The following is a 103,771-nucleotide window of genomic DNA, read 5'->3' as shown; positions in this document are numbered from 1 at the left end:
AATTTTTTACCAATGAAAAATTTATTCAATCCTTCAGAAGGTGAAGAGTCTTTTGATAACGGTACTCTTTATAAATCAAGTTTAGTAAGATTAAAAGATAAATATTTGCTTTATTATTCTGCAAGAGATAAAGTTGGACAATGGAGAATTGGTTTAGCAGAAGAAGAGGATATTACAGAATGAAAATAAAGTAATTATTATAATTACAATATATTTAAAATATAGTATAATTATTACAATGTATGATTTGGGGGGAGTATAATGAAAAATATTCAATTAGAGGATTTTACAAAATATAAATTTTTATCATCTCTAAATTTTTCACCTAAAGGGGATAATGCTTGCTTTGTTGTGTCTAATTGTAATTTAGAGGATAACGACTATGATACTAATTTATGGCTCTATAATTTAGCTTTGAACAAATATTATCAATTGACTACTTTTAATAAAGAAAGAAGCTTTATATGGCTTCAAGATAATGAGACTATATTATTTCAAGGAGTAAGAGATAGTAAAGATAAAAAGAAACTTGAAGAGGGAGATGAATTTGCTCAATTTTACAAGTTAAACATTCATGGTGGAGAAGCTGTTAAGGCTTTTAAAATCCCTATGCCAGTTGAAACTATAATTGAAATAGATGAAGATACTTTTTTATTTACAGGAAATCATAGAGTAGGTGGGAAAAGTTTAATTGGACTTTCTGATGAAGAAAAAGCTGAGGAATTAAAGTTTAGAAAAGAAGAGAAGGACTATGAAGTTTTAGATGAGATACCTTTTTGGAGCAATGGTAGTGGCTTTACTAATAAAAAGAGAAGTGGATTATATAAATATGTAGTGAGTACAGGGGAAATAAACTTAATAACTGATGAATATACTTCAGTTATGTCAGTAGAATTAAGTGAAGATAAAAGTAAGTTGGTATTTACTGCAAGTTCTTATAAAGATAAAGCAGCACTTAATGATGAGCTATATGTTTATGACATTAAACTGGATAAACTTACTTTTATTAATGGAGAAGAAAACTTTTCTTATAGTCATGTAAGTTTCATGAGTGAAGATAAATTAATATTACTTGGAAGTGATATGCAGGAATATGGAGTTAATGAAGATGGTAAATTCTATATAATAGATTTGAATACTAGTAATAAAACTTTATTAACCCCAGATTTTGATAGAAGTACATGGAATTCTGTAGGTTCGGATTGTAGATATGGTAAAGGGAAATCTATTGTAAGAGATAGTAGCTACTTATATTTTATAACTACAGAAATAGATAGTTCTTATATAAATAGAATCGATATAGATGGAAATATAGAAAAAGTAAGTTTTAATACTGGATCAGTAGATTGTTTTGATGTTAAGAATGGCAATATATTATTTATAGGTCTTAGAAATCAACAGTTACAAGAAATATATTCATTAAAAGATGGTAGAGAAACTGAAATTTCAAGGTTTAATCAATGGATACATGATGAATTAAAAATCTCGAAACCAGAAAGAGTTGAGGTTGAAACAGAACCAGGTGTTATAATAGAAGGATGGGTATTAAAACCTGTAGATTTCGAAGAAAATAAAAAATATCCTGCCATTTTAGATATTCATGGTGGACCTAAAACCGTTTATGGTGAGGTTTTCTATCATGAGATGCAGCTATGGGCTAATATGGGGTACTTTGTATTCTTCTGTAACCCACGGGGCAGCGATGGACATGGAGGAGCTTATGCAGATATTAGAGGAAAATATGGTACAATTGATTATGATGACATAATGATTTTTACAGATAAAGTATTAGAAAAGTATAAAAATATAGATGTGGATAATGTGGGTGTAACTGGTGGATCTTATGGAGGGTTTATGACCAACTGGATAATTGGTCATACTGATAGATTTAAAGCTGCAGCATCTCAAAGAAGTATATCCAACTGGATTTCTAAGTTTTGCACTACAGATATAGGATTTTATTTTGTAGATGATCAAAATGGAGGTACTCCATGGAATAACGTGGATAAACTTTGGTATCATTCTCCACTTAAATATGCAGATAAAGTTAAGACACCGACTTTATTTATACATTCAGAAGAAGATTACAGATGTTGGTTAGCAGAAGGTCTACAGATGTTCACAGCTTTAAAATATCATGGAGTTGAGGCTAGACTTTGCATGTTTAGAGGCGAAAATCATGAGCTTAGTAGAAGTGGGAAACCAAGGCATAGAATAAGAAGACTTACAGAAATAACAAATTGGTTTGAAGAACATCTAAGATAGTTAATAAATAAGCACCTTATAAAAATAAATTTTATAAGGTGTTTATTTATATGCAATTTTAACTTGAATGAGAACTCTATTAAGAGCATAAACTAATTAAATATATATAATAATTATATAAGTCTATAAATTAAATAGAGTAGATGTAGGAGGGAGTTATGTCTATAGCTTTTAAATTTATTACCTTAATTCTAATAATAGTATATAGTGTGCTATCTATCTTTGCATGTACTATGGCAATTAGACAAAGTAGGGATGGTATTTTCCCCAATATCATTATGATTGTTGGAAGTATAGTTATTCTCTTTGCATCAATTACAGAATTTAATGGAGGAAATGATATGCTATATGTGCTTTTAGTAGGATTAATACTAATACACATAGCTGCAATAATCCATGGATATAAGCTATTTAATCAATTAAATTTAAAACAACATGTGCTAAGAGGATGTATTTCTATAATAATTCTAATATGCTACTATGTAGGTTTTTTATCTTAGTATATATAGTAAAAATAATGAGAACATAGGATGAAAAATATATAAAAGTATGTTTTAATATACTTATCAAAGAATATGAAAGGGGAACTTAAGATGGCAGTAAGGAAGATAGTTCAGTATGGAGATGAACATTTAAAAAAAATTAGTGATACTGTAGTTGAAATAAATGAAGAAATCAGAGGAATAATTCAAGATTTGAAGGATACATTATCAACAGTTGAAGGCGTTGGACTTGCAGCTCCACAAATAGCTGTAAATAAAAGAATTATATTAATTGATTTAACGACTGATAATACATCTCCTATAATACTAATAAATCCTAAAGTTATTAAAGCATCTAAGGAAATGGATAGAGATTATGAAGGGTGTCTTAGTTATGTTGGATACGAAGGATTGGTTGAAAGACCTACAAAAATGATAGTTGAAGCTTTAAATGAAGATGGTAAGCTAATAAAGTATGAGGTAGAAGATTTTATGGCAAGAGTTTTCTGTCATGAGATGGATCATTTAGAAGGAATTCTTTACATGGAAAGAGCTGATGAGATGTATGAATTAGTTGAGAGTAAAGAATAAAGGTTTTTTGATGATAATATTAAAATAGGTAAAACTGTTAAAAGGTTAACTATAAGTAGGACCTTTTAGCAGTTTTTATTTAATTAATTTATAGTTATTATCTATAGCTTTGTGTAGCCCATTTTAAAACTTTCATATAGATTTATATTAAAATTTAGATTATTATATAATAAAGGTAAAATTTATGCTTTATTTTATATAATAAGGGAAAGTATATAATATAAAGAAATACCTAAAAGATATAAATTTATAAGTACAATTAATAAAGAAATTTTGCATATAGATAATTAGAAATGCAAAAATTAAGGAAATATAGTAGAAACAAAATAAATAAAAATAAAGGAGTACTATACTATGAATAAACAAGAAATTATAGAGATTTTAGAAGATAATGCTTTAGAGAATATTACAGAAATAAAAAAGCATAATGACTGCTTTATAATTAAATTTTCTTACGAATTTGACGAGCTAGAAGTTGAAGGAGCTAGAGAATTTGCAAATGAAGATTGTGATGAAGAAAGAGAAGGAGAACAATGGTATCAAGAGTATTTTCTACCTTATTTAAATGATACTGCAATAGACAATATAAATGATATAGTAGATGAAATTTCAGAGGATTATGATTTAGATTATGAAATGTTGTCTTATGAGCTTTCTGAAGATGATTATGATTCAATGGATTTCTTAGTTGCTTTTTATAGAGAAGATTTACCTGTAGACATTGATGAATTAATTTTGGAGTTATAAATTTGTTATGAAAAAATTACTTATTATAAATGGTTCTCCTAATACAGAAGGGCACACAAATAAAATAGTAGATGCAATTATAAAAGGAATTAATACAAATGTGGGAATAAAATACATTAATTGCTATGATATGAATATTAAACCATGTACTGATTGTAAATATTGTAGTAAAGTCGTAGGGGCGTGCTCAATTAAAGATTCTATGACTGAGATTTATAAATTAATACAAGATTGTGATATAATCATTCTAGCATCGCCTATGTATTTTGGTATGTTTCCATCACCACTAAAATCTTTGATAGATAGGTGTCAAGTTATCTGGAGTAAAAAGTTTATATTTAAGCAAAATACAAAAGAAAGAAGACAGGGTATATTTATATTTAATGGGGGTAGTTCCTGGAATAGTATGTTTATTCATATGGAAACTATAGGTAAATATTTTTTAAATACCCTTAATTGTGATATTTTATTTAAGCTATATATAGATAATACAGACATAAATTATAATTATATTAATGAGTATCATGATGAAATTTTAAAATGTCAGAACCTAATAAATAAGGAGAAAATATTAGGCTAACTTCTTATGTTTTTTATTATTTTGTGTTTTATGAGAATTATGATTTAGCTTTTGATATTCTACAATGTATTCGTCTAAATGTTGAGAGCATATTACAACAATATTATCTGTAGGTCTCTTAAATCTAAGCAGTACATGTAGTAGTAGTTTAAAAGACTTAATTTTTTGATTTAGGAATTTAAATTTTAATAACACTCAATCACATCCTTAACTTTATATTTTTATTTTAACAGAGATACAACTTAATGTTAATAATTATTAATAGTCAAATTCATATTAAGTTTTACAAAAATCTCCATAAAAATGATAAATATATCATAAAAAACTTATAAATAAATATATCAAGATGACTTAATGCGATTACTAGAATCTCTAAGTGATTATAATGATACGTATTTCGACAAGTGGCGTATGTGAATTTAAAATAATTTTAAATTTATAAATAAATAATACTGAAATTTACATAAAAGTAATTATTTGAAGGAGTTTTATTGTATAATCATTTATTAAACTATTAGGAGGAAAAAATGGATAAAGAATATAAAAATATCGATGACATGAAAATAGAAGAGGTTATTGAGGAAATAAACGTTTTATATAAAAAGAGCCAAGAGTATGGCTTAACAGAAGCTGAAAAAAATAGACAGCAAGTTTTAAGAAGAAGATATATTGATAATGTTAAAAAAAATTTTAAAGCTCAAATTAGTGGATATAAGCCTTTAGACCCTAAACATAATAATTAGTAAAATAAAATTTAAATAAACAATGAGTATAAATATATAATTTGAAGTAGGGGAGGAGTAAGATGGGAGTAAAAGTTTTAGATTTGGTTAACAACTATAATTTAGAAGTTTTAGTAGAAGGAGATTTGGAATCTAATATTGTAGTAAGTGATATACATAGACCTGGATTACAATTTGCTGGTTTTTACGATTATTTTGATAATAAGAGAATTCAAATTGTAGGAAAAACTGAGTGGAGTTATCTAAAGTGCCTTGACCCAGAGGTAAGGATACGTAGAATAAAAAAGTACTTTTCTTTTCCTATACCAGGAGTAATAATTACAAGTGGATTAAAAGTACATGATGAATTTTTAGAAGAAGCAAGAATAAAAAATGTTACTGTTCTTAGAAGTAATGATAAGTCTACAAAGTTTATTAATAGGGTTAGTAATTTTTTGGACTCAGAGTTAGCACCAGAAACTAGGCTTCATGGTGTTTTGGTAGATGTATATGGTATTGGAATACTGATTATGGGAGAAAGTGGAATTGGAAAGAGTGAAGCAGCATTGGAGCTTATTAAAAGAGGACATAGGCTTGGAGCTGATGATGCAGTAGATATTAAGGAAATAGATGGGAAACTATATGGATCTTGTCCGTATATAACTACTGGAATGCTTGAAGTTAGAGGTATGGGTATTATTGATTTATCAGCTATTTATGGTAGTAGTTGTATTGTTTCTCAAAAAAATATTAATTTAGTTATTTCTTTAGTTAACTGGGATGTAAATGATAAATATGAAAGACTTGGAGTAGATAAAGAATATATGGAGATACTAGGGGTTGATGTAGAGAAAATAGTATTACCTTTAAAGCCAGGACGTAATATAGCCGTTATAATTGAAGCTGCAGCAGCTAATTTTAGGTATAATGCCACATCAAATTGCACTGCTGTAGAAACAATTGAAAAGAGAATTATGGATAGTCAAAATTCTTAGGATGCTTATGTAAAAATGTAATTTAAAAATAATTTTAAAAATTTCAGTTGTTTTAGATACTTATTAATAAAATTTACTATAATAAGTTTAAATATAATATACATTTGAAATTTTCTCAAATTTGAATTGTAAATCAATTCAAGTTGGAGTAATATAAAAGTAGAATTCTATAACTATGATTTTATCGGGAGGGATTTTAGTGGAAGATTTAAAAAGGTTAGAAAAAAAATATGAATTGGTATGGGATAAATACGGAAAGGAAGACCTTGATAAGGCATTCGAATTATCAGATAGATATATAGATTTTATGTCAAAGTGCAAAACTGAAAGAGAATGTGTTACTGAATTCATAGAATTGGCAGAAAAAGACGGATATGTAGATATAAATCAGTGCATAGCTGAAGGAAGAAAGCTTAAATCAGGAGATAAAGTTTATGCTAATTGCATGGGAAAAACTCTTGCATTATTCTTAATTGGAACAGAGCCTATAGAAAAAGGGTTTAAAATATTAGGTGCACATGTTGACTCACCAAGACTTGACCTAAAGCAAAATCCATTATATGAAGATTCGGATTTTGCAATGTTTAAAACTCATTATTATGGTGGAATTAAAAAATATCAATGGGTTACTATACCTCTAGCAATTCATGGTGTTGTAATTAAAAAAGATGGAACTTTAATAAATATAGTGATAGGCGAAGATGATAAAGAGCCAGTAGTTGGAATATCAGATTTATTAGTTCATTTATCTGCAGATCAAATGGCTAAGACTTTAGCTAAAGGAATTGAAGGCGAAAGTCTAAATGTTTGTGTTGGTTCTATACCAGTAGAGGATAAAGAAGCTAAGAATAGAGTTAAACTTAACATATTAAGACTTCTTAATAAAAAATATGGAATTACAGAGGAAGACTTTGTATCAGCTGAACTAGAAGTTGTTCCGGCAGGAAGAGCTAGAAGCTATGGTTTAGATAGTTCAATGGTTATGGCTTATGGTCATGATGATAGAATTTGTGCATATACTTCATTTGAAGCAATGATGAAAATTAAGAGTACAGATAAAACTTGTATCACATTACTTGTAGATAAAGAAGAGGTTGGAAGTCAAGGAGCAACTGGAATGCAGTCAAGATTCTTTGAAAATACTGTAGCAGAACTTGTGAACCTTGTTGAAGAATACAGTGAACTTAAAGTTAGAAGAGCTCTTGCAAACTCTAAAATGCTTTCTTCAGACGTAAGTGCGGCTTTCGATCCAAACTATCCATCGGTAAGTGAAAAGCAAAATAATGCATTCTTTGGAAAAGGTGTAGTATTCAATAAATATACTGGAGCAAGAGGAAAAGGCGGATGCAACGATGCAAATCCAGAATTTATTGCTCAATTAAGAAAAGTAATGGATAAGCATAATGTTTATTGGCAAACATCAGAACTTGGAAAGGTTGACCAAGGCGGCGGTGGTACTATAGCTTACATTCTTGCTGAGTACGGAATGGAAGTTATAGATTCAGGTGTAGCTCTACACAACATGCATGCACCATGGGAAATTGCAAGTAAAGCAGACATATATGAGACTTGCAGAGCTTATGAGGCATTCTTATTAGATATCTAATTTAAATAATTATATAAAATATAAAAGGTGGAAGAAATATTCTTCTGCCTTTTATATTTTTTTATAGTCAGCTATTCTTCTGTAAAGTATTTACATATACCATATAGGTTGTAGGATGTTGGCACCTCAGTTATATTCAAATAATCGACTTCATATTTACCATCCCAACCATATATAGATATATATTTTTCGTTAAATATAGTTATGCCATATTTTTTATTGGGGAACTCAATATATACTTTATATTTATAGGATTCAGGTAAATCATCAGGTTTTTCAATAAAGTAACTTTCATTTAAAGAATTTAAGAAACTAATAGCATCTTTGGATTCTGTAGAAGGAAAATCAAATTCTTTAAAAAACTCTTTGTAAAATACAGAAATGCGCGTGGGTTCTGTTTTATTAAGATTACTTATGAGTTCTTGAGTATAATAATTAAGGCATGTTTTTTCTTTGTTTAGTGATAACTTTATGTTTGTACACCCGGTGGTTATTGTTATTATAATAATAAATAAAATTAAAAACTTCTTTTTCAAAATATCAACCCCTTTATTCCTTATAAATTATGAAAATTAAGGTGAAATTATTACTACTATTAAGAAAAAGTACTGTGTATAATATAAAGATAGATAAAATTGCAATATCTATATTATAAATATTAATATTAAGTGATAGAAATTATATTATTAAGTATGAGATAAGGATAAAATAAATAGTATAAAGGGAGGAACTTTTATGATAATTATAGATAGATTTGAAAAAGAGTATGCTGTATGCGAAAGAGAAAATATGGAAATGATAAATATACCAATTTTATACTTACCTAAGGGCGTAAAAGAGGGAGATTGTTTAGATTTAGTAAATGATAAATATGTTTTTAATCGTAGAGAAACAGAAAGACTTAAGAAAGAAATTGAAAAACTTACAGAAGATTTATGGAAATGATAGTATTAATTAAAAAGATATGTTATAGCATATCTTTTTTTATGGCAACTAATATAATCTATAGATATACGGATTAAAAAATAAAATAATAGAATGAAATTTTTAACATTTCAAGTGTAGTTATTATCCAAAAATTTGGGCAGAATTGACAATTATATTATTTAGCTATACAATTGAATTGTTAAAAGTTTATCAAAATTGATATCCTTAAATGGTCTACATTATTTATTTTATGATAGGGGATAGATTTTAATGGGTATACTTAAATTTAAAAAAGCTAATTGTAAAAATTGTTATAAATGTATTAGAAATTGTCCTGTTAAAGCTATAGAAGTAAAGAATCATCAAGCTCAGATTATTGAAAGAGATTGTATTTTATGTGGTAATTGTATGGTTGTTTGTCCTCAGAATGCTAAAGAAGTTCGTAATGACGTACTAACGATAAAGAATTTGATTAGAGAGGGGAAACAGGTTATTGCTAGTATAGCACCTTCCTTTATTTCAAATTACAACGTTACTCAGTTTTCACAATTTGCTAGTATATTAAGAAAGCTTGGATTTAGTAATGCTTTTGAAACTGCAGAAGGAGCATATATAGTTAAAAGCGAATATGAAAAATTAATTAAAAGTAACTGGAAAAATATAATTATATCTTCATGTTGTCCTACAGTAGTCAAATTAGTTCAAAAGCATTATCCGGAAGCATTAAAGTATTTAGCACCTGTAAATTCTCCAGTACAAGTTCATAGTAAGTTATTAAAGAGTAAAATAAAGGATGCTATTGTTGTATTTATTGGTCCATGCATATCTAAAAAAGAAGAGTGTGTAATAGGTGAAGAATATAATGATATAGCTATTACTTTTGAAGAATTAGATATTTGGATAAAGGAAGAAGGGTTAAAATTTGAAGATAATAAAAATATAGATAATAACACGTATGTTTCAAGATTATTTCCCATTAGTGGAGGAATTTTAAATACAATGAATAAGAGATATGACTATAGATATGTTGCTGTTGATGGTCTAGACAATTGTATAGAAACACTAAAGGAAATAATTAACAATAATCTGGAAAATTGTTTTATTGAAATGAGTGCATGTAGTGGTAGTTGTATAAATGGACCAGCATCATCTCATAATAAATCTTTACGAATATCGTCAATGAATAAAGTTGAAAGTATAGCATTGAATAAAAATAATCCTACTGATTTTAATTTTAAATATAGTATTGATACAAGTAGAAGATTTAAAGATGAACAAATAGTTATACAATCTCCTAGTGATAAGGAGATTAGTAGTATACTAAAAAAAATGGGGAAAATAAGTATTGAGGATGAATTGAACTGTGGGACTTGTGGGTATTCAACTTGTAGAGAGAAAGCAATAGCAGTAATTTTAGGAAAAGCAGAAATAAGTATGTGTTTACCCTATATGAAGGAAAAAGCAGAATCCTTTTCAGATAAAATTATAAGTGTTACACCTAATGCTATTCTTACAGTAGATACTAATTTAGTAGTTCAACAGGTAAATAAATCAGCTTGTGAAATATTTGAAGTTGAAAATTCGAGAGATATTATTGGTTTACCAATATCTAGGGTTATGGATGACTTCGATTTTATAAATGTAATAAGCAATGAAGAAAATATTATCAATGAAAATGTTTACTTGCCTGAATATGATAAGTTTGTTAAACAGAATTTCATATATGATAAAAACAGTGGAATTATTATTTGTATAATGAAGGACATAACTAAGCTGAAACGAAAAAGAGAAAAATTGATTAAGGAAAAGACCAATAGAGCTGATATAACTGATAAAATTGTAGAAAAGCATATGTGTATTGTACATGAGATTGCATCATTACTTGGAGAAACGGCAGCCGAAACTCAAATAGCACTTACAGATCTTAAAGAAGCAATACTTATGGAGGAAGAGGATTATGACTAATGTGTTTTTAGAAAGTGGATTTGCCAGCATTAATAAGCATGGAGAATCTATTTCTGGAGACTTTTATACTACGATTAAAAGTAAAGATAAGACTACATTTGTACTATCTGATGGATTAGGAAGTGGTATTAAAGCTAATATATTAGCAACTTTAACATCAAAGATATTAGGTACCATGATGTCTAGTAATATGTCTATAGAGGAAAGTGTATATACAATAGCTAAAACTTTACCTATTTGTAAGGTTAGAAATATGGCATATTCTACTTTTACAATACTTCAAATTTATCAACGAGGTGATGCATATTTAGCACAATTTGATAATCCATCAATAATATTAATGAGAGATGGAAAAAATGTTGTCTATGATTCAACACGTAAAGTTATGTATGAGAAAGAAATACATGAAAGTAATATTAGGCTTAGTATAGGAGATATGATTATACTTGTAACTGATGGAGTTACTAGTGCTGGACTTGGAAGAACTACGAAAAATGGGTGGAAAAGAGAAAGCATTATTGAATATGTTCAGAGGTGGTACACTCCAGATATGTCACCACAAAGGATGGCAGCAACAATAGCAAATGCATCTATGGATTTATATTTAAATTCACCAGATGATGATATAACCGTTGCTGTGTTTAAGATTTGTGAGCGAAAGGTAGTAAATCTTATGGTAGGTCCACCAGAGCATAAAGAAGATGATAATAAAGTATTAAAACTTTTTTTTTCGAGGAAAGGTAAGAAGATAATTTGTGGTGGAACCACAGCTAAGATTGCAAGTAGATATTTAAATAAACCTATTGTTATAAACAATAATACGGGTAGCGAGGAAATACCTTCAACTGCATGTATTGAAGGGGTAGACTTAGTTACAGAAGGAGTTATAACGTTGGAAAAAGTTTTATATATTGCTAAGCAATACAGTATTACCTCAAACATTTCTTTAGATTTAAAAAATAAAATAGATGGAGCGTCTGTAATTGCTAAAATTTTATTTGAAGAAACAACTGATATAAACTTTTTTATAGGAAATGCAATAAATTCTTTCCATAATGATTCAAATAGTCATATTAGTCATACCATAAAATTAGGAATAATAAGAGAACTAGAGAAGATACTCAGTGGTATGGGTAAAAATGTTAAAGTGAGTATGTATTGAATAGACATAGTTTTTGAAAGAAAAAATTACAAAACCCTAATCATAGCATATTTTATGATTAGGGTTTCTATTGCAATTATATCATGTTTTGAAACATTTGAAGTATATTTAGTAGCCCATAGCCCCATTGAGGATTAGGATATATATCTCCAAGGCGTTTGCTAGCTCCGCGGGCGATATAGGTCTTTATTGTTTGAGAATACATATAGGGGTCATTGAGTTTAATAATTCCCCATTCGAATAATAGTGCACAAGCACCAGCTGTTACAGCAGCAGCTACACTTGTGCCGTTAGCTGTTGCAATTTTATTGTTAGGGGCTACAGTTATAGCGTTTACACCTCCCGCAGCTATATCTACGTAATTAAATCTAAGATCATTAAAAGCTGCACCAGAATAGTTTAGAAGATAATTATTGTTTTGATTATAGGCTGCAACAGAGATTACATAAGGGGAGTTGCTTGGATTAGTGGATGTTCCAAAGGGATCTGCATAGCTGAAGTGAGTACCACCGACAGTTAAGCCTTCTTCAGGAATCCAAGCATTAAAGCTACCTTTTAATACAGAGTTTGCAATTAATCTAAGTTTCCAAATACCTGATTGTATATCATAGAATCTAAGTCTAATTAGTTCATCTCCAGTGATTTCTTCAGGTAAATAGTAATTAACTTTAATTGAAGTTTCCTCAAATATATAATAATAATACTCTGTATTATTAATTAAAGCACCAATAATACCACTATTTTCACCAGATGGAGATACAATATCTACAGACATGACATTAGGGGAGTCTACCCAAATATCCATCCACAAACTATTTTGTTCTGGAGATACGTCAATTTCTACTATGTGAAGTTCCCCAGGTTCAGAGAGTATTCCGGAAGTATGGCATCCTTTATCTCTTTGGTTTCCGGTTGGAACAACCATTACAATTCCACTATTTTGACTTATAGATTCTATATATTGCTCTAAGATACCAGTACCCTTATGGTTACCTAAGTTTGTACCGAGGGGGAAAAGAATAACCATTGGTTTAGAAGTTTCTAGAGAATATCTATATAAAAATTCCAAGGCCGCAAAAATAGTAGTTATATTATAAATTGGAACTTTCACATTAAATTGTGTTTTATATGAAAAATCTTGAATTAGTTTTACAATTACGAAATCGCAATTAGGGACTATGCCTTTTAATTCAGGGTTTTTGCCAGTAGCACCAACTATTCCAGCCATATTTGTGCCATGACCGATTTCATCTACGGATGGTACTATATCATAGGGATACATACCTTCTCTAGATGCTTGTATAGCAGCTTGAATATCTTTTTTTTCATATATTGAACCATAGGGAATAAACTGATCTGAATTTTTACCGTTAGAAGGTATGGTTTGATCCCAGATACATTCTATTCTAGTCTCTCCATTATTTCTCATGAACTCTTCACTTAAGTAATCAATTCCTGTATCAATAATTGCTATGTTAACACCGCTTCCATTTAGACTTAAGGGAAGATCTAGCTGTAGGAAACCTACTTGAGAAGCTTCTATAGGAGTAATTTGTTGGAGAGTATACATTTCAGCTGGTTTTACATATACTATGGATGGAAACTCTGGGGCACCAATAGCTAGTTCTACATCTTTAGGTAGAGATATGATGGCATATCTATCATTAATTATAGTTAAATAGTGATCAGGATCTTGGGAAAAATCCTGTTGAACGTCACCTTGATACTGAACAATATAATGATTGTAATTTATGTCACTAAAAATACTTTCTGGAACTTCTAAATTTCGCTTCATATAAAATCACCTACAATACATTTTGGAATTCTTATAAATAAATTATTACTATTATATACAATATAATTAACATTTTCATTGTATTCTTTATATGTGCGCATACTAGCAGGATATACAATATTTGCAGCATATGATCTACTTATAAAGTTAAAAACACCCAATAAGTCTAGATATCCGTATCCTAGTTCTTCGTTAGGAAATCTATAATAAATATTTCTGGCAGCACCATGCATTAAATAACTTCTGATTTTTTGAGAGTACATAGTTGGATCATTACCATTGATAATTCCCCATTCTAATAATAGCGCACAAGCTCCTGCAACTATGGCATTTGCAGCAGAACTACCAGACATAGTAGTTGTTCCACCTGCAACTTTTGTAGTTAAAATATTTGTTCCTAAAGTAGATATGTCAGGATTAATTAAGTTGTTAGTATTAAAGCCTCTTCCAGATTCAGAGATTAAAGCATTATCTGGACCATAGTAAGAAGTGGTAACTACATTACTAGCTGTAGATGGCACCATTAAGGTATTTAATGGATTAGGTTGAAGAAATTCAGTACCACTAGGCAAGGTACTATGAGGTGGTAGCCAAATATCGTATCGGCCATCAGTTAAATATTCGCCTATCAACCTAAAGGTCCATATTCCAGGCTTTATATCATAAAATTCTATGTGGATAACTTCATGACCAGTAAAACGTTCAGGATTATAATATAAAATTCTTGATGTAGTGTTTAGAAAAATAAATTTACTAATTTGTTCATTGGCATTTTTAGATTTTAGAAGTTGAGAGGTTTCTCCAGTAGGAGATGCTATTATTAAGGAAGCTCTATTTGGTTTTCTAACCCATATATTAAATTGAATAAACTTCATTTCTTGAGTTATTCTTAGTTCTACAGATGAAATTTCATCTATATTTCTAATATAACCAGTAGCATGGGTTTGAGCAGCCCCTTCATTTCCTACGCCGCAGACAAAACATATTCCACGGATAGTACCTATGGAAGTCAAATATCTAGAAATTAAACTAAATCCATCATGGCTGCCTTCTGTAGAACCTATGCCTAAATATATAACCATGGGGCGTTTAAGTTCTATAGCCACATTTTTTAAATATTCAATGCCTGCTACAATTTCACTGCCATTATAAACAGGTGTATACTCTACTCCATTATCTAATAACGTTTTTCTAAAATTAGTTGATTGAAAAAGCTTAACTATTACAAAATCACTATCATTTGCTATACCTGTTATATCAGCACTATATCCTCTTGCACCTATGATTCCAGCAACATTAGTACCGTGTCCAACAGTATCTTTAGAAGGAACAATAGCATAAGGATCTTCATTGTTTCTATAAGCTTTAATAGCTGAGTTTATTTGCTCATTTGAGTAAGTAGTTCCCATATAGGTGTTAGTAGAACTGTTACCAGGGATTTCTTGATCCCATATACTAACTATCCTCGAGGTACCATCTTCTCTAATAAATTCTTCATTAAGATAATCTATACCTGTGTCTACAATTCCTATTAGGACACTTCTACCAGTTAAATTTAAATAAGGGTTTATTTTTATAGGATTTATGTTTCCTACAGAAGAAGCAGATGTAGATATAGAAGTTTCGCCTAATACATACATACCTCTAAAGTCAAAGAAAACAATTTGAGGAACATCTTCTAATAGTCTATTCATATCTAAATGGGATACTGATACTACAGCTAGATTGTATGTGATTATATCGCCACAAGCATAGGATATTTTACTCATTTGTTTTATAAATTCATCTTTATCTTTATATTGAACTAGAAAATTAGACGTATTTTCATTATAATATAAACTACACTCTCTTGAATTAGTCATAAAAACTCCTAATATAATACTATATATTACTATTATATTTTAGTTAAAAAATTTAATGATATAATTTTTTTATAGGCAAGGCAATAAATCCTTCTTATAATGAGTTGGATAATGATGTTAGCTATACTATAAAGTTAGGAATTATTAGAGAATTGGAAAAAATACTAAATGATATGGATGAAAATGTTAAAATAAGTCTTTAGTGAATAAAAAGTTCAGAATATACTTCCCATCTATTAATCACTTAGAAATATATTATACAGATTATTAACTCTAACAAAAATTCTATTTAAGTATTTATATAAATATAATAAATGATATAATAAAATTGCATCATTTGTGTAAAATATAGTATTATTAGGTCAATAAATGAATTTAAATAATATATTTGAAAAAGAGGAGAAGTGTACATATGTTTAGCAATAATTCAACAATAGATCAAGTAATAAACAATATATCCTTATTGGAAAAACCAAAATCAAATTTAAAGATTAGTAGTAATAATTTAGAAAAGTTAAAAAGTATATATTCTAGATTAAATAATGGAAAATCAAGTTTTGAAGAAATTTCAGAGTTAGTATTAAACTCTGTTATTCAAATGAGTAGTTTAGATCTATTGTTAAAAGATAAAGAGGAAAAGATAAATATTGTTAGTAAAGAAATTATAAACTTAATGGATAGGATTACACAAACAACAAATATAACATCCCATACTTCAGAAGAAGTTACTGCAGCTCATTCTGATATGACATTAGCAATTAACACTCTATCTATGAATTCCTCAATGCTATTAGAGGCAACTAAAAAGAATGAAGATGAATTGGCGGAAATAAAGGAATTTTCGGATGAGGCTATAAGTCATTCTAATAGCATGAAAGCAGATATGGGTAACCTTATTCATGTTATTGAGAATATACAAAGTGTAATAAGTGCTATTAATGATATTTCTGAGCAAACTAATCTTTTAGCTCTTAATGCTTCTATAGAAGCTGCTAGAGCTGGAGAAAGCGGTAGAGGCTTTGCGGTAGTTGCAGATGAGATAAGAAAGTTAGCTGATGAGACAAAAACTTTAACTTCAAGTATGGATGAATTTGTAGCTGCCATAGAAACAGCATCTAATAAGAGTAATATAAGTGTAGATAACACAGTAGAATTTTTAAATAAAATAAATGAAAATTTAGATTCTGTAGTTGATTCTAGTAAAGAAAATAGAGACAAGATTAATAATATTACTGAAGCAATAAGCACCGTTGCTACTAATAGTGAAGAAATAAATGCTTCTATGGATGAAGTCTCTACTAGCATAAAGAATCTTGAAGGTGATATTGATGATTTAAAAGAGAGCGGAGATATACTTGGAGATGTAAGTGATAGTTTAAGTAAAGTTATAATTCCAGTATCTGCTATAGAATCAGATTTGGATAGAGCTGCAAAAATAATAGGAACTTTAGTTAATGATAGATACTATATGATTGATAATAAAGTATTCATAGATACTATAAATAAAGCAATAGTAGCCCATGAAAATTGGTTATGCAACTTAAAGCATATGGTTGAAGCAGGGATTATAACACCGCTACAAGTAGATGAGCGTAAATGTGGATTTGGACATTTTTATTATTCTATGAAACCTAAAAATAAAGAAATATTTTCTATTTGGAATAGGTTAGAAGAAAAGCATAGAAAATTTCATGAACTTGGACAAGTAGGTATAGATGCTATTAATAGAGATAACAATAGAGAAGCAGAAGAAACATATAAAAAAGCAGAGACTCTATCAAAAGAGCTAATTAATGACTTTAAAATGATTATAACTATTACTGAAAGAATAAATAAAGAAAACAAAAGTATTTATGAAAATTAAAAATTTAAGCATGCGCTGTTGTTTTTGACTGAAAATTAGTTAAGAGCGGCAGCTCTTTTAGTTTTAATTCGTTTAAATTTTCTTTTGAAAATATATATTCAATTCTAAGGGAAATAAGAGTTAATATGCTATCTATTATAAAAACTATTGATATCTCAAATACTTCTTGTAATTATCACACTATTGTTATTATGTGAAAACAATTATTTATATGTATAGTGAATAGAATAAACCTTGACAGGGGGCTGTTCAAGCATTAAACTTATATATGCCATAATATAGTAATGACATTAGATTTATGGTTATCCAGTTATTTAATGGTAGTAAAGAGATGGTAATATATTAGTAAATACTTAATGACGATAGGAGTGACAAAAATGAGTGATCTAAATCTTCGTCTTATGACAGATTCAGAAGTAACGTACTGGTATACACAAGAGTTTGAAAATCATTTCAACTCACAAGAAAGAAAGCCTCTAGCCGATATTATAAAGCTTAGAAATTCTGGTCACTATGATTTATTAGGACTATTTGATGAACATTCTAATCAAATGCTTGGATATGCAACTATTTGGAAATCTCCAAATATAAATTTACTACTCTTAGATTATCTTGGCGTGTCTTCAAGCTTACGTAATAAAGGACTAGGAAGTGAAATTCTGTTAGCCCTTAAAAAATACTACAAAAATGAATATATAATAGCAGAGTCAGAACTACCTGTTTCTGAAGACTCTCCTTCTGAAAATAATTTACGTGAACGTAGAATAAACTTCTATAAAAGAAATGGATTTAAGCCTGTATACGAAATGGCTACATGTGGCATGAGATGGCAAGCTTTAATTCTTAGTGATGGCTTTATATCAAGCCCATCAGAAATCTCTAAGATAATGCATAATCATAAAGCTATTTATGGCCCATCAAGAGAGGATGTAAAAATTCCAATATATCAGGATGAAGTTCCAGCTATGCCTTATTGGGTGTTAAAAAAGTAATATTAATAGAAAAAAGTATTGAGCAAATCTCAGCTCAATACTTTTTTCTATTTAATATATTTAAATCTCAATGATCTCTTTTTGTCTTCCTAAAATATAGCTTACATCATTATTAAAATAAATATCTTCCTCTAAATACATATAAACATTTTGTCCATCCCATTCTGACAATTTATCGCAAACATTTAATTCTAATGCATAGCAAGTTTCATTTTCTATTGGACATTCTCCACATCCTTCTAAAAATCCTTGAAGATCATATCTACCAATAGATGTTCCAGAACCATGTCCAAAAGTTCCTATTGGATGAGAATATATCATTGGTTTTATACCTTCTTCTTTAGCTTGATTTATAGATTCAAAAAATACATCATTTCCAGTCTTTCCATATTTAAATTTTGAAGTAATTATTTCTTGTAATCTATTTCCTTTCACCAATAAATCTCTTAACCCCTTTGGTGCAGAATCTTCTTCTCGTTTTCGTACATAACATACCCACTGCATATCTGTATGTAGGTTTATAAATTTACAAGATACCCCTATATCACAATGCAGAAAATCACCATAGTTTATTGGTTCATCAAAAATTCTACTAACTAAATTACCCTGTCTTTGCATATCAACATCTGGGCCAAACCAAAAATTAAGCCCTAGCATTGATATTGTATTTCGCATAAGCCATTCTAGGTCAGTGGTTGTGGTTCCATTAATTTTAATACTATCAGCACTAAAGGTCATCTTTATAATATCTTGGGTAACTTCTACTAAAACTTTCAAAACAGCTAACTCTTTTTTAGTAACCCTTTGAAGCCATTTAACAGAAAGATTCTCCGCACTACAAATTCTGCTTCTTTGTGATTCTGATAAACTCTCTATTAATTCTTTGTATAAACTAGATATAAGTCCATCACAAAAACCATAGTTCTTACTTTCTTGAACAGCTATTGACTTTGGGTTTATTTCATCAATTATTCTTTTTAAACCTTGCCAACAATTTTCATCTTTATTTTGAACATTCTCGTATATTGAATTCATTATTGGTGAATGGCTACCAAACATCATTTTTCTAACTTTCTTTGATTTCTTATCATAATAAAAAGCTAAGATACTTATTCTACGTGCATTAGGCATATCCCAGGAAAATAGAGTTTTCATAATAGGATCTTCATTATTTTCTTTGCCCATCACTATCCAAAAATCACTATCTGAACTCTCAATTGCCCAAGGCAATACTTTATCTAGTCTTTCTCTTAATATCTCTGTACTTAACTCTGACTGTACCTCCAATGGCCATAACCTACCACATATAAGCTTTTGTCTCATCTCATTAATTAAGAACTCATTCACCATAATTTCCCCCTTTATAGATACATACTTTTATTAATTATTTAATTTAAATTACTGCTATTTCATTCTTTCTCTAAAAAAATCATCACAAAACTTATCCCATTTTATTTTATACTCTTCATGGGATACTAATTTAAGATCATATGGTGAGTAGATTTTCCTTTTTCTTGCCTCTTCTACAAAGCCTTCTAAGTAATCACCTGGTTCTGCTAAATATCCTTTTACTTCAGAATATCCCTTGCTTATTGCATAATAAAGTCTAGTATGTCCATCTAGAGATATAAGGAATCTTTTACCTTGGCTAAAGATATAATTTAATCTTTTCTTTTTCTAACAAGAGATTTATCATTCTATAGCCCATCTTTCCATTTTTACTATGGAAGATTTCCTTAATGTTATTCAGTACTAACTTCTTATTTTCATAAAAGGGGTTTTTACGCTGCTTTAAATAATTATAATAAGCATTAGGACGGATTTTAAAACGTTTAAGAAACCGTCTAACACCAAATTCAACTTGATTTAAATCAATGAATTTATAAACTAATGGTCTATTTCCTTGGCGAAGAAGGCTGCCACCTTTTTTAGAAAGGTATTTTCCTTTTCAAGATCAGCTGTAAGTTTCTTCAATCGTTTAATCTCTTCATGAACACTAGGAATATCTTATCATCGCATTCAATATATTTTTGCTCAAAAGCTTTAGTCCATCCATTGATGATTGATTTTGCAACATTATATTCCTTTGAGATACTTGATAAAGTTCTTCCATCTTCTAAGATTAGTCTAGCTATTTTTCTCTGAATTCTTTATCATATTTTTTATTTGCCATTTATAACACCACTTTCTTAAATCTTATTATACTAGATTATTCGAACGAGTGTTACAACTTTAATATATCACGCTAATGCTTACTTTTAGTGTCTACTAATATTAATAGTACAACATCATAAGCTGTAGATAATATAGAAAATATAAAATTAGAAACAAAAGAAGTAAGAGGTATAGTACTGGTGTAGATGTAAAATCATGTTCTAGTACAAAGTGTGTTACTGTAGGTAGAGAGGAAAAGGGAGATGAAAACATTTATGATAAAATGATTATACGATTGTTAATAGTAGCTGTATTAATTATAATTTTACTAATTCTTATTATAAATATTGATGCATTTAGAAACTTAGCATTAAGTATATTTAAAAGCAAGGAAAATGCTAGCCAATATCTACAATTTATTGGTGCATTTTTAGGTGTAACAATTACTATTATTGGGACCGTATTAATTCAGTTGAGAAGTGAGTATATTAAAGAGAAGAAAGAAAAAGAAAATAATTTAAAAGAGTTAATAAGGATCAAGGAGTATTTATGTTTTCAGCTTAAAGGTTAGGAAAAATTTAATAGAGTTAATCAGTCTAATAAAGATAAGGATTCCGGGTTAATGTATCATTTACCTAGAAACTTATATATTGATAAAGAATGGAAGAGTAAGATATTTACAATGTATGATTTTATGGATAAAGATTTGTTCAATGATATTTGCGAAGCTTTTCAGTTATTAGTCTCTATGAATAACACAATTTATGAAAGAGATCAATGTAATAAAGACATTAAAGGTAATATTGATTTTTTTAAAGATGAAAATTATCAAGAAGAAGTACATACACAATCTAAAGCAATAAAAGCTAGTATAAAAATAGTATCTCAGCTATATGATATGATGTATAAGAACATATTGGATTCATTTATTGAATTAAAGACTGAGTGACAAACAAATAACTAACTGACACTTACTTAATATATGTAGGTGTTTTTATATGCAAAATTAGAGAGGAAAATATGATTTTTATTGTAGTAGTACCAAACAAAGAAAAATGACTATATCAAAAGGCGTTAAAACCTAGTAATATAGTCATTCTATAAATTATTTGGTGCCGGTGACCGGGGTCGAACCGGTACGGTGTTGCCACCACGGGATTTTGAGTCCCGCACGTCTGCCAATTCCATCACACCGGCTAGTACATTTAGTATTTTACCACAATGTACTAAGAATTACAATAGTATTTTTACTATAGATAAGGATAATATAGAAGTAAATACTTATGTATTGAAAAATAGATACTCCATTACTATAATAAAAATGTAAGTAGTAAAATCAGATGGGAGACATGATTATGAAGAGGATATTAGATAGTATAATTGATGATTGTAGAAAATGGACAAGTAAAGGTGAAGTGGCCTCATATATTCCAGAGCTGGCAAAAGCTAATCCGGAAGCTCTAGGTATATGGGTTACAAATTTAGGTGGTGAAGAATATTTTGCAGGTGATTGGGATACTAAATTCACCATACAAAGTATGTCTAAAGTAATAACTTTAATGTTAGCCATTTTAGATAATGGTATAGAATACGTTTTCACTAAAGTAGGAATGGAACCTACAGAATCAGGTTTTAATTCCATAACTAACTTGGAAATTCATGAACAAAAACAACCACTAAATCCCATGATAAATGCAGGAGCTATTGCAACAGTGTCTTTAATTAATGGAGAAACAGCTGAGGATAAAATAAACAGAATACTTACTTTTACAAGAAAGATAACCGGAAATGATGATATTGGAGTAAATTATAATGTGTATGAGAGTGAAAAGAAAACAGGAAATAGAAACAGAGCGTTAGCTTATTATATGAAAGGCAATGGTATAATAGAAGGTGATGTTGAGGAAATTTTAGATGTTTACTTTAAGGCTTGCTCTATGGAGATTACTTGTAAGGATATTGCTAGGATAGGAGCTATGCTTGCTAATGATGGAGTTCTTTTGAATAATGAAAGAGTTATATCTAGAGAGGCTTGTAGAATTGTTAAAACCATAATGGTTACTTGCGGTATGTATGATGCATCTGGGAAGTTTGCAGTACATATAGGAATTCCAGCAAAGAGTGGTGTTGGCGGAGGGATAATGGCTGCAGTACCAAGAAGAATGGGAATTGGTGTTGTGGGGCCTGCTCTTGATGCTAAGGGAAATAGTATAGGTGGAATCAAGATACTTGAAAAATTATCCCATGAATTAGATTTAAGCATATTTTAAAAGGTGAAAAGTGATGCTAGGAACTATAACTTTATTGGATTAGCTTATTTTACCTTATCTAAGCGAAATAGTTATTGAGGAGATGACTTGTGTTGGATCACTTCTAATTATTGCTTTAGCCTTAAATATTATGATGAAGGTATCAAAATTTAAAGTTATAAATTATGTGATGGAAATTTTTTACAGATGTTGTTTGCTTGTCACATAAGTATTTATAGGTAATTAGAAATATATATTTTATATGATATGAACCTTCTGAATACAGATTAAGATCTATACTTAGAAGGTTTATTTATTTTTATTGGATTAAATAAAATTCATAATATATTTATAATATGGATAGATAAAAAGTTACAGTTAAAAATATTAAGTTTTATTGTTAATATGATGAAGTAATGATATAATCATTTATTAAAAGATTCCTGTTTCTTTACTTGACTTTAGGTCCTAAAAAGTAAAGAATAATATAGAGGACTATAAGAAAAAATTAAAGGAATTTGATAAAAGTGCTTAAATAATTTGAATGGATGTGATTAAAATTAATAAAGAAAGCTTAGCTGTTTTAGATGGAAATAGCTTATTATATAGAGCGTTTTATGCTATACCAGAACTAACAACAAAAGAAGGGATTTATACTAATGGGGTATATGGATTTTTAAATATGCTTCTTAAAATTAAAGAAGATATAAATCCTGATTATATCGTAGCTGCCTTTGACAAATCATCTAATACATTTAGACATAAGGAATATGAAGATTATAAAGCGGGAAGAAAGAAAACTCCTCCAGAGCTTTCCATGCAATTTCCTATAATAAGAGAAATATTATCCAAGATGGGGATAAGTGTATTTGAATTAGAAGGATACGAAGCTGATGATCTAATAGGTACTATATCTGTTTTGGCAGAAGATGAGGGTATGGAAGTCTTTGTGGTAACAGGAGATAAAGATGCTCTTCAACTTGCAACAGATAATGTTAATGTAGTTATAAATAAAAAAGGAATTACAGAAAAAGAGATATATAATAAAGAAAGATTTATTGAAGATTTTGGAGTGACACCAACTCAATATATAGATGTAAAGGGTCTTATGGGAGATAAATCGGATAATATTCCAGGAGTTCCAGGAGTAGGAGAGAAGACTGCGTTTAAGTTAATTAAGGAATATGGAAGCATAGAGAATGTTCTGATGAATATATCTAATATTAGTGGTAAGAAACTTAAAGAATCTCTTCAAGAATATAGTGAACAAGCAATTTTCAGTAAGAAATTAGCTACAATTATTACTAAAGTTCCTGTAGAAATACCTATGGAACAGTTAAGAACTAAAGGAGATTTTAATAATAGTGAAGTTAGGGATATGTGTTTAAGATTACAATTTAAATCCCTTCTTAGCAAATTTGAAAATCTTTCACAAGATAATTCTGAAGTATCAGAAAGTCAAAGATCAGAAGCTGTTGATTTTAAAGTTATAAATGAAATTAAAGCCTTAAATGAAGTTATACCTAATATAAAGAATAAAATCTTTGTAAAGTTATATGTGGAGGATACTAGTAATTTTGCTGAAATTATGGTGAAGACCATAGGCATATTGTCAGAAGGTCAGGTATATCTAATTTATTGTGATAAATTGATTGAAGAAGACAGGGAAAGCTTTATAAAGGCTATGAAGATAATTTTTCAAGATTCTAATCTTGAAAAGATTACCCATGGTATTAAATATGGATATACAGCTTTTTTAAAGCTTGGTATTGATTTAGACCTAGTAAATTTTGATGTGGAAATAGCAGCTTACTTATTAGATTCATCAAAATCAGAGTATTCCATAAAAACACTTTATGAAGAAAGGTTAGGAAAAACCTTTGATGGAGATGAAGACTCTCTTAAAGCCAATGAAATTGTGGCTCTTGAGAAAGTATATACAATCTTAAAAGAGGAGATTAATAAAGAAGATATGGAAGAACTACTATTTAAAGTAGAGCAACCTCTTACAAAGGTTATATCTTATATGGAATATGAAGGCTTTAATATCAATAGAGAAGGATTGGAAGATCTAGGGACTAAATTTAGTGGAGAAATTGAAACTCTTACAAAAGAAATATACCATTTGTCAGGGGAAGAATTTAATATAAATTCTCCTAAGCAGCTTGGAAAAATATTATTTGAAAAACTGGACTTACCAGTAATAAAGAAAACTAAGACAGGTTATTCTACTAATGCAGAGGTGCTAGATGCTTTAAAGGATAAACATGAGATAATAAATAAAATTTTATATTTTAGACAAATTACAAAGCTATACTCTACTTATATAGAGGGACTTAAAAATGTAATAGATGAAGATGGAAGGATACATTCTAATTTTACTCAAACTGTAACTACTACTGGAAGATTATCTAGTACAGAGCCTAATCTTCAGAATATACCAATCAAAAATGAGAATGGAAGATCAATAAGAAAGGTTTTTATACCTCATGATGCAGATTCAGTAATTTTATCAGCAGACTATTCACAAATTGAACTTAGAGTTCTTGCACACATTTCTAAAGATGAAAATATGATTAGGGCTTTTAGAAACAGTTTAGATATTCATACTTCTACAGCCTCAGAAGTATTCAATGTGCCAATTGAAGAGGTAACTAAGACTATGAGAAGTAATGCAAAGGCTGTTAACTTTGGAATTGTGTATGGAATAGGTGATTTTAGCTTGGCTCAAGATTTAGGAATAACGCGAGGCGAGGCTAAGAAGTATATTGATACATACCTTGAGAGATATGAGAATGTACAAAAATATATGGATAAAGTAATTGGAGAAGCAGAAGAAAACTCTTATGTAACAACACTTCTTCATAGGAAAAGATATATTCCGGAAATAAAATCCTCTAATAAAATTGTAAAGGCTTTAGGAAAAAGATTAGCTATGAATGCACCTATTCAAGGTAGCGCAGCAGATATTATAAAGATTGCCATGGTGAATGTTGCCAGTAAACTTAAATCCCAAAAGCTTAAAAGTAAATTAATTTTACAAGTTCATGATGAACTTATACTTAATGTATATAAGGATGAGCTTGACTCAGTAAAGGATATAGTTAAAAATGAAATGGAGAATGTACTAGATCTTAAAGTTCCCCTAGATGTAGATATTTCTATAGGAGAGACCTGGTATGAAGCAAAGTAATATATTAAAAATAGGTTTAACAGGAGGCATTGGATGTGGAAAGAGTACCATAAGCATGATTTTTAGGGAAAATAGTATTCCTGTTATTGATGCAGATGAAATTTCTAGAAAAGTACTTTTAAACCATCCAGACATTTTATTAGAAATAAGAAAATCTTTTGGTGATGAATATTTCGATGAGAATGGAGAATTTCTAAGGCGTAAAATGGGAAATTTAATATTTTCTGATAAAAGTAGGAAAGTCCAATATGAAAATATAATAATGCCTCATATTTTTCATGATATACTTAGTGAAATAAAAAAATATAATGATGTAGGAGAAGAAATATGCATCATAGATGCACCTACATTAATAGAAAATAAACTTCATACTTACATGGATAAGATAATAGTTGTTATTGCCAGTGAAGAAATACAAATAGAGAGAGTTACGAGACGAGATAATTTTTCAAGGGAAGAAGCAATTATAAGAATAAATAATCAAATGAGTACAAAAGAAAAATGTAAGTTTGCAGACTTTATCATTGATAATAGTGGAAATCTGCAAGAAACTAGGATTAAAGTGATGAAAGTTATAAGCAAGCTTAAATTGATTAGGGGGAAAAATGACTTATAAATCTAATAGAAGGATCAGGAAGAGTATATTAATAATAGTTATAGCTATAATTATTATTGTTAATTTTAAAGTTATACTTAAAAACTTTTTTCCGCTAGAATATGAAAAAAGTATTATTGAATATAGTGAGATGTACAATGTAGATCCAAACTTAGTAGCAGCAGTTATTAATACTGAGAGTAAATTCATAGTAGATGCAAGTTCATCAAAGGGGGCAATAGGATTGATGCAGATAATGCCAGATACGGGAAAATGGATTGCAGAAAAACTAGAGTTAACTAACTTTAAGGAAGAAATAATTGCAGATCCTGAGATGAATATAAGAATGGGAACTTGGTATTTGAAGAAATTGAGTAATGACTTTAATGGGGATTATATTCTTATATTAGCAGCTTACAATGGTGGTCCTGGAAATGTTACTAAGTGGCTTGAGGATGAGAAATATTCTAGTGATGGAGAAAACCTTCATAAAATTCCATTTAAGGAAACTAAAAGTTATGTTCAAAGGGTTAAATTTAATCATAAAATATATAGATATTTATATAATTTAGGTGAAAATGCTGAGTAAAACATATATTATAATAATTATAAAAGTAAAATTCAATTTATTTATAAATTTAATTGGATTTTACTTTTTAAATTGCTTCAAATTAAGCTAATTTTAGTTGTTGAATCCAGTAATGGATGATGATATAATAAAATTGTATAATTTATTATGCAGATGTGGTGGAACGGCAGACACGCTATCTTGAGGGGGTAGTGAGAGAATTCTCGTGCGGGTTCAAATCCCGCCATCTGCACCAATATAAGGTGTCAAGTATTATTTTCAAGAAATGAATTGAAAATGATGTTTGACACCTTTATTATTTTTAAGAATGCATATGGAAGAAATAAGTTAATTCTTATAATAAATATACAATAATGAAAACTTGTATGTAATAATTTGATATTTTTAATTTTATCTATTTAAATATCAAATAGTATCATTATGTATTTAAATATGTAAACGTTATTTGAAATTGTTGAAAAATTCACAAAACAACCTTATAATGAACATAAGGTAGTAAACTGTAACATCATGGGGAGGATATTATGGATAATTTACTAGAAATAGTTAAGGGTATCAATGGAGTTCTTTGGGACTATGCATTAATTTTTTTACTATGTGGAACTGGAATTTATTTCACTTTCAAGTTAAAGTTCGTTCAGGTTATAAAATTTGGAGAAAGCTTTAAACTTGTTTTTGGAAAAATAAAATTTGGTAAAAAAGCAGGGGCAGATGGAATGTCTTCATTCCAAGCACTTGCAACGTCTATAGCTGCGCAAGTTGGTACTGGAAACTTAGCAGGAGCTGCTACAGCTATTGTAATGGGTGGGCCTGGAGCAATTTTTTGGATGTGGATTAGTGCCTTCTTTGGAATGGGGACCATATTTGCTGAAGCAACTTTAGCGCAGCAGTACAAGACTGTAGTGAATGGACAAGTTACTGGGGGTCCAGCTTATTACATTAGAAATGGATTAAAAAACAAAAAAATAGCAAAGGTGATGTCTATATTTTTCTCAATAACTATTATACTTGCTCTCGGTTTCATTGGAAATATGGTACAAGCAAACTCCATAGGAAGTGCATTTAGTGAGTCCTTTGGAATTGATGCTAGAATTGTGGGTGTGGTAGTTGCTGTATTAGCTGGTATCATTTTCATAGGAGGAGTCTCACGTATAGCATCCTTTACAGAGAAAATAGTTCCAGTAATGGCGTTGCTGTATATTATTGGTAGTTTGTTTATTATATTTATAAACTATGAAAACATATTGCCAGCTTTGAAAATGATTATAGTTGGAGCATTTAATCCTCAAGCTATAACTGGAGGTGTTGTAGGAGTAACTATTAAACAAGCAGTTAGATATGGTGTTGCTAGAGGATTATTTTCAAATGAAGCAGGTATGGGTTCAACACCACATGCTCATGCAGTGGCAAAAGTTAATCATCCATCAGAACAGGGTTTAGTAGCTATGATGGGGGTATTCATTGATACCTTCATTATATTAACCTTAACAGCTCTTGTAATATTGACTACTGGAGCTTTAGATAGTGGAGAAACAGGAATTATATTAACTCAAAAGGCATTTGCTACTGGTATGGGAGGAGAGATTGGAGGAATATTTATTTCAGTATCTTTATTCTTCTTTGCTTTCTCTACAATTGTAGGATGGTATTTCTTTGGAGAAGCTAATATAAAATTTTTATTTGGTGAAAAAGGAACAACTCCTTATAGAATATTAGTTATGATATTTATATTCCTAGGTTCTTGTATGAAAGTTGATTTAGTTTGGGAGCTTGCAGATACTTTTAATGGATTAATGGTATTACCTAATTTACTTGCTCTTTTAGCGCTATCTGCAGGGGTTAAGAAATGTTTAGATGATTACAATGAAAAGAAAAGTAAAAACTTACTTTAATAATTCGCCACAGTGTTTACAAATTTATTTTAACTGATGGTAATTTTGCATTACTATATAAAATATACAGGTTATTACCTTAATAAAGCTAATAAATTTTAAGAACATATAACTAAGCCTTCTAGAGTTTAAAATTTTATTCTAGAAGGCTTTATGTTATATTTTATATATTATCAAGTGAAATTTAGATTTAGGTGATATAATAGGTGTAAGTATTTATTAAAGGATGATGTGAATGGAAAGAGATTATAATATTTCATTATTTGATTTAGAAAAAACAAAAGAGAAAAATAAAGAGATTGAATTTAATAGCAATGAGCCTTTAGCTCAAAGGCTTAAACCTAGTAATTTAGATGAGTTTGTAGGGCAAGAACATATATTAGCTAAGGACAAATTATTATATAGAAGTATTAAAGGGGATAGAATTACATCCTTAATATTTTATGGTCCTCCTGGAGTTGGAAAAACTAGTTTAGCAAAAATTATTGCTAAAACTACTAAGTGTAACTATGTAGAGTTAAATGCTGTGACTTCAGGTATCAAAGATATAAAGAATGTAATAGATGAGGCAATAAAAGAAATTTCTATAAGTGGAAAGAAAACTATACTTTTCATAGACGAAATACATAGATTTAATAAGACCCAACAGGATAGTCTATTACCTCATGTAGAAAAAGGAATAGTAACGTTAGTCGGTGCCACTACAGAAAATCCTTTTTTCGAAGTTAATAAAGCACTTTTATCTAGATCTATGATTTTTAAATTGGAGCCATTATCAAGGGGGAATATAGTGGCTTTATTAAATAAAGCGCTTACGAATAAAGAGTTAGGTTATGGAAGCATTAATATAAAGTTATATGATGAAGCGAAAGAGTTTATATGTGACAATTCTGGTGGTGATGGAAGAAGGGCATTAAATGCTTTAGAATTAGCTGTATTAACTACTAATAAAAATGAAGATGGTATAATACAAATAACTCAAGATGTAGTAGAAGAATGCATGCAAAAAAAACAAGTTAGTTATGATAAGAGCGGAGATTATCATTATGATATAATATCTGCATTTATAAAGAGTATTAGAGGAAGTGATCCAGATGCTGCAGTGCATTACCTTGCCAGAATGCTATATAGTGGAGAAGATCCTGAATTTATAGCTAGGAGAATTGTAATATCAGCATCAGAAGATATAGGTAATGCAGACCCATATGCGCTTTTGATAGCCAATGCTGCTTTAAATGCAGTGAAGTTTATTGGTATGCCTGAAGCTAGAATACCATTAGCTCAAGCAGTTACTTATTTAGCTGGAGCACCTAAAAGTAATGCTGCTTATAATGCTATTAATTTAGCGTTTGAAGATGTGGAGAATGAAGATATAGGTAGAGTTCCATTGCATCTTAGAGGTAGCAATTATAGTGGTTCTAATATTCTAAATGAAGGATCAAAATATAAGTATCCTCATGATTACGAAAATCATTATGTTAGACAGCAATATATGCCAAAGGAATTACTGAAGAAAAAATATTATATTCCAACATCACTGGGATATGAAAAACGTATAAAGGACAGACTAGATATCTTAAAAATATAAAATAAACTAAAAAACATAAATAATTTTTTGTTTTATGCACATCTTATAAATAGGGAATATAACTTTTAAGTAAAGATTATAAAAATAGTTGGAGGTTATAAGATGAGCAATAATAAATGTATAAAAGTTTCAGGGGAAGATGGAAGAATAGTAGAATTAGAATTTATTGATGTGGTTAATGTAGGGAAGAATGAATATGTAATTGCAGGTCCAAAGGATTCAGATGAAGCTTGTGCATATAAGGTTGTAAGTAGAGAAAATGGTATGGTTGAGTATGCCTCTATAGGAGCTGGTAAAGAGTTCAATCAAGTTTTAACTGCGTATAATGCAAAACATGATTAACCATCTTTTTATCTTAAATAATTTATATTATATAAGAAAGGAAGGTAAATTAACATGAGTAAATCTAAAAAGAAAAATAAAAAGAATAATCAAATTAAACCATCACAAAAGAGTACTATAGATCAAGTACAAATTTTAAATAGAGATGTACAGGATGCACATCATATTGAAAGTGCTACTTTAATGAATGGATTATTTGGTGTAGAAATAAAAGATAATCTCATAGATCCAGATACTAGATTTTATATTTAAGATCAAGGGATATATATGATTTATACATGTCTACCAATAAATAATTTAAATAAGATAATAATGCAATTGAGCTTTATATTTTGAATATAGCATTGTTTTATAGTTTTATATGCTATATAATGAAATAAGATTTATTTGAAAGAATTTAGGAGGACATGAAAATGGAAGAAATGAATATAATAACACTTACTGACTCAGAAACAATGGAAAAAGTAGAATTAGAAATAGTTGAAGATTTAACTATAGATGGAGAGCACTATGTCATTTTAGCACCACTTGAAGAAGAAGAGGAAGCTTATGTATATAAGGTAATTGGAGAAGGTGCTACAGCTTCATATGAAATGGTTGAAGATGAGGCTGAATTTGATAAAGTAGTTGCAGAATATGATAAAATATTCGAAGAAGAGATGAGAAAGTAATAAGAGATAAATTACCTATGATTATAAACATATAAAATTTATAATTGAATCAAATAGAAAAGATAACCTTAAGATTTAAGGTTATCTTTTTGTTTGTTTTATATAGCTTTACTTGTATCAGTGTTTATATTTTTGTTTCCTTTTTTTAGTCTAACAGCAGGTTCACTTGGTAGACCAAACTTAGGAATAAGTCTATCCAATCCAGTTAGAGTAAGTAGTAGGATTGAAAATACAGCTACAAAAGCCATAAAGTTATATTTAATTATATCTGTAGCTACAAATTTGTGTAATGGATATACTGAAGAAGCAATTCCTACATAGAAACCAATGTATACGTGCCAAGGAATTAATTGAGATCCAAATACTCCAAGAGCATCACCAAAGGTTGCATTTCTAAGATATAGTTTGTACATATCCTCTTTGCTTCCTTCAACGTTTTTATCAACTAATTCTTTAATGATAGGTCCGATAGTTACTATTTGAGCCATCTCATCAGCAAGGGCAGCGTTACCACCTATGCATAAAACACCATTCCAGAACATTAATTGTCTTACATTTCCAGATATTTTTAGAACAAGAGCTGATATTGGAGCAAAAGCATCCATTTTAGCCATTACACCACCGAAGGCACCAACCCACATCATCATTACAATAACCCAAGAACCAGCCTCACCAAATCCGCTTTCAACTAAACCTAAGAAAGAAGGTAAGCTTTCTACAGTTCCTGCGAATGTACCAAAGATATATGAAGAAGCAATTCCTAAGAATAAGCAAAGTAAAGTAGGAACTCCCATAACAGCAACAATTATAACAAGTATTAGAGGAATTACCATATAGAAAGGTACTCCACTTTTAACTTGATTTAAAAGTTCTACAGCTGCTGGCTTTTCAGCCTCAATAGCAGACCAAGCTTCTGGTGGAATAGCATCAATAGCTAATTTTGCATTAGCTACATCTGTAGGTAGTTTCATATATAAACTAACACCGAATATAATAATTGCAGTTATAATCGCACATGCTATTGACCAAACCCCTTGAGTTCTAATTCTATCAATAACTTCAACCTTTTGAATACCAGAACTTACAACTGTTGTATCAGAGATAAGACCGATATTATCACCAAAGCAAGCACCACCAGCTATAGAAGCTGTAGTAAGAAGAATATTTCCTCCAACTATATGGTTAAGCCATAAGAAAATAGGAGCACATGCAGCAAATGTTCCCCAAGAAGTTCCAGTAGCAACTGACAGTATGCAAGTTACTAAGAAGCCACATACAGCTACAGTTCTTGCATTTAATCCAAGAGTTAGGGCCATATTAACTATAGAAGCACCAACTCCTGTTGACATGAAAGCGTTTGCCATTGCATAGGCAAACATTAGTATAAAGAATACTAAAATAAGTTCCTTTACATTATCGACTGCTGCGTCAATAAGTTCACTGAATTTAACTTTTTCTGTGATGTAGGCTACAATACATGCAAATATAGTTGCAATTGGTGCTGCTGTAAGCACGTCTACCTTCATCATCATAAGTCCGGCCAATACAAATATTGGTACAAACTTAAAGGTTGCTTTTAAAGATTTCATTTTTATATCCCCCTATAAAAAATTTACTAGAAAAATAGTTATTTATTTAACTAGTTTTTCTATAAATTTAGTTTAAAACGTTTTCTGAAAAATATCAAGTATTTTTCAGAAAAAATGCATAAATTAAATAATTTAATGTAGAAACATAGGATTGTTTGCCAATATATGTATTATAAAAGGATAAATGTTATTATATGTAAGAGATTTTATGATTATATTTATTAATGTAATATGTATTTTAATGTAATATGTATTTTATGGAATCTATTGAAATTTTTATAGCTATAAAATATAAAAAATCTCACAATAATTAAATAATTATTGTGAGATTAAATTTATAGTTTATTATGCACAAACTTCATTATTAGAATCAGCTTCAGACTTTTGCTTCTTAAGTTTTACTTTAGGTTCTCTTGGTAAACCAAACTTAGGAATAAATCTATCCCATCCAGTAATAGTAAGAAGAAGTAATGAAATTACGGTTACAAAAGCCATGACATTATATTTAATAATATCTGTAGCTATAAATGTATGTAATGGATATACTGAAGAAAGTATTCCTACATAGAATCCTATGTATACATGCCAAGGGATTAATTGAGATCCAAAAACACCTAATGAACTTGAGAAGGTAGCATTTCTAAGACGAAGTTTATAAAGATCTTCTTCGCTTCCTTCAACATTTTTATCAACTAATTCTTTAATAATAGGTCCAATAGTTACTATTTGAGCCATTTCATCAGAAAGAGCAGCATTACCACCTATACTTAAAACACCATTCCAGAACATTAACTGTTTTACATTTTTAGATATTTTTAAAACAAGAGCTGATAGTGGAGCAAAGGCATCCATTTTAGCCATGATACCACCAAAGGCACCAACCCACATCATCATTACTATAACCCAAGAACCAGCCTCACTAAATCCACTTTGAACTAATTCTAAGAAAACTGGTAGGCTTTCTACTGTTCCTGCAAAGGAACCAAGGATATAAGAAGAAATAATTCCTAGGAACAAACAAAGTAGAGTAGGTACACCCGTAACAGCGACACCTATAACAAGTAATAGCGGAATTACCATATAGACAGGTACTCCATTTTTAACTTGATTTAAAAGTTCAACAGCTGCAGGCTTTTGAGCTTCAATAGCAGACCATGCCTCTGCTGGAATAGACTCAATTGCTAGTGCAGTATTAGCAGCTTCTGTAGGCAGTTTCAGTGCTACACTCATACCATAAATAATAATTGCAGACACAACAAGACAAAGGACAGACCAAACAACTTGAGATTTTACTCTTTCAAGTATCTCAACCTTTTGAATACCAGAACTTACAACTGTAGTATCAGAAATAAGACCGATGTTATCTCCAAAACAAGCACCACCAGCTATTGAAGCTGTAGTAAGAAGAATATTTCCTCCTAATATGTGGTTAAGCCATAAGAAGATAGGAGCACATGCAGCGAAGGTTCCCCAAGAGGTACCAGTAGCAACGGAAAGTATACCAGTTACTAAGAAGCCACATACAGCAACGCTTCTTGCATTTACTCCAAGAGATAATGCTATGTTAACTATAGAAGCACCAACTCCAGTTGACATAAATGCATTTGCCATTGCATAGGCAAACATTAGTATAAAGAATACTAAAATAAGCTCCTTTACATTATCGATGGAAGCATCGATAAGTTCATTCAGTTTAATTTTTTCTGTGATGTAGGCTACAAGGCAAGCAACTATTGTTGCTATAGGTGCTGCCGTAAGTACATTAACTTTAAGCATCATTAGACCTGCCAATACAAAGATTGGTACAAATTTTAAAAATCCTTTAAAAATTTTCATTTAAGATCCCCCTATAAATAAATTAAAATGAAAATATAGTTATTTTTTTAACCACTATTTTCTTATAGACTAGTTTAAAACCTTTTCAGAAAAATATCAAGTGTTTTCCATAAAAAATACATAAATTATACAACTTTTTATAAAAAAATTAAAAATTTTAAGTTAATTAGTAAAAATAATAAATCAAAAAGTAGAAACAGGTAGAAAAAAATACTTAAAATACAATTATTTACTTATACGCTATGTAAATGTTTACTAAAAATAATTTCTAAAAATTTAGTATATAATTAATTTTACAAATAAAATTTACAATTTAGTATTTGTAAATAAGAGAATCGTATGGTATTTCTACATATATGTTAAGAAAATAACAAAGTAAATATAAAAACATGCTATTAATATTTTATAATATTAATAGCATGTTTTTATATTTACTTATATTATAGAATTACATCCTTATCAGTGTTATATCTTTGTTTCTTTTTTAATCTAACAGCAGGTTCTGTTGGTAGACCAAATTTAGGGATAAATCTGTCCCATCCAGTAAGAGTAAGTAGTAGGATTGAACCTACAGCTACAAAAGCCATAAAGTTATATTTAATTATATCTGTAGCTACAAATTTGTGTAATGGATATACTGAAGAAGCAATTCCTACATAGAAACCAATGTATACGTGCCAAGGAATTAATTGAGATCCAAATACTCCAAGAGCATCACCAAAGGTTGCATTTCTAAGATATAGTTTGTACATATCCTCTTGGCTTCCTTCAACGTTTTTATCAACTAATTCTTTAATGATAGGTCCGATAGTTACTATTTGAGCCATTTCATCAGAAAGAGCAGCGTTACCACCTAAACATAAAACACCATTCCAGAACATTAGTTGTCTTACGTTTCCAGATATTTTTAAAACAAGAGCTGATAGTGGGGCAAAAGCATCCATTTTAGCCATTACACCACCGAAGGCACCAACCCACATCATCATTACAATAACCCAAGAACCAGCTTCGCCAAATCCATCTTGAACTAAAGATAAGAAAGCAGGTAAGCTTTCTACAGTTCCTGCAAAGGAACCAAAGATGTATGATGAACCAATTCCTAAGAATAGGCAAAGTAGAGTAGGAATACCCATAACAGCAGCAACTATAACAAGTATTAGAGGAATTACCATGTATACAGGAACTCCGGTTTTAACTTGATTTAAAAGTTCAACAGCTGCTGGTTTTTGAGCCTCGATAGCAGACCAAGCTTCTGGTGGAATAGCATCAATAGCTAACTTTGCATTAGCTACATCAGTAGGTAATTTCATTGCTAGGCTTACTACAAAGATAATAATTGCAGTGATTATCATACAAGCAAGAGACCAAACACCTTGAGTTCTAACTCTGTCTATAACCTCTACATCTTGAATACCAGAGCTTACAACTGTTGTATCAGAGATAAGACCAATATTATCACCAAAACAAGCACCACCAGCGATAGCAGATGTAGTAAGAAGGATATCTCCTCCAACTATATGGTTAAGCCATAAGAAAATAGGTGCACATGCTGCGAAAGTTCCCCAAGAAGTTCCGGTAGCAACTGAGAGTACGCAAGTTACTAAGAAACCGGTTACAGCAACAGTCCTTGCATTCAACCCAAGAGATAGAGCTACATTAACAATAGAAGCACCAACTCCTGTTGACATAAAGGCACTTGCCATTGCATAAGCAAACATTAATATAAAGAATACAAGTATGAGCTCCTTTACATTGTTTACAGCAGCATCAATTAGATCATTCATTTTAATTTTTTCTGTGATGTAGGCTACAAAGCAAGCAACTATTGTCGCTATTGGAGCTGCCGTAAGTACGTTGACCTTCATCATCATTAGACCTGCCAATACAAAGATTGGTAAAAATTTGAATAGTCCTGTTAAAAATTTCATTTTTATATCCCCCTATAAAAATATTTGATAGAATTAATTTAATTTTCTATCATATCTTAATTTTAAACATTTTATGACTAATTTCAATAAAAACGACAAAGTTTTAACAAAGTTAACGTACTTAACAAGAACTTAACAAAAAAGTCGAAAAACAAAATAGATAAACTTCTGGGATTTACAGAAGTTTATCTATTGATAAAATACTATTTTAATTAATGTATAAAATGGAAATAAATCCTAATAATCAGAATCGACATTACACAAATTGTTTACAATTGATATAGATGCACTAGCACCAATTCTATTTGCGCCAGCATTTATAGCCTTCATTGCATCCTCAGTAGTACGAACACCACCAGAAGCTTTAACTCCCATATTAGGGCCCACAATCTTTCTCATTAGAGCTATATCGTCAGGAGTTGCTCCACCTGTACTAAATCCTGTTGAGGTTTTTACAAAGTCTGCACCTGCTTCTTGAGATAATTCACAAGCCTTAATTTTTTCTTCTTCAGTTAATAGGCAAGTCTCTAAAATAACTTTAACTATAGCCTTACCTTTAGCTGTATCAACAATCTCTTTTATATCGCTTTTTACAAAATCGTAATCTTTATCTTTTAAAGCTCCTACATTGATAACCATGTCTATTTCATTAGCTCCAAGTTCAATAGCTCTAGCTGTTTCAAAAGCCTTAGATTTAGTATCCATAGCTCCTAGAGGGAAACCTACCACTGTGCAAACAAGCACTCCAGAGTCTCTTAGTTCCTTTGATACCAACTCAGTATAACATGAATTTACACACACTGACTTAAAGTTATACTCTTTTGCTTCTTTGCAAATTTTTATAACTTGGTCCTTGGTTGTTTCAGCTTTTAAAATAGTATGATCAATCATTGATGCTATATTCATTTTTTTACCTCCTAATGGTTACATTTGATTTTATAACAATTTATTATTAAATAATATTAATTTTATAAATATTAATATATCTCTAATAATATAACTTTAATCAAATATTTAAAAATTTAATTAAACTTTTTAATCATCTTAAAAGAATACTTATCTTGTTTTTTATTTAATTTAGAACTAAGCACATAAGAAATTACCATGGCTACTAAAGCCAGTAGCACTGAATATACTTCTGAATTAGCTAAATTAAGCTTATTAAATATGTAGAGACATATTACAAGAGTAATTACTGTAACAATGGTAGGGAAGGCATAGGCCCAAAATGTCATATTACTAAAAACCTTATTATCCATTGATACTAAAACTCTTTCACCAATAGTAGCATGTTCTGTATTTTTTAAATCTACTAATATAGTATCTTTAGGACATCCAGATTTACAAGAGGAACATCCACCACCACAACCACCTTTCTTTACAAAAGCAACAGTAGCTATATCTCCATTAATTTTCTTTATAATACCTTCTTCTTGCATGAAATCACCTCCAAATAAATATAGAAGGCTAGAAGCCTTCTATATTATAACATAAAACTAAATTTTATTATACTGTAGCATTATTATTTTCTGGAGAAGAAGTAGACTCACTAGCTACTTTACTAGGAGCTGGTACTGCCTCTTTCTTTAATACTGGTTTTTTAAGATTTAGTATAGAGTTCTTTGGACATTTATTTGCGCATATTCCGCAGTTAACGCACTTATTGTAGTCAAATACAGGAATATTATTAATTATCTCAATAGCATCTTTAGGACAGTTTTTCATGCAGATACCACAACCAATACAGCCTACGTCACAAGCATCCATAACTTCTTTACCTTTACTTTTATTATTACAATCTATTCTAACCTTAGATTTTTTAGGCACAAGATGAATTAAAGTTTTAGGACAAGCTGATATACAAGCACCACAAGCCACACATTTTTCGTCGTCTATAGAAGCTACGCCATTAACTATAGATAGGGCACCAAATTCACAAGCCTTTACACAAGAACCAAGACCTAAACATCCAAATTCACAAGTTTTAGAACCACCACCTGGAGCTACAGAAGCTTGATTACAATCTAAAATTCCAATATAGTTATACTTTTCTCTTGCAACATCAGGAGTACCTTTACATCTTACAAAGGCAACCATTGGTTCAGTTGTTGATGCTTCAACTCCAAGAATTGAAGATATTTTTGTAACTGCTTCAGCACCACCAGGACTACATTTATTAGTTGGAGCTGTACCCATAACTACAGCTTCGGCATAAGCATCACAACCAGCAAAGCCGCATCCACCACAGTTTGCACCAGGTAGACATTCTCTTACTAGAGGGATTCTTTCATCAACTTCTACTTTAAATTTATTACTTGCATATCCTAATAGTGCTCCAAATACTAATCCAAGACCACCTAGGCTGACTACGGGAGCCACTAAATTTGATAAATCCATTTAAATTCCCTCCTTTAAACTAGACCACTGAATCCATAGAAAGCAATAGCCATTAATCCAGCTGTAATTAAAGAAATTGGTAATCCTCTAAATGCAGCAGGCATATCTGTATTATCTTCCATTCGCTCTCTTAAGCCTGCAAGAATTACTATAGCAAGTACATATCCGAGAGCTGATCCAATAGTATTAGATAGTGATTGAGCTAATCCATAACCTTTATCTATATTTGTAACAGCAACACCAAGTACTGCACAGTTAGTTGTGATAAGAGGTAAGAATATACCTAGAGATCTATAAAGACCTGGTTGGATTTTCTTAATAACAGTCTCAACAAATTGTACTAGAGCTGCTATAACAAGGATAAAAGCTAATGTTGATAGATATTCCATGTGGAAAGGAATTAAAATTAACTTATTTACCACGAAGGTAATAAGAGTAGCGAGTAACATTACAAAGGTAACAGCTGCACCCATACCTTTAGCAGTTTCTGTCTTTTGAGAAACTCCAAGGAAGGAACATATACCTAGAAATTGCCCTAATATTACGTTATTAACTAAAAGGGCTCCTATAAATATAGTAAATAATTCTTTCATCAAATTTCACCTTCCTTATTTCGTAGTTTCAGATTTTTTAGCTTTTGAAATTTTATATTGATTCAAGCTTGCTAAAAGTATACCAAGAGTTATGAAAGCTCCAGGAGCGGATGTCATAACCATAGCTGGAATATAAGATTTTGGTAGTATTTGGAATCCGTAGAATGTTCCATTACCAAGAACTTCTCTGAATGTTGCTAGAATAACTATAGCAAGTCCAAATCCAAGTCCCATACCGATAGCATCAAAAATTGAAGGTATTACTTTATTTTTTGATGCATAAGCTTCAGCTCTACCTAAGATAACACAGTTAACAACTATAAGAGGTAAGAATATTCCAAGAGACTTATATAAGTCAGGAATATAGGCCTGTAGTAAGAACTGTATTAAAGTAACGAAGGTAGCGATAACTACGATATAAGCCGGTATTCTGATTTTATCAGGAACAAGTTTTCTGATTAAAGATATAACAGCATTTGATCCTATTAATACTACTGTAGCTGCAAGAGCCATACCTGCAGCATTTTTTACACTGCTTGTAACAGCAAGAGTAGGACACATAGCTAGTACTTGTATGAAAACTGGGTTTTCGGTAATAATACCTGTTTTTAATCTATTAACTAACTCTTTCATTCTACTTTGCTCCTTTCAAGTTTGTACTGTAGTAGTTTATAGCAGTGTTTACACCATCAGTTACTGCTTTAGAAGTAATTGTTGCGCCAGTAATTGCTTGAATATCTGAACCAACAGTAAGTTCCTTTTCAGAAGAAAGACCTTTATATTGTGCTGCGAAAGAAGGATCATCCTTTGCCTTAGAACCAAGACCTGGAGTTTCAGTATGACTTAAAATCGTAATGCCTGAAACTGCTCCTTCAGCATCAATACCAACCATTAACTCAATTTTTCCACCATAACCTGATGAGTTAACTTGAAATACATAACCTGCATCACTTCCACTAGTCTTAGCTTGAAATACACCTGTTACGTTTTCATCAGCAATACCATCTTTTAATTCTGTAAATTCTTCTGCTTCTAATACAACTTTCATAGCAGCAGCCTGATCTTCTTTAGCTTTAGCTTCAATTGGTGCTCTAGTAATATCATAAGCAAATGCAAGAATTAGGCCAGCTATTGCAGTAATTGCAAGTAAAGTTGCTCCTAATTTTAAATTTTCTTTCATTATTTTGCACCTCCGAACACACGTGGACTTGTCCATTTATCAATCATTGGAACTAATAGGTTCATTATTAAAATAGAATAAGAAACACCTTCAGCGTACCCACCGTATAAACGAATTAAAGATGTTAATAATCCACATCCAACACCAAATATAACTTGACCTTTTTTAGTCATAGGAGAAGTAGTATAGTCAGTGGCCATGAATATAGCACCAATCATTAATCCACCAATTAATATTTCATATAATCCATTTCCTTGCATAAATCCATCTCTACCTAGTACTGTAGTGATTACAAAAACTGTACCAATGTACGTAGCAGGAATGTGCCATGTTATAACTTTTCTATACAATAGATAAGCTCCACCAATAAGTAGTGCAAGAGCAGAAATTTCTCCTATACATCCAGCTATATTAGAGCCAAGGAATGCATCTAAAGTATCAGGAAGTAATCCACCACCGTTTCGAAGGATAGCTAGTGGAGTAGCTTTAGTTACTCCGTTTAAAGTCCATTCAGTCATTTGACTTGGATAAGCAGCAAGTAAGAAAGCTCTTCCTGCTAAGGCTGGGTTTATAATATTTTGGCCAAGGCCACCAAAAAAGCATTTAACAACAATAATAGCAAATGCACTACCAACAGCAACCATCCAAAGAGGAAGTGTAGGTGGTAAGTTAAAAGCAAGTAATAGTCCAGTAATTACTGCACTTAAATCCTTTAATGAGTTTGGTCTTTTAGTTATTTTATTAAATAAGTATTCGCTAAGCATTGCTGAAGCAATAGCTGTTATTATAACTAAGGCTGCATCTTTCCCAAAGAAGTAAATACCTGCTATAGTAGCTGGTACTAATGCAATTAGTACATCTCTCATTACAGTTGGAACTGTTTCCTTAGATTTTATATGTGGCGATACTGATACGTTATATAATTTTTCAGACATTATGTTCACCTCTACTTTTTCTTTCTATTAGCTATGACTCTTTTTTTACCCTCTTTGCAAGTTTGAGTTAAATTTCTCTTAGCAGGGCAAGAATAGCTACAAGCACCACATTCAATACAGTTAAGTCCACCAAACTTTTCAAAGTTTTCATAATCGCCTCTTACAACTTGAGCATTAAGCTTATTTGGAAGCAAGAACATTGGACATGCATTAACGCATTTTCCACATCTTATACAGTTTGATTCAACAGTAGGCACAGCTTCAACTTTTGTTAGGCAAAGTATGCCAGAAGTACCTTTTATTGCAGGAATGTCTAAAGTAAATAGTGCAGTTCCCATCATTGGACCACCACTAAGAACTTTAATAGGTTGTTCGTTAAATCCATCACAATGATCAATAAGTTCTTTTAAGCTTGTACCAAATTTAACTCTAAGATTTTTTGGAGTTTTTATAGCACCTCCAGTAACAGTAACTATTCTTTCAGTAAGTGGTTTACCAAGAATAACTGCTTCTCTTATAGCGAAAATAGTAGCTACGTTTTGAACTATACAACCAGCATCTGCAGGTAGTTTTCCGGTTGGAACTTCTCTTTTAGTAACAGAATAGATTAACTGTTTTTCTGCACCCTGTGGATACTTAGTTTTAAGTTCTGCTATTTCAACATTTTTAATAGATTCTACAACTGCTTTCATTATAGTTATAGCATCACTTTTGTTGTTCTCAATACCTAAAAAGATTTTCACATCAGGAAACATTTGAGAAACGATTTCTAAACCTTCAGCTATTTCCTTTGAATATTGTAGCATTAACTGATGGTCACAAGTTAAGTAAGGTTCACATTCAGCAGCATTGATAATAATAGTATCAATATTGCATTCTTTTGGCGGATTTAGTTTTACATGAGTTGGGAAACATGCTCCTCCAAGGCCTACGATACCAGCTTCTTGAATTATCTCTAATAGCTCATTTTTAGATAAATTCTTGTAATTTTCGTGTGGGGTATAAGCCATTTCTTCGTAAGTATTATCGTTTTCAATAATAACGCTAATGACCTTTGAACCACTTGATGTAAGCATAGGTGTTACATTTTTAACTATACCAGATACACTAGAATAGATATTTGATGAAACAAAAGATGTGCTAGCACCTATTTTTTGCCCAACTAGTACTTTATCTCCCTTTTTAACAATTGGTTCACATGGAGCCCCTATATGTTGGCTCATAGGGAACACTAAATCACCCTTTGGAAGATAGGTTTCAATTTCTTTTTTTTCTGAAAAATGTTTTCCGTGAGGCGGATGAATGCCTCGTTTAAAAGTTAAAAGTCCCATAATATTCCTCCATTCCTATAGTATAAATTATAAAGACATTGTATTAATGACTCCTATAGTACAAACTTTATTATAACTCGAAAATCTTTATGGCGCAATATATTGAATTGTTTATATTATTTAAGAATAATTAAAATTATAGTAGATAAGTAAAAAAATTAATAGAAAATAATGCATACATTGTCTAATATTAAAGTATTTCTTATTCAAATTTAGATAAAACAATTTAAAGTTTGCAATAAATTAGAATTTTTATGGAGTATTATAGTTAAAAAAATAAATAAAAATTTATTATATTAAAAATATGTGGATAAAATAATATTGCATATATTTTTATAGTATGATAACATTTAGTAAACAAATGTTTATAAAATAAAGAAATATTAAGAGGAGAATATGATGACAAATAGAGAAGAAGAAATATTAAATCTTATAAAGGATAACCCCTTAATATCTCAAAATGAAATAGCAGATATTCTTAAGATTACTAGATCATCTGTAGGAGTTCATATAGGAAACCTTATAAAAAAAGGCTATATTTCAGGTAGAGGATATGTAATGAATAAAGAAAATTTTGTATCTATAATTGGAGGTACTAATATAGATATAGTAGGATTTTCTAATGATGAGCTAAGACTTAATGATTCCAATCCTGGAAATATAAAATTTTCTTTAGGTGGAGTTGGTAGGAATATAGGTGAAAATTTGGCTAGATTAGAAGTTGCAACAAAACTAATTTCTGTTATAGGTAATGATATTTATGGTCGGAAGGTTATAGATGAAGGTAGAGAAATTGGTTTAGATTTAGAACATAGCCTTAAACTAGATGGAGAATCTACATCTATATATATGTCTGTTCTTGATAATTCTGGAGATATGAAGGTAGCAATTTCATCTATGGATATCTATGAAAAGATGACTAAAGAATTTATTAAAACTAAAAAATCAGTAATTGAAAGTTCTAGAATATGTATTATTGATACTAATATTCCTAAGGAAGTAATAGAGTATGTAGTTAATAATTTTAAAAATACAAAATTTTTCTTAGATACGGTATCATCATCTAAGGCGATCAAGGTAAAAGACATCATCCATAAGTTTCATACAATAAAGCCGAATAAAATTGAAGCTGAGATTTTATCTGGAATGAAAATTAAAACTATGGAGGATGTAGAAAAAGTTAGTGAATATTTCTTAAACCTGGGAGTTAAAAATGTATTTATAAGTTTAGGAGAAGAAGGAGTATATTATAATGATGGGATAAGTAAAGGATTATTTACTCCACCTAAAGTTAAAGTTGTTAATGCTAATGGAGCAGGGGATGCCTTTGTTGCTGGATTAGCATACTCAAGTATGAATAATTTTGATTTAATACATACTTTGAAGGTTGCTTCAGCCTGTTCTTCACTGGCAATTACTCATAAAGATACTATTAATCCAAACATGTCTTTGGAAAATATAAATAAAAAATTGGAGGAGAATAAATCATGTTAGAAAAATATTTAGATATAAACCCAGAGGTTAAAACAGCATTAGAGGAAGGAAAGCCAGTAGTTGCTCTAGAATCAACTATAATATCTCATGGAATGCCTTATCCTAAAAATGTAGAAACTGCATTAAAAGTGGAAAGTATAATTAGAGAAAATGGAGCAATCCCAGCCACTATAGCTATTCTTGAAGGAAAATTAAAAGTTGGATTAACCACTGAAGAAGTTGAATTTTTAGGGAAAACTTCTGGAGTAGTAAAAACTAGTAGAAGAGATATACCTTTTATAGTTGCTAATAAGTTAAATGGGGCTACTACAGTTGCATCTACAATGATTATTGCAGCACTTGCTGGAATTAGAGTATTTGCTACAGGTGGAATTGGAGGAGTTCATAGAGGGGCTTCACAGACTATGGATATATCAGCTGACCTTGAAGAATTAGCTATGACTGATGTAGCTGTAGTATGTGCGGGATGTAAATCTATTCTTGATATAGGATTGACTCGTGAATACCTAGAAACTAAAGGAGTACCTGTAGTAGGATTCCAAACAGAAGAATTACCAGCATTCTATACAAGAAAATCTGGATTTAAAGTAGACTATAAAGTAGATAGTGAGGAAATACTTGCAAAAGCATTAAAGGCTAAATGGGATTTAGGTTTAGAGGGTGGAATGGTTGTTGCCAATCCAATACCAGAAGAATTTGAAATGGATTATGATACAATTAACAGTGCTATAGAAACAGCTGTTAAGGAGGCTGAAGAGAAGGGTATAGTGGGAAAAGAGAGTACACCATTTTTACTTGCTAAGGTTAAAGAAATTACAGGAGGATCAAGTTTAGAATCTAATATTCAATTAGTATTTAATAATGCTAAGGTTGGAGCAAAACTTGCAGTAGAACTTTCTAAATTACAATAGTATTTAAAATAAAATATAACTAGTTAAGATTTAATTTCAGGTAAATGTTAACTAGCATACAACTTATAATATTACCTAAATAAAAGGTATGAAACCAAAGAAATAAAAAAGGTTTCATGCCTTTTATTAATTTTAAAATTTTTATTACTAATTATATTATAGCCTATGCATACCAATAGAAAAAGAGAGTAATGATACAACAAGATTGGAGTTTAGATCAGATAAGGTATTTTTATAAATAGGATATAGAAATATAATAATGGAGATTATAATAAATAAAAATATAAATGGAAGTATTAGGTCAGTACACTTTGCAAAAATGTAATAATTTAATAGAGCTGTTGCTATAGCTAATGAAAGTATAGCAAATAATGTATGAGTATTTATGAAGTTTATATAAAAATTTAAAGTAAACATAGTTCCTATTATTATCATAGCACCACTACATATTAGTAAGAAGTCTTTTTCTATATCAAAGTACAAGTATTCTAATATAACACCACCAAGTAGCATAAAAATTGGCCACAGATTAAACACCCTACTAAATAGCAATGGTCTAAAGTTATATATATAGTATGTTAAACCTAAAATTAAGAAACTAATACCAGTGCAGAGATTTTTATTTTTCACAATAGACCTCCTTAGTTAAAAAGATTTTATATGAAAGTGTTAATAATATATTTATTTTCTATTTTATCAATATATTACCTTAAAGCATATATATTGATAAATTGTAAAATAGAAAAATAAAAACCTAAGAAAATATCCCTAGGTTTTAAAAATTATTGTAAGTGGATTAGTTTATTTTACCATATACTAGATTAAGAATATCATTAGTGTAAAGTGTTTCTTTTAAAAGTAATTCTTCAGATACCTTAACTAATAAATCTAAATTGTTATTTAAGGTGTTTTTAACTTCTGCATATAATTCATCCAGTACAGATTTACATTCTTCTAATACTACTGTAGTATAATAATCAGTAGGTATTCCTTGCATCTCTGAAAGCCTTAAAAGACCTAGAGATTTTCCCATACCATATTCACATACCATATTATTAACTATATTGGTAGTTTTCTTTAAATCATTGAATGCTCCTGTAGTAATTTTTTCTTCACCAAATATAATTTCTTCAGCTGCTCTTCCACCTAATAAAACCATTATTTTTCTTTTTAAGTAATCTAAATTATGATAGGTGTTATCTTCACCTATAGTTAGAGTATATCCACCAGCACCATTAGATGTAGGAATTATGGTTACCTTAGATATTTTTTCCTCAGGTAACATTAAATGTGAAATTAAAGCATGTCCGACTTCGTGATAAGCAGTAATTTTCATATCCTCTGCTTTAAGAGCTTCTTTATCTAATTTTTCATGACCAGCAATAACTATTGAAAAAGCTTTATCCAAATGGGTCGCAGTGATATATGGAGCCTCTTCCTTGCATGCAATTATAGCAGCTTCATTTACCAAATTTTCTAGTTTAGCACCAGAGAAATAGGCTGTGTTATGAGCAATGTCTCTTATGTTCATATCACTAACAGGTTTATTTTTTAAATGAAGGTTTAATATTTTTTCTCTTGCATTAATATCTGGAAGCGATACTTCTATATGTCTATCAAATCTACCAGGTCTTAAAAGGGCTTCATCTAATATATCAAGTCTATTAGTAGCAGCTATAACTACAATGCCATCACTTTCCTTAAATCCTGACATTTCAGTTAGAAGAGCATTTAAGGTTTGATCCTTTTCATCAGAATTACCAGCTTTATTAGAACTACGTTGCTTACCTATAGCATCTATCTCATCAATAAAGATAACAGCTTTACCATGGGACTTAGCTTTCTTAAATAAATTTCTTATTCTACTAGCTCCAACTCCGACATACATCTGAACAAAGTCAGAACCGGATACAGCATAAAAAGGAACTTTAGCTTCACCAGCTATAGCTTTAGCTAGTAGGGTTTTTCCAGTTCCAGGATCACCATAAAGAATTACACCTTTAGGCATTCTTGCACCATAAGAAGCATATTTTTCTGGATTTTTAAGAAAATCTACTATATCCTTTAAACTTTCTTTAGCTTCATCATTACCTGCTACAGAATTAAAGTTAAATTTATCCTTAGAAACACTTTGTCCATCAATTGCGTTAATAGATGTCATTGATCCACCAGAACTATTTCTTTTTATAGCCATAAATATAGTAGCTATAGCAGAAATACTAAGGAATATAACTGCTATACGTTGATTTGTTGGCAAAGTGGATGAACTTTCAACGGTAATGCCTTCTTTTAAAAGAGTTTCTTTAAGGGTATAACTATTAGGATTATCTGTAGAATATTTATTTCCAGATTTATCTATAACGGTAATTTTAGGTGATTGAGACATGGATACTTTAGATATTTTATTACTTTCTAAATCAAGTAAAAAATCTGAATAAGTTTTGTAGGGGATCGTAGATGAACCTACATTTAAAAGAACTAAAGCTACAATAGACAATATTAATATACTTAGTGGAATTATAATTAAATTCTTTTTAATTTTATCTATCAATAATCTTACCTCCTTAAAATTTGTATATATAAAATATAATTTAATATATACAATATATAATGATTAGAAAATTAAATATTATATATAAAAAGATTATTTGATGCTGTAATTAGTATTATACAAAATTTAAAACTAAAGTCCATAAATTGACCTAATAATTGTAAATGTAACTTATGGTAGAATTGTAAAGGCAAATAATAGAGTATATAATAACAAAATATACCTAGTTACATTGAAATGTAGCTAGGTATATTATAAATAAGGAATCCCCTAATAAAGTTATATTTAATTTATATAATGACTAAATTAAAGCTGATTTTTAACTATTTCACCATCAATCATTACAAATTTAACTGTGTTTCTAAGATCAAAAGGATGTCCACTATATATAATAATGTCAGCATCTTTTCCTATTTCAATGCTACCAACTCTGTGGTCAGCATTTATTGCACGAGCTGGGTTTATTGTAATAGATCTTAATGCTTCTTCCTCATCCAATCCTTCTCTAGCAGCAAGGGCAGCACATAGAGATATATATTGAAGTGGAATTACAGGGTGATCTGTCATGATTGAAACTTTTATTCCGGCTTTGCTTAAAATCATAGGAGTTTTAAATGTTAGATTTTTAAGTTCTACTTTGCTTCTATCAGATAAGCTTGGCCCTATAATTATAGATTTTATATGTTCGTCTTTAAGACTTTCAGTTATTAAATGTCCTTCAGTACAATGTTCTAGAGAAAGGTCTAAATCAAATTCCCTAGCTATTCTAATAGCAGTGAGAATATCATCAGCTCTGTGAGCATGAGATTTCAATGGAATTTCCTTTCTAATGACTTTTGCTAAGGCTTCTAACTTCATGTCAAAGTCAGGAGCTTTATCTATACCATTTTTGAAGGCTTCTTGTTTTTCTACATAATTTTTAGCTTTTATTAAATTTTCACGAAGGATAGCCGCAGTGGCCATTCTAGTACTGGGGGTAGCTTTTTTACTGCTATAAAATCGCTTAGGATTTTCCCCAAAGGCAGATTTCATGGCAGTACAATCATTTATAACCATGTCATCTATAGTTTTTCCACGAGTTTTCATAGTTGCGAAGGTTCCACCAATTACATTAGCACTTCCAGGACCAGTAGCTACAGTAGTAATACCTGCATCTAGAGCTTCTTCAAAACATCTGTCCACAGGATTTATTGCATCTATAGCTCTAAGATGCGGTGTAACAGGATCAGTAATTTCATTTCCATCATTGCCTTCAAAGCCTAGCCCATCTTCCCACATTCCAATATGGCAATGAGCATCAATAATGCCAGGCATTAAAAAACCATTATTTCCATCAATAATTTCGCTATTTTCAGGAATTGACACATTGAAACCGAAATCGCATATTTTACCATTATCAATTAGAATGACTCCATTTTCGATAATTTCATCTTCAGTCATGGTGTGGATAGTAACATTTTTAATAGCTATCATTTAATCACTCCTAAAATAAAAATTTTATTTCATAGTATTACTTTAATTGTAACATATTAGTAAAATAATTTGGAGGAATTAATCCAGTTTTTATTCCTTGGATAACTAACATATATGTGCAAGTTGTATCAAATCTTGCATCGTGATATTTAGATGATTCACCAAAAAGGGAAGTACATTTATTTTGAAGAAAATCCTCTTTAAGGTTTAGAAAATTTACAACTTCTCCAAGGGAAGGATTCTTTAATAAACCTCTAGAATTAGTAGCTTTACATATTTCTTTGTAATATGCCATGGTACAAAATGAACCTTTAGGATTAAAAGGAATATCCAAAAATTCTAATTCACTTTTTAAAAATTTAATATCAAATTGAACGTTATGGCCAATAATTATATCACTATTGATAAAATCATCTATAAACTCTTCACATGTATCTTCGAAATATTTTCCATTACTGAGATTATAGAGCTTTTCTAAAGAAAAGCCATGAATAGCTTCAGCACTTTCACTCATTTCTTCTACGGTAAAGAAATAGTTTTTACCCACCGTTGTCTGAGGTTTTGTACTGGTATCTACTGTAATATAAGATAATTGACATATGTTTCCAGGTTTTATATTTGTAGTTTCTGTATCGAAAAATAATAATTTCATAAACAAGTTCTCCTTAAATTCTTAATATGATATAAACTATACATTTACTAATTTTAGTCAATAAGTTAATAGTATAATTCTCTTAAAGTTATGTCAATATATTGAGTCGTTTTACAGTTCTACTTTTGTATAAATTAAATAAGTGATAGGACTAATAGACTAAATAACAAAAAAAATTATAAATATAAAAATATTGAGATGAAATTTTTAGAAGTTTAATTATATATTTAAAGAAAAATGAAAAGGTTTAATATGAAATGTAAAGGATTTTATATGAACAAGTGGTAAAAAGTTTACACAAATATAATAAAGATTCGATAAAAAACTACATATATTAACTTATTATTAACAAAATTAATTATATTCATTGTTTTTATATTATGCTATAATGCAAATATTGAGTACAATTAAAAAAGGGGGCTTATATTATATGAGTTTATTATTTGTAATACCTACTAATAAACAAAATAAAGAGGAGTTACTAAAAATACTTCAGCAGCATAAGGAAATAAGATTTGTGTCTTTAGTTGGTATTGACTTTTTAGGTAACGATACGGATGAAAAAATTCCTGTTAAAAATTTCATAGAAGATATTGATACATTTTTACATGGTACAGCTGTCCAGACAGACGGATCATCTGTAATTTTACCGGGAATAGCTACCCTTAATAATGCAAAGGTAGATATGAAGGTTGATTTAACTTGTAATTGGTTTGTAGATTATAATTATGATTATATAGATGAAGAAACAAAAAAACCTGTAGGAACTATTAGAATGCCTTGTCACCTATATCATGAAGATATTGCCGTGGATTCTAGATATATATTAAAAAATTCTGTAGATCATTTTAGAGCTTCAATGATGAAGTTATTTGAAGAAAATCCACAATTTTTAGCAAACTTTAACATAAACTATGATGAAATAGAGGATGTAAGTATTACATCAGCTACAGAATTAGAATTTTGGGTAAATACTCCAAATGAATTAGCTGAAATAGAAGAATTATCAACATCCCAAGTATTAAAGGAGCAATACTGGAAAAGAACTAAGGGTCCTGTAAGAACAGCATTAGAAAAATCCTTAGATTTATTAGCTAAATATGGACTAGAACCAGAAATGGGTCATAAAGAAGTAGGGGGAGTTAAAGCTAAGCTTTCTGAGTCTGGAGTTCTAACCCATATCATGGAGCAATTGGAAATTGATTGGAAATTTTCCACAGCTCTTCAAACTTGTGATAATGAACTTTTGGTAAGAGGCTTAATAAAAGAAACTTTTAGAAAGAATGGTCTTGAAGTTACATTTCAAGCTAAGCCAATTGAAGAAGTGGCAGGAAATGGAGAGCATTTACATGTAGGTGTTACTCTAAAACTTAAAAATGGTAAGGTGATGAATCTATTCCACAGTTATGCTGAAAAAGACTTTTTAAGTGAAATAGGATATGGAGCAATAATGGGAGTATTAAAGAATTATGAAGTAATAAATCCTTTTGTTTCTTCAAACTATGATGCATTACAAAGACTAAAACCAGGCTTTGAAGCTCCAGTATGTATAGTTACTTCATTAGGATTTACTAAGGATGTGCCTTCAAGAAATAGAACTATACTTGTAGGATTAGTAAGAGATGCAATTAATCCAATGGCTACTAGATTTGAGTTAAGGTCACCAAATCCCAATACAAATATTTATCTAGTATTATCTTCTGTTATAATATCTATGGTAGATGGAATAAGCTATGTAGTTAAAAATAATAGAAGTAGAGAAGAACTTTTGGCAGAGCTTTCTAAAAAGCCTGGAGTAAAAACTTCTTACTTAGAAGAAAGCAGATGCTATAGAAGTGAAGAGGATGTATTTGAATTTTATACAGAAGAAGAAAGAGAAGAGTATTTTGGTAAGGCTCCAAGCACTGTATATGAAAATTTATTAGCCTTTAATGATAAGGAAAGAGTACATGTTTTAACTAGAGACGGCGTAATAACTGATAAAGTGATTAAAGGATATAAAGAAGCAGTACTTGAAAGATGGACTACTGAGTTAGAACATAGAATTCTTCAAAACTATTCTAATGAAATTAGAAACATTAGAAGATCTAATGGAGATGATTTTATGGAATATGATCTTGAAAAATGGAGTGAAATTAATAAGCTAAGAGAAAAACTTATGAAAGATAATTTTGTAAGTAAAAGCTTATTTACTCAGATGAGAGAAGCAATTAATGATAAAAATTATGAGGAACTATCAGAGTTACAATTAATTGTAGATGAAGATATGAGAATCTTAAGAAGGTTATATATGAATTATAGAAGAAATCTTATGGATATATAAATATAAACAAAAAGGTAATCACTAGAAATTTTCTAGTGATTACCTTTTTAAATTAATGATAGTGAAAACTTAAATTACATAAATATAAGTTTTAGAATAAATATGATAGATAGAAGATACATTACTATAGAGATTGGTTTTTTATTCTCCTTCTTTCCAAATATGTTGTTTAATAAGTTTATTAATGTATAAGAAAGAATTCCAAGAGTAAGACCATCACCGATGCTATAGCATAATGGCATTGCAGCTATAGTAATGAATGCAGGGAAGCCTTGAGTAAAATCCGTAAAGTCTATTTTCATAACACTTTCTAGCATCATAAAACCAATCCAAATTAAGCACGGAGCAGTAGCGCAACCAGGTATAGCTATAAATATTGGGGATAAAAACATTGCTAATAAGAATAAAACACCTGTAGTAACAGCAGTTAATCCAGTCCTTCCACCTTCGCTAACTCCAGCAGCACTTTCTACATAAGTAGTAACAGTTGAAACTCCAACTAAAGAACCAAAGGTGGTTCCTATAGCATCTACTAGTAAAGCTTTTTTTGCCATAGGGACATTACCGTCTTTATCTAACATATTAGCTTTAGAGCATACTCCAACTAAAGTACCAACGGTATCGAAAAAGTCTACAAATAAGAAAGTAAGGCAAACTGTTATGAAATTAAGAATAGCAGAGCTGTTAGTAAATACAGAAAAGTCAAGTTTAAAAGCTATTGCTTTGATTGACTCATATTTAAATATTCCGGTTGGAAGATATATGCCTGCAGTAGTAGCACCTTCAGGATTTACAATTGCATATATCCAACCAATTATAGAGCAAATGAGAATTGACCAAAGCATAGCTCCTTTAATATTTTTAGAATTTAAAATAGCTATAGTAAGAATGCCAATAACTGCAATTATAGCACTAGGAGCTACCATAGAACCAAGAGATACAAGAGTAGCTTCATTAGATACTACAATACCAGCACCTGTTAAACCTATAAAAGCAATAAAAAGTCCAATACCAGCAGTAACAGCGTGCTTCATTGTAAGTGGAATGCAATTAACCACAGCTTCTCGTACTCTAGTTAAAGAAAGAATGATAAAAATGATACCTTCTACAAAAACTGCAGTAAGAGCTATTTGCCATGAAATACCCATAGCACCACATACTGTAAAGGCAAAGAAAGCATTAAGTCCCATGCCAGATGCCAGTGCAAAAGGTGCGTTAGCATATAATCCCATAAGTATAGTAGTAAGTCCTGCAGCCAGGCAAGTGGCAGTTACTAGTGCACCAGCGGCTCCGTCACCCATAGCAGTACTAAGAAAATTAGGGTTTACAGCAATAATGTAAGCCATTGTTAGAAAGGTTGTAATTCCAGCAACAATTTCACGCTTTACGTTAGTCCCATTTTCGGTAAGTTTAAAATACTTCTCCATAAAATTCCCCCTTATATTAATAGGTATAATTTATTAATATTATTACAATCTACAAATATTACTAATACAAGATATTTATTACATATAAATTATAATAGGGACAATTTCTAATATTTTTTTGCCAGCCGGTAACTCATTATTATAGTTCAAATTAGAAACAAAACCTTTATACCTATCATTAGAGGTAATGAAATTCCATAATAATTTAGACACTAATGGATTGCTGTCAATAATATTATGATCTGATTGAGAATATTCATAACTAGCTATTTCGCCAACGATGGTACAAGGTCTACCAATATAACACTCTATGTCCATAGATGCATGTTTACTACAAACAGAAGTAATAATTAAAGTATCAGAATCAAAAGGGAGAGAGGCAGGGTATTTTAATACTTTATCTTCTGTTAAAGCTTTTATATTTCTATTTATCCAATTTATCATAGATGTATTATCTACTTGGGAGGTAATTTGTTGAAACTCCATTAATTCTAATGTATTTCTTAAAAGGTCTAAAGTGCTATCTGATTTTTCTATAGTACACTGGAATTCTACAATATCACCAGGAGAAATTGTATTCAAATCACTACTATTAATTAAAGGTTTAATTACATTATTACGATTTAATAGTGTTTCTAGATTTACAAATATATTAATTAAGGAACTTTCTATTTCATCTATAGACTTTCTTTGAGTACTTTTAGATAGAGTTACTGTAGCTGAGCCTTGAATAATCTTCCCACAAGTTAATTCGGATAAGGGGAGGGTGGCTTGAATAGTAGTATCTTCTCTTGTTGCATTTATTTCAATATTTTCAAATCTATTTATAGCTATTTTATACATATCTCTAATTGTATCACCGTTAATATAGTAGGGCATAAAGATGTTCTTCATATAAAAACTCCTTATTTATTAATTTTTAATATATTCCTATATATATTCAAGATTAAATATATTTATCATTATTTTTACAAATAACTTAATATATAAAGATATAAAGTTTAATATAATAAAATTAATGCGAATATAATGTAACTGTTTCCAAATCTATGATATAATAACGTGGTAGAGGAGGGGGACATATGGAAATTTTAATTGCATTAATACTTGGTGCCATTGTAGGCTACTTTTTAAAATTAGGTGAGAAGGGGAAAAATATAAATGGTAAATTACAACAACTTGGTGTAATATTCTTATTATTTTCTATGGGAGTTTCTATAGGAGCTGATAAGGACATAATAAAAAATCTTCCATCTATAGGGTTAAAGTCTTTTTTATTTGCAGTGGGTACCATAGGCGTAAGTATAGTACTTATATATTTTTTATCAGAAAAATTTATGCCTAAAGAAAATCAATTACATAAGGAAAAAAATTTAAATCTTAATGAAGAAACCATAGTTGAAGATGGTGATGAACTTTTAAATGAGGCATGTGGGGAGGACAAGTAACATGACATACATAATAATAGTATCTATATTGATTGGAATGGGGTGTGGTTATTTTGTATTTCCACCAGAGATAATAAGTAGTATGGACAAGGTTGCTTCCATTTCATTGTTTGCATTAATTTTTTTAGTTGGAATAGATGTAGGTGGTAACAAGAAGATATTTAAGGATTTAAAAAAAGTAGGTTTAAAAGTTCTATTAATACCTTTTGGAGGAATTGTTGGTAGTTTGGTAGGTGGGCTTTTAGTAGGATTCTTATTCAACATGGCTATTAATGAAAGTTTGGCTATAGGTTCAGGGTTTGGATGGTATAGCATATCAGGGATAATGCTTAAGGAGATGGGTGGAGATACATTAGGGGCCATAGCATTCTTAACAAATGTATTCCGTGAAATACTAACTGTTATTTTAATTCCTATATTAGCTAAAAAGCTAAATGGATATACAGCTATAGCACCTGCAGGGGCTACATCTATGGATACTACATTGCCACTTATAGCTAAAGCAACAAATCCAGAGATAGCTGTAATCTCATTTATAAATGGAGTTATATTAAGCTCTTTAGTTCCGGTACTTGTGACATTCTTTTATAATTTAGGATAAGATTACTTTAAGTAGTTCTAGTTTTCACAATTGCAAATTAAAAAACTATATAAAAATGATGGTATAAATTACTTATTTATACCATCATTTTTATGTTTATATTTATATTAGTTAGGGACTAATAACTAATAACTAAATTAAGGTGTTTATCTATTTATATAGTGAGTATGAAGTAAATGGTGAGATTTTTCTCCATTAGGTTTTCCAAGGAATTCATTATAAAGTTTTATTATCTCAGGGTTTTCATGAGATTTTCTTATAACCTTATTAACATCCTCACTATAAAGAGCATTCATTCTTTTTTCAATTAAGGAATATTGCTCATTAGAGTATGGTTGACCACCGCCGTTTATGCATCCTCCGGGACATGCCATAACTTCAATGAAATGATATTTTTTAGATGTATCTTCTATATTATCTAACAAATTCTTTGCATTTGCAAGTCCATTTACAATAGCTATATTAATAGTGTTACCATCAATAACTAATGAAGCTTCTTTGATTCCTTCAAGACCTCTAACGGATTTAAAGTCAAGATCTTCTAAAGTTTTATTTGTAATCCATTCATAAGCGGTACGTAAAGCAGCTTCCATAACACCACCACTAGTTCCGAAAATTACTCCAGCACCAGTAGATTCACCCATAATAGTATCAAAATCAGTTGAAGGTAAAGAAGCAAAATCTAATCCTGAACGTTTAATCATTTTAGCTAATTCTCTTGTAGTTATAACTACATCGATATCTGGATTACCATTTTCATTGATAAATTCTTCTCTATTAGCTTCAAATTTTTTAGCAACACATGGCATAACAGATACAACAAAAAGTTTTTCAGATGGTATACCTAATTTTTCAGCTAGATATGATTTTGCAATAGCCCCCCACATTTGTTGAGGCGATTTACATGTTGATGGAAGATTTAATAGTTTTCCATAGTGTTTTTCTATAAAATTAATCCATCCTGGGCAACAACTTGTAATCATAGGAAGATTTTTACCACTCTTATATCTTTCTAAGAATTCTGTAGCTTCTTCCATAATAGTTAAATCTGCTGCGAAATCAGTATCATAAACCTTATCAAATCCAAGTTCTCTTAGAGCTTCAACCATCTTACCAGTAACAGCTCCTTCTTTAATTCCAAATTCTTCACCAAGGGCAGCTCGAACAGCTGGAGCAGTTTGAACTACAACATATTTATCATTATTACCTATAGCATTTAATACATCTATAGTGTTGTCTCTTTCCATTAAAGCACCAGTAGGACAGACATTTATACATTGACCACATAAAGTACAAGTACTATTGTTTAATTCTTCAAAAAAGGCAGTACTTATAGTAGTATCAAAACCTCTATTTACTGGACCAATAGCACCAACCTGTTGAACTTGGCTACAAACAGCTTCGCATCTTCTACATAAAATACACTTAGAAGTATCCCTTACTATAGAAGGATTTTTAAGTTCTTTCATAGCTACAGATTTTGAACCAGTATATTTTAAATTAGTTACTCCATAAGTGCTAGCAAGCTCTTGAAGTTCACAATTTAAATTCTTTTGACAAGTTAAACAATCCATTGAATGGTCTGATAATAAAAGTTCAATTATAGTTTTTCTTGCAGCTATTACTCTTGGAGGACTAGTATTAACGACCATACCAGGAGCAACAGCTGTACAACAAGATGGGGCTAAATTTTTTCTTCCTTCCACTTCAACTACACAAACTCTACAAGAACCAGGCTTATTTGTAGTCTTTTTATCATGAAGATTTAGGTAGCAAAGTGTAGGAATTTTTATATTAAGCTTACGTGCAGCATCAAGAATTGTGGTTCCTTGCTCCACAGATATTTCTTTATTATTTATTTTAAGTGTAACTAAACTCAATACTTTCACCTCTTTTAAATTATTAAACTAGATCTATTGCATCCACTGGACAGCTAGATTTACATGCACCACATTTAATACATTTGCTATGGTCAATTATATGTTTAGTCTTAACTTTACCTTGGATGCATCCAACTGGACATTGTCTTGCACATTTAGTACAACCAATACATCTATCAGTAATAACAAATTTCATAAGGTCTTTACAAACTCCTGATGGACAAATCTTATCTACAACGTGGCTCTTATATTCATCATAGAAATATTTCATTGTACTAAGAATAGGGTTAGGAGAAGTTTGACCTAAAGCGCAAAGGGAAGTATCTTTTATAGTGTTACTAAGCTCTTGAAGCTTATCTAAATCGCTTAAATCACCTTCACCCTTTGAAATTCTTTCAAGGATTTCGAGTAAACGAGTGTTACCAATTCTACAAGGTGTACATTTACCACAAGATTCTTCTCTAGTAAATTCTAAGTAGAATTTGGCAATATCAACCATACAGTTGTCTTCATCCATTACTATCATACCACCAGAACCCATCATAGAACCGATAGCACTTAAAGAATCAAAGTCAATAGGAGTATCTAAAAATTCTTTAGGAATACATCCACCAGAAGGACCTCCAGTTTGAACAGCTTTGAATTCTTTATCAAATTTAATTCCTCCGCCTACTTCATAAAGGATTTCTCTTAAAGTTGTTCCCATAGGTACTTCTACAAGACCAACATTATTAATTTTACCAGCTAGAGCAAAAACCTTAGTACCAGCAGAAGTTTTAGTTCCTATAGAGCTAAACCAATCTGCACCATTATTAATTATAGCTGGAATATTTGCTAAAGTTTCAACGTTATTAACACAAGTTGGTTTATTCCAAAGTCCAGATTCAGCAGGGAATGGTGGCTTATTTGTAGGTTCGCCGCGGTTACCTTCTATTGAGTGAATAAGAGCAGTCTCTTCACCACATACAAAAGCACCAGCTCCATATTTAATTTCAATATCAAAATCAAAGCCTGAATTTAGTATGTTTTTACCAAGAAGTCCATATTCTCTGGCTTGACTTATAGCTGTTCTAAGTCTTTGGATAGCTAGTGGATACTCAGCTCTAATATAGATATTACCTTTAGTAGCACCTATAGCATAACCAGCTATAGCCATAGCTTCAAGAACACTATTTGGATCACCCTCTAGAATTGAACGATCCATGAATGCGCCAGGGTCGCCTTCATCAGCATTACAAATAATATATTTTTGATCGGCATTGTAGCCTTTTGCGAATTGCCATTTCTTTCCTGTAGGGAAGCCGCCACCGCCTCTTCCTCTTAATCCAGATTGTAATATAATATTTATTACATCATCTGGAGTGTATTCAGTTAGACATTTTCCAAGAGCTATATATCCTTTTTCAGCTATATATTCATCAATATTTTCAGGATTTATTAATCCACAATTTCTAAGAGCTATTCTTACTTGCTTTTTATAAAAGGTCATTTCATCTTGGGTTTTAACTTTTTCTTTTATAGTCGGCTCCTCATAAAGTAATCTTTCTATAACTTTTCCACTAACAATATGATCATTGATGATTTCTTCAGCATCTTCAGGAGTCACATGAACATAAAATACATCATCTGGAGTAATTTTTACTATAGGACCTTTTTCACAGAATCCGAAACAACCAGTTATAGAAACGTATACTTTATCCTCCAAATCCAACTTTTTAATCTCTTTTTCAAGATTATCTTTAATTAAATCACTTTGTGCAGACTTACATCCAGTTCCGCCACAAATAAGAATTTCTTTTGTATAGTTATTTTTTTCACAATCAAAGCCGGCAATACCAGTTGCCTTTCTAATATTAAGGGATGATTTGTATTCCTGATAAATTTTATTTAATTCTTCAAAGGAATTTATTCTATTCAACTTTGTTACCTCCTAATTTTATTCATATTCAGCTAATATACTTTTTACTTGGTCTGGAGTACAATGACCGTAAACCTTATCATTTATGGTTAAAACAGGAGCAAGACCACAGGCGCCAACGCATCTTAGTGAACCTAGTGTGAATTTCATGTCTTCTGTAGTTTGTCCAGATTTAATGCTTAATTCTTTTTCAAATTCCTTAAGAATATCTCCAGCACCACGAACAAAACATGCAGTCCCCATGCAAACATTTATTACATTCTTACCACGAGGTTCTGTAGTAAAGAATGAGTAGAATGTTACAACACCATAAACCTTAGATACAGGTAAATTAAGTTTATCAGCTACGAAAGTTTGAACTTCCTTAGGTAGATATCCAAAGATATGCTGAGCTCTATGCAAAACCTCTATTAAAGCTCCATCTTTGCTAGGTAAGGATTCAATAAAATCATCCAATTCCTTAAACATTAGATTTTTTTCTAAGTTACAACACACTTAAAAAATACCCCCTTACTAAATAAGTTTAACATTGAAAATATACAAAATATTTTCAATAATTCATCAAATCACTAACAGTATAATCCTTTTTTAAAGGTTTGTATAGTGGAATTTCAAAAATAATGTAATCTATTACAACAAATAATTAATAATATTTATTAAATAAATTAATTAATTATTTCTGTCCAATAATTTTTATAAGTGTAGTGACATATTGTGGTAATTAGGGGAATAAAATGGTAAAATATTTATATAACATAAATATATGGAGCTGATATTATGAATTGTTACGATTTAGCTATAATCAATGGAAATATATATGTGGAAGGAGAATTTATTAGAGGAAATTTGTATATTAATAATGGTATTATTAAAAACATATCAAAGGATATTTTCTTAGCAAAAGATATTTATGATGCAAAAGAGAATTATGTATTACCAGGATTTATAGATCCTCATGTACATTTTCAGCTTAAGGTAGGAAGTGATGTTTCTGCTGATGATTTTTACAATGGTTCTATAGTAGCTGCATATGGTGGAGTTACAACATTTATAGATTTTTTAGATCCTGTAAAAAATATTGAAGAATTAGAAAGAGCTTATGTGGATAGAAAAAGAAAAGCTAAAATTTCAGTTATAGATTATGGGTTTCATAGTACTATTGCAAATTTTCAGGATAATGAAGAGCTATTTATTGAGGAGATTAAAAAGCGTGGAATTTGTAGTATAAAATTCTTTACTACTTATAGTTCAAGTAATAGAAAAACTGATTTAAGAACTATCAATAATTTACTGAAAATTTCAAAAAAACATAGAATTATGCTTATATCCCATAGCGAAAATGAAGAATTTATCAGGGAGGGCAAGTTTCCAGTAAGTGTTCATGAAGAAAATAGACCAACATTATGTGAGACTACAGAAGTTTTAACTTTAGCTGAAATGACTAGGAACATGGATGGATATATGTATATTGTCCACCTTAGTTCGGGAGAATCTTTAAGACGAATTATGGATTTATATAAAAGTTTAGTAGATAAAAATTTATTTATAGAAAGTTGCCCTCAATATTTTTATTTATCAAAAGACAATTATTCATTGGAAGATGGATTTCTATATACCTTAACACCACCTCTTAGATCTTTAAAAGAAATTGATGAATTAAGAAAAAATATAGAGAATGTGAGTGTTATAGGGACTGATCATTGTCCATTTAAATCTTATGAAAAAGAAAGAGAAACCTTAGATTTAATACCTATGGGCATAGGAGGGATAGAGCATTCTTTTAATTTATTGTATACAATGTTTGGAGAAAAGATAATTGATAAATTTACAAAAAATCCAGCAAAAATTCATGGCTTATATCCTAAAAAAGGAACATTACTTCCAGGATCAGATGCTGATGTTGTAATATTTGACCCTTTAGCTAGTCATAAAATAAAGAATTCTCATTCTAATTGCGACTATAATTTATATGAAGGAATAGATGTTCAAGGTAAAGTTATAACTACGATTTCGAGGGGGAAATTTATTATAAAGGATGAAGAATTAGTATGTATTGAAAAAGGAAATTATGTAGGTAGAGAGTTAAAGCTATAGAGAATAAAAAAAATATATATTTATATGCTTTTATGACTAATTAATCAGTAAGTATGAAAGGAGGTGCTTTAGTAGGATTTTTATCTTACTAAAGAGAATTATGAATTATAAAGTAATAGGTAGTAGTGTATCTAGGTTAGATGGTGTGGCGAAGGTTACTGGGAAGGCTAAGTATGCAGATGACTATTTTGAAAGAGAAATGTTAGTAGGAAAGGTGCTTAGAAGTCCTTATGCTCATGCAAAAATAAAAAGTATTGATGTTTCTAAAGCAAAAGATTTAGAAGGTGTTGAAGCAGTAATTACTCACCTAGATTTACCTAAAATAAAATTTGCAACGGCTGGACATCCTTGGACCTTTGATGAAGCACATAGAGATGTAGAAGATAGATTAATCATTACTGATAAAGTTCGCTTTTGTGGAGAACCTGTGGCGGCAGTTGTAGCAACAGATGAAATAATAGCTAAAAAAGCTTTAAAACTTATAGAGGTAGAATATGAGGTGTTACCATTTGTATTGGATCAAGAGGAAGCTATAAAAGAAGGCGCTCCTATAATACATGAAAAAAGAAAAGATAATATTATAAATTCCTTTGGCAATGGAGTAGGAGATGTAGAAAAGGAATTAAAGGAAGCTGACAAAGTATTTATAGGTAAATTTAATACTAGCACTGTACAACATTGTCATATGGAAAATCATAGTGCTTATGCTTATGTGGAATCAGATGGAAGAATTGTAATTGTAACTTCTACTCAAATTCCTCATATAGTTAGGAGAATAGTAGGACAGGCACTTGGGTTGCCATGGGGAAGAATAAGAGTTATAAAGCCATATATAGGTGGTGGATTTGGAAATAAGCAAGATGTTGTTATAGAGCCATTAACAGTAGCTATGACACTCGCAGTTAATGGAAGACCAGTAAGATATGCATTAACTAGAGAGGAATGTTTTATAGATACAAGAGTTCGTCATGCTATGCAATTTGCATTTAAAACAGGAGTTTCTAAGGATGGTAAGTTATTGGCAATAGACATAAAGAACTTAGTAAACAATGGAGCCTATGCGTCCCATGGACATTCAGTGACCATGAGTTGTGGAAGTAAATTTAGACCATTATATGATTTTAATGCTATAAAATATGAGCCTAAAACTATATATACTAATATTCCAGTAGCAGGAGCTATGAGAGGGTATGGGGTTCCGCAAATTTCTTTTGCTCTAGAAAGTCATTTAGATGATATTGCTAGAGAACTCAATATAGATCCTGTAGAATTTAGATTGAAAAACCTGGTAAAGCAAAATCATGTAGATCCATCTTCTAAAAATGTTGTGCGTTCTATGGGACTACCACTGTGCCTTGAAAAGGGGAAGAAGTTAATAAATTGGGACGAAAAGAAAAAAAATTATAAAAGTCAAGCAGGTAATTTAGTACGTGGAGTAGGAATGGCTTGTTTTAGCTATTTTGCAGGGACTCATCCAGTAGCTTTAGAAGCGGCAGGTGCAAGAATTGTTATGAATCAAGATGGCTCAGTACAGTTGCAAATTGGGGCTACAGAAATTGGTCAAGGTAGTGATACTGTATTTGCACAAATGACTTCAGAAGTTTTAGGAATTCCAATAGATATGGTTCATGTAATTTCAAATCAGGATACTGATGTTACTCCATTTGATACAGGGGCTTATGCATCAAGACAGACCTTTGTTACAGGTGCTGCAGTAAAAAAAGCTGCTATAGAGGTGAAAAGTAAAGTCCTTCAGTTTGCTAGCAGAAAAAATGGTCTCAATCCAGAGGTAATGGATATAGTGGAGTGCAATATAGTTGAAAAAACAACAGGGATAGTTGTCTGTCCTCTTGAACAAATAGCATTAGAATCATTTTATGATCGAATTTATAGTTGTCCTATAACTAGTGACATTTCTGTTAATATAAGGACTAACGTAGTTGCCTATGGAGCAACTTTTGCAGAAGTTGAAGTAGACATGAAAACTGGTCAAATTGCCGTCGTAGAAATATATAATATTCATGACTCTGGAACTATAATTAATCCAATGTTGGCAGAAGGGCAAGTTGATGGTGGTGTAAGTATGGCACTTGGATATGCTTTATCAGAGCAAATGATATTTGATGAGAAAACTGGAAGAACTCTTAATAATAATCTTTTAGATTATAAATTACAAACTATTTTAGACACTCCTAATATTGGTTCAGCCTTTGTAGAAATTCCAGATGATGCAGGAAGCTTTGGACAAAAATCATTAGGAGAAAATACAACACTTTCTCCAGCTCCAGCTATAAGAAATGCGGTTCTAGATGCAACTGGTGTTGCCTTTAATAGAATACCAATGAATCCACAAAGAGTATTCGAAAAATTTAAGGAAGAAGGCTTAATATAGAATTTCTCTTAAATTTAATAGTACAGATTTCATAGTTAGTAAATTGAAGTTACAAATATAGAAGGAGGTGGATTTTAGTAGAGGATTAAATCTCTACTAAAGACAAAAATGTTTGATATTAAAAATATACTAGAGACTAGCAGTCTAGAAGAGGCAGTAAAAATTCTTTATGAAAATAACAATTTAAAAATAATATCTGGTGGAACTGATGTTTTAATTAAATTACATCATGGTGGTATGGAAGAAACGGAACTTTTAAGTTTAAAAAATTTAGAGGAATTAGATTTCATAAAAGTTCTAGAAAATGGCACCATAGAAATTGGATCCACCACTTGTTTTACTAATATATATAGAAATAAAATTATACAAGAATTTATTCCTGCTTTAGGACAAGGAGCTGTATCTATGGGGGGACCGCAGATAAGAAATATGGCTACTATTGGAGGAAATGTATGTAATGGAGCTGTTTCAGCAGATAGTGCACCAAGTTTATTTGCTTTTAATGCTAAGTTAAGATTAAGAAGTTTTCGGGGAGAAAGAATAGTTCCCATAGAAGAATTCTATGAAGGTCCTGGAAAGGTAAATATAAGAAATGATGAAATTCTTATAAGCATTTTAATTGAAAAAAAGGACTATGAAGGAGCAAGAGGAACATATATTAAGTATAGCAATCGAAAGGCAATGGATATTTCTATGTTAGGTGTATGCGTTGTTACTAATGTGAAGGAAAATAAATTTAAAGATTTAAGAATAGCCCTAGGGGTAGCGGCACCAACGCCTATAAGATGTAAGGAGGCAGAAAAGTATGCTCTTGGTCTAGAAATTTCAGAAGAAAGTATTAAGAATATTGCACAACAGACAGTAAAATCAGCAAGAGCAAGAGATTCATGGAGAGCATCAAAGGATTATAGGGAGCATTTAATACAAGAATTAACAATAAGAGCTATTGAAGAAGTAACTAAATAGAGGGGAAGATTTTATTATGAGTGATAAGAACTTTAGGAAGATATCAATGAAGGTAAATGGAAAAAAATACACTTTAGAAGTAGATGTGCGAGAGTCTTTGTTAGATGTATTGCGAAATAGACTTCAATTTACAGGGGTAAAGCAAGGATGTTCAGTTGGGGAATGTGGAGCTTGTACAGTATTAGTAGACGGTATCCCTATAGATTCATGTATTTATATGGCCGTTTGGGCTAATGAAAAAGAAATCTTAACCATAGAAGGTGTGTCTAAAAATGGTAATTTATCCAAAGTACAAAAGGCATTTGTAGAAGAGGGAGCAATTCAATGTGGTTTCTGTACTCCTGGATTAGTCCTTACAACTACAGCTTTATTAAATAGCGGACAAGAATATAGTGATGAAGAAATAAAAAGAGAAATATCTGGACACTTATGTAGATGTACTGGATATCAAAAAATATTTAATGCTACAAAGAAATCCCTAGAGAAATAATTTAAATAAAATCCTAGTTAATTTTTATGCTAGGATTTTATTATGAAAAAACATAAGAGATATATGAAGAGTATTAATCAACTTCATGTATCTCTTATATAATTTTGGGGAATACATAGTTAATTATTTGTTCAAAGTCATACCAGATTTAGTTTTAATAACAGGCTTTTCAGATTTATCATTAGGTAAGATTAAATTTAATATTACAGCAAATATAGTTGCAGTTGTTACACCAGAACCAAATATTATTTGTAAGGATTCTGGAAACATACTAAGAGCCTCAGGTCGAACAATGACACCTACACCTAAAGCAAAGGAAATTCCAATTACAAAAATATTTCTTCTAGTCATATCAACTTTGCCTAGAATTTTAATACCAGAACAAGCAATGGAACCGAACATAACAATACCAGCGGCTCCAAGAACTGGACTCGGCATAATTGATATTAAAGAAGCGAATTTTGGTATTAAACCCATTATTGACAGTATTACTCCAGCTACAATTATAACAAACCTACTAGCAACTCCTGTAACATTTATAAGACCAGTACATTGGCTAAACGATGTATTTGCAGTAGAGTTTAAAAATCCAGCTAAGATTGAACCAAGTCCATCACAAAGTACACCTCCAAAAAGTTGTTTGTTAGAAACTTCAATTTCACAGGCCTCTCCAATAGCTAGAGTATCACCTACAGTTTCTACAGTAGTTGCTAGATAAACAGCTAAAAAACTAATAATGGCTGGTGCGGAAAAATTAATTCCAAATTTAAGAGGTTTAGGAATAGAAATCCAGGATGCAGCAGATATTGGAGTAGTGTCTAATAAGCCAAAAGGGATAGCTAACAAGTATCCACATAATATACCTATAAATATAGAACAAGAACTTATAAAAGTATTTTTAGATTGATTGGTAATTACAATGATAATTAGGACAATAGCACCGAGTAATAAAAATTTTGGATCTCCATAGTTTGGGTTTCCAGAACCACCAGCTAGCCAGTCAATTCCAACAGGAATTATAGTAATACCTATCATAGTAACTACAGTACCAGTAACAAGTGGTGGAAAAATTTTTTTTACGTGATTAATGAAAAAACTTAAAATTACTTCTAATAGTGCTCCTATCATTGTAGCTGTACATATAGTAGCGATACCTAAAGTCATGTTGCCGTTATAAGTGCTACCGATGGCAATAGCCGGACTTACAAAAGCAAAGGAGGTACCCATGATAAATGGAAGCTTGCTTCCTATAGGGCCAATGCCTTTAGCTTGAATAAGTGTTGTAAGACCAGAAGCAAATAGGGCACATGAGACTAGAAATGATGTGTCAGTTATTTTTAATCCTAGTGCACCAGCTACTACTAGTGGAACTGCTACTATACCACTGAAACATGCAAAGATTGCTTGAAATGCAAGAATTAAAGCTTGTTTCATAGGTGGTTTGTCATCTAGTTTAATTCTGAGAAGCGATTTCTTTGGAGTGTTAGTTGTTTGCAATTTAATTCCCCCTCTAAAATTTATAATTATATCATACGCATAATGCATGAAGTGCTATAAATATTTTACTAACTAGTTAATATAAAAAATAAATAAAAAAGTATATATACTTAACTATAGTTTATGAATGAGTATAATAAGTTTATGAATAAATATTAAGAAAATAAAATAATCTAAGTTTGAAATGGATAAATTTAAAGTATTTAGATTTTGCCAATAAGAAAGAAAAAATTCAATAAATCCACATAAAATATTTTGAATTATATGATTTTTTTATTGACATTAAATGTAATAAGGGTTACAATTTGATTAACTAGTCAGTAAAGGAAATTGATAATGAATTTCAAAAAAATAAAGTGTAGAAATTTATTTTGCAATAGTAAATTTTAAAAAATATCAAGGGGTGGATTTTGTGGAGAATATTAAAAATCTTATGGATAAACTTGAAAAACTTGATTTCGGGGAGATGTACAATAACGATTTTTTCTTAACATGGGAAAAAAGTAATGAAGAATTAGAATCAGTATTTATTGTTGCTGATATTCTTCGTGCAATGAGAAAAAATAATATATCGACAAAAATATTTGATAGCGGGTTAGGCATTTCGGTATTTAGAGATAATTCAACTAGAACTAGATTTAGTTTTGCTAGTGCATGCAACTTATTAGGACTAGAGGTACAAGATCTCGATGAAGGAAAATCTCAAATAGCTCATGGAGAAACTGTACGTGAAACTGCGAATATGATTTCTTTTATGGCAGACATAATTGGAATTAGAGATGATATGTTTATAGGAAAAGGCAATGCTTATATGAAAGAAGTTTCTAATGCTGTTCAGGAAGGCTATGCTGATGGAGTATTAGAACAACGTCCAACTCTTGTTAATTTACAATGTGATATAGATCATCCAACTCAATGTATGGCAGATTTATTACACTTAATCCACTATTTTGGTGGAGTAGAAAATTTAAAAGGTAAAAAATTAGCTATGACTTGGGCTTATTCACCTTCTTATGGTAAACCACTTTCGGTTCCACAAGGAGTTATAGGACTTATGACAAGAATGGGAATGGATGTTGTACTAGCACATCCAGAAGGATATGATGTACTTCCTGAAGTAGTGGAAATTGCTAAGGAAAATATAGAAAAAAATGGAGGAAGCTTCATAAAGACTAATTCTATGAAAGAAGCATTTGAAAATGCAGATATAGTTTATCCAAAGAGCTGGGCACCTTTTAAAGCTATGGAAAAGCGTACAGAACTATATTCAAAGGGAGATAGAGCTGGTATTGATGAACTTGAGAAAGAATTGTTGATAGAAAATGCTAAATATGAGGATTGGGAATGCAATGAAAAAATGATGGAACTTACTAAAGATGGCAAAGCATTATATCTTCATTGTTTACCAGCTGATATAACAGGAGTAAATTGTGCAAATGGAGAAGTAGCGAAATCTGTGTTTGATCGTTACCGTGAATTGCTATACCGTGAAGCTGGGTTTAAACCATATATAATTGCAGCCATGATGTTATTAAGTAAAGTTAAGGATCCTATAGCTACTTTTAAGAAATTGCTAGAAGAAGACAATCCACGATTTATAGAAAAGTAAATAATAAATAGATTAATTGAATTGCATAGCTACTTAAGGGTATTTAATACTTTTAAGTAACTTATGAATTATAAGGGGGAGTAAATATGAGTGACAAAATGCGTCCAATAAGTTTTGAAAAACTCATTAACTGGATTTTTACTGAACTTAAAACTAAAGAAAGTATTTTTGGAATTCATAAAGATAAGTTTTACTACGGAATCCCTAATAACACTATTCATTTTTTAGGTGAGAGTTTAGGCCTACCAATTGGACCAGCAGCAGGACCTAGTTCGCAATTGGCTCAAAATATTATAGCGGCTTATCTTACTGGGAGTAGATTTATTGAATTAAAGACGGTTCAGATTATTGATGGAGAAGATCTTCCAGTGTTAAAACCATGTATTAATGCTGAGGACGAATGCTATAACGTAGAGTGGTCTACAGAACTTACTGTAGAGGAAGCCTATGAGGAATATGTGAAAGCTTGGATTATATTACATGTTTTAATGAAGGAACTTAATTTAAGCCAGGAAAGAGACTTTGTTTTTAATATGAGTGTAGGATATGATTTAGATGGAATAAAATCAGATAAAATAGACTTTTATATGGAAAATATGAAAAATTCAAGGAATTCAAAAATATGGAAGGAATCTTTGCAAGTGTTGGAGAATAATATAAAAAAATTTTACAGATTTTCTACTGAAGATTTAAATAAAATTTCTTCAAGGTTGTGTAATTCAATTACACTATCCACTCTACATGGATGTCCTCCACAAGAAATAGAAAGAATTGCTACCTATTTATTAAAAGAAAAACATCTTCATACATTTGTAAAGATGAATCCTACATTGCTTGGTGAAGAGTTTGTAAGAGAAACTTTTAATAAAATGGGTTATGAATATATAAAATTAAATTCACATCATTTTAAAAACGATCTGAAATACGATGATGGAATAAAAATGATAAAAAAATTAAAAGAAGTAGCTACAATGGAAAATTTGGAGATAGGAGTAAAACTTACTAATACTCTTCCAGTAAAGATATTAAATGAAGAATTACCAGGAGAAGAGATGTACATGTCAGGTAGATCTTTATATCCTTTAACAATTAATTTAGCAAGTAAACTTTCTAAGGAATTTGAAGGAAAGTTATATATTTCATATTCCGGTGGAGCAGAATCCTTTAATGTAGAGAAGATATTTGCAACAGGAATATGTCCAATAACTTTTGCTACTACAATATTAAAACCAGGTGGTTATGAAAGAATTGAACAGATAGCTAAAAAGATAGAGCTACTTATTCCTAATAGAAAGTTAACAATTGATATGCAATTACTAGAAATACTGGCAAAGGAATCAATTAATGATAAGCATCACCTTAAGGAAGCGAGGATTGTTAAAAGTAGAAAGATAGATAGGGAATTACCTATATATGATTGCACTATTGCACCTTGTAGTGAAGGCTGTCCTATAGCTCAACAGATTCCAAAGTATATAGAACTTGTGGGAGATGGAAAATATGATGAAGCTTTTGAAGTAATAGTTAGAGATAATGCAGCTCCAGCTATAACAGGGACTATATGTAATCATAATTGTCAATATAAATGTACTAGACTAGATTATGATAGTTCTTTAGAAATTAGAAGAATAAAAAAAATAGCCGTGGATAATGCTGAAGCCATCTATACAAACAATATAAAGGCAAGCCCAATTAAAAGTCATAAAAATGTAGCTATAATCGGAGCTGGTGTAGCAGGGTTATCAACAGCTCTATATCTTAGAAGAAATGGTATTAATGTAGAAGTATTTGAAAAAAGAGATAAACCATATGGGGTTATAAACTATGTAATTCCAAGTTTTAGAATAGATAATTCAATTTTAGAACAGGATTTTCAAATGGTTAAAAGCCATGGAGTAAAGGTAACCTATGGGATAGCTGAACAGGTTGATTTAAATATTCTAAAGGAAAATTTTGATTATATTGTCCTTGCAACTGGAGCTTGGAAGCCAGGATATATTACCCTTAAAAAAGGTAATGATAGAGTCTTAACCGCTATTCAATTCTTAGAAGAGTTTAAAAAAAATAGTGTGGATATAAAACTAGGTACACATGTATGTGTTATTGGTGGAGGGGACGTAGCTATGGATGTAGCTCGTGCTGCTAAAAGGGTTAATGGAGTTGAAAAGGTAACCATTATATATAGAAGAACTAAAGATTTAATGCCTGCTAGTAGAGAAGAAATTAGATTAGCTGTTGATGATGGTATTGAATTTAGAGAGTTATTATATCCTGTAGCCTTAGAAGATAATAACCTTGTTTGTGAAAGAATGATTTTAGGAGAACAAGATAAATCAGGTAGAAAAAGTCCAATTTCTTTAGGAAAATATGAAGAGATTAATGCAACTGCAGTTATAGCTGCTATTGGAGAAAAAGTAGATTCGAAATTCTTTGAAAATCTTGGTATAGAGTTAAATTCTAAAGGACTTCCTGAAGTAAACAGTAAATGTGAAACTAATATATCTAATGTATATGTAGCTGGAGATGCTAAAAATGGTCCAGGTACAATAGTAGAGGCAATGTCTCATGGGAAAATTATAACTAGGGATATTTTAAGAAAAGAAAATATGCCTTGTGATTTCCCTAGAACTGAGAAAAATACTTGCGGATATGAACTTAAAAAGTCCTATGAAAGAAAAGGGGTACTACTTGACACAATACATTCTAAGGAGGAGACTATCAGATGTCTTAAATGCAATAAGATTTGTGAAATATGTGTAGATGTTTGTCCTAATAGAGCAAATATGTTTATAGAAATTAAAGAGGGGCCTATCTCAGGTCATCAAATTATACATTTAGATGGTATGTGCAATGAATGTGGCAATTGTGGAGTATTCTGTCCATATAAAGGTAATCCTTACAAGGATAAAATAACTATATTTTGGGGTGAGGAAGATTTTGAAAACAGTAGCAATTCAGGTTTCTATGTTATAGATTCTAGTATAGGTATTTGTAAAGTTCGAGATGAAAAAGGTAAAATTTTTGATTGGTGTATTAAAGGAAAGAATTCAGAATCAATCTCTGCAGAAATGAAATGTATTATAGAAACTTGTATAAAGAGACATGAATATATAATCTAGATATATTTAATTAAGGTTATATTAGTTAATCTATAGGGGGAGTGAAAATGCTACTAGTAGGTAATGGGAAAGTTGTAACCAGAGATGATTTAAATTCAATTATAGATGATGGATGTATAGCTATAGAAAAAAATAAAATTGTAGAAGTAGGAATCACAAAAACTTTAAAAGAAAAATACTTAGATTATAAATTCATTGATGCAAGAAAAAAATTAATAATGCCAGGTTTTATAAATACACATATGCATTATTACAGTACCTTTGCTAGAGGAATTGCTAATGATAGTCCTCCAGCAAAATGCTTTTTAGATATATTGAAGGGACTATGGTGGAGATTAGACAAAAAATTAACACTAGATGATGTTTATTATAGTGCAATAGTTCCAATGATTGATCAAATTAAAAATGGTGTAACAACTTCATTTGATCATCATGCCAGTCCGCATGCTTTAAGGGGTAGTTTATTTACTATTGCAGATGCAGCTAAGGAAGTTGGTATCAGAAGTAACTTAAGTTATGAAACTTCTGACAGAGATGGAGAGATAGTAGCAAAAGAAGGTATTGAGGAAAATATTGAATTTATAAAGTATTGTAATGGAAAAAAAGACGAAATGATAAAAGGATTGTTTGGACTTCATGCATCTATGACTATTAGTGAAAATACTTTAGAGAGATGTCTAACAGCCATAGAGGGTTTAAATACAGGATTTCATGTACACTGTGCTGAGGGAATTGAAGATGTGCAAGATTCTATGGAAAAGTATGGTGTAGGAGTAATTGAAAGATGGTATAAAAGAGGCGTTCTTTCTAATAAAACAATAGCTGTTCATTGTGTACACATAACTGATGAGGAAATGGATATGCTTAAAGAAAAGAACACCATAGTAGTTAATAATCCTCAATCTAATATGGGAAATGCAGTAGGAGTATCACCAATTTTAAAAATGACTAAGAAAGAAATATTGTTGGGGCTAGGAACAGATGGCTATACTTCTGATATTCTAGAATCCTATAAAACTGGAAGTGTTATTCAAAGGCATGAAGCTAAAGATTCAACAGTAGCTTGGGAAGAATTTCCACAAATGATTTTCAAAGGTAATAGAGTTATAACTGAAAGATTTATAGATAGTTCTATAGGAGTTATAAAGGAAGGTGCTTTAGCTGATGTAATAATTGTGGACTATAATTCTCCAACACCTATAAATAAAGATAATATAGATAGTCATATTTTATTTGGAGTTAGTGGAGGACATGTTGAAACCACTATTATAAATGGGGAGATTATAATGATGAATAGAAAACTGGTTAATTTAGATGAGGAAAGAATTATGGCTAGAAGTAGAGAGCTAGCAGCTCAAGTTTGGAAGCGGTTTTAAAAAAGGAGTGAAGAAGGGTGGAAATTTCAAATGTTCTTACTTTTAACAAAGGAGAAAAAATATCTATAGTAGGAGCTGGAGGAAAAACCACTCTTATGTTTATCTTAGCAGAAGAGTTGAAAAAAAGAGGAAGAGTGCTTATAACAACAACAACTAAAATATATTTACCCAAAAGAAATCAATATAATTGTTTAATTCTAAAGGCAAGCTTTGGAGATTATTTAACTGAAGAAAGTAAGTATACTCTAGGTGAAAATGAAGTATATGTATACTATGGAAATATAAGTGAAATCAAGGCAGAGAATAGTGAAATTGATGTCTATGGTTCTAGCATTAATGAAGAAAATAAAGTAGTTGGAATTGATGACAAAAGTATTCCTAATATCTTTTATAATTATGATTATATTTTAATAGAATCTGATGGGGCAAAAGAAAAACCTTTAAAAGCTTGGAAAAAAGATGAGCCAGTAGTAAGTAATTTTACTAGTACGACAATCGGAGTTTTAAGTGGAGAAGTTTTAAATTTAAAAATCCATGAAGAAAATATTCATAGGATTGAAGAGTTTCTAAAACTTACTAATAGAAGCATAGGAAATAGTATAAATGAAGAAGACATTATATCTATAATATTTAAACCAGAAGGATTATTTAAAAATTCTAAAGGTAAAAGGATTTTATTTATAAATAAGGTTGAAGAAGAAGACTTTAAGAACTTAAAAAAGCTAATAGAAAATATAATAATAATAAATAAAGAGTTAAAGTTATTAGAAAAAATAATTGTTGGAAGTTTATTTAATAAAACATATAAGGTTATAGATGAAGAATTTACGGCAGAGCTTTAAGGGGGGGATCAAGATGGTTACTGGGATTGTTATGGCATCAGGCCTTAGTACTAGGATGGGTAGGTACAAATTATTATTAAAGTATAGAGGCAAGTTTCTAATAGAATATGTCTTAGATGCAGTAAGCAAAAGTAATTTAGAAGGAAAAATTGTAGTGACTGGAAATGAAACTATAGTAGAGTTAGCCGAGGTTAGAGATTTAAGAGTAGTTAAAAATTACCATGGTTACATGGGGCAAAGTCAATCTATAAAGCTTGGATTGAAGGAAGCATCTGAAATTTCTGGATATGCTTTTATTACAGGAGATCAACCCTTTTTAAGTGAAAATCTTATTAATAGACTTATCGAAGAATTTGAAGAAAATCAAGATAAATTTATTGTACCAGTTTATAAAGGAAGGAGAGGAAATCCTGTAATATTTCCATCAAAGTATAGAAATGAGCTTTTAGCACTTAATGGAGATGTAGGAGGAAAAGCCATTTTAAAAAATCATGAGAAGAGTATACATTTCGTAGAAATAGATGAAGAATATTTTCTTTGGGATATTGATACTGAAAAAGATTACACAGAATTATTACAGTCAAATTATCATTAAGCAAGGGGACGATTTGGTGATAAATAATAGAGTAATTGTAAGAGGTGGAGGCGATATTGCCTCAGGTACTATACAAAAACTTCATAGAAGTGGATTTAAAGTCCTAGTCCTTGAGATAGAGATACCTTCTAGTATTAGAAGAAATGTATCCTTTAGTGAAGCAGTATTTGATGGTGAAACAACAGTTGAAGGGATGAAGGGTGTTCATGTTAGAACCTATGAGGAAATATTAAAAGCTTGGGATATGGGATTTATTCCAGTAGCTGTTGATAGATATGGAAATCTCATTGAAACAGTTAGACCTATTGCTGTAGTTGATGCAATTTTAGCAAAACGAAATTTAGGGACAACTATAGATATGGCACCTATAACCATTGCATTAGGGCCTGGATTTAAAGCAGGTGTAGATGTAAATATAGTAGTAGAGACCATGAGAGGACATAGTTTAGGAAGATTAATTTTCGAGGGATATGCTATAGAGAATACAGGAGTACCAGGACCTATATGTGGTTATGAAAAGGAAAGAGTCATTTATAGTTCTTATGAAGGAAAAATTAAGAATGTAAGACAAATAGGAGATATAGTTAAAGCCAATGAAACTATAGCATTAATAGATGATTTAGAAGTAAAAGCTAAAATTGATGGAGTGCTCAGAGGTATTGTCAGAGATAACACTTATGTTACAAATGGATTTAAAATAGCAGATATAGATCCAAGATATGATGAGATACGTAATTGCAATACTATTTCCGATAAGTCAAGAACTATAGGTGGAGCGGTATTAGAAGGAATATTATACTTTCAATCTATTTTATCCTTTTTATCTGTAGTAAACTAAACAAAAATTTTTAGTTTATTGGTGTTACTAAATTTATTTAGTAATATCAATAAATTAGAGTATAGCACATGTTAATTGTATTTAATTATATAATTTTTTATTTACTGTTAACTAATTAATTGGTTAGTAAGTATCTAAATTGTTGAAGTAATTCTTGGAAATAAAATATGTTTATATTTAAAGGGGGATTCAAATATGTCAAAAATTACATGTCAAGATGAAATTCTAAAGTTAGCAGAAGACTATAAGGCTGATATGACAAGATTCTTAAGAGACATGATAGCTATTCCTAGTGAAAGTTGTGATGAAAAGCGAGTAGTTTTAAGAATAAAGGAGGAAATGGAAAAGGTAGGTTTTGACAAAGTAAAAATAGACCAAATGGGAAATGTATTAGGATATATAGGACATGGTAAACATGTAATTGTTATGGATGCTCATATCGATACTGTAGGAATTGGAGATATAAATAACTGGACTAATGATCCATATGAGGGTTATGAAGATGACGAAGTTATTTATGGTAGGGGTGGTTCTGATCAAGAAGGCGGAATGGCTTCAATGGTTTATGCAGGTAAAATAATCAAAGATTTAAATTTAGAAGATGATTACACCCTAATAGTTACAGGTACTGTACAAGAAGAAGATTGCGATGGATTATGTTGGCAATATATTGTAAATGAAGACAAGATAAAACCAGAGCTTGTAGTAATAACAGAACCAACTTCAACTAACATTTATAGAGGTCATAGAGGAAGAATGGAAATAAAAGTGACAACTCATGGAATTAGTTGTCATGGGTCAGCTCCAGAACGAGGAGATAATGCTATATTCAAAATGGCTCCTATTCTTAATGAATTAAAAGAATTAAATGAAAGATTAATCGATGATCCATTCTTAGGAAAAGGAACTTTAACGGTGTCAGAAATATTCTTTTCTTCACCTTCTAGATGTGCAGTAGCTGATGGTTGTACTATTTCTATAGATAGAAGACTTACTAATGGAGAGACTTGGGAATATGCTCTAAGTCAAATAAGGGAATTATTTTCTGTTAAAGCGGCTAACGCTAAAGTTGAAATGTATACCTATGAAAAATCATCCTATACAGGACTTATCTATCCAACAGAATGCTATTTCCCAACTTGGGTTCTTGAAGAATCACACCCAGCTTGTAAAACTTTAATAGATTCTTATAAAAGTCTGTTTAAGAAAGATCCATTAGTAGATAAGTGGACATTTTCTACAAACGCAGTATCTATAATGGGGAGATATGGTATACCTTGTATTGGTTTTGGTCCAGGCCATGAAGATCAAGCTCATGCTCCAAATGAATTAACTTGGAAAGATGAACTTGTAAAATGTGCAGCTATGTATGCTTTAATCCCAATTACCTACGTAAAAGAATACTGTAAGTAAGACTCCAAATCTATGATTTGGTTAGTCGCACTTACTCATTCGACGAAGGAGAAGGAGTTTCAATGATTAGCATATAAAATGAGGTGAAGTTATGGAAAAGGTTGAAGGATTAGTATGTTCAAAATGTGGTAAGAAAGTTGGAGAAGAAGTAATGTATCACTGTCCAGAATGTGGTACAGAAGGAACACTAGATGTAAATTATAATATGGATTTGGTAAAAGAAGAATTAACTAAGGAATATCTAAAAGAAAATGAAGAAAAGAATATTTGGAGATATATACCTATTCTACCTTTAGAATCTAGAGAAGGTATAACACCTTTACAAATAGGATGCACACCATTATATAAAGCCAATCGATTAGAGAAGTTATTAAATATAAAAAATGTATATGTGAAGGATGAGGGCAGAAATCCTACAGCATCTTTTAAGGATAGAGCTACAGCTGTTGGGGTGGCAAAAGCAATGGAGCTAAAAAAATATATTATGTGTGCAGCATCTACAGGAAATGCAGCTTCTTCTCTATCAGGATTTGCGGCTTGTATGGGAATAAAAAATTATATATTTGTTCCTAGAAACATTCCAGAGGCAAAACTAGCACAACTTTTAGTATATGGAAGTGATGTAATTTTAGTGGATGGAGATTATGATACTGCCTTTGAACTTTGTTTAAAAGCTGTTGATCACTTTGGATGGTATAACAGAAGTTGTGCCATAAATCCATATTTAGCAGAAGGAAAAAAAACTGCTGCTTTTGAAATATGTGAGCAATTAAACTTTAAGGTACCTGATAAAGTAATTATGTCAGTTGGAGATGGATGTTCCATATCTAGTGTATGGAAAGGGTTTAAAGAATTTTATGAACTAGGTTTAATAGATAAGCTTCCAACTATGGTATCAGTACAAGCGGAAGGAGCTAACCCAGTTAATAGGGCTTATAGAAATGGAATTAGAGCATTTGACTATATACCACCAGTAACTATTGCAGATAGTATATCAGTAGGAATTCCTAGAAATGGATATAAAGCTTTAAATGCTCTTGACGAAAGCAATGGAATTGCTATAGATGTCAGTGATGAAGAAATTTTAAGTGCAGTAACAACCTTAGCAAGGCAGACAGGAGTATTTGGGGAACCAGCAGGAGTAACTAGTTTTGCTGGGCTTAAAAAATTAGTTGAACTAGAACAGATAAGAGAAGATGAAACGGTGGTTATTGTAGTTTCAGGTAGTGGTCTTAAGGATGTGAAATCAGCTCAACAGGCAGTTAATAAACCAGAATTAATAAAGCCAGATATGAATGAATTAATTGAATATTTAAAATGTTTATCCTGAAGGATAGGGAATCCCTTTATAAAGATTTTGAGGAGGATATAAAATGCATAGATTAATAGATTTAGAAGTTAATGAGGAACAAATTCTAAAGACAGCAGAGAGTGCAAAAGAGAGAAATATAATCATTCCTACTATTGCTCAAATGAAGGATCCAAATAAAATACCACAAGAGATTAAAGATAAACTTACTCAAACAGGGCTTTGGGATATTGATCCGATCAACTTATTTAGAATATCTTGGTACAATCAACCAGTTGAAGAAGGCGGTTTATATAACACATTACCCAATTATATAGAAATACCACAAGAAATATCAGGAGTTAAAGCTAGAATTTTTGCCATGTCAGGAAAGTTTTTTCCTATAGGAGCGCATAAAGTTGGAGCAAGCTATGCTTGTCTTGTACCAAGACTTATAACAGGACAATTTGATCCAAAGTTTCATGAAGCTGTTTGGCCATCAACTGGAAACTACTGTCGTGGAGGAGCTTATAACTCAACATTACTAGGGTGTAAGTCAATAGCTATTTTACCTGAGAATATGAGTAAAGAACGTTTTGATTGGCTTAAGAGTGTAGCTGGAGAAGTAATTGCAACTCCAGGATGTGAAAGTAATGTAAAAGAAATTTATGATAAGACTTGGGAACTTAGAAGAACTAGAGATAATGTAGTTATATTCAATCAATTTGGTGAACTTGGAAATCACCTTTGGCATTATGAAGTAACTGGTAATGCTATGGCTTCTATAATAGAACATGAAAAATGTGAAAATGGAAAAGTAGCTGGTATTTGCTTAACTTCAGGTTCAGCAGGTACTTTAGGAAGCGGGGATTTTATTAAAGATAAATATCCAGGTGCTAAACTTGCCGTTGGTGAAGCTCTTCAATGTCCAACGCTTTTAAATAATGGTTTTGGTGATCATAGAATTGAAGGTATAGGAGATAAGCATGTGCCTTGGATTCATAATGTAAAAAATACAGATATGGTTATCGCAATAGATGACAAAGATAGTTTAGCAATGTTTAGACTATTTAATGAACCAGCTGGTCAAGAATATTTAAGATCCATAGGAGTATCAGAAAAAATTATTGAAAAACTTACTTGGGTAGGTATTTCTGGAGCAGCCAATATAATATCTGCAATAAAATTTGCTAAGTATTATGAGCTTGACGAAAATGATATAGTATTAACTGTTCTTACAGACTCATCAGAAATGTATCAATCTAGACTTATTGAAATGAAGGAAGAAAGAGAACGTGAGTATGAAGAAAAAGATGCCATGGTTGATCATAATAAAAGTGCTTTAGGTATAAGAACAGATTTTATGGAAGAACTAACTTATACGGCGAAGAAGAGAATTCATAATTTAAAATATTATACTTGGATAGAACAACAACAATATGAGTTGGATGAATTAAATGCTCAATGGTATGATTATGATAATTATTGGGGAAGACTTCATGAAATGGCACCAAAGTTAGACAAATTGATAGAAGAATTTAACCATAAAGTTGAAAATTTGTAATAAATAAATTAGGTATTAATAGATATGTGATTAGATATACATTATAATAAAAATATACTAGGACCCTGAGTTTACATTAAACTCGAGGGGTCCTATTCAACTATATAATGTGTTAGAAGATTTAGATATCAATAAATTATTTAGGAGGAAATCATGTATGAGTTTGTGCTAAATGGAAAAAATATTTCATTCATTGAAAATATGAACTTACTTGAATACTTAAGGGAAGAAGCAAATCTAACATCAGTTAAAAATGGGTGTGGAGAAGGTGCTTGTGGAGCTTGTATGGTCCTAATAAATGGTGTTCAAAGCAGAGCTTGCATAAATACTCTTGAAAAAATCAATGGAAAAGAAGTACAAACTGTTGAGGGTTTATCAGAATTTGAAAAACAAGTATTTTCATGGTCTTTTTCAAAGGCTGGTGCAGTTCAATGTGGATTTTGTATTCCAGGCATGGTTATTAGTGCTAAAGGATTACTTAATAGAACTTTAACTCCTTCTAAGGAGGAGATAAAAGCTGCTATTAAAGAAAATGTATGCAGATGCACAGGCTATGTAAAGATAATAGAAGCAATAGAATTAGCAGCACAAATTTTTAGGCACGGAAAACTAAATTTAGATTTAGAGAGAAATGGCTCTATAGGGAAATCATTGATAAGAATTGATGCTATGGATAAAATTTTGGGAACTGCCATTTATGTTGATGATATGAAGGTTGATGGACTTGTGTATGGTTCTGCATTAAGAGCAAAATATCCAAGAGCACTGGTGAAAGAAATAAATATAGATAAAGCACTAAACCATCCTAATGTTATAACAATATTAGTAGCAAAGGATATACCAGGTAATAGATATATTGGACATATTTCAAAGGATTGGCCAGCATTAATAGCAGTGGGAGAAGAAACTAGATACGTAGGAGATGCTATAGCACTAGTAGCTGCAAAATCAAAAAAAGCTTTAAAGGAAATTTTAGAGCTTATAGAAGTAGAATATGAAGAACTTGTACCTCTAACGAAACCTGAAATGGCTATGAGTTATGATGCTCCTAGAATTCATCCTGAAGGAAATATATATAGAAATGAAAGGGTTAGAAGAGGTAATGTTGAAGAGGTTTTAAAAAACTCAAAATATGTAGTTACTAATACTTATTCAACTCCATTTACAGAGCATGCTTTTTTGGAACCCGAAAGTGCTCTGGCTATGCCCGATGGAGACGGAGTACTAGTTTATACTGGTTCTCAAGGAATTTACGATGATCAAAGAGAAATATCAGATCTCTTAGGACTTCCTAAGGAGAAAGTAAGGTGTATTAGTAAGTATGTGGGAGGTGGCTTTGGCGGAAAAGAGGATATGAGTGTTCAACATCATACAGCTTTATTATCATACATTATAAAAATGCCAGTAAAAGTCACTTTAAGTAGAAAAGAAAGTATAATGACTCATCCTAAAAGACATGCTATGGAGATTAAAGTAACTACAGCATGTGATGATGAAGGAAATTTAACAGCTTTTATAGCCAATATAGTTTCTGATACAGGAGCATATGCATCTTTAGGAGGACCAGTGCTGCAAAGGGCATGTACCCATGCAGCAGGACCATACAGATGTGAGAATGTTGATATTACTGGCACTGCAGTATACACTAATAATCCACCAGCAGGAGCTTTTAGAGGATTTGGAGTAACTCAATCTGTATTTGCAGGAGAATGTAATTTAAATCTTTTAGCTGAAAAGGTTGGTATATCAAGCTGGGAAATTAGATATAGAAATGCTGTAGAACCAGGAGATATACTTCCTAATGGGCAGATAGCTGATTCAGGTACAGCAATTAAAGAAACACTATTGGCAGTAAAAGATAAATATGATAGCAATGAAATTGTAGGAATTGCTTGTTGTATGAAAAATAGTGGAATAGGAGTTGGACTTCCTGATATAGGTAGGTGTAACCTAATCATAAAAGATGGAGTTATTAATGTAAGAACTAGTGCAGCTTGTATAGGGCAAGGCGTAGGAACTGTAATGACACAGATAATTTGTGAAGTTAGTGGATTATCACCAAATAGAATTAAAATAGGTTTTCCTGATACCTTTGACTCACCTAATTCAGGAACAACTACAGCTTCAAGACAAACTGTGTTTACAGGAGAGGCTATTAGGATTGCTGCATTGAAGTTTATGGAAGAAGTGATGAAGCTATATAGTGAAGAAAAATTAATAGACCATGCAATAGAAAATCACATAGAGTGTAGTACAATTAGAAAATGGCTATTAAACAATATAGATAAGGTTATGAATTTATTAAATGATAGAGAATTTTATGGAGAATACAAGGGAATCACAGATCCTATAAATTATCCAAAGGAAAACCCTGTTAGTCATGTAGCTTATGGGTATGCAACACAACTTGCAATACTTGATAAAGATGGTAAACTTAAAGAGATAGTTGCTGCTCATGATGTGGGAAGATCAATTAATCCTATAAATGTAGAAGGACAAATCGAGGGTGGAGTCGTTATGAGCTTAGGATATGCTTTAACAGAGGATTATCCACTTAATAACTGCATACCAACAGCTAAATTTGGAACTTTAGGTTTATTTAGAGCTCCAGCAGTTCCTAAGATATTACCTATAATAATAGAAAAGAATACTAGTGATTTAGCCTATGGGGCAAAGGGAATAGGCGAAATAACATCTATACCAACAGCTCCAGCAATTCAAGGAGCTTACTATATGCTAGATCATAAATTTAGAACTACTTTACCTCTACAAGATACATTTTATAAGAAGCAAGAAGGGAAAAAACTCACTAGATAGAAAGATTAAGTTATAGTTTGAATATGTTAATTTAATTAAGGAGGAATGTGATGAAAGAGCTTCAAGCAATAAAAGGAAATATTATTTTTACCAAGAACTTTGGAAAATATGAAATAATAAAAAATGGGTATGTGGTACTATTGAATAATATAATAAAGGGAGTATATGAAGTATTGCCAGAAGAACTTAATAATGTATTAGTAATAGATTATGGTGATAAATTAATTATTCCTGGTTTTGTTGATATACATCTTCATGGACCTCAATTTCCTAATTTAGGGTTAGGATTAGATAAGGAATTAATGCCATGGTTAGAGTCATATACTTTCCCTGAGGAGGAAAAGTATTGGGATATAACCTATGCAAAAGAGGTATACACTAGTTTAGTAAGAGAGCTTTGGAAAAATGGAACAACTAGAAGTTGTATATTCGCTACAGTACATCTTGATTCAACAAAGCTTTTAATGGATATCTTAAACCATTCAGGACTTGGTGCTTATGTAGGAAAGGTAAATATGGATAGGAATTGTCCGGAATTCTTAAGAGAAGATACAGAGAAATCCATTGAAGATACAGAAAATTTTATAATTGAATATGGAAATAAGTATGAACTGGTAAAACCAATTATAACTCCTAGATTTGTGCCTACCTGTACTACAAAATTATTAAGAACATTAGGTGACTTAGCTGAAAAATATAAAATACCAGTGCAGTCACACTTAAGTGAAAATAAAGATGAGGTAGAATTTGTAAAGTTCTTACATCCGGAGTTCGAAAATTACGCTAGCGTTTATGAAGATGCAGGACTTCTTGGTAAGCAACCAACAATTATGGCTCACTGCGTATTACTTGAAGATGAAGAAATAGAAATGCTTAAGAAAAATCAAGTATTTGTAGCTCATAGTCCAAATTCTAACTCGAATTTAGCAAGTGGTATAGCCCCAATTAGGAAATTAATAAATAAGGGAATACCAATTGGACTTGCTTCTGACATATCAGGAGGACATAGCTTATCTATGTGCAATATAATAGTAGACAGTGCACAGGCATCGAAGATTAAATGGCTTGAAAGTGGTAAAAAAGAAGCACCGCTAAATACAGCTGAGTTGTTTTATTTAGCAACCAAGGGAAGTGGAAGTTTCTTTGGAAAGGTTGGTAGCTTTGAAGAAGGTTACGAATTTGATGCTTTAGTTATAGATGATAGCTCATTAAACAGTTTCAAAAAGCTATCAATAGAAGAAAGATTACAAAAATTTATTTACACAGGAAATCCTAAAAATATCATAAAAAGATATGTGGCTGGAAAAGTTATAGAAGAGCCATATAGGTAATTTATAAAACTATAAACTTTTAGATGAAATTAGGGTTAAGTAAGAAAGAAGGTTAATCATGGAAAAAGATGTGGATAAGAGGATACTTAAAGCGGCACTTGAAGTAGTATCAAAGGAGAAAATTAGTGGTACTCGTATGCATATAATTGCTAAGGAGGCTAATATGAGCCAAGCTAACCTGCATTATCACTTCTCTACTAAGAATGATATTATGGTAGCATTACTTAATAGTATACAAGAGGAATTTTCTAATGGACGTAAGAACTATATAGATACTGAACGTAAAACTGTTACTGAAAATATTCAAGGCTTCTTTGAGCAGAAAAAAGATGATATTTTAATAAATAAAAAGATGGAGTATGCTCAAATTGATTATTGGGTTCAAGGAACGGTAAATGAGGAGATAAGGACTATCTTTCAAAACACCTTTAATATCTGGAGAAAGAGTATTGAAGATACTCTATCTAAAGAAGATCAAGAAGGACTACATGAGAAAACTATGAGAAATCTTCCTTTTGTGATGGTATCATTAATGCTAGGAGCGTCGTTACAGTACTTAATTGATGAAGGGAAATTTGATTTAGATGAGTATTTTCAAGTTGCAGAGGAGATGATCTTAATGGCATGCACTAAAAGAAAATAATTCGTGTCCTTATATTATTGTAGGATATATAAATAGATTTCTATTTATATATGAAGCTATTTAAATAGTTGTTTTGTTTATGGGGCATTGAGGGACTCCTTTTTTAAATAATATTATAAATTAATTAATTAGTAGAGTTAAAAATACAATAATGGCATTAGAGTAAAATAAGTCTTCTATATAAGATATAGAAGATTTTTTTCAAATTTATATGTAATAAAGTTGAAAAACATGAAATAAATTCATTAGAATGGGGGTATAGCGTGGAAGTATTAAAAATTTACAATCCTAAAACTATAGAAGAAGTTAAAGAATATATGAAAAATCATTCTAATCTTAAACTGCTAGCTGGGGGAACAGATTTAGTTCTGGACTTTAAGAGAAATAAAGTAAATTGTGAGTCTATAGTTTCTTTAAGGAAAATATCAGAATTAAAAAAAATAGTAGAGGATGAAGATGAAATATATATTGGTTCTATGGTGACTTTTAGTAATTTAATTGAAAGTAATATTATAAAGAAATACTGTAATTTACTTTTGAATTGTAGTAAGGCTATGGGATCACCACAAATTAGAAATGTAGCTACAGTAGGAGGAAATATTGCTAATGGTGGATCTGCAGCTGATATAATACCTTGCATAATTAGTTTAGGAGGAATGTTACTTATAGATTCTGAAGAAGGAATAAGAAGAGTAAGTTGTGAAGAATATTTCAAAAATTATAAAGAAGAGAAATTAAATGAAAATGAAATATTAACTCAAATTATTATACCTAAAACACAAGAAATAAGCGGCTATTACAAGCTAGGTAAAAGGAATTCTTTAGCCATTGCAAGAGTAAGTGCTGCTGTAAATTTAGAAATAAAAGAGGATAGGATTTGTGATATAAATATATGTCTTGGAGCAGTTGGAAGATACCCTTTTAGGGTTAAAGAGTTGGAAGAAAAGTCTTTGGAAAAAGATATTAAATGGCTATATTCTGAAGAGGCTTTAGAATACTTGGAAAGGACTGTAGAGAAAAGCATTGGTGGTAGGAAAACTATGCCTTTTAAAAGAGAAGCAATTAAAGGGGTATTTAAAAGAGCCTTAAATAATGCTTTAGAGAAATAAATATAAATTTATATTATAGAAAAGAGGTGCATTATGATAGAAGTAACTATGAAAATAAATGGAACTAAATATAAAAGAAATATAAATCCTATGATGAGACTAATAGATTTTTTAAGAGATGAAATAAAATTAAAAGGAATAAAAGAAGGTTGTGGAGAGGGTGAGTGCGGTGCTTGTACTGTTATTCTAGATGGTAAGACTGTGAATTCTTGCCTTTTACTAGCAGCAACTTTAGATGATAGTGAAATAATTACTATAGAAGGTATTAGCAATGACGGGATACATCCTATTCAAGAAGCTTTTATGGAAGTTGGAGCAGTTCAATGTGGATATTGTACTCCAGGAATGATAATAAGTGCTAAAGCTATACTAGATAACAACATAGATGCAACTGAAGTGGAAATAAGGGAAAGTATTTCTGGAAATCTATGTAGGTGTACGGGTTATGAGAAAATAGTCCAAGGTATAATTTTAGCACAAAGTAAGTTGAAAAATAATTAGAGGAGAGGATGATATGGAGGTTGTTGGACGAGGACTAATAAGGCCGGACGTTTACGATAAGGTTCTAGGTAAATCAATTTATCCTGACGATTTAGAATTTGAAGGTATGTTATATGCTGGAGTAAAAAGAAGTACAATACCCTATGGAAAAGTTAAAAATATAAATATTGAAGAGATAAGAGCCATAGAAGGTGTGGAAATGGTCATAGATTACACTATGATACCAGGAGTTATAAGTCATGGTGTGATATTTAAAGACATTCCTACTCTTGTGAAAGATACTATTAAAAGAGTAGGGGATGCTATAATTTTAATAGTTGCCGAGGATAAGGAAACTTTAAAAAAAGCTTTAAATAGGGTAGAAATAGAGTATGAGGAGTATAAGGGAGTTTTTACTATTGATGATGCTTTAAAAGAAGATGCTCCAATTTTAGGTGAAGGAAGTAATATACTTTATGATTTAAAGATAAAAAAAGGTAATATAGAGGATGGATTTAAGGAAGCTAAATATGTAGTAGAAAATTGGTATAATACTCCTATGGTAGAACATGCGTTTCTACAGCCTGAGGCAGCTGTAAGTAGAATTGATGAAGATGGAGTAGTCGAAGTATATGTTGCAACTCAATATCCACACTATGATAGAGAAGAGGTAGCTAGATGTTTAAATATTGAGGAAGAGCGGGTTAGAATTAGAAATATGACTATTGGTGGAGCCTTTGGAGGTAGAGAAGATATTAACCCACAATGTCATGCAGCAATTGCAGCTTATTTAAGTAAAAAACCAGTTAAAGTAGTTTATGATAGAGAAGAATCTACTATATCTCATAGTAAAAGGCACCCTATGAAAATTTTTTTCAAAACAGGGGTAAGAGGAGATGGTAAGCTTTGTGCATTAAAAGCTAGAATCTATGGAGATACTGGAGCCTATGCTTCATGGGGAATGAATGTGTTAAGAAAGGCTGCAGTACATGCTACAGGACCGTACAATATAGAAAATGTTGATATAAGAGCTATGGCTATATATACCAATAATCCATATAGTGGAGCTATGAGAGGATTTGGAGCAACACAGTGTCCTATTGCTACAGAAGCTCAGATGGATATGTTAGCTGAAAAGCTTGGAATTCACCCACTAAAATTTAGATATATGAATTCTTTTAAAGTAGGAGATAAAACTGCTACAGGTCAAGTATTAAAATCGAGTGTAGGTATTAAAAAATGTATAGAAAAACTTGCAGACCTTGATGGAGTAGAAATTTAAAAGAAGGGGTGAAATTTATATGAAGAATCGAGGAGTAGGTTATGCTACTATATTTTATGGTACTGGTTATGGAAATGGATTTCCAGATGAATCAAGAGCAACAGCTGAACTTATGGAAAATGGCGAAATTTTAGTATATGTTGAGGTTTCAGATGTAGGCTCTGGTGGTATAAGTGTAATGTGGCAAATTGCTACAGAAACGTTAAATATAGATAGAAATTTAATTAAGGTAATATATAATGATACTAGTTTGATAAGAGATAGTGGTACTGCAGCAGCTAGTAGACAAACTTATAATACAGGAAATGCAGTTTATGATGTTTGTAAAAGACTTAGAAATAATTTAGATAGTGGTATAAATAAATCAAAGATTAAATCTATTAGTAAAGAAGATTTAAAAAGTATTTATAAGTATATGATAGAAAATAAAATTCCGACAAAGACAGAAGGATATTTTAAAGCAGAGACTTCACAAATTGATATGGAAACTGGTGAAGGAAATCCTTATTGGCCGTATACCTTTGGTGCACAAAAAGTTACTGTTGAAGTAGATGATGAAACTGGTAAGGTGGACATAATTGAAGTTATAGCTGTAAATGATGCAGGAAAAATAATAAATCCATCTTCGGCAGAGGGGCAGGCACAAGGTGGAGTTGCTATGGGAATAGGTTATGCCCTTATGGAGGAAATAGAAATAGAAAAAGGTTCTATAAAAAATAAAAATTTTTCTAATTATATAATACCTACCAGTAAAGATGTACCACATATAGATACTTATTTTGTGGAGGAGCTAGAGGAATCAGGTCCTTATGGAGCTAAAGGAATAGGAGAACCTGTAATGATACCGACAGCTCCAGCTATATTAAATGCCATCTATGATGCTGTAGGAATTAGGATGTATAGCATACCTGTAACCTGCGATAAGTTATTATTAGCATTAAAAGAGAAAAATAATTAAAATTATAATTGATTTAAATAGAAAGTATCCATTATTTTTTATAATGGATACTTTCTATTTACAACTACATCTCAATAATATATACTGGTGTATATACAGATATACAAGGAGGATAAAAATGAAAACAAATTTAAAAAAAATGGTAATAAGTTCATTATTAATAGCTATGTCTATTATAATACCAGTAATATTTGGGCCTTTTCTTAAGGTATATATACCGCCATTCTCTGCAACTTTGGCAGCACACGTACCTATGTTTATTGCTATGTTCTTAGGACCTTTTGAGGCTGCTGTAGTTGGAATTGGTTCAGTGGTAGGTTTTTTCTTTGCTATACCAGACCCAATTGTAGCAATGAGGGCTTCATCTCATATAATAGTAGGATATATTGGAGCTAAAATGATTATGAAAAAAATGTCTTATGGTAAAGTAGTAGCTTTTACAGCACCAATACATGGAATTTTTGAAGGATTAGTAGTACTTATATTCACAGGTAATATAATTTTATCACTTGTTGTCACAGGAATAGGAACTATAATTCATCATATTGTAGACGGTATAATCTCTCTTCCAATTATTAGAATAATACAAAAAGGATTAGGAATTAATTTATCTACTATAGGTGAAAAAAAGAAAGAAGATCATAAAGATATAGCAGTATAAATACATTTTTTATAGACTTGATTTTGTTAAAGGTATATTTTTTAGAAAAAATTTGATTAACGATATAGTATAAAGTCCCTATAAATATTAAATGTTAAATAAAAACCTTTAGATAATAATAGTATCTAAAGGTTTTTATTTCTTTCTCAATTAGGTATAATGTCCATAGGAAAAGTTTTAGAAAAAGAAAATATTACAAATGAAGTTATAAAAATTAAACATAGTTAAGAATTGAGGATGATACATATGAATTTAATTACACTTGAAAATATATATAAGAGTTTTAGTGAAAAACCATTATTAACAGATGTGAAACTAACCATAACATCAGAAGATAAAATTGGAATAATTGGTGTAAATGGAGCTGGAAAGTCTACATTACTAAAAATCATTGCAGGAATAGAACAAGAGGATTCAGGGACAATTACAAAGATGAATGGACTTAATATTTCTTATTTACCTCAACATATTGAGTTTAATCCAGAAGATAGAGTTATTGATCATGTTTTTAATGGTGAGGGAGAAATAATGGAAGTGCTAAGAGAGTATGAACATGTATTAGAAGAACTAAAAACCAATAGTGATAACTCTCAGCTACAACAACAGTTATTTAGGCTTACTAGCAAAATTGATGCATTAGGAGGTTGGCAAATAGAAAGTGAAGCTAAAGCATTACTAACAAAGTTAGGAATAACGGATTTTGATTCTAAAATGGGAAAGCTTTCTGGAGGGCAAAGAAAGAGAGTGGGACTTTGTAATGTGTTAATAACCCCTTGTGATCTTTTAATATTGGATGAACCTACTAACCACATGGATAATGAAATAATTGATTATATGGAAGAACTATTACAGAAAAGAAAAGGTGGGGTTATAATGATAACCCACGATAGATATTTCTTAGATAGAATTACTAATAGAATCTTTGAACTAGATAGGGGAGAGATTTATTCCTATCAAGGGAATTATTCTGTATTTTTAGAGAAGAAAGCAGAGAGAATGCAGCTTTTTGAGGCGCTTGAGAGTAAAAGACAAAATCTTTACAGAAAAGAGTTAGCGTGGATAAAAAGAGGAGCTAAGGCTAGATCTACTAAGCAAAAGGCAAGAATTGATAGATTTGAAGAGTTAAAAGAAACATCCTACAAGATAGATGAAGAAAAAATGGAACTAAATACAGCTGGTTCAAGGTTAGGAAAGAAGATATTAGAGCTTGATAATATAAGCAAGGACTTTGGAGACAAGGTAATTATAAAGGATTTTAGTCATATTTTCACTAAGGAAGAGAGAGTAGGAGTTATAGGGAATAATGGTATGGGTAAATCCACTTTATTGAATATTATAAGTGGAAGATTAAGCCCTGATAAGGGAGAAGTTGCACAGGGTGAAACTGTTAAGATAGGATATTTTACTCAAGAAAATATAGAATTAGATGGAACTATGAGAGTTATTGAGTATATTAAAGAAATAGCTGAGTATATAACTACAAATGATGGAAGTAAAATTACTGCTTCTCAAATGTTAGAGAATTTTTTATTTGATGGAACCATGCAGCATAGTTTTATATCTAAATTGTCTGGTGGAGAGAAGAGAAGATTATATCTTTTAAGAATACTAATGGAAGCACCTAATGTATTATTTTTAGATGAGCCAACCAATGATTTAGATATTCAGACTTTAACAATTTTAGAAGACTATTTGGATAGATTTAATGGTACAGTAATAGCCATATCCCACGATAGATACTTCTTAGATAGAATTGCCAATAGAATTTTTAGCTTTGAAGGAAAAGGAAAGATTTTAGAACTTGTAGGGAATTATAGTGATTATAAAGAGTATAAGGATATAAAAGCTGAAGAAGAAGTGGCTACATCAAGTGCTAATAAAGAAAAAAAACATGAAGAAAATAAAAATCGTAAGGAAAAACCAACTAAAGTTAAGTTTACATTTAAAGAGCAAAAAGAATTTGATACCATAGATGAGGATATTGAAAAAAAAGAAGAAAATATTACATTAATTGAGGCCGAGATAAATCAATGTGGAAGTGATTTTGTAAAGTTACAACAGTTGTTAGAAGATCAAAATAGATTAAAAGAGGAATTGAACTTTCTATTAGAAAGATGGGAATATTTAAATGAAATTTTTGAAGAGATGGAAAGACAGAAACAAAACAAGTAATTCCTAAAGTTTAATCATGGATCTACCTATTAGGAGAAGAATATGATAGAAAATAATATGAGAATATCTGTTAGAAATTTAATAGAGTTTATTTATAGACAAGGGGATATTGATGATAGAGTAGGTGGTATTGCATCAGCTCAGGAGGGTACTAGACTTCACAAAGTCATACAAAAGGAACTTAAAGAGCAATGTGATGAATTGGAAGAGAAAATCTATATTAATGAGATGTATCTATCAAAAGAGTTATCTTATAAGGAAATAAACATTATTTTAGAAGGGAGAGCTGATGGTGTTATTATTACTAGTTCACAGGAAGATAATAATACTAGAGTAAAAATAATAGAGATAAAGACTACAATGAAGGATTTACTTACCCTTGAAGAAAATGAAAACTTTCTTCACTGGGCTCAAGGAAAACTATATGGATATATCTATTGTGAAGAAGAAAACTTAAGTGAGATAGATATAGATCTTATATATTGTCATAGAGAAAGTTTGCATACAAAGACCTTTTCCAAAACTTTTTTAAGGGAAGAACTACAAGGATTTTTCAATGAAGTGATGGATAGATATACGAGATGGATTCAGCTTCAAAGCAGTTGGATAGAGTTAAGAGATAAATCGATTGAGAAGTTAGACTTTCCTTTTAAAAATTATAGGAAGGGTCAAAGGGAACTAGCTGTAAATATATATAGAACTATAAAGGAGAAAAAAGATATTTACATTGAAGCACCTACAGGGACCGGGAAGACTATCTCAACAATTTTCCCTGCAATCAAGACTTTCACTATAAATAACTCAGCTAAGCTTATATATCTTACAGCAAAAAATATTACTAAGGGAGTAGCTGAAAATACCCTAGACATATTAAGAAGCTCTGGTATGAGGCTTAGAACTTTAACTATTACTGCAAAAGACAAGATTTGTTTTCTTGAGGAGAGAATATGTAATGGGGACGCCTGTAAATATGCAAAGGGACATTTTGATCGAGTTAATGACGCTATATTGGCCATGATAGAGAATAATGAAGTTTTTAATCAACAGGTTATAGAGGAGTACAGTAGGCAATATAGAGTATGCCCTTTTGAACTTTCCTTAGACTTAATTGCTTGGTGTGATTTTATAATAGGAGATTATAATTATTTTTTTGATCCAAAGGCAATGATAAAGAGAATGGCCTTTGACGATACCCCGTATATATTTCTTATAGATGAGGCTCATAATCTAGTAGATCGTGGAAGAAATATGTATTCTGCAGAAATAAAAGTAAGTGATTTGAAAGAATTAAAAAAAGAATTTAAATATAAAAATAAAAAATTAATAGGTATAATAAATAAAATAATTAAGCTTTTAAAGGAATATACAATAGGTGAAAATGGCAATGTGATAATAGATGAAGGACCGGGAGAAATGCTAGTTTTTTTGAGACTTTTTGTAACGGAAGGTGAAAATTACCTAAAAGAGCACAGTGGTGAAACCATAGATGAAATATTTTTAAATGTATATTTTTATTTCTTAGATTTTATTAGAATTGGAGAATTATTTTCAGAGGATTTTGTACTCTACTGTAATAATGAAGAGAAGGATATAATGATGAAAATATTCTGCTTAAATCCAAGCAATGTAATAAAACAGTGTATTAAAGGAAATATAAGCAATATATTTTTTTCAGCCACTCTTTCTCCAATGAATTATTTTAAAAAGCTACTAGGTGGAGATGATAAAAGTTACAGCATAAAACTTCAGTCTCCATTTCCACCAGAAAATAGAAAATTGATTCTAAAATATGATATTGATACTAGGTACAAGTACAGAGAGCAAAGTTATTACCCAATCTGTAAGTATATCAATGAAACTCTTAATAATAATGAAGGAAACTTTTTAGTATTTTTTCCATCCTATGAATATATGTCTAAAGTATATGAAGGTTACTGTGAGAATTATAGTAAAGATAACATATATTTACAAGATAGTATTATGACAGAGGAAGAAAGAGGAGAATTTTTAGAAAGATTTTCGTTAAAGGATGGAGAGATAAATAGTAAGGATAGAACTATAGGTTTTGTTGTTCTAGGAGGAGTGTTTTCAGAAGGTATAGATTTAATTGGAGACAGGCTTAAAGGAGCTATTATAGTTGGAGTTGGTTTACCTAAAATATCCTTTGAAAGAAAATTAATAGAAGAATATTTTAACGAAATAGGAGAGCCAGGATTTCACTATGCATTTACATTTCCAGGAATGAATAAAGTTATACAGGCTATGGGAAGAGTTATTAGAACAGAAGAAGATAGGGGTACCATAGTTTTAATAGATAAAAGGTATGGTACAGAAATCTATAAGCAACTCATACCAATAAACTAAAATTTATCTATATTTTATAGTAGTGGTGAATTATAATTTGATAATCAAGTATATGGCACAGAAAATTTATAACTTTCATATAATGTATTGTGGTAGCTACATACCACCAAAATATTTAAAGAGAGGTTAACTTCTTATGAGTAAGAATTATAATAATTTAGTATGTGATAATAGTATGATTGATGGAAATTCAATAGATGTAATATTAGAAGGTTGTGATTCAGAAGTAAGAGCAGATGTAATTGTATCTGAATTTAACTCCATAAGATTGTGGGGTCAAGTAAAAAACTGCGACGGACAACCCGTTTCTAATGTACTCTGTAAACTTGTTAAAGTAGTTAAACATGGTGATGTGTGCCAGTATCAAGGAATAGCTCATACAGTTAGTGATTGTGAAGGTTTTTATCAATTTGATATTTGCGTTGATGTTCCAGGTAGATGTTATAAAGTTCTAGTTAACAAATCAGCAGTAGGTATTGAAAGAATAATTAGTACTAATGATGGAAATTGCCATGCTTGTACATCACCAGGATATAATCCATGTGGAGAGTATAAATATAGAGTGACACCAGCAGATAAGATTAACTGTAAACAGAAACCAAAGCGTGAATGTGAAGACCGTTGTGATGAGTGCTATATTTAGGTAAATCTATAAATACAAAATTCAGCATATGTATTTATAAAAATTTTCAACTAAGAACATTAATTAATAAAAAGTATTGTCTATAATAAAATGGAGGCAGTAAATGCATAAGCATTTACTGCCTTCGTTTTATTAACAATCATTAGGATTTTTACATGAATGAAATTGATATAATCAATCACAACATCTTACTTAGATGGTCAATGCATTTATGTTCTATATGGCAGTACGTTTTAATTACTTATAAAGTGGTTTAAATAAGTGAACAAAATATACCTAATAAGGATATAATAATATATAATGTTAATAATAAGGAGATTTTTATGAAAAATTTGTTTTTTTTATCAAAGACTCGGTTAAATAATATAGAAAAGAAACCATTCAGTGGCATGGCTTTTGATGGAGAGTATTTCTATACGTGTTTTCATAAATCATCAAATATATATATTTTTAACTTAGAGGGGGATTTTATAAAGAGTTGCGATACTGAGAGACCGTATACAAGCCTTTGTTATGATACTGTAGAAAAGTGCTTTTGGGCAGTCTCAGAAGAAAATAATGAAATTCTATATAAGCTAAACTTAGAATTCATTATTATAGAAGAGATAAAAATTTTAACAGAGTATTTAGAATCAATAAATAGTATCTCATATAATCATAATGATGACAATCTTATAATTACTACCTATGAGGGAGTATATATGGTTAAAAAAAGCGGAGAAATATTCTATAAATATAGAAATAATAAAAAAAATGTCACCTTAACTGCTGGAATAATATTAGATAAAATTTTAAGGTGTAATATATATAACCCTTCTTCAATAAATATGATTAACATAATTAATATAATATATCCAATGTACAATAATGAAGATATATGGTGTCTACCAAATGGATTTATGGCAAATAGTATCTGTACAGCCTACGATGATAGTGAGAATATTTTTCTGTTTATATTGGCAACAAAGGAATTTAAAGAATCATATGTTTTAAAATATGAGTGTTTGGTAGAAAACAACGTAAAGAGTGATGAGGTTGAAGAAGATCCAATGATGTGTATCCAAGAAATTAATGGTTAATCATATCAATATTTAAAAAGCAAAAGACTGAATTATTGATCACAATTCAGTATGAATAAGTATAAAAAATGCACATCAGATTATTCAGATGTGCATTTTTTATTAATAGTTTTTAGCTAGGATTTGGAAGTAGCTTTGAGGATGTGCACATACAGGACATGCCTTAGGTGCTTTTTCTCCTTCATAGATAAATCCACAGTTAGCACATTGCCACACTACTTTTTCTTCTTTTTCAAAGACTTTTCCTTCTTCAATATTTTTTAATAAAGCTAAATATCTTTCTTCATGTTCTTTTTCAATTTTACCTACGCCTTCAAATAAGTTGGCAATTTTATCAAAGCCTTCTTCTCTGGCTTCTTTTGCAAAATTAGCATACATATCAGTCCACTCGTAGTTTTCACCAGCAGCTGCATCTTTAAGGTTTTCCATAGTGTCACCTATGCCATCATGAAGAAGCTTGAACCATATTTTTGCATGTTCTTTTTCGTTATTTGCAGTTTCAGTGAAAAGAGCGGCAATTTGCTCATATCCTTCTTTTTTAGCCTTTGAAGCATAAAATGTATATTTATTTCTAGCTTGAGATTCTCCTGCGAATGCTGTCGCTAAATTAGCTTCTGTTTTAGTTCCTTTTAGATTTCCCATTTTTATTCCCCACTTTCTTCTTTTTAATACTATTACCATTAAAAGTAATTTATTATTTAATAATAATTATTATTTAGCAATTTAAATATAGTGTATCATATAAAAATTGGGTTGTAAATAATTATAAATAAACATTAACATTTATTTATAATTTCAGTAATATTTATGCTGATATATAAGTATTACTGAATTACAAAAATAAAGAGAAGTTAATAATAGTTAAATAGTACAAACTTAAGGAAAGTTTCATACTCAATATAGAAGTTATATAGATAGATCATTAGAACTATAAATTAAAAAGATTTATAGATACTAAGGAAATTTAAAAACAAAAGAAGAAAGGGTTACATTTGTATTTAAGACATATATCTTTCATTGAATTATTCATATATTCATCCTGTAGATTTTATCTTTATATCAAAAAAATAAAATGTATTTTAACACAAATGGGTGTGGAAATTACATATAAATGTAATAGAGGTGAATTTTCAACTTATTAAAAACTTCTTAAAAATGAAAATTTGTTATAGATAAATAGTTATGAAAACGTTATAATATTTATAAAATAACAAATTTTAAAAGATACAGTAGAAAAGGGGAGAATAATTGAATGAAATTAGGGGATTACTTATGGGGAGGTTTATTACTGTTATGGGCTATGGTTTTAGTGGTGCCATCTACTAGAGAAGTATTCATGGTTATGACACAAGCATATCCATATATTAGTGGTTTTTTAAAGTTTTTTGTCTTAGCTACCATGGGAGATATATTAGGAGCGAGAATTTTACATGGACAATGGAAAAAAACTAAAGGATTAATTTTTAAAGCAATTATATGGGGAATCATTGGAATGATGATAACTTTAGCCTTTACATTATATTCAGAAGGAGTGTTATCAGCACAAAGTATGGGCAGATTACCTTTCCAAGACTCAAAGCTTGGGCATGCATTTTTAACAAGTACCATGATGAATATTACTTTTGCGCCATTTATGTTTTTATTTCATAAATTTAGTGATTTATATATTGATGCTAAATACAGAGGGATGAAAAAGGTAACTATAAATGAATTAATTGAGGAAGTGGATTTTAATATGCTTATAGGGTTTAGCATGCTAAAAACCATTCCGTTTTTCTGGATACCATGCCATACCGTTGTATTCTTAATGCCACCACAGTATAGAGTAATAGCTTCAGCTTTCTTATCAATAGCTTTGGGACTTATGATGGCTATAGCAAAAAAGTCTAAAGGAATTGCATTGAAAGAACAAGAGGTGTTAGGCCAGTAAATATTAGTATATGATTATAAGGAGGATTTTAATGGCAACTTGGATAGCTCATCTTAGAATTGCGGAAAATATATTAAAGAATGTGGATGATTTAGATTCTACAGCTTTTATTCTTGGTAACGTGGGACCAGATTCGGGAGTTCCTAACGAAGATTGGAGTAGTTTCAATCCACCAAAAACAATTACTCATTGGATTAATGAAGAAAATAATATAGAGGCAAATAAGTTTTTTAATAAGTATATAAAAAATAATTCAATGGAATATTCCAAATATTCTTATGTACTTGGATATTATATACATTTGCTTACTGATATAGAATGGTCTAAGTTTTTTGATGAAAAAAAGAAGAATGCCTTATATAATAAAAAATTAAAGGAAGATGCAAGTTTTATTTGGACGATAAAAAAAGATTGGTATGGATTAGATTTTTTATATTTAGAAAAAAATCCTAACTTTATTTTCCATACTATTTTTAAAAATATAGACCAGGTACCTGATTATTTAGATTACTTTCCTGAGGGAGCTTTAATGAAGCAAGTTAAATATATAACAGAATATTATTTAGGAGATAATGAAGAGACTAAAGATAATTTCATATATCTTAATGAAGAAGAAATGGATAAGTTTATTGATGAGACTTCTAAGAAGATATTTAGTAATTTAAAAGGAAAAATAGAATATAACTAAGGTGAAAAATATAAAGAATAAGGAACTATACATATGATTTTGTGTTATAGTTCTTTTATTTTTGAATTTTTTTATGAAGGATAAGTTAATTATATATATTCAGTAAGGATACTTATTGCATCCATTATTAAAATGGCTTATAATAAAATAAACTTTGATTATCAAAGTATTTGAAAGCCAAAATAAAATATTTAAATTTGAAAGGTTGTGTTTTTATGGATATAAAAGGCCTAAAGATAGGAAATATATTAGCACCTATGCCGATAATTCAAGGTGGAATGGGAATAGGAGTTTCGAGATCAAAACTTGCATCAGCAGTGACTAATGAAGGAGGAATTGGAGTTATATCTGCAGCACAAGTAGGATATGATGAAGAGGATTTTGAAAGTAATAATTTAGCAGCTAACATCAGGGCTTTAAAAAATCAAATTTTCTTAGCGAAAAAGGCTACTAATGGAGGCGTTATCGGGGTTAATATAATGGTTGCCATGAATAATTATAAAGAACATGTTAAGGCTGCCATAGAAGGTGGTGCAGATATTATAATTTCTGGAGCTGGAATACCAATTGAATTACCTAAATTAATCAAAGGTTTTTCAATAAAAATCGCACCAATAGTATCTTCTTTGAAGTCAGCAAAAGTTATTTTGAAGCTTTGGGATAGACACGATAAGGTAGCTCCTGACATGGTTATTGTTGAAGGTCCAAGAGCTGGAGGACATCTAGGATTTAAAAAAGAAAATATAAATATGTCTGGAGAAGCCTTTGATAAAGAGGTAGTAGATATAATTAATGAAACTAAAATTTATGGTGAAAAGTATAATAAGGAAATTCCAGTAGTAGTTGCTGGAGGTGTATATGATGGAAAAGACATAGCTAAATACTTAAAGTTAGGTGCAGATGGAGTTCAAATGGCTACTAGGTTTGTAGCAACGGTTGAATGTGATGCATCAGAAAATTTTAAGAAGGCTTATATTGATTCAAAAGAAGAAGATATAGTTATAGTAGATAGTCCTGTAGGTTTACCAGGAAGAGCTATATGTAATTCCTTTGTAGAGAAAACTTTTAAAGGAAAATTAAATGTGGAAAAATGCTATAGATGTATATCCCACTGTAACCCAAAAATAACTCCATATTGCATTAGTGAAGCATTAATAAATGGTGTTAAGGGAAATATGGATAAAGCTTTAGTATTTTGCGGAGATAATGCCCATAGGATTAAAAGTATAGTCCCAGTAAAGGAATTAATGGAGGAATTAAAAGTAGAAATTTTAAAAGCATAAAATCCAGAAATAAATAATAAAGGTCAAATTTAGAATTGACAAAAAAATTAAAAATTTTTAATTTAGGTTTTACTAAAGAGGAAAATATGTAATAATAATATGTATGTTTTATTATTATGATGAGGTGTAAAGATGAAAATTGGATTTGATCACGAAAAATATCTGGAAGAACAATCAAAATATATTTTAGAGAGAGTTAATAATTATGATAAACTTTATCTAGAGTTTGGCGGAAAACTTTTATTTGATATGCATGCTAAAAGAGTTTTGCCAGGCTTTGATGAAAATGCAAAAATAAAGTTACTTCATAAACTTAGAGAAAAGGCAGAAATAATTATTTGTGTATATGCCGGTGATATTGAAAGAAATAAGATAAGAGGCGATTTTGGAATTACATATGATATGGATGTACTAAGATTAATTGATGATCTTAGAGGATATGACTTACAGGTAAACAGTGTAGTTATAACTCGCTATAGTGGTCAACCAGCTACTAATATCTTTATAAATAAATTGGAACGTAGAGGTATTAAAGTTTATAAGCATGAAGCTATTAAAGGATATCCTACAGAGGTTGAGACTATCGTAAGTGATGAGGGTTATGGAAAAAATCCATATATAGAAACTACTAAGCCAATAGTAGTAGTAACAGCACCGGGACCAGGAAGTGGAAAGTTGGCTACTTGTCTTAATCAATTATACCATGAGAATAAAAGAGGAAATGCTGTTGGGTATTCTAAATTTGAAACTTTTCCTGTATGGAATGTACCTTTAAAACATCCTTTAAATATTGCCTATGAAGCAGCTACAGTAGACCTTAAGGATGTAAATATGATAGACTCTTTTCATTTTGATGCATATAATGAGGTTGCAGTAAACTATAATAGAGACATTGAGATGTTCCCAGTTATAAAGAGAATTATTGAGAAGATAACTGGAAAAGAATCTATATATAAATCTCCAACAGACATGGGAGTTAATAGAGTAGGATTTGGAATTACTGATGATGAAGTTGTTAAGGAAGCTTCTATACAGGAGATAATTAGAAGATACTTTAAAACTAGCGTTGAATATAAAAAAGGATATGTAGATGCAGAGGTTTTCCAAAGAATTAAAATAATTATGGAAAGTTTAAATCTTAAGCCAGAGGATAGAAAAGTAGTTATTCCTGCTAGAGAATATTCTAGTAAGCTTAAATTAGAGGCAAACAAAAATGATGCTTGTCCTGTAGTAGCGCTAGAACTTGAAGATGGAACTATTTTAACAGGCAGAAGTTCAGAACTTATGGATGCATCTTCAGCTGCTATTTTAAATGCAGTTAAGCATTTGGCTAATATATCTGATGATATTCATTTAATTTCACCAGTGGTATTAGAACCTATAAAAAGCTTGAAAACTAATGCTTTAGGAAGTAATAATACATCTTTAAATTCAGAAGAAATATTAATTGCTCTTAGTATTTGTGCAGCTACTAATCCTATGGCTCAAGTAGCTTTAGAAAAGCTTATAAGGCTCAAAGGATGTCAAGCTCACTCTACTACTATTCTTAGTACTGGTGACGAGCAAATATTTAGAAAACTAGGAATAGATGTTACTTGTGATGCTGAGTATCCTTCACAAAATTTATTTTATAATATGTAATAAAATTTAAAGTAAAAATAAATAGAACAGTGTATATGATTATGAATTTTAAATTATAAAGTATACACTGTTTTATTTCGAAAAAAATATATTTCGACATCCTAAGTTTTTATAGAAATTTATAGTATATGTGGTATATAATATATGGTGTAGTAATGAGAAATTTAAAAGTAATTTAGGAGGGGACATGGTTAAGAATAAAAGAAGTTTTATTTTAAAGGGTAATTTATACAAAGTAATAGGAGTACTAGCAATTCCTATTATGATAAATAATTTAATACAAACACTATATAATCTAGTGGATGGATTATGGGTAAGTAAAATTGGATCAGTAGAATTTGCAGCTACAGGATTTGTTTGGCCAGTAAATTTTTTATTTATATCTATTGGAATGGGTTTATCTATAGCAGGTACATCTATAATTTCTCAATTCATAGGAGCTGACAAATATGAAGAGGCTAATAAGTACGCAAGTCAACTTATAGTAGTATCTTTTTTATCTTCTATTCTATTTGCCATAATTGGATATATATTATCGCCCTTTATTGTAAGAATAATGGGTGGAACAGGTGAATTAGCAAGAAATAGTATAATATATTTAAGAATTACCTTCTTAGATATGCCTTTTATGTTTTTATTTTTTAACTTTAACTCCATAATGAATGCAGAAGGAAATACAGTATTTCCAACTGTACTTAGTGCAATTAGTGCAGTTCTTAATATGATTTTAGATCCAATATTTATATTTACATTTAATATGGGAATTGCAGGAGCAGCTATAGCAACTTTATTGTCAAAGGCTATATTAGCAATAGCTGGGGTTTACGTATTAATGAGAAGATCATCTAAGGTAAGACCTTCTTTTAAGAAGTTTAAATTTGATGTAGAAGTAATTAAGAAAATCATATCAGTTGCCCTTCCATCATCTATTGGACAATCTGGTTCAGCTTTAGGATTTATGGCTTTAAATGTTTTTATAGTATCTTATGGTACGGCAACACTAGCAGCTTTTGCTATGGTAAATAGAATTACTTCTCTTGTAAGTCAACCAGCTATGGGAATTGGTGCAGCCCTTACATCTATTATAGGGCAAAATTTAGGATGTAGCCAACTTGAGAGAGCTAAGGAGGCCTTTGTAAAAGCTATGAAGCTTACTATCGGTTTTTCAGCTTTAGGATTAATTATCTTACTAGCTTTTGATAAAGAAATTATAGGTTTCTTCATGCAATCAAAGGACGATATGATGGTAATTTCAGAGGGTATAACATATCTTCAGTATATAGCATGGTCTATGCCACTAATGGGTATATTTAGTGTGCTTCAAGGCGTATTTCAGGGATCGGGTCATACTAGATATTCTATGGAGATGGAAGTGGGAAGACTTTGGTTTGTAAGACTTCCAATGATATTACTATTTAAAAACTTTACTAATATAGGGTCTGTAGGTATATGGTTTTCTATGAGTTTTAGTAATCTTATAATATGTATCTTTGGATATATAATGTACCGAAAAGGAGCCTGGGAGAAAAATATAATTCATAATGAGGATTGTAGAGAAATAAAAGAGGCAAATTAAAGGAAATCTATGGGATAGAATTAAAAATAATGTTAAAATATACACATAGGATAAATGCTTATCCTATGTGTATTTAATTTATATATTACTTATATATATATCAATAATTACAGCATATAAAATAGTTAATAGAAAGGGTGTTACCATGGATGAGATTTTAGTTGAAGAGTATAGGGGAGAACTTTTAGAATGTGTACATAGAGGATATATATGTTGTGTAAACGAAGACGGAGAAGTTGTTTACTCCATTGGTGATCCTGAATTTGTAACTTATATGAGATCATCAGCAAAACCAATACAAGCTATTCCATTAATAAAGAGAGGCCTTGACACAAAGTATAATCTTAGTGATAAAGAAATTACAGTTATGACAGGATCCCATAGGGCGGAACCTTTTCATATTAAGGCATTAGAATCTATAATGGACAAAGTTCAAGTAGAGGAAGAAGAACTTATATGCTTACCTACATATCCATTATCCATGAAAGCTAAAGAGAAGATATTGAGATGTCAAGAGAATAAGAGACGTATTTATCACAATTGTTCAGGAAAACATATGGGAATTTTAACTTTATGCACTGATATGAACTGTGATAAAAAAGAATATTGGAATATTAACAGTCCAGCTCAGCAAGAAATTCTTTCTCATATTTCAATGATATCTGGTTATCCAATAGATCAGATAAAAATTGGTACAGATGGCTGTGGAGTTCCTGTATTTGCAATGCCTATGAAA

88 protein-coding genes, 2 tRNA genes and 1 pseudogene (1 of these 91 only partly in view) are annotated in these 103,771 nt (G+C 30.5%); 63 read left to right on the top strand and 28 right to left on the bottom strand.

The genetic code is table 11. The annotated features are described in order from the left end of the window. From ABDZ93_RS19300 to ABDZ93_RS19275, 6 genes and pseudogenes are all read left to right on the top strand, one after another. Positions 1-183, top strand: a pseudogene (locus tag ABDZ93_RS19300) (glycoside hydrolase family protein); the annotation flags it as partial. Between the two features lie 78 nt (positions 184-261). Then, positions 262-2,265, top strand: a complete 2,004-nt coding sequence (locus ABDZ93_RS19295; protein WP_343828146.1) for a S9 family peptidase — start codon at positions 262-264, stop codon at positions 2,263-2,265. A 158-nt stretch (positions 2,266-2,423) separates the two neighbouring features. Further along, on the top strand, positions 2,424-2,765 hold the full coding sequence (locus tag ABDZ93_RS19290; protein ID WP_343828145.1) for a hypothetical protein: 342 nt from the start codon (positions 2,424-2,426) through the stop codon (positions 2,763-2,765). Between the two features lie 93 nt (positions 2,766-2,858). Further along, positions 2,859-3,338 carry a peptide deformylase gene (def, locus tag ABDZ93_RS19285; protein ID WP_343828144.1) on the top strand — a complete coding sequence of 160 codons (480 nt, stop codon included), beginning with the start codon at positions 2,859-2,861 and terminating at the stop codon, positions 3,336-3,338. 354 nt (positions 3,339-3,692) lie between these two features. Continuing rightward, entirely contained in the window at positions 3,693-4,085 is a 393-nt protein-coding gene (locus ABDZ93_RS19280) for a hypothetical protein (protein ID WP_343828143.1), read from the top strand. A gap of 7 nt (positions 4,086-4,092) precedes the next feature. Further along, on the top strand, positions 4,093-4,665 hold the full coding sequence (locus ABDZ93_RS19275) for a flavodoxin family protein (protein WP_343828142.1): 573 nt from the start codon (positions 4,093-4,095) through the stop codon (positions 4,663-4,665). Here ABDZ93_RS19275 and ABDZ93_RS20170 read toward each other — a convergent pair. Then, on the bottom strand, positions 4,657-4,860 hold the full coding sequence (locus tag ABDZ93_RS20170) for an aspartyl-phosphate phosphatase Spo0E family protein (RefSeq protein WP_367661949.1): 204 nt from the start codon (positions 4,858-4,860) through the stop codon (positions 4,657-4,659). The genes ABDZ93_RS19275 and ABDZ93_RS20170 overlap by 9 nt on opposite strands. Before the next feature lie 332 nt (positions 4,861-5,192). Between ABDZ93_RS20170 and ABDZ93_RS19270 the strand changes: the two genes are divergently transcribed. The 3 genes from ABDZ93_RS19270 (at position 5,193) to ABDZ93_RS19260 (ending at position 7,988) form a co-directional block, all read left to right on the top strand. Continuing rightward, positions 5,193-5,408 (top strand): DUF896 domain-containing protein, encoded by a 216-nt coding sequence (locus tag ABDZ93_RS19270; RefSeq protein ID WP_343828141.1) that lies wholly within the window; start codon positions 5,193-5,195, stop codon positions 5,406-5,408. Between the two features lie 62 nt (positions 5,409-5,470). Continuing rightward, the gene (gene hprK / locus ABDZ93_RS19265; protein ID WP_343828140.1) at positions 5,471-6,382 is read left to right on the top strand and encodes an HPr(Ser) kinase/phosphatase; all 912 of its coding nucleotides are present in this window, start codon (positions 5,471-5,473) and stop codon (positions 6,380-6,382) included. Positions 6,383-6,557: 175 nt separating this feature from the next. Next, positions 6,558-7,988 carry an aminopeptidase gene (locus tag ABDZ93_RS19260; RefSeq protein ID WP_343828139.1) on the top strand — a complete coding sequence of 477 codons (1,431 nt, stop codon included), beginning with the start codon at positions 6,558-6,560 and terminating at the stop codon, positions 7,986-7,988. 71 nt (positions 7,989-8,059) lie between these two features. On the opposite strand, the gene ABDZ93_RS19255 is transcribed toward ABDZ93_RS19260, so the two are convergent. Next, positions 8,060-8,524 carry a DUF4883 family protein gene (locus tag ABDZ93_RS19255; protein ID WP_343828138.1) on the bottom strand — a complete coding sequence of 155 codons (465 nt, stop codon included), beginning with the start codon at positions 8,522-8,524 and terminating at the stop codon, positions 8,060-8,062. 199 nt (positions 8,525-8,723) lie between these two features. On the opposite strand from ABDZ93_RS19255, the gene ABDZ93_RS19250 reads away from it, so the two are divergent. The 3 genes from ABDZ93_RS19250 (at position 8,724) to ABDZ93_RS19240 (ending at position 12,042) form a co-directional block, all read left to right on the top strand. Further along, complete coding sequence (locus tag ABDZ93_RS19250) at positions 8,724-8,933, top strand: DUF3006 domain-containing protein (RefSeq protein ID WP_343828137.1); 210 nt, start codon at positions 8,724-8,726, stop codon at positions 8,931-8,933. A gap of 252 nt (positions 8,934-9,185) precedes the next feature. Continuing rightward, positions 9,186-10,880, top strand: coding sequence for a [Fe-Fe] hydrogenase large subunit C-terminal domain-containing protein (locus tag ABDZ93_RS19245; protein ID WP_343828135.1), 1,695 nt, complete (start codon positions 9,186-9,188; stop codon positions 10,878-10,880). Then, complete coding sequence (locus ABDZ93_RS19240) at positions 10,873-12,042, top strand: SpoIIE family protein phosphatase (protein ID WP_343828134.1); 1,170 nt, start codon at positions 10,873-10,875, stop codon at positions 12,040-12,042. The genes ABDZ93_RS19245 and ABDZ93_RS19240 overlap by 8 nt, the downstream gene beginning before the upstream one ends. A gap of 76 nt (positions 12,043-12,118) precedes the next feature. On the opposite strand, the gene ABDZ93_RS19235 is transcribed toward ABDZ93_RS19240, so the two are convergent. Both ABDZ93_RS19235 and ABDZ93_RS19230 read right to left on the bottom strand, forming a co-directional pair. Then, complete coding sequence (locus ABDZ93_RS19235) at positions 12,119-13,837, bottom strand: S8 family peptidase (RefSeq protein WP_343828133.1); 1,719 nt, start codon at positions 13,835-13,837, stop codon at positions 12,119-12,121. After that, entirely contained in the window at positions 13,834-15,699 is a 1,866-nt protein-coding gene (locus ABDZ93_RS19230; RefSeq protein ID WP_343828132.1) for a S8 family peptidase, read from the bottom strand. The genes ABDZ93_RS19235 and ABDZ93_RS19230 overlap by 4 nt, the downstream gene beginning before the upstream one ends. A 412-nt stretch (positions 15,700-16,111) precedes the next feature. Between ABDZ93_RS19230 and ABDZ93_RS19225 the strand changes: the two genes are divergently transcribed. Together ABDZ93_RS19225 and ABDZ93_RS19220 are read left to right on the top strand one after the other, a co-directional pair. Continuing rightward, positions 16,112-17,563: a methyl-accepting chemotaxis protein gene (locus ABDZ93_RS19225; RefSeq protein WP_343828131.1), complete on the top strand. Its 1,452-nt coding sequence runs from the start codon at positions 16,112-16,114 to the stop codon at positions 17,561-17,563. A 377-nt stretch (positions 17,564-17,940) separates the two neighbouring features. Continuing rightward, positions 17,941-18,555 (top strand): GNAT family N-acetyltransferase, encoded by a 615-nt coding sequence (locus ABDZ93_RS19220; RefSeq protein ID WP_343828130.1) that lies wholly within the window; start codon positions 17,941-17,943, stop codon positions 18,553-18,555. Positions 18,556-18,615: 60 nt separating this feature from the next. Here ABDZ93_RS19220 and ABDZ93_RS19215 read toward each other — a convergent pair whose 3' ends face one another. After that, the gene (locus ABDZ93_RS19215; protein ID WP_343828128.1) at positions 18,616-19,905 is read right to left on the bottom strand and encodes a M24 family metallopeptidase; all 1,290 of its coding nucleotides are present in this window, start codon (positions 19,903-19,905) and stop codon (positions 18,616-18,618) included. A 1,087-nt stretch (positions 19,906-20,992) separates the two neighbouring features. On the opposite strand from ABDZ93_RS19215, the gene ABDZ93_RS19210 reads away from it, so the two are divergent. Together ABDZ93_RS19210 and ABDZ93_RS19205 are read left to right on the top strand one after the other, a co-directional pair. Further along, the gene (locus ABDZ93_RS19210; RefSeq protein WP_343828127.1) at positions 20,993-21,280 is read left to right on the top strand and encodes a hypothetical protein; all 288 of its coding nucleotides are present in this window, start codon (positions 20,993-20,995) and stop codon (positions 21,278-21,280) included. Between the two features lie 123 nt (positions 21,281-21,403). Next, positions 21,404-21,658 carry a hypothetical protein gene (locus ABDZ93_RS19205; RefSeq protein WP_343828126.1) on the top strand — a complete coding sequence of 85 codons (255 nt, stop codon included), beginning with the start codon at positions 21,404-21,406 and terminating at the stop codon, positions 21,656-21,658. A gap of 161 nt (positions 21,659-21,819) precedes the next feature. Here the strand turns inward: ABDZ93_RS19205 and ABDZ93_RS19200 are convergent. Next, positions 21,820-21,906: transfer RNA gene (locus ABDZ93_RS19200), tRNA-Leu, on the bottom strand. A 158-nt stretch (positions 21,907-22,064) separates the two neighbouring features. Here ABDZ93_RS19200 and glsA point away from each other — a divergent pair. The 11 genes from glsA to ABDZ93_RS19150 all read left to right on the top strand — a co-directional run bounded on the left by glsA (position 22,065) and on the right by ABDZ93_RS19150 (position 31,828). Further along, complete coding sequence (gene glsA, locus ABDZ93_RS19195; RefSeq protein ID WP_343828125.1) at positions 22,065-22,979, top strand: glutaminase A; 915 nt, start codon at positions 22,065-22,067, stop codon at positions 22,977-22,979. A 46-nt stretch (positions 22,980-23,025) separates the two neighbouring features. Continuing rightward, positions 23,026-23,187 (top strand): DUF554 family protein, encoded by a 162-nt coding sequence (locus ABDZ93_RS20165; RefSeq protein WP_425544807.1) that lies wholly within the window; start codon positions 23,026-23,028, stop codon positions 23,185-23,187. 330 nt (positions 23,188-23,517) lie between these two features. Next, positions 23,518-26,151 (top strand): DNA polymerase I, encoded by a 2,634-nt coding sequence (gene polA, locus ABDZ93_RS19190; RefSeq protein WP_343828157.1) that lies wholly within the window; start codon positions 23,518-23,520, stop codon positions 26,149-26,151. 1 nt (position 26,152) lies between these two features. Beyond that, positions 26,153-26,767: a dephospho-CoA kinase gene (coaE, locus tag ABDZ93_RS19185; protein ID WP_343828156.1), complete on the top strand. Its 615-nt coding sequence runs from the start codon at positions 26,153-26,155 to the stop codon at positions 26,765-26,767. Next, positions 26,757-27,335: a lytic transglycosylase domain-containing protein gene (locus ABDZ93_RS19180; protein WP_343828124.1), complete on the top strand. Its 579-nt coding sequence runs from the start codon at positions 26,757-26,759 to the stop codon at positions 27,333-27,335. Before coaE ends, ABDZ93_RS19180 begins: the two co-directional genes overlap by 11 nt. A 149-nt stretch (positions 27,336-27,484) precedes the next feature. Continuing rightward, positions 27,485-27,570 (top strand) — tRNA-Leu (locus ABDZ93_RS19175). Between the two features lie 289 nt (positions 27,571-27,859). Next, positions 27,860-29,227 carry an alanine/glycine:cation symporter family protein gene (locus ABDZ93_RS19170; protein WP_343828123.1) on the top strand — a complete coding sequence of 456 codons (1,368 nt, stop codon included), beginning with the start codon at positions 27,860-27,862 and terminating at the stop codon, positions 29,225-29,227. A 235-nt stretch (positions 29,228-29,462) separates the two neighbouring features. Then, the gene (locus tag ABDZ93_RS19165) at positions 29,463-30,815 is read left to right on the top strand and encodes a replication-associated recombination protein A (RefSeq protein ID WP_343828122.1); all 1,353 of its coding nucleotides are present in this window, start codon (positions 29,463-29,465) and stop codon (positions 30,813-30,815) included. A 102-nt stretch (positions 30,816-30,917) separates the two neighbouring features. After that, complete coding sequence (locus tag ABDZ93_RS19160) at positions 30,918-31,157, top strand: DUF1292 domain-containing protein (protein WP_343828121.1); 240 nt, start codon at positions 30,918-30,920, stop codon at positions 31,155-31,157. Between the two features lie 54 nt (positions 31,158-31,211). Then, positions 31,212-31,409 carry a hypothetical protein gene (locus ABDZ93_RS19155; protein WP_343828120.1) on the top strand — a complete coding sequence of 66 codons (198 nt, stop codon included), beginning with the start codon at positions 31,212-31,214 and terminating at the stop codon, positions 31,407-31,409. Positions 31,410-31,570: 161 nt separating this feature from the next. Continuing rightward, positions 31,571-31,828: a DUF1292 domain-containing protein gene (locus ABDZ93_RS19150; protein WP_035133677.1), complete on the top strand. Its 258-nt coding sequence runs from the start codon at positions 31,571-31,573 to the stop codon at positions 31,826-31,828. 98 nt (positions 31,829-31,926) lie between these two features. Here ABDZ93_RS19150 and ABDZ93_RS19145 read toward each other — a convergent pair whose 3' ends face one another. From ABDZ93_RS19145 to rsxC, 11 genes are all read right to left on the bottom strand, one after another. Further along, positions 31,927-33,417 carry a Na+/H+ antiporter NhaC family protein gene (locus tag ABDZ93_RS19145; RefSeq protein ID WP_343828119.1) on the bottom strand — a complete coding sequence of 497 codons (1,491 nt, stop codon included), beginning with the start codon at positions 33,415-33,417 and terminating at the stop codon, positions 31,927-31,929. 345 nt (positions 33,418-33,762) lie between these two features. Beyond that, positions 33,763-35,253 (bottom strand): Na+/H+ antiporter NhaC family protein, encoded by a 1,491-nt coding sequence (locus tag ABDZ93_RS19140; protein ID WP_343828118.1) that lies wholly within the window; start codon positions 35,251-35,253, stop codon positions 33,763-33,765. A gap of 440 nt (positions 35,254-35,693) precedes the next feature. After that, positions 35,694-37,181, bottom strand: a complete 1,488-nt coding sequence (locus ABDZ93_RS19135; protein ID WP_343828117.1) for a Na+/H+ antiporter NhaC family protein — start codon at positions 37,179-37,181, stop codon at positions 35,694-35,696. 237 nt (positions 37,182-37,418) lie between these two features. Then, positions 37,419-38,087, bottom strand: a complete 669-nt coding sequence (deoC, locus tag ABDZ93_RS19130; protein WP_343828116.1) for a deoxyribose-phosphate aldolase — start codon at positions 38,085-38,087, stop codon at positions 37,419-37,421. Positions 38,088-38,203: 116 nt separating this feature from the next. Further along, positions 38,204-38,620, bottom strand: coding sequence for a SoxR reducing system RseC family protein (locus tag ABDZ93_RS19125; RefSeq protein ID WP_343828114.1), 417 nt, complete (start codon positions 38,618-38,620; stop codon positions 38,204-38,206). 67 nt (positions 38,621-38,687) lie between these two features. Continuing rightward, positions 38,688-39,578, bottom strand: coding sequence for an RnfABCDGE type electron transport complex subunit B (gene rnfB, locus ABDZ93_RS19120; RefSeq protein WP_343828113.1), 891 nt, complete (start codon positions 39,576-39,578; stop codon positions 38,688-38,690). Positions 39,579-39,592: 14 nt separating this feature from the next. Next, a complete protein-coding gene (locus ABDZ93_RS19115; RefSeq protein ID WP_343828112.1) occupies positions 39,593-40,171 on the bottom strand; it encodes an electron transport complex protein RnfA in 579 nt (192 codons plus the stop codon). Positions 40,172-40,186: 15 nt separating this feature from the next. Continuing rightward, entirely contained in the window at positions 40,187-40,804 is a 618-nt protein-coding gene (gene rsxE, locus ABDZ93_RS19110; protein ID WP_343828111.1) for an electron transport complex subunit RsxE, read from the bottom strand. 1 nt (position 40,805) lies between these two features. Continuing rightward, positions 40,806-41,351: an RnfABCDGE type electron transport complex subunit G gene (locus tag ABDZ93_RS19105; RefSeq protein ID WP_343828110.1), complete on the bottom strand. Its 546-nt coding sequence runs from the start codon at positions 41,349-41,351 to the stop codon at positions 40,806-40,808. Beyond that, entirely contained in the window at positions 41,351-42,286 is a 936-nt protein-coding gene (locus tag ABDZ93_RS19100; RefSeq protein ID WP_343828109.1) for an RnfABCDGE type electron transport complex subunit D, read from the bottom strand. The genes ABDZ93_RS19105 and ABDZ93_RS19100 overlap by 1 nt, the downstream gene beginning before the upstream one ends. Positions 42,287-42,297: 11 nt before the next feature. After that, positions 42,298-43,617 (bottom strand): electron transport complex subunit RsxC, encoded by a 1,320-nt coding sequence (rsxC, locus tag ABDZ93_RS19095; RefSeq protein WP_343828108.1) that lies wholly within the window; start codon positions 43,615-43,617, stop codon positions 42,298-42,300. Between the two features lie 399 nt (positions 43,618-44,016). On the opposite strand from rsxC, the gene ABDZ93_RS19090 reads away from it, so the two are divergent. Together ABDZ93_RS19090 and ABDZ93_RS19085 are read left to right on the top strand one after the other, a co-directional pair. Beyond that, complete coding sequence (locus tag ABDZ93_RS19090) at positions 44,017-45,111, top strand: PfkB family carbohydrate kinase (protein WP_343828155.1); 1,095 nt, start codon at positions 44,017-44,019, stop codon at positions 45,109-45,111. Then, the gene (locus ABDZ93_RS19085) at positions 45,105-46,022 is read left to right on the top strand and encodes a pseudouridine-5'-phosphate glycosidase (protein WP_343828107.1); all 918 of its coding nucleotides are present in this window, start codon (positions 45,105-45,107) and stop codon (positions 46,020-46,022) included. The genes ABDZ93_RS19090 and ABDZ93_RS19085 overlap by 7 nt, the downstream gene beginning before the upstream one ends. 156 nt (positions 46,023-46,178) lie before the next feature. On the opposite strand, the gene ABDZ93_RS19080 is transcribed toward ABDZ93_RS19085, so the two are convergent. The 4 genes from ABDZ93_RS19080 to ABDZ93_RS19065 form a co-directional block, all read right to left on the bottom strand. Next, entirely contained in the window at positions 46,179-46,652 is a 474-nt protein-coding gene (locus ABDZ93_RS19080; RefSeq protein WP_343828106.1) for a hypothetical protein, read from the bottom strand. Between the two features lie 166 nt (positions 46,653-46,818). Beyond that, positions 46,819-48,570 (bottom strand): ATP-dependent metallopeptidase FtsH/Yme1/Tma family protein, encoded by a 1,752-nt coding sequence (locus ABDZ93_RS19075; protein ID WP_343828154.1) that lies wholly within the window; start codon positions 48,568-48,570, stop codon positions 46,819-46,821. Between the two features lie 309 nt (positions 48,571-48,879). Continuing rightward, positions 48,880-50,046, bottom strand: coding sequence for an amidohydrolase (locus tag ABDZ93_RS19070; RefSeq protein WP_343828105.1), 1,167 nt, complete (start codon positions 50,044-50,046; stop codon positions 48,880-48,882). A 37-nt stretch (positions 50,047-50,083) separates the two neighbouring features. Next, positions 50,084-50,698, bottom strand: a complete 615-nt coding sequence (locus tag ABDZ93_RS19065) for a 3'-5' exonuclease (RefSeq protein ID WP_343828104.1) — start codon at positions 50,696-50,698, stop codon at positions 50,084-50,086. 430 nt (positions 50,699-51,128) lie between these two features. Here ABDZ93_RS19065 and ABDZ93_RS19060 point away from each other — a divergent pair, with 430 nt between their 5' ends. Next, a complete protein-coding gene (locus ABDZ93_RS19060; protein WP_343828103.1) occupies positions 51,129-53,021 on the top strand; it encodes a type I glutamate--ammonia ligase in 1,893 nt (630 codons plus the stop codon). Positions 53,022-53,095: 74 nt separating this feature from the next. Here ABDZ93_RS19060 and ABDZ93_RS19055 read toward each other — a convergent pair whose 3' ends face one another. Both ABDZ93_RS19055 and ABDZ93_RS19050 read right to left on the bottom strand, forming a co-directional pair. Beyond that, positions 53,096-54,448 carry an NCS2 family permease gene (locus tag ABDZ93_RS19055; RefSeq protein ID WP_343828102.1) on the bottom strand — a complete coding sequence of 451 codons (1,353 nt, stop codon included), beginning with the start codon at positions 54,446-54,448 and terminating at the stop codon, positions 53,096-53,098. A gap of 78 nt (positions 54,449-54,526) precedes the next feature. Further along, complete coding sequence (locus tag ABDZ93_RS19050; protein ID WP_343828101.1) at positions 54,527-55,342, bottom strand: hypothetical protein; 816 nt, start codon at positions 55,340-55,342, stop codon at positions 54,527-54,529. A gap of 188 nt (positions 55,343-55,530) precedes the next feature. Between ABDZ93_RS19050 and ABDZ93_RS19045 the strand changes: the two genes are divergently transcribed. Both ABDZ93_RS19045 and ABDZ93_RS19040 read left to right on the top strand, forming a co-directional pair. Then, entirely contained in the window at positions 55,531-55,896 is a 366-nt protein-coding gene (locus tag ABDZ93_RS19045) for a LysO family transporter (protein WP_343828100.1), read from the top strand. A 1-nt stretch (position 55,897) separates the two neighbouring features. Further along, positions 55,898-56,497, top strand: coding sequence for a LysO family transporter (locus ABDZ93_RS19040; protein ID WP_343828099.1), 600 nt, complete (start codon positions 55,898-55,900; stop codon positions 56,495-56,497). A gap of 146 nt (positions 56,498-56,643) precedes the next feature. Here the strand turns inward: ABDZ93_RS19040 and ABDZ93_RS19035 are convergent, their stop codons facing one another. Genes ABDZ93_RS19035 through nuoE form a run of 3 tightly spaced genes read right to left on the bottom strand, consistent with a single transcriptional unit; the run spans position 56,644 to position 60,790 of the window. Beyond that, positions 56,644-58,377, bottom strand: a complete 1,734-nt coding sequence (locus ABDZ93_RS19035) for an NADH-dependent [FeFe] hydrogenase, group A6 (RefSeq protein WP_343828098.1) — start codon at positions 58,375-58,377, stop codon at positions 56,644-56,646. A 22-nt stretch (positions 58,378-58,399) separates the two neighbouring features. Next, on the bottom strand, positions 58,400-60,295 hold the full coding sequence (locus tag ABDZ93_RS19030; RefSeq protein ID WP_343828097.1) for an NADH-ubiquinone oxidoreductase-F iron-sulfur binding region domain-containing protein: 1,896 nt from the start codon (positions 60,293-60,295) through the stop codon (positions 58,400-58,402). Between the two features lie 18 nt (positions 60,296-60,313). Beyond that, a complete protein-coding gene (gene nuoE, locus ABDZ93_RS19025; RefSeq protein ID WP_425544805.1) occupies positions 60,314-60,790 on the bottom strand; it encodes an NADH-quinone oxidoreductase subunit NuoE in 477 nt (158 codons plus the stop codon). Between the two features lie 282 nt (positions 60,791-61,072). On the opposite strand from nuoE, the gene ABDZ93_RS19020 reads away from it, so the two are divergent. The 4 genes from ABDZ93_RS19020 (at position 61,073) to xdhC (ending at position 66,237) form a co-directional block, all read left to right on the top strand. Then, entirely contained in the window at positions 61,073-62,389 is a 1,317-nt protein-coding gene (locus ABDZ93_RS19020; protein ID WP_343828096.1) for an amidohydrolase family protein, read from the top strand. 100 nt (positions 62,390-62,489) lie between these two features. After that, positions 62,490-64,781 (top strand): xanthine dehydrogenase molybdenum-binding subunit XdhA, encoded by a 2,292-nt coding sequence (xdhA, locus tag ABDZ93_RS19015; protein WP_343828095.1) that lies wholly within the window; start codon positions 62,490-62,492, stop codon positions 64,779-64,781. A gap of 108 nt (positions 64,782-64,889) precedes the next feature. Then, positions 64,890-65,747, top strand: a complete 858-nt coding sequence (gene xdhB / locus ABDZ93_RS19010) for a xanthine dehydrogenase FAD-binding subunit XdhB (protein ID WP_343828094.1) — start codon at positions 64,890-64,892, stop codon at positions 65,745-65,747. A 16-nt stretch (positions 65,748-65,763) separates the two neighbouring features. Continuing rightward, the gene (xdhC, locus tag ABDZ93_RS19005; RefSeq protein ID WP_343828093.1) at positions 65,764-66,237 is read left to right on the top strand and encodes a xanthine dehydrogenase subunit XdhC; all 474 of its coding nucleotides are present in this window, start codon (positions 65,764-65,766) and stop codon (positions 66,235-66,237) included. Positions 66,238-66,360: 123 nt separating this feature from the next. On the opposite strand, the gene ABDZ93_RS19000 is transcribed toward xdhC, so the two are convergent. Continuing rightward, positions 66,361-67,734, bottom strand: coding sequence for a uracil-xanthine permease family protein (locus tag ABDZ93_RS19000; protein WP_343828092.1), 1,374 nt, complete (start codon positions 67,732-67,734; stop codon positions 66,361-66,363). A 412-nt stretch (positions 67,735-68,146) separates the two neighbouring features. Here ABDZ93_RS19000 and ygeW point away from each other — a divergent pair, with 412 nt between their 5' ends. The 21 genes from ygeW to ABDZ93_RS18895 all read left to right on the top strand — a co-directional run bounded on the left by ygeW (position 68,147) and on the right by ABDZ93_RS18895 (position 95,917). Then, positions 68,147-69,343 (top strand): knotted carbamoyltransferase YgeW, encoded by a 1,197-nt coding sequence (gene ygeW, locus ABDZ93_RS18995; protein WP_343828091.1) that lies wholly within the window; start codon positions 68,147-68,149, stop codon positions 69,341-69,343. An 86-nt stretch (positions 69,344-69,429) separates the two neighbouring features. Next, entirely contained in the window at positions 69,430-72,462 is a 3,033-nt protein-coding gene (gene ygfK, locus ABDZ93_RS18990) for a putative selenate reductase subunit YgfK (RefSeq protein WP_343828090.1), read from the top strand. 47 nt (positions 72,463-72,509) lie between these two features. Then, entirely contained in the window at positions 72,510-73,838 is a 1,329-nt protein-coding gene (ssnA, locus tag ABDZ93_RS18985) for a putative aminohydrolase SsnA (protein WP_343828089.1), read from the top strand. A 17-nt stretch (positions 73,839-73,855) separates the two neighbouring features. After that, positions 73,856-74,680, top strand: a complete 825-nt coding sequence (gene yqeC / locus ABDZ93_RS18980) for a selenium cofactor biosynthesis protein YqeC (protein ID WP_343828088.1) — start codon at positions 73,856-73,858, stop codon at positions 74,678-74,680. A gap of 13 nt (positions 74,681-74,693) precedes the next feature. Beyond that, positions 74,694-75,275, top strand: coding sequence for a molybdenum cofactor cytidylyltransferase (mocA, locus tag ABDZ93_RS18975; protein ID WP_343828087.1), 582 nt, complete (start codon positions 74,694-74,696; stop codon positions 75,273-75,275). A gap of 16 nt (positions 75,276-75,291) precedes the next feature. Beyond that, entirely contained in the window at positions 75,292-76,113 is an 822-nt protein-coding gene (yqeB, locus tag ABDZ93_RS18970) for a selenium-dependent molybdenum cofactor biosynthesis protein YqeB (RefSeq protein WP_343828086.1), read from the top strand. Between the two features lie 195 nt (positions 76,114-76,308). Continuing rightward, positions 76,309-77,526, top strand: coding sequence for a YgeY family selenium metabolism-linked hydrolase (locus ABDZ93_RS18965; RefSeq protein ID WP_343828085.1), 1,218 nt, complete (start codon positions 76,309-76,311; stop codon positions 77,524-77,526). A gap of 91 nt (positions 77,527-77,617) precedes the next feature. Further along, positions 77,618-78,856 (top strand): threonine synthase, encoded by a 1,239-nt coding sequence (locus ABDZ93_RS18960; RefSeq protein ID WP_343828084.1) that lies wholly within the window; start codon positions 77,618-77,620, stop codon positions 78,854-78,856. A 43-nt stretch (positions 78,857-78,899) separates the two neighbouring features. Beyond that, positions 78,900-80,378, top strand: coding sequence for a pyridoxal-phosphate dependent enzyme (locus ABDZ93_RS18955; protein ID WP_343828083.1), 1,479 nt, complete (start codon positions 78,900-78,902; stop codon positions 80,376-80,378). A gap of 153 nt (positions 80,379-80,531) precedes the next feature. After that, positions 80,532-83,195, top strand: coding sequence for a selenium-dependent xanthine dehydrogenase (gene xdh, locus ABDZ93_RS18950; RefSeq protein WP_343828082.1), 2,664 nt, complete (start codon positions 80,532-80,534; stop codon positions 83,193-83,195). Between the two features lie 50 nt (positions 83,196-83,245). Next, positions 83,246-84,526, top strand: coding sequence for a guanine deaminase (gene guaD, locus ABDZ93_RS18945; RefSeq protein ID WP_343828081.1), 1,281 nt, complete (start codon positions 83,246-83,248; stop codon positions 84,524-84,526). Positions 84,527-84,584: 58 nt separating this feature from the next. Further along, positions 84,585-85,169, top strand: coding sequence for a TetR/AcrR family transcriptional regulator (locus ABDZ93_RS18940; protein WP_343828079.1), 585 nt, complete (start codon positions 84,585-84,587; stop codon positions 85,167-85,169). Between the two features lie 263 nt (positions 85,170-85,432). Beyond that, entirely contained in the window at positions 85,433-86,278 is an 846-nt protein-coding gene (locus ABDZ93_RS18935) for an FAD binding domain-containing protein (protein WP_343828078.1), read from the top strand. A gap of 33 nt (positions 86,279-86,311) precedes the next feature. Then, the gene (locus tag ABDZ93_RS18930; RefSeq protein ID WP_343828077.1) at positions 86,312-86,779 is read left to right on the top strand and encodes a (2Fe-2S)-binding protein; all 468 of its coding nucleotides are present in this window, start codon (positions 86,312-86,314) and stop codon (positions 86,777-86,779) included. Between the two features lie 13 nt (positions 86,780-86,792). Beyond that, positions 86,793-88,040, top strand: coding sequence for a xanthine dehydrogenase family protein molybdopterin-binding subunit (locus ABDZ93_RS18925; RefSeq protein WP_343828076.1), 1,248 nt, complete (start codon positions 86,793-86,795; stop codon positions 88,038-88,040). Between the two features lie 13 nt (positions 88,041-88,053). Beyond that, on the top strand, positions 88,054-88,998 hold the full coding sequence (locus tag ABDZ93_RS18920) for a xanthine dehydrogenase family protein molybdopterin-binding subunit (RefSeq protein WP_486187763.1): 945 nt from the start codon (positions 88,054-88,056) through the stop codon (positions 88,996-88,998). A gap of 118 nt (positions 88,999-89,116) precedes the next feature. After that, entirely contained in the window at positions 89,117-89,659 is a 543-nt protein-coding gene (locus ABDZ93_RS18915; protein WP_343828074.1) for an ECF transporter S component, read from the top strand. A gap of 246 nt (positions 89,660-89,905) precedes the next feature. Then, positions 89,906-91,831, top strand: coding sequence for an ABC-F family ATP-binding cassette domain-containing protein (locus ABDZ93_RS18910; protein ID WP_343828073.1), 1,926 nt, complete (start codon positions 89,906-89,908; stop codon positions 91,829-91,831). Positions 91,832-91,873: 42 nt separating this feature from the next. After that, a complete protein-coding gene (locus tag ABDZ93_RS18905; RefSeq protein ID WP_343828072.1) occupies positions 91,874-94,195 on the top strand; it encodes an ATP-dependent DNA helicase in 2,322 nt (773 codons plus the stop codon). A gap of 136 nt (positions 94,196-94,331) precedes the next feature. Next, on the top strand, positions 94,332-94,838 hold the full coding sequence (locus ABDZ93_RS18900; RefSeq protein ID WP_343828071.1) for a hypothetical protein: 507 nt from the start codon (positions 94,332-94,334) through the stop codon (positions 94,836-94,838). 323 nt (positions 94,839-95,161) lie between these two features. Then, positions 95,162-95,917 carry a hypothetical protein gene (locus tag ABDZ93_RS18895; protein WP_343828070.1) on the top strand — a complete coding sequence of 252 codons (756 nt, stop codon included), beginning with the start codon at positions 95,162-95,164 and terminating at the stop codon, positions 95,915-95,917. A 102-nt stretch (positions 95,918-96,019) separates the two neighbouring features. Here the strand turns inward: ABDZ93_RS18895 and rbr are convergent, their stop codons facing one another. Beyond that, positions 96,020-96,559: a rubrerythrin gene (rbr, locus tag ABDZ93_RS18890; protein ID WP_343828069.1), complete on the bottom strand. Its 540-nt coding sequence runs from the start codon at positions 96,557-96,559 to the stop codon at positions 96,020-96,022. A gap of 610 nt (positions 96,560-97,169) precedes the next feature. Between rbr and ABDZ93_RS18885 the strand changes: the two genes are divergently transcribed. The 6 genes from ABDZ93_RS18885 to ABDZ93_RS18860 all read left to right on the top strand — a co-directional run. Further along, positions 97,170-97,847 (top strand): hypothetical protein, encoded by a 678-nt coding sequence (locus tag ABDZ93_RS18885; protein WP_343828068.1) that lies wholly within the window; start codon positions 97,170-97,172, stop codon positions 97,845-97,847. Between the two features lie 31 nt (positions 97,848-97,878). Next, positions 97,879-98,535 carry a zinc dependent phospholipase C family protein gene (locus ABDZ93_RS18880; RefSeq protein WP_343828067.1) on the top strand — a complete coding sequence of 219 codons (657 nt, stop codon included), beginning with the start codon at positions 97,879-97,881 and terminating at the stop codon, positions 98,533-98,535. Positions 98,536-98,750: 215 nt separating this feature from the next. Next, a complete protein-coding gene (locus ABDZ93_RS18875) occupies positions 98,751-99,818 on the top strand; it encodes an NAD(P)H-dependent flavin oxidoreductase (protein ID WP_343828066.1) in 1,068 nt (355 codons plus the stop codon). A 132-nt stretch (positions 99,819-99,950) separates the two neighbouring features. Then, positions 99,951-101,459, top strand: coding sequence for a DUF1846 domain-containing protein (locus ABDZ93_RS18870; RefSeq protein ID WP_343828065.1), 1,509 nt, complete (start codon positions 99,951-99,953; stop codon positions 101,457-101,459). 187 nt (positions 101,460-101,646) lie between these two features. Further along, positions 101,647-103,035, top strand: coding sequence for an MATE family efflux transporter (locus ABDZ93_RS18865; RefSeq protein ID WP_343828063.1), 1,389 nt, complete (start codon positions 101,647-101,649; stop codon positions 103,033-103,035). Between the two features lie 145 nt (positions 103,036-103,180). Beyond that, positions 103,181-103,771, top strand: partial view of an asparaginase gene (locus tag ABDZ93_RS18860; RefSeq protein WP_343828062.1) — the 5' portion only. The gene runs 408 nt beyond the window's last position; only the first 591 of its 999 coding nucleotides appear in the window; it begins with the start codon at positions 103,181-103,183; the stop codon falls past the right edge of the window.

It is taken from the genome of Clostridium subterminale (assembly GCF_039521425.1).
GTDB classification, from domain to species: domain Bacteria; phylum Bacillota; class Clostridia; order Clostridiales; family Clostridiaceae; genus Clostridium_J; species Clostridium_J subterminale.
The sequence above is the reverse complement of the archived record's forward strand: the minus strand, read 5'-3'. Positions and strand labels throughout refer to the sequence as shown.

What these genes read in the sequence shown, in the direction of transcription:
- ABDZ93_RS19165 (WP_343828122.1), top strand. Translation starts at nt 29,463, where the DNA reads ATGGAAAGAGATTATAATATTTCATTATTTGATTTAGAAAAAACAAAA.
- ABDZ93_RS18875 (WP_343828066.1), top strand. Translation starts at nt 98,751, where the DNA reads ATGGATATAAAAGGCCTAAAGATAGGAAATATATTAGCACCTATGCCG.
- ABDZ93_RS19150 (WP_035133677.1), top strand. Translation starts at nt 31,571, where the DNA reads ATGGAAGAAATGAATATAATAACACTTACTGACTCAGAAACAATGGAA.
- deoC (WP_343828116.1), bottom strand. Translation starts at nt 38,087, where the DNA reads ATGAATATAGCATCAATGATTGATCATACTATTTTAAAAGCTGAAACA.
- def (WP_343828144.1), top strand. Translation starts at nt 2,859, where the DNA reads ATGGCAGTAAGGAAGATAGTTCAGTATGGAGATGAACATTTAAAAAAA.
- rnfB (WP_343828113.1), bottom strand. Translation starts at nt 39,578, where the DNA reads ATGGATTTATCAAATTTAGTGGCTCCCGTAGTCAGCCTAGGTGGTCTT.
- ABDZ93_RS19240 (WP_343828134.1), top strand. Translation starts at nt 10,873, where the DNA reads ATGACTAATGTGTTTTTAGAAAGTGGATTTGCCAGCATTAATAAGCAT.
- ABDZ93_RS19220 (WP_343828130.1), top strand. Translation starts at nt 17,941, where the DNA reads ATGAGTGATCTAAATCTTCGTCTTATGACAGATTCAGAAGTAACGTAC.
- ABDZ93_RS19155 (WP_343828120.1), top strand. Translation starts at nt 31,212, where the DNA reads ATGAGTAAATCTAAAAAGAAAAATAAAAAGAATAATCAAATTAAACCA.
- ABDZ93_RS18885 (WP_343828068.1), top strand. Translation starts at nt 97,170, where the DNA reads ATGAAATTAGGGGATTACTTATGGGGAGGTTTATTACTGTTATGGGCT.
- ABDZ93_RS19100 (WP_343828109.1), bottom strand. Translation starts at nt 42,286, where the DNA reads ATGTCTGAAAAATTATATAACGTATCAGTATCGCCACATATAAAATCT.
- ABDZ93_RS18965 (WP_343828085.1), top strand. Translation starts at nt 76,309, where the DNA reads ATGTCAAAAATTACATGTCAAGATGAAATTCTAAAGTTAGCAGAAGAC.
- ABDZ93_RS18865 (WP_343828063.1), top strand. Translation starts at nt 101,647, where the DNA reads ATGGTTAAGAATAAAAGAAGTTTTATTTTAAAGGGTAATTTATACAAA.
- ABDZ93_RS18960 (WP_343828084.1), top strand. Translation starts at nt 77,618, where the DNA reads ATGGAAAAGGTTGAAGGATTAGTATGTTCAAAATGTGGTAAGAAAGTT.
- ABDZ93_RS19210 (WP_343828127.1), top strand. Translation starts at nt 20,993, where the DNA reads ATGATTATACGATTGTTAATAGTAGCTGTATTAATTATAATTTTACTA.
- ABDZ93_RS18940 (WP_343828079.1), top strand. Translation starts at nt 84,585, where the DNA reads ATGGAAAAAGATGTGGATAAGAGGATACTTAAAGCGGCACTTGAAGTA.
- rsxE (WP_343828111.1), bottom strand. Translation starts at nt 40,804, where the DNA reads ATGAAAGAGTTAGTTAATAGATTAAAAACAGGTATTATTACCGAAAAC.
- ABDZ93_RS19295 (WP_343828146.1), top strand. Translation starts at nt 262, where the DNA reads ATGAAAAATATTCAATTAGAGGATTTTACAAAATATAAATTTTTATCA.
- ABDZ93_RS19280 (WP_343828143.1), top strand. Translation starts at nt 3,693, where the DNA reads ATGAATAAACAAGAAATTATAGAGATTTTAGAAGATAATGCTTTAGAG.
- xdhA (WP_343828095.1), top strand. Translation starts at nt 62,490, where the DNA reads ATGAATTATAAAGTAATAGGTAGTAGTGTATCTAGGTTAGATGGTGTG.
- ABDZ93_RS18930 (WP_343828077.1), top strand. Translation starts at nt 86,312, where the DNA reads ATGATAGAAGTAACTATGAAAATAAATGGAACTAAATATAAAAGAAAT.
- ABDZ93_RS18955 (WP_343828083.1), top strand. Translation starts at nt 78,900, where the DNA reads ATGCATAGATTAATAGATTTAGAAGTTAATGAGGAACAAATTCTAAAG.
- ABDZ93_RS19055 (WP_343828102.1), bottom strand. Translation starts at nt 54,448, where the DNA reads ATGGAGAAGTATTTTAAACTTACCGAAAATGGGACTAACGTAAAGCGT.
- ABDZ93_RS19090 (WP_343828155.1), top strand. Translation starts at nt 44,017, where the DNA reads ATGACAAATAGAGAAGAAGAAATATTAAATCTTATAAAGGATAACCCC.
- ABDZ93_RS19230 (WP_343828132.1), bottom strand. Translation starts at nt 15,699, where the DNA reads ATGACTAATTCAAGAGAGTGTAGTTTATATTATAATGAAAATACGTCT.
- ABDZ93_RS19045 (WP_343828100.1), top strand. Translation starts at nt 55,531, where the DNA reads ATGGAAATTTTAATTGCATTAATACTTGGTGCCATTGTAGGCTACTTT.
- ABDZ93_RS19125 (WP_343828114.1), bottom strand. Translation starts at nt 38,620, where the DNA reads ATGCAAGAAGAAGGTATTATAAAGAAAATTAATGGAGATATAGCTACT.
- ABDZ93_RS19060 (WP_343828103.1), top strand. Translation starts at nt 51,129, where the DNA reads ATGAGTTTATTATTTGTAATACCTACTAATAAACAAAATAAAGAGGAG.
- ABDZ93_RS18880 (WP_343828067.1), top strand. Translation starts at nt 97,879, where the DNA reads ATGGCAACTTGGATAGCTCATCTTAGAATTGCGGAAAATATATTAAAG.
- hprK (WP_343828140.1), top strand. Translation starts at nt 5,471, where the DNA reads ATGGGAGTAAAAGTTTTAGATTTGGTTAACAACTATAATTTAGAAGTT.
- ABDZ93_RS19260 (WP_343828139.1), top strand. Translation starts at nt 6,558, where the DNA reads ATGATTTTATCGGGAGGGATTTTAGTGGAAGATTTAAAAAGGTTAGAA.
- ygfK (WP_343828090.1), top strand. Translation starts at nt 69,430, where the DNA reads ATGAGTGACAAAATGCGTCCAATAAGTTTTGAAAAACTCATTAACTGG.
- ABDZ93_RS19105 (WP_343828110.1), bottom strand. Translation starts at nt 41,351, where the DNA reads ATGAAAGAAAATTTAAAATTAGGAGCAACTTTACTTGCAATTACTGCA.
- ABDZ93_RS18910 (WP_343828073.1), top strand. Translation starts at nt 89,906, where the DNA reads ATGAATTTAATTACACTTGAAAATATATATAAGAGTTTTAGTGAAAAA.
- ABDZ93_RS18905 (WP_343828072.1), top strand. Translation starts at nt 91,874, where the DNA reads ATGATAGAAAATAATATGAGAATATCTGTTAGAAATTTAATAGAGTTT.
- ABDZ93_RS19140 (WP_343828118.1), bottom strand. Translation starts at nt 35,253, where the DNA reads ATGAAAATTTTTAAAGGATTTTTAAAATTTGTACCAATCTTTGTATTG.
- ABDZ93_RS19235 (WP_343828133.1), bottom strand. Translation starts at nt 13,837, where the DNA reads ATGAAGCGAAATTTAGAAGTTCCAGAAAGTATTTTTAGTGACATAAAT.
- ABDZ93_RS19050 (WP_343828101.1), bottom strand. Translation starts at nt 55,342, where the DNA reads ATGAAGAACATCTTTATGCCCTACTATATTAACGGTGATACAATTAGA.
- ABDZ93_RS19145 (WP_343828119.1), bottom strand. Translation starts at nt 33,417, where the DNA reads ATGAAATCTTTAAAAGCAACCTTTAAGTTTGTACCAATATTTGTATTG.
- xdh (WP_343828082.1), top strand. Translation starts at nt 80,532, where the DNA reads ATGTATGAGTTTGTGCTAAATGGAAAAAATATTTCATTCATTGAAAAT.
- ABDZ93_RS19170 (WP_343828123.1), top strand. Translation starts at nt 27,860, where the DNA reads ATGGATAATTTACTAGAAATAGTTAAGGGTATCAATGGAGTTCTTTGG.
- ABDZ93_RS19065 (WP_343828104.1), bottom strand. Translation starts at nt 50,698, where the DNA reads ATGAAATTATTATTTTTCGATACAGAAACTACAAATATAAAACCTGGA.
- ABDZ93_RS18915 (WP_343828074.1), top strand. Translation starts at nt 89,117, where the DNA reads ATGAAAACAAATTTAAAAAAAATGGTAATAAGTTCATTATTAATAGCT.
- ABDZ93_RS19215 (WP_343828128.1), bottom strand. Translation starts at nt 19,905, where the DNA reads ATGGTGAATGAGTTCTTAATTAATGAGATGAGACAAAAGCTTATATGT.
- ABDZ93_RS19115 (WP_343828112.1), bottom strand. Translation starts at nt 40,171, where the DNA reads ATGAAAGAATTATTTACTATATTTATAGGAGCCCTTTTAGTTAATAAC.
- ABDZ93_RS19275 (WP_343828142.1), top strand. Translation starts at nt 4,093, where the DNA reads ATGAAAAAATTACTTATTATAAATGGTTCTCCTAATACAGAAGGGCAC.
- mocA (WP_343828087.1), top strand. Translation starts at nt 74,694, where the DNA reads ATGGTTACTGGGATTGTTATGGCATCAGGCCTTAGTACTAGGATGGGT.
- ABDZ93_RS19250 (WP_343828137.1), top strand. Translation starts at nt 8,724, where the DNA reads ATGATAATTATAGATAGATTTGAAAAAGAGTATGCTGTATGCGAAAGA.
- rsxC (WP_343828108.1), bottom strand. Translation starts at nt 43,617, where the DNA reads ATGGGACTTTTAACTTTTAAACGAGGCATTCATCCGCCTCACGGAAAA.
- ABDZ93_RS19020 (WP_343828096.1), top strand. Translation starts at nt 61,073, where the DNA reads ATGAATTGTTACGATTTAGCTATAATCAATGGAAATATATATGTGGAA.
- ABDZ93_RS19040 (WP_343828099.1), top strand. Translation starts at nt 55,898, where the DNA reads ATGACATACATAATAATAGTATCTATATTGATTGGAATGGGGTGTGGT.
- ABDZ93_RS19070 (WP_343828105.1), bottom strand. Translation starts at nt 50,046, where the DNA reads ATGATAGCTATTAAAAATGTTACTATCCACACCATGACTGAAGATGAA.
- ssnA (WP_343828089.1), top strand. Translation starts at nt 72,510, where the DNA reads ATGCTACTAGTAGGTAATGGGAAAGTTGTAACCAGAGATGATTTAAAT.
- ABDZ93_RS19225 (WP_343828131.1), top strand. Translation starts at nt 16,112, where the DNA reads ATGTTTAGCAATAATTCAACAATAGATCAAGTAATAAACAATATATCC.
- ABDZ93_RS19135 (WP_343828117.1), bottom strand. Translation starts at nt 37,181, where the DNA reads ATGAAATTTTTAACAGGACTATTCAAATTTTTACCAATCTTTGTATTG.
- guaD (WP_343828081.1), top strand. Translation starts at nt 83,246, where the DNA reads ATGAAAGAGCTTCAAGCAATAAAAGGAAATATTATTTTTACCAAGAAC.
- ABDZ93_RS18925 (WP_343828076.1), top strand. Translation starts at nt 86,793, where the DNA reads ATGGAGGTTGTTGGACGAGGACTAATAAGGCCGGACGTTTACGATAAG.
- ABDZ93_RS19290 (WP_343828145.1), top strand. Translation starts at nt 2,424, where the DNA reads ATGTCTATAGCTTTTAAATTTATTACCTTAATTCTAATAATAGTATAT.
- ABDZ93_RS19270 (WP_343828141.1), top strand. Translation starts at nt 5,193, where the DNA reads ATGGATAAAGAATATAAAAATATCGATGACATGAAAATAGAAGAGGTT.
- xdhB (WP_343828094.1), top strand. Translation starts at nt 64,890, where the DNA reads ATGTTTGATATTAAAAATATACTAGAGACTAGCAGTCTAGAAGAGGCA.
- glsA (WP_343828125.1), top strand. Translation starts at nt 22,065, where the DNA reads ATGAAGAGGATATTAGATAGTATAATTGATGATTGTAGAAAATGGACA.
- ABDZ93_RS19180 (WP_343828124.1), top strand. Translation starts at nt 26,757, where the DNA reads ATGACTTATAAATCTAATAGAAGGATCAGGAAGAGTATATTAATAATA.
- ABDZ93_RS19205 (WP_343828126.1), top strand. Translation starts at nt 21,404, where the DNA reads ATGGATAAAGATTTGTTCAATGATATTTGCGAAGCTTTTCAGTTATTA.
- ABDZ93_RS18900 (WP_343828071.1), top strand. Translation starts at nt 94,332, where the DNA reads ATGAGTAAGAATTATAATAATTTAGTATGTGATAATAGTATGATTGAT.
- ABDZ93_RS19085 (WP_343828107.1), top strand. Translation starts at nt 45,105, where the DNA reads ATGTTAGAAAAATATTTAGATATAAACCCAGAGGTTAAAACAGCATTA.
- xdhC (WP_343828093.1), top strand. Translation starts at nt 65,764, where the DNA reads ATGAGTGATAAGAACTTTAGGAAGATATCAATGAAGGTAAATGGAAAA.
- ABDZ93_RS18895 (WP_343828070.1), top strand. Translation starts at nt 95,162, where the DNA reads ATGAAAAATTTGTTTTTTTTATCAAAGACTCGGTTAAATAATATAGAA.
- ABDZ93_RS19160 (WP_343828121.1), top strand. Translation starts at nt 30,918, where the DNA reads ATGAGCAATAATAAATGTATAAAAGTTTCAGGGGAAGATGGAAGAATA.
- rbr (WP_343828069.1), bottom strand. Translation starts at nt 96,559, where the DNA reads ATGGGAAATCTAAAAGGAACTAAAACAGAAGCTAATTTAGCGACAGCA.
- ABDZ93_RS18870 (WP_343828065.1), top strand. Translation starts at nt 99,951, where the DNA reads ATGAAAATTGGATTTGATCACGAAAAATATCTGGAAGAACAATCAAAA.
- ABDZ93_RS19245 (WP_343828135.1), top strand. Translation starts at nt 9,186, where the DNA reads ATGGGTATACTTAAATTTAAAAAAGCTAATTGTAAAAATTGTTATAAA.